This window comes from Coprococcus sp. TM115-187, assembly GCF_027679115.1.
Taxonomy (GTDB): Bacteria; Bacillota; Clostridia; order Lachnospirales; family Lachnospiraceae; genus Allocoprococcus; species Allocoprococcus comes.
The window spans coordinates 115,343-229,455 of sequence record NZ_JAQEKS010000001.1 but is presented as its reverse complement, the minus strand read 5'-3'; the positions used below and the strand labels follow the sequence as shown (position 1 = coordinate 229,455).

At 48.8% G+C, this 114,113-nt stretch carries 130 protein-coding genes and 2 pseudogenes (2 of these 132 running past the window's edge); 119 read left to right on the top strand and 13 right to left on the bottom strand.

The features are described 5' to 3' along the window. From PGW42_RS01120 to PGW42_RS01100, 5 genes are all read left to right on the top strand, one after another. Window positions 1-1,005 carry the 3' portion of a hypothetical protein gene (locus PGW42_RS01120; RefSeq protein WP_270203450.1) on the top strand. Its footprint begins 258 nt before the window's first position, so the window shows 1,005 of its 1,263 coding nt (coding positions 259-1,263); its start codon lies off the left edge, out of view; it ends in the stop codon at window positions 1,003-1,005. A gap of 64 nt (window positions 1,006-1,069) precedes the next feature. Continuing rightward, on the top strand, window positions 1,070-1,399 hold the full coding sequence (locus PGW42_RS01115) for a hypothetical protein (protein WP_119250883.1): 330 nt from the start codon (window positions 1,070-1,072) through the stop codon (window positions 1,397-1,399). Between the two features lie 139 nt (window positions 1,400-1,538). Continuing rightward, window positions 1,539-1,922 (top strand): SMU1112c/YaeR family gloxylase I-like metalloprotein, encoded by a 384-nt coding sequence (gene gloA2, locus PGW42_RS01110; RefSeq protein ID WP_270235102.1) that lies wholly within the window; start codon window positions 1,539-1,541, stop codon window positions 1,920-1,922. Between the two features lies 1 nt (window position 1,923). Then, entirely contained in the window at window positions 1,924-2,697 is a 774-nt protein-coding gene (locus tag PGW42_RS01105; RefSeq protein WP_270235094.1) for a hypothetical protein, read from the top strand. A gap of 111 nt (window positions 2,698-2,808) precedes the next feature. Further along, entirely contained in the window at window positions 2,809-3,132 is a 324-nt protein-coding gene (locus tag PGW42_RS01100; protein WP_270203428.1) for a hypothetical protein, read from the top strand. Between the two features lie 65 nt (window positions 3,133-3,197). Here PGW42_RS01100 and PGW42_RS01095 read toward each other — a convergent pair whose 3' ends face one another. The 6 genes from PGW42_RS01095 to PGW42_RS01070 form a co-directional block, all read right to left on the bottom strand. After that, window positions 3,198-3,389, bottom strand: coding sequence for a DUF6219 family protein (locus tag PGW42_RS01095; protein ID WP_055247149.1), 192 nt, complete (start codon window positions 3,387-3,389; stop codon window positions 3,198-3,200). A gap of 174 nt (window positions 3,390-3,563) precedes the next feature. Continuing rightward, a complete protein-coding gene (locus tag PGW42_RS01090; RefSeq protein ID WP_270203427.1) occupies window positions 3,564-4,016 on the bottom strand; it encodes a YolD-like family protein in 453 nt (150 codons plus the stop codon). 11 nt (window positions 4,017-4,027) lie between these two features. Further along, the gene (locus PGW42_RS01085; RefSeq protein WP_270203426.1) at window positions 4,028-5,500 is read right to left on the bottom strand and encodes a Y-family DNA polymerase; all 1,473 of its coding nucleotides are present in this window, start codon (window positions 5,498-5,500) and stop codon (window positions 4,028-4,030) included. Between the two features lie 41 nt (window positions 5,501-5,541). Further along, a complete protein-coding gene (locus PGW42_RS01080) occupies window positions 5,542-5,814 on the bottom strand; it encodes a hypothetical protein (RefSeq protein ID WP_270203425.1) in 273 nt (90 codons plus the stop codon). Window positions 5,815-5,832: 18 nt separating this feature from the next. Further along, window positions 5,833-6,498 carry an ImmA/IrrE family metallo-endopeptidase gene (locus PGW42_RS01075; RefSeq protein WP_158575712.1) on the bottom strand — a complete coding sequence of 222 codons (666 nt, stop codon included), beginning with the start codon at window positions 6,496-6,498 and terminating at the stop codon, window positions 5,833-5,835. Between the two features lie 27 nt (window positions 6,499-6,525). After that, a complete protein-coding gene (locus PGW42_RS01070; RefSeq protein WP_089984792.1) occupies window positions 6,526-7,020 on the bottom strand; it encodes a helix-turn-helix domain-containing protein in 495 nt (164 codons plus the stop codon). Between the two features lie 355 nt (window positions 7,021-7,375). On the opposite strand from PGW42_RS01070, the gene PGW42_RS01065 reads away from it, so the two are divergent. The 35 genes and pseudogenes from PGW42_RS01065 to PGW42_RS00895 all read left to right on the top strand — a co-directional run bounded on the left by PGW42_RS01065 (window position 7,376) and on the right by PGW42_RS00895 (window position 36,097). Next, window positions 7,376-8,332, top strand: coding sequence for a hypothetical protein (locus tag PGW42_RS01065; protein ID WP_161283985.1), 957 nt, complete (start codon window positions 7,376-7,378; stop codon window positions 8,330-8,332). Window positions 8,333-8,343: 11 nt separating this feature from the next. Continuing rightward, the gene (locus PGW42_RS01060; RefSeq protein WP_161283986.1) at window positions 8,344-8,541 is read left to right on the top strand and encodes a hypothetical protein; all 198 of its coding nucleotides are present in this window, start codon (window positions 8,344-8,346) and stop codon (window positions 8,539-8,541) included. A 468-nt stretch (window positions 8,542-9,009) separates the two neighbouring features. Continuing rightward, complete coding sequence (locus tag PGW42_RS01055) at window positions 9,010-9,372, top strand: helix-turn-helix domain-containing protein (protein ID WP_270203424.1); 363 nt, start codon at window positions 9,010-9,012, stop codon at window positions 9,370-9,372. A 471-nt stretch (window positions 9,373-9,843) separates the two neighbouring features. After that, window positions 9,844-10,599 (top strand): sigma-70 family RNA polymerase sigma factor, encoded by a 756-nt coding sequence (locus PGW42_RS01050; protein WP_270203423.1) that lies wholly within the window; start codon window positions 9,844-9,846, stop codon window positions 10,597-10,599. Between the two features lie 81 nt (window positions 10,600-10,680). Further along, window positions 10,681-11,229, top strand: a complete 549-nt coding sequence (locus PGW42_RS01045) for a DUF7768 domain-containing protein (protein ID WP_270203422.1) — start codon at window positions 10,681-10,683, stop codon at window positions 11,227-11,229. Next, the gene (locus tag PGW42_RS01040; RefSeq protein ID WP_270203421.1) at window positions 11,219-11,641 is read left to right on the top strand and encodes a hypothetical protein; all 423 of its coding nucleotides are present in this window, start codon (window positions 11,219-11,221) and stop codon (window positions 11,639-11,641) included. The genes PGW42_RS01045 and PGW42_RS01040 overlap by 11 nt, the downstream gene beginning before the upstream one ends. Further along, window positions 11,638-12,291 carry a hypothetical protein gene (locus PGW42_RS01035; protein ID WP_270203420.1) on the top strand — a complete coding sequence of 218 codons (654 nt, stop codon included), beginning with the start codon at window positions 11,638-11,640 and terminating at the stop codon, window positions 12,289-12,291. The genes PGW42_RS01040 and PGW42_RS01035 overlap by 4 nt, the downstream gene beginning before the upstream one ends. An 11-nt stretch (window positions 12,292-12,302) precedes the next feature. After that, window positions 12,303-13,526 carry a DUF2800 domain-containing protein gene (locus PGW42_RS01030; RefSeq protein ID WP_270203419.1) on the top strand — a complete coding sequence of 408 codons (1,224 nt, stop codon included), beginning with the start codon at window positions 12,303-12,305 and terminating at the stop codon, window positions 13,524-13,526. A gap of 44 nt (window positions 13,527-13,570) precedes the next feature. Continuing rightward, window positions 13,571-14,155 (top strand): DUF2815 family protein, encoded by a 585-nt coding sequence (locus PGW42_RS01025; RefSeq protein ID WP_270203418.1) that lies wholly within the window; start codon window positions 13,571-13,573, stop codon window positions 14,153-14,155. Between the two features lie 78 nt (window positions 14,156-14,233). Continuing rightward, a complete protein-coding gene (locus PGW42_RS01020; protein WP_270203417.1) occupies window positions 14,234-16,231 on the top strand; it encodes a DNA polymerase in 1,998 nt (665 codons plus the stop codon). A 12-nt stretch (window positions 16,232-16,243) separates the two neighbouring features. After that, the gene (locus PGW42_RS01015) at window positions 16,244-16,582 is read left to right on the top strand and encodes a hypothetical protein (protein ID WP_270203416.1); all 339 of its coding nucleotides are present in this window, start codon (window positions 16,244-16,246) and stop codon (window positions 16,580-16,582) included. Between the two features lie 99 nt (window positions 16,583-16,681). Next, window positions 16,682-17,749: a DUF932 domain-containing protein gene (locus PGW42_RS01010; protein ID WP_270203413.1), complete on the top strand. Its 1,068-nt coding sequence runs from the start codon at window positions 16,682-16,684 to the stop codon at window positions 17,747-17,749. Between the two features lie 9 nt (window positions 17,750-17,758). Beyond that, the gene (locus tag PGW42_RS01005) at window positions 17,759-17,995 is read left to right on the top strand and encodes a hypothetical protein (RefSeq protein WP_107000250.1); all 237 of its coding nucleotides are present in this window, start codon (window positions 17,759-17,761) and stop codon (window positions 17,993-17,995) included. Beyond that, on the top strand, window positions 17,982-18,401 hold the full coding sequence (locus PGW42_RS15885) for a VRR-NUC domain-containing protein (protein ID WP_330676957.1): 420 nt from the start codon (window positions 17,982-17,984) through the stop codon (window positions 18,399-18,401). Before PGW42_RS01005 ends, PGW42_RS15885 begins: the two co-directional genes overlap by 14 nt. After that, window positions 18,398-19,780: pseudogene (locus PGW42_RS00995) on the top strand (SNF2-related protein). The gene PGW42_RS15885 and the pseudogene PGW42_RS00995 overlap by 4 nt, the downstream one beginning before the upstream one ends. 8 nt (window positions 19,781-19,788) lie before the next feature. After that, window positions 19,789-20,487, top strand: coding sequence for a hypothetical protein (locus PGW42_RS00990; RefSeq protein WP_270203411.1), 699 nt, complete (start codon window positions 19,789-19,791; stop codon window positions 20,485-20,487). After that, window positions 20,484-20,795, top strand: coding sequence for a hypothetical protein (locus PGW42_RS00985; RefSeq protein WP_270203410.1), 312 nt, complete (start codon window positions 20,484-20,486; stop codon window positions 20,793-20,795). The genes PGW42_RS00990 and PGW42_RS00985 overlap by 4 nt, the downstream gene beginning before the upstream one ends. Window positions 20,796-20,830: 35 nt before the next feature. Beyond that, the gene (locus PGW42_RS00980) at window positions 20,831-21,379 is read left to right on the top strand and encodes a hypothetical protein (RefSeq protein WP_270203409.1); all 549 of its coding nucleotides are present in this window, start codon (window positions 20,831-20,833) and stop codon (window positions 21,377-21,379) included. A gap of 8 nt (window positions 21,380-21,387) precedes the next feature. Further along, entirely contained in the window at window positions 21,388-21,834 is a 447-nt protein-coding gene (locus tag PGW42_RS00975; protein ID WP_270203407.1) for a hypothetical protein, read from the top strand. Between the two features lie 211 nt (window positions 21,835-22,045). Continuing rightward, a complete protein-coding gene (locus tag PGW42_RS00970) occupies window positions 22,046-22,609 on the top strand; it encodes a type II toxin-antitoxin system PemK/MazF family toxin (RefSeq protein WP_270203406.1) in 564 nt (187 codons plus the stop codon). Next, entirely contained in the window at window positions 22,606-25,035 is a 2,430-nt protein-coding gene (locus tag PGW42_RS00965; RefSeq protein WP_270235092.1) for a phage/plasmid primase, P4 family, read from the top strand. Before PGW42_RS00970 ends, PGW42_RS00965 begins: the two co-directional genes overlap by 4 nt. A gap of 298 nt (window positions 25,036-25,333) precedes the next feature. Continuing rightward, a complete protein-coding gene (metK, locus tag PGW42_RS00960; protein WP_270203404.1) occupies window positions 25,334-26,401 on the top strand; it encodes a methionine adenosyltransferase in 1,068 nt (355 codons plus the stop codon). Window positions 26,402-26,404: 3 nt separating this feature from the next. After that, window positions 26,405-26,764: an HNH endonuclease gene (locus tag PGW42_RS00955; RefSeq protein ID WP_173755253.1), complete on the top strand. Its 360-nt coding sequence runs from the start codon at window positions 26,405-26,407 to the stop codon at window positions 26,762-26,764. A gap of 401 nt (window positions 26,765-27,165) precedes the next feature. Next, window positions 27,166-27,465: a hypothetical protein gene (locus tag PGW42_RS00950; protein WP_270203403.1), complete on the top strand. Its 300-nt coding sequence runs from the start codon at window positions 27,166-27,168 to the stop codon at window positions 27,463-27,465. Then, window positions 27,458-27,685, top strand: a complete 228-nt coding sequence (locus PGW42_RS00945) for a hypothetical protein (RefSeq protein ID WP_107000240.1) — start codon at window positions 27,458-27,460, stop codon at window positions 27,683-27,685. Before PGW42_RS00950 ends, PGW42_RS00945 begins: the two co-directional genes overlap by 8 nt. Window positions 27,686-27,701: 16 nt before the next feature. Continuing rightward, window positions 27,702-28,973, top strand: a complete 1,272-nt coding sequence (locus PGW42_RS00940) for a site-specific DNA-methyltransferase (protein WP_270203402.1) — start codon at window positions 27,702-27,704, stop codon at window positions 28,971-28,973. Beyond that, entirely contained in the window at window positions 28,963-31,092 is a 2,130-nt protein-coding gene (locus tag PGW42_RS00935; protein ID WP_270203401.1) for a DNA cytosine methyltransferase, read from the top strand. The genes PGW42_RS00940 and PGW42_RS00935 overlap by 11 nt, the downstream gene beginning before the upstream one ends. Window positions 31,093-31,313: 221 nt before the next feature. Next, window positions 31,314-32,405: a hypothetical protein gene (locus PGW42_RS00930; protein WP_270203400.1), complete on the top strand. Its 1,092-nt coding sequence runs from the start codon at window positions 31,314-31,316 to the stop codon at window positions 32,403-32,405. Between the two features lie 232 nt (window positions 32,406-32,637). Next, window positions 32,638-33,576, top strand: coding sequence for an amidoligase family protein (locus tag PGW42_RS00925; RefSeq protein ID WP_270203399.1), 939 nt, complete (start codon window positions 32,638-32,640; stop codon window positions 33,574-33,576). A gap of 68 nt (window positions 33,577-33,644) precedes the next feature. Beyond that, window positions 33,645-33,881, top strand: coding sequence for a DpnD/PcfM family protein (locus PGW42_RS00920; protein WP_107000236.1), 237 nt, complete (start codon window positions 33,645-33,647; stop codon window positions 33,879-33,881). Next, a complete protein-coding gene (locus PGW42_RS00915; protein WP_181357161.1) occupies window positions 33,874-34,392 on the top strand; it encodes a gamma-glutamylcyclotransferase family protein in 519 nt (172 codons plus the stop codon). Before PGW42_RS00920 ends, PGW42_RS00915 begins: the two co-directional genes overlap by 8 nt. A 130-nt stretch (window positions 34,393-34,522) precedes the next feature. Beyond that, entirely contained in the window at window positions 34,523-35,002 is a 480-nt protein-coding gene (locus PGW42_RS00910; protein WP_107000234.1) for a gamma-glutamylcyclotransferase family protein, read from the top strand. After that, complete coding sequence (locus PGW42_RS15875; protein ID WP_330676956.1) at window positions 34,999-35,466, top strand: DUF4314 domain-containing protein; 468 nt, start codon at window positions 34,999-35,001, stop codon at window positions 35,464-35,466. The genes PGW42_RS00910 and PGW42_RS15875 overlap by 4 nt, the downstream gene beginning before the upstream one ends. Then, on the top strand, window positions 35,463-35,834 hold the full coding sequence (locus PGW42_RS00900) for a DUF3846 domain-containing protein (RefSeq protein WP_270203397.1): 372 nt from the start codon (window positions 35,463-35,465) through the stop codon (window positions 35,832-35,834). Before PGW42_RS15875 ends, PGW42_RS00900 begins: the two co-directional genes overlap by 4 nt. Window positions 35,835-35,905: 71 nt before the next feature. After that, on the top strand, window positions 35,906-36,097 hold the full coding sequence (locus PGW42_RS00895) for a hypothetical protein (protein ID WP_107000231.1): 192 nt from the start codon (window positions 35,906-35,908) through the stop codon (window positions 36,095-36,097). A 199-nt stretch (window positions 36,098-36,296) separates the two neighbouring features. On the opposite strand, the gene PGW42_RS00890 is transcribed toward PGW42_RS00895, so the two are convergent. Beyond that, entirely contained in the window at window positions 36,297-36,548 is a 252-nt protein-coding gene (locus PGW42_RS00890) for a hypothetical protein (RefSeq protein ID WP_107000230.1), read from the bottom strand. 208 nt (window positions 36,549-36,756) lie between these two features. Here PGW42_RS00890 and PGW42_RS00885 point away from each other — a divergent pair, with 208 nt between their 5' ends. The 19 genes from PGW42_RS00885 (at window position 36,757) to PGW42_RS00795 (ending at window position 47,981) form a co-directional block, all read left to right on the top strand. Further along, complete coding sequence (locus tag PGW42_RS00885; RefSeq protein WP_181357159.1) at window positions 36,757-36,933, top strand: hypothetical protein; 177 nt, start codon at window positions 36,757-36,759, stop codon at window positions 36,931-36,933. A gap of 139 nt (window positions 36,934-37,072) precedes the next feature. Next, window positions 37,073-37,279, top strand: coding sequence for a hypothetical protein (locus PGW42_RS00880; RefSeq protein ID WP_112483400.1), 207 nt, complete (start codon window positions 37,073-37,075; stop codon window positions 37,277-37,279). A 15-nt stretch (window positions 37,280-37,294) separates the two neighbouring features. Continuing rightward, the gene (locus tag PGW42_RS00875; RefSeq protein WP_107000228.1) at window positions 37,295-37,555 is read left to right on the top strand and encodes a hypothetical protein; all 261 of its coding nucleotides are present in this window, start codon (window positions 37,295-37,297) and stop codon (window positions 37,553-37,555) included. A 202-nt stretch (window positions 37,556-37,757) separates the two neighbouring features. Then, window positions 37,758-38,207 carry a hypothetical protein gene (locus PGW42_RS00870; protein ID WP_270203396.1) on the top strand — a complete coding sequence of 150 codons (450 nt, stop codon included), beginning with the start codon at window positions 37,758-37,760 and terminating at the stop codon, window positions 38,205-38,207. A gap of 170 nt (window positions 38,208-38,377) precedes the next feature. After that, window positions 38,378-38,569, top strand: coding sequence for a DUF6900 domain-containing protein (locus PGW42_RS00865; RefSeq protein WP_107000227.1), 192 nt, complete (start codon window positions 38,378-38,380; stop codon window positions 38,567-38,569). A gap of 104 nt (window positions 38,570-38,673) precedes the next feature. Next, complete coding sequence (locus PGW42_RS00860) at window positions 38,674-38,901, top strand: hypothetical protein (protein ID WP_270203395.1); 228 nt, start codon at window positions 38,674-38,676, stop codon at window positions 38,899-38,901. 135 nt (window positions 38,902-39,036) lie between these two features. Then, window positions 39,037-39,321, top strand: coding sequence for a hypothetical protein (locus PGW42_RS00855; protein ID WP_118574023.1), 285 nt, complete (start codon window positions 39,037-39,039; stop codon window positions 39,319-39,321). A gap of 199 nt (window positions 39,322-39,520) precedes the next feature. Next, window positions 39,521-39,898 carry a hypothetical protein gene (locus PGW42_RS00850; RefSeq protein WP_270203394.1) on the top strand — a complete coding sequence of 126 codons (378 nt, stop codon included), beginning with the start codon at window positions 39,521-39,523 and terminating at the stop codon, window positions 39,896-39,898. Window positions 39,899-40,021: 123 nt separating this feature from the next. Next, window positions 40,022-40,501 carry a phage terminase small subunit P27 family gene (locus PGW42_RS00845; protein WP_118496673.1) on the top strand — a complete coding sequence of 160 codons (480 nt, stop codon included), beginning with the start codon at window positions 40,022-40,024 and terminating at the stop codon, window positions 40,499-40,501. Window positions 40,502-40,560: 59 nt separating this feature from the next. Then, window positions 40,561-42,126, top strand: coding sequence for a terminase large subunit (locus PGW42_RS00840; RefSeq protein WP_270203430.1), 1,566 nt, complete (start codon window positions 40,561-40,563; stop codon window positions 42,124-42,126). A 24-nt stretch (window positions 42,127-42,150) separates the two neighbouring features. After that, the gene (locus PGW42_RS00835) at window positions 42,151-42,366 is read left to right on the top strand and encodes a holin (protein ID WP_270203392.1); all 216 of its coding nucleotides are present in this window, start codon (window positions 42,151-42,153) and stop codon (window positions 42,364-42,366) included. Beyond that, window positions 42,366-43,775 carry a phage portal protein gene (locus PGW42_RS00830; RefSeq protein ID WP_270203390.1) on the top strand — a complete coding sequence of 470 codons (1,410 nt, stop codon included), beginning with the start codon at window positions 42,366-42,368 and terminating at the stop codon, window positions 43,773-43,775. The genes PGW42_RS00835 and PGW42_RS00830 overlap by 1 nt, the downstream gene beginning before the upstream one ends. Continuing rightward, window positions 43,772-44,671 (top strand): head maturation protease, ClpP-related, encoded by a 900-nt coding sequence (locus tag PGW42_RS16210; RefSeq protein WP_330676953.1) that lies wholly within the window; start codon window positions 43,772-43,774, stop codon window positions 44,669-44,671. Before PGW42_RS00830 ends, PGW42_RS16210 begins: the two co-directional genes overlap by 4 nt. Window positions 44,672-44,728: 57 nt before the next feature. Beyond that, on the top strand, window positions 44,729-45,934 hold the full coding sequence (locus PGW42_RS00820; protein WP_118496677.1) for a phage major capsid protein: 1,206 nt from the start codon (window positions 44,729-44,731) through the stop codon (window positions 45,932-45,934). A gap of 26 nt (window positions 45,935-45,960) precedes the next feature. Further along, the gene (locus tag PGW42_RS00815) at window positions 45,961-46,299 is read left to right on the top strand and encodes a head-tail connector protein (protein ID WP_270203389.1); all 339 of its coding nucleotides are present in this window, start codon (window positions 45,961-45,963) and stop codon (window positions 46,297-46,299) included. Beyond that, entirely contained in the window at window positions 46,299-46,652 is a 354-nt protein-coding gene (locus PGW42_RS00810; RefSeq protein WP_270203388.1) for a phage head closure protein, read from the top strand. Before PGW42_RS00815 ends, PGW42_RS00810 begins: the two co-directional genes overlap by 1 nt. Beyond that, window positions 46,630-47,007, top strand: coding sequence for an HK97 gp10 family phage protein (locus tag PGW42_RS00805; RefSeq protein WP_118574013.1), 378 nt, complete (start codon window positions 46,630-46,632; stop codon window positions 47,005-47,007). Before PGW42_RS00810 ends, PGW42_RS00805 begins: the two co-directional genes overlap by 23 nt. 10 nt (window positions 47,008-47,017) lie before the next feature. Beyond that, on the top strand, window positions 47,018-47,335 hold the full coding sequence (locus PGW42_RS00800) for a hypothetical protein (RefSeq protein ID WP_270203387.1): 318 nt from the start codon (window positions 47,018-47,020) through the stop codon (window positions 47,333-47,335). Between the two features lie 31 nt (window positions 47,336-47,366). Beyond that, entirely contained in the window at window positions 47,367-47,981 is a 615-nt protein-coding gene (locus PGW42_RS00795; RefSeq protein WP_107000215.1) for a major tail protein, read from the top strand. Here the strand turns inward: PGW42_RS00795 and PGW42_RS00790 are convergent. Then, the gene (locus tag PGW42_RS00790) at window positions 47,978-48,220 is read right to left on the bottom strand and encodes a hypothetical protein (protein WP_270203431.1); all 243 of its coding nucleotides are present in this window, start codon (window positions 48,218-48,220) and stop codon (window positions 47,978-47,980) included. The two genes, PGW42_RS00795 and PGW42_RS00790, sit on opposite strands and share 4 nt — an antisense overlap. Here PGW42_RS00790 and PGW42_RS00785 point away from each other — a divergent pair. From PGW42_RS00785 to PGW42_RS00775, 3 genes are all read left to right on the top strand, one after another. Beyond that, a complete protein-coding gene (locus PGW42_RS00785; protein WP_270203429.1) occupies window positions 48,134-48,871 on the top strand; it encodes an SPFH domain-containing protein in 738 nt (245 codons plus the stop codon). The two genes, PGW42_RS00790 and PGW42_RS00785, sit on opposite strands and share 87 nt — an antisense overlap. A 66-nt stretch (window positions 48,872-48,937) precedes the next feature. Continuing rightward, window positions 48,938-49,318 carry a hypothetical protein gene (locus tag PGW42_RS00780; protein WP_107000213.1) on the top strand — a complete coding sequence of 127 codons (381 nt, stop codon included), beginning with the start codon at window positions 48,938-48,940 and terminating at the stop codon, window positions 49,316-49,318. Continuing rightward, complete coding sequence (locus PGW42_RS00775) at window positions 49,315-49,479, top strand: hypothetical protein (protein ID WP_270203386.1); 165 nt, start codon at window positions 49,315-49,317, stop codon at window positions 49,477-49,479. Before PGW42_RS00780 ends, PGW42_RS00775 begins: the two co-directional genes overlap by 4 nt. A 226-nt stretch (window positions 49,480-49,705) precedes the next feature. Here the strand turns inward: PGW42_RS00775 and PGW42_RS00770 are convergent, their stop codons facing one another. From PGW42_RS00770 to PGW42_RS00760, 3 genes are read right to left on the bottom strand one after another with little or no spacing between them, the layout of a single operon-like run. Then, complete coding sequence (locus PGW42_RS00770) at window positions 49,706-49,948, bottom strand: hypothetical protein (protein ID WP_118491909.1); 243 nt, start codon at window positions 49,946-49,948, stop codon at window positions 49,706-49,708. Then, window positions 49,929-50,510 (bottom strand): DUF3990 domain-containing protein, encoded by a 582-nt coding sequence (locus tag PGW42_RS00765; protein WP_270203385.1) that lies wholly within the window; start codon window positions 50,508-50,510, stop codon window positions 49,929-49,931. Before PGW42_RS00765 ends, PGW42_RS00770 begins: the two co-directional genes overlap by 20 nt. Beyond that, window positions 50,507-50,728 carry a DUF3791 domain-containing protein gene (locus PGW42_RS00760; RefSeq protein WP_118651174.1) on the bottom strand — a complete coding sequence of 74 codons (222 nt, stop codon included), beginning with the start codon at window positions 50,726-50,728 and terminating at the stop codon, window positions 50,507-50,509. Before PGW42_RS00760 ends, PGW42_RS00765 begins: the two co-directional genes overlap by 4 nt. A 154-nt stretch (window positions 50,729-50,882) precedes the next feature. Here PGW42_RS00760 and PGW42_RS15865 point away from each other — a divergent pair, with 154 nt between their 5' ends. The 16 genes and pseudogenes from PGW42_RS15865 to PGW42_RS00685 all read left to right on the top strand — a co-directional run bounded on the left by PGW42_RS15865 (window position 50,883) and on the right by PGW42_RS00685 (window position 76,113). Continuing rightward, window positions 50,883-56,792 (top strand): phage tail tape measure protein, encoded by a 5,910-nt coding sequence (locus tag PGW42_RS15865; protein WP_330676952.1) that lies wholly within the window; start codon window positions 50,883-50,885, stop codon window positions 56,790-56,792. Window positions 56,793-56,806: 14 nt separating this feature from the next. After that, on the top strand, window positions 56,807-57,583 hold the full coding sequence (locus PGW42_RS00750) for a hypothetical protein (protein ID WP_118574001.1): 777 nt from the start codon (window positions 56,807-56,809) through the stop codon (window positions 57,581-57,583). A gap of 15 nt (window positions 57,584-57,598) precedes the next feature. Beyond that, a complete protein-coding gene (locus PGW42_RS00745) occupies window positions 57,599-59,458 on the top strand; it encodes a phage tail spike protein (RefSeq protein ID WP_270203383.1) in 1,860 nt (619 codons plus the stop codon). Beyond that, on the top strand, window positions 59,458-60,138 hold the full coding sequence (locus tag PGW42_RS00740) for a hypothetical protein (protein ID WP_107000205.1): 681 nt from the start codon (window positions 59,458-59,460) through the stop codon (window positions 60,136-60,138). The genes PGW42_RS00745 and PGW42_RS00740 overlap by 1 nt, the downstream gene beginning before the upstream one ends. 20 nt (window positions 60,139-60,158) lie before the next feature. Beyond that, window positions 60,159-63,557 carry a hypothetical protein gene (locus PGW42_RS00735; RefSeq protein WP_270203382.1) on the top strand — a complete coding sequence of 1,133 codons (3,399 nt, stop codon included), beginning with the start codon at window positions 60,159-60,161 and terminating at the stop codon, window positions 63,555-63,557. A gap of 134 nt (window positions 63,558-63,691) precedes the next feature. Further along, the gene (locus PGW42_RS00730; protein WP_270203381.1) at window positions 63,692-66,055 is read left to right on the top strand and encodes a GDSL-type esterase/lipase family protein; all 2,364 of its coding nucleotides are present in this window, start codon (window positions 63,692-63,694) and stop codon (window positions 66,053-66,055) included. Window positions 66,056-66,158: 103 nt separating this feature from the next. Continuing rightward, complete coding sequence (locus PGW42_RS00725) at window positions 66,159-66,581, top strand: phage holin family protein (RefSeq protein ID WP_107000202.1); 423 nt, start codon at window positions 66,159-66,161, stop codon at window positions 66,579-66,581. Window positions 66,582-66,635: 54 nt separating this feature from the next. Then, window positions 66,636-67,343: a LysM peptidoglycan-binding domain-containing protein gene (locus tag PGW42_RS00720; protein WP_270203380.1), complete on the top strand. Its 708-nt coding sequence runs from the start codon at window positions 66,636-66,638 to the stop codon at window positions 67,341-67,343. 75 nt (window positions 67,344-67,418) lie between these two features. Further along, the gene (locus PGW42_RS00715) at window positions 67,419-67,721 is read left to right on the top strand and encodes a sporulation initiation factor Spo0A C-terminal domain-containing protein (protein WP_270203379.1); all 303 of its coding nucleotides are present in this window, start codon (window positions 67,419-67,421) and stop codon (window positions 67,719-67,721) included. 63 nt (window positions 67,722-67,784) lie between these two features. Continuing rightward, a pseudogene (locus PGW42_RS16020) lies at window positions 67,785-68,210 on the top strand (peptidoglycan recognition protein family protein); the annotation flags it as partial. Window positions 68,211-68,306: 96 nt separating this feature from the next. Next, the gene (locus PGW42_RS15855) at window positions 68,307-69,257 is read left to right on the top strand and encodes a glycoside hydrolase family 73 protein (protein WP_330676951.1); all 951 of its coding nucleotides are present in this window, start codon (window positions 68,307-68,309) and stop codon (window positions 69,255-69,257) included. 221 nt (window positions 69,258-69,478) lie between these two features. After that, window positions 69,479-71,581: a recombinase family protein gene (locus tag PGW42_RS00705; protein WP_270203377.1), complete on the top strand. Its 2,103-nt coding sequence runs from the start codon at window positions 69,479-69,481 to the stop codon at window positions 71,579-71,581. Beyond that, complete coding sequence (locus PGW42_RS00700) at window positions 71,581-73,785, top strand: recombinase family protein (RefSeq protein WP_270203376.1); 2,205 nt, start codon at window positions 71,581-71,583, stop codon at window positions 73,783-73,785. The genes PGW42_RS00705 and PGW42_RS00700 overlap by 1 nt, the downstream gene beginning before the upstream one ends. 148 nt (window positions 73,786-73,933) lie before the next feature. After that, window positions 73,934-74,332: a hypothetical protein gene (locus tag PGW42_RS00695; protein ID WP_270203375.1), complete on the top strand. Its 399-nt coding sequence runs from the start codon at window positions 73,934-73,936 to the stop codon at window positions 74,330-74,332. A gap of 97 nt (window positions 74,333-74,429) precedes the next feature. Next, entirely contained in the window at window positions 74,430-75,581 is a 1,152-nt protein-coding gene (locus PGW42_RS00690) for an AAA family ATPase (RefSeq protein WP_270203374.1), read from the top strand. Window positions 75,582-75,594: 13 nt separating this feature from the next. Beyond that, entirely contained in the window at window positions 75,595-76,113 is a 519-nt protein-coding gene (locus PGW42_RS00685; protein WP_270203372.1) for a hypothetical protein, read from the top strand. Window positions 76,114-76,273: 160 nt separating this feature from the next. Here the strand turns inward: PGW42_RS00685 and PGW42_RS00680 are convergent, their stop codons facing one another. Continuing rightward, on the bottom strand, window positions 76,274-76,615 hold the full coding sequence (locus PGW42_RS00680; protein WP_270203370.1) for a helix-turn-helix domain-containing protein: 342 nt from the start codon (window positions 76,613-76,615) through the stop codon (window positions 76,274-76,276). A gap of 249 nt (window positions 76,616-76,864) precedes the next feature. Here PGW42_RS00680 and PGW42_RS00675 point away from each other — a divergent pair, with 249 nt between their 5' ends. From PGW42_RS00675 to greA, 32 genes are all read left to right on the top strand, one after another. Then, entirely contained in the window at window positions 76,865-77,845 is a 981-nt protein-coding gene (locus PGW42_RS00675; protein WP_270203369.1) for an AAA family ATPase, read from the top strand. Between the two features lie 13 nt (window positions 77,846-77,858). Then, on the top strand, window positions 77,859-79,733 hold the full coding sequence (locus PGW42_RS00670; protein WP_270203368.1) for a recombinase family protein: 1,875 nt from the start codon (window positions 77,859-77,861) through the stop codon (window positions 79,731-79,733). Then, complete coding sequence (locus PGW42_RS00665; protein WP_270203366.1) at window positions 79,681-80,373, top strand: integrase; 693 nt, start codon at window positions 79,681-79,683, stop codon at window positions 80,371-80,373. The genes PGW42_RS00670 and PGW42_RS00665 overlap by 53 nt, the downstream gene beginning before the upstream one ends. A 48-nt stretch (window positions 80,374-80,421) precedes the next feature. After that, a complete protein-coding gene (locus tag PGW42_RS00660) occupies window positions 80,422-80,910 on the top strand; it encodes a hypothetical protein (RefSeq protein WP_270203365.1) in 489 nt (162 codons plus the stop codon). Window positions 80,911-81,236: 326 nt separating this feature from the next. Beyond that, on the top strand, window positions 81,237-81,740 hold the full coding sequence (locus PGW42_RS00655; protein ID WP_270203363.1) for an alanine:cation symporter family protein: 504 nt from the start codon (window positions 81,237-81,239) through the stop codon (window positions 81,738-81,740). 1 nt (window position 81,741) lies between these two features. After that, window positions 81,742-81,864, top strand: a complete 123-nt coding sequence (locus PGW42_RS16015) for a hypothetical protein (protein ID WP_270203362.1) — start codon at window positions 81,742-81,744, stop codon at window positions 81,862-81,864. A gap of 147 nt (window positions 81,865-82,011) precedes the next feature. Next, window positions 82,012-84,081 (top strand): P-loop NTPase fold protein, encoded by a 2,070-nt coding sequence (locus PGW42_RS00645; RefSeq protein ID WP_270203360.1) that lies wholly within the window; start codon window positions 82,012-82,014, stop codon window positions 84,079-84,081. 10 nt (window positions 84,082-84,091) lie between these two features. Further along, entirely contained in the window at window positions 84,092-84,427 is a 336-nt protein-coding gene (locus tag PGW42_RS00640; RefSeq protein WP_330676950.1) for a DUF5945 family protein, read from the top strand. A gap of 141 nt (window positions 84,428-84,568) precedes the next feature. Further along, the gene (gloA2, locus tag PGW42_RS00635; RefSeq protein WP_195479403.1) at window positions 84,569-84,952 is read left to right on the top strand and encodes an SMU1112c/YaeR family gloxylase I-like metalloprotein; all 384 of its coding nucleotides are present in this window, start codon (window positions 84,569-84,571) and stop codon (window positions 84,950-84,952) included. A 2-nt stretch (window positions 84,953-84,954) separates the two neighbouring features. After that, entirely contained in the window at window positions 84,955-85,770 is an 816-nt protein-coding gene (locus PGW42_RS00630; RefSeq protein WP_270235091.1) for a hypothetical protein, read from the top strand. A gap of 24 nt (window positions 85,771-85,794) precedes the next feature. Further along, window positions 85,795-86,130 (top strand): DUF234 domain-containing protein, encoded by a 336-nt coding sequence (locus tag PGW42_RS16010; RefSeq protein WP_270203130.1) that lies wholly within the window; start codon window positions 85,795-85,797, stop codon window positions 86,128-86,130. Next, window positions 86,060-86,299, top strand: a complete 240-nt coding sequence (locus tag PGW42_RS00620) for a hypothetical protein (RefSeq protein ID WP_270203056.1) — start codon at window positions 86,060-86,062, stop codon at window positions 86,297-86,299. Before PGW42_RS16010 ends, PGW42_RS00620 begins: the two co-directional genes overlap by 71 nt. A 297-nt stretch (window positions 86,300-86,596) precedes the next feature. Further along, window positions 86,597-87,259, top strand: coding sequence for a hypothetical protein (locus tag PGW42_RS00615; protein ID WP_270203057.1), 663 nt, complete (start codon window positions 86,597-86,599; stop codon window positions 87,257-87,259). A 29-nt stretch (window positions 87,260-87,288) separates the two neighbouring features. Next, window positions 87,289-88,209 carry a glycoside hydrolase family 25 protein gene (locus PGW42_RS00610; protein WP_270203058.1) on the top strand — a complete coding sequence of 307 codons (921 nt, stop codon included), beginning with the start codon at window positions 87,289-87,291 and terminating at the stop codon, window positions 88,207-88,209. Window positions 88,210-88,305: 96 nt separating this feature from the next. Next, entirely contained in the window at window positions 88,306-89,823 is a 1,518-nt protein-coding gene (locus PGW42_RS00605) for a Y-family DNA polymerase (RefSeq protein WP_270203059.1), read from the top strand. Next, complete coding sequence (locus tag PGW42_RS00600; RefSeq protein WP_117823929.1) at window positions 89,820-90,239, top strand: hypothetical protein; 420 nt, start codon at window positions 89,820-89,822, stop codon at window positions 90,237-90,239. Before PGW42_RS00605 ends, PGW42_RS00600 begins: the two co-directional genes overlap by 4 nt. 73 nt (window positions 90,240-90,312) lie before the next feature. After that, window positions 90,313-91,359, top strand: a complete 1,047-nt coding sequence (gene hydE, locus PGW42_RS00595) for a [FeFe] hydrogenase H-cluster radical SAM maturase HydE (RefSeq protein ID WP_334304007.1) — start codon at window positions 90,313-90,315, stop codon at window positions 91,357-91,359. A gap of 666 nt (window positions 91,360-92,025) precedes the next feature. After that, window positions 92,026-93,456: a DUF512 domain-containing protein gene (locus tag PGW42_RS00590; protein ID WP_270203064.1), complete on the top strand. Its 1,431-nt coding sequence runs from the start codon at window positions 92,026-92,028 to the stop codon at window positions 93,454-93,456. A 1-nt stretch (window position 93,457) separates the two neighbouring features. Next, window positions 93,458-94,132, top strand: a complete 675-nt coding sequence (locus tag PGW42_RS00585) for a YoaK family protein (protein ID WP_055158490.1) — start codon at window positions 93,458-93,460, stop codon at window positions 94,130-94,132. Next, the gene (gene tsaA, locus PGW42_RS00580; protein ID WP_270203065.1) at window positions 94,123-94,797 is read left to right on the top strand and encodes a tRNA (N6-threonylcarbamoyladenosine(37)-N6)-methyltransferase TrmO; all 675 of its coding nucleotides are present in this window, start codon (window positions 94,123-94,125) and stop codon (window positions 94,795-94,797) included. The genes PGW42_RS00585 and tsaA overlap by 10 nt, the downstream gene beginning before the upstream one ends. Further along, window positions 94,794-95,729: a tRNA dihydrouridine synthase gene (locus PGW42_RS00575; protein ID WP_117834526.1), complete on the top strand. Its 936-nt coding sequence runs from the start codon at window positions 94,794-94,796 to the stop codon at window positions 95,727-95,729. The genes tsaA and PGW42_RS00575 overlap by 4 nt, the downstream gene beginning before the upstream one ends. A 313-nt stretch (window positions 95,730-96,042) precedes the next feature. Then, on the top strand, window positions 96,043-96,564 hold the full coding sequence (locus tag PGW42_RS00570) for a CarD family transcriptional regulator (protein WP_118217770.1): 522 nt from the start codon (window positions 96,043-96,045) through the stop codon (window positions 96,562-96,564). A gap of 42 nt (window positions 96,565-96,606) precedes the next feature. Then, a complete protein-coding gene (locus PGW42_RS00565) occupies window positions 96,607-96,738 on the top strand; it encodes a hypothetical protein (protein ID WP_270203066.1) in 132 nt (43 codons plus the stop codon). A 2-nt stretch (window positions 96,739-96,740) separates the two neighbouring features. Then, a complete protein-coding gene (locus PGW42_RS00560; protein WP_008372369.1) occupies window positions 96,741-97,469 on the top strand; it encodes an amino acid kinase family protein in 729 nt (242 codons plus the stop codon). A gap of 11 nt (window positions 97,470-97,480) precedes the next feature. Next, complete coding sequence (locus PGW42_RS00555) at window positions 97,481-98,401, top strand: DMT family transporter (RefSeq protein WP_182438649.1); 921 nt, start codon at window positions 97,481-97,483, stop codon at window positions 98,399-98,401. A 167-nt stretch (window positions 98,402-98,568) separates the two neighbouring features. After that, on the top strand, window positions 98,569-99,264 hold the full coding sequence (gene pyrH, locus PGW42_RS00550; RefSeq protein WP_022220574.1) for a UMP kinase: 696 nt from the start codon (window positions 98,569-98,571) through the stop codon (window positions 99,262-99,264). A gap of 27 nt (window positions 99,265-99,291) precedes the next feature. Then, window positions 99,292-99,843, top strand: coding sequence for a ribosome recycling factor (gene frr / locus PGW42_RS00545; protein WP_008372365.1), 552 nt, complete (start codon window positions 99,292-99,294; stop codon window positions 99,841-99,843). Window positions 99,844-99,933: 90 nt separating this feature from the next. Then, on the top strand, window positions 99,934-100,653 hold the full coding sequence (locus PGW42_RS00540; RefSeq protein WP_055248260.1) for an isoprenyl transferase: 720 nt from the start codon (window positions 99,934-99,936) through the stop codon (window positions 100,651-100,653). Next, complete coding sequence (locus PGW42_RS00535) at window positions 100,646-101,443, top strand: phosphatidate cytidylyltransferase (protein ID WP_270203068.1); 798 nt, start codon at window positions 100,646-100,648, stop codon at window positions 101,441-101,443. Before PGW42_RS00540 ends, PGW42_RS00535 begins: the two co-directional genes overlap by 8 nt. Before the next feature lie 18 nt (window positions 101,444-101,461). Continuing rightward, window positions 101,462-102,607: a 1-deoxy-D-xylulose-5-phosphate reductoisomerase gene (dxr, locus tag PGW42_RS00530; protein ID WP_215685922.1), complete on the top strand. Its 1,146-nt coding sequence runs from the start codon at window positions 101,462-101,464 to the stop codon at window positions 102,605-102,607. Between the two features lie 3 nt (window positions 102,608-102,610). Next, window positions 102,611-103,639, top strand: a complete 1,029-nt coding sequence (gene rseP / locus PGW42_RS00525) for an RIP metalloprotease RseP (RefSeq protein WP_270203069.1) — start codon at window positions 102,611-102,613, stop codon at window positions 103,637-103,639. A gap of 118 nt (window positions 103,640-103,757) precedes the next feature. Beyond that, window positions 103,758-104,261, top strand: a complete 504-nt coding sequence (gene greA, locus PGW42_RS00520; RefSeq protein WP_118217815.1) for a transcription elongation factor GreA — start codon at window positions 103,758-103,760, stop codon at window positions 104,259-104,261. Window positions 104,262-104,318: 57 nt separating this feature from the next. Here the strand turns inward: greA and PGW42_RS00515 are convergent, their stop codons facing one another. Further along, entirely contained in the window at window positions 104,319-105,041 is a 723-nt protein-coding gene (locus PGW42_RS00515) for a hypothetical protein (RefSeq protein WP_270203071.1), read from the bottom strand. A 387-nt stretch (window positions 105,042-105,428) separates the two neighbouring features. On the opposite strand from PGW42_RS00515, the gene PGW42_RS00510 reads away from it, so the two are divergent. The 9 genes from PGW42_RS00510 to PGW42_RS00470 all read left to right on the top strand — a co-directional run. After that, complete coding sequence (locus PGW42_RS00510) at window positions 105,429-106,184, top strand: nucleotide-binding protein (RefSeq protein ID WP_022220578.1); 756 nt, start codon at window positions 105,429-105,431, stop codon at window positions 106,182-106,184. Window positions 106,185-106,189: 5 nt separating this feature from the next. Next, window positions 106,190-107,470, top strand: a complete 1,281-nt coding sequence (locus PGW42_RS00505) for a nitrogenase component 1 (RefSeq protein WP_270203073.1) — start codon at window positions 106,190-106,192, stop codon at window positions 107,468-107,470. Between the two features lies 1 nt (window position 107,471). Next, window positions 107,472-108,512 (top strand): nitrogenase component 1, encoded by a 1,041-nt coding sequence (locus PGW42_RS00500; protein ID WP_270203074.1) that lies wholly within the window; start codon window positions 107,472-107,474, stop codon window positions 108,510-108,512. Next, window positions 108,513-110,843, top strand: coding sequence for a carbamoyltransferase HypF (gene hypF, locus PGW42_RS00495; protein WP_270203075.1), 2,331 nt, complete (start codon window positions 108,513-108,515; stop codon window positions 110,841-110,843). A gap of 113 nt (window positions 110,844-110,956) precedes the next feature. Beyond that, a complete protein-coding gene (locus tag PGW42_RS00490) occupies window positions 110,957-111,166 on the top strand; it encodes a HypC/HybG/HupF family hydrogenase formation chaperone (RefSeq protein ID WP_022220582.1) in 210 nt (69 codons plus the stop codon). Continuing rightward, window positions 111,166-112,218, top strand: a complete 1,053-nt coding sequence (gene hypD / locus PGW42_RS00485) for a hydrogenase formation protein HypD (protein WP_118217774.1) — start codon at window positions 111,166-111,168, stop codon at window positions 112,216-112,218. Before PGW42_RS00490 ends, hypD begins: the two co-directional genes overlap by 1 nt. A 399-nt stretch (window positions 112,219-112,617) precedes the next feature. Beyond that, window positions 112,618-113,637 carry a hydrogenase expression/formation protein HypE gene (hypE, locus tag PGW42_RS00480; protein WP_243263129.1) on the top strand — a complete coding sequence of 340 codons (1,020 nt, stop codon included), beginning with the start codon at window positions 112,618-112,620 and terminating at the stop codon, window positions 113,635-113,637. Between the two features lie 52 nt (window positions 113,638-113,689). Then, on the top strand, window positions 113,690-113,962 hold the full coding sequence (locus tag PGW42_RS00475) for a TM1266 family iron-only hydrogenase system putative regulator (RefSeq protein WP_008372338.1): 273 nt from the start codon (window positions 113,690-113,692) through the stop codon (window positions 113,960-113,962). Next, window positions 113,959-114,113 carry the beginning of a nitrogenase iron protein NifH gene (locus PGW42_RS00470; protein WP_270203076.1) on the top strand. 613 nt of this gene lie beyond the right edge of the window, so only the first 155 of its 768 coding nucleotides appear in the window; the start codon lies at window positions 113,959-113,961; its stop codon lies beyond the right edge, outside the window. The genes PGW42_RS00475 and PGW42_RS00470 overlap by 4 nt, the downstream gene beginning before the upstream one ends.

Below are 114,113 nucleotides of genomic sequence, written 5' to 3'. Positions count from 1 at the left end.
GCGGACATCTTTTCGCCAGAAGAATATTGGAATCAGAATACGATAATTGACTATGTAAAGCATCTGTACAGTAAAAGACTTATTATTGGAGTTACAGATGAAGAAATCTATGATAGAATAATAGATTCTATCCAAATTGCAGGAGCAAGAAGTATAATTGATGAAAAGTGGAGTGAGGTTCTGAAATCTGATGATGGAAGCAGGACGTTCATAGAGCTTTTTGATGATATATTTACAAATGCAATAGAGAAATACGAAGCAGAATTTATCTGTTCACTTGCTGATACAGATGTTCTTTACAGAATGGTTACGGAGACGATGTGTAATGAAGATAGATTTATACCGTGGCCAAACAAGGCACAGAATAGATGGAATCCTCCTGGAAAGACATATCTGTATCTCTCTTACGGAACAGAAGATTTAGACTATAATGCAGAACTCAAAGTAGGACAGTATATATGTCTGCTTGAATGTAAATTGAAGAGTGCAGTTGATACATGTTTCTGTAGATTCAAGGCGGTAAATGGTGGCCGGATTTTAGATTTGTCGTATAATGATATAGAATTGTATTCAATACGGCGTGATATAGAGAGTCAAGCAAATAATCATGTCCATTCTATGCTTGATCTTCTTTTATCGGATGAAGATCTGCTTAGACATAGAGATGATCAAGGTTATGTCAGAAGACGGATTGAGCAAACAATGGAAGCACATCCATTAGATAGATCTCTTATTGAAAAGAATAGTGTGAAGCAAATTCTAAAACTCATTTGTAGTTGTATCTACAAAAAAGTTGATGAAAATGATGCCGATGGTAAAGAAAAAGCCTATAAATCTTTTCAAATTCTGGCTAAATATCTTGAGGGAAAAGGAATAACGGGTATTATCTATCCGTGTACGAGAACTAACAGAATAAAAGGAAAAAATGTGGTCCTTTTCAATATTCATGATGCAGTGCCTATTATTGGAAGCATAACTCAGTATCACTACAATGGCGCAGTATAATGTTGCCCTCATATCCACACAGTGCTATACTTAAACAACTATAAAAGGAAAGAGGTTATCACCTATGCCCAGAACTAAAGGTAGCAAGAATAAGCTCAAAACTGTGACTGCTGATTTTGCAACGCAGATTGCAGAAAAGCAGTCCGCAAAGGAAGCACTCGCATCTGAGATCGCATCCATCACTGCCAACATTGACACTTTGAAGGCTGACCTAAAAGAGAAGAAGACTGCTTTGAAGAAGGCCGAAAAAGAAGTGGCATCCCTGGAAGCGAAGAAGGCAAAGGAAGATGCTAAGGCCGCAGAGGAAGCAAAGAAAGCAGAGGCGGAATCCGTTCTAAAGAAATTGCTTGCCGCGGGCATGAGTGCCGATGAGATCCTCGCTAAACTGAAATAAACAAGAACCCAAGAAAAAAATGCCGTGTGTGGAACACAGGCTCCTCCAGGAGCTGGAGCGCACACGGTATATTTTGAGGGTTGATATATAGTTTATAACGAAAATAAAATGAGAATTAAAGAGATGGAGTGTGAGAATAATGAACTTATCTAAAATACACCACATCGCGATCATCGTATCCGACTACGAAGCCGCAAGGGAGTTCTATGTGAACAAGCTGGGCTTTGCTGTCATTCGGGAAAACTACCGCCCGGAGCGTAAGGACTGGAAGCTGGATCTTCGTGTCAATGAACACACGGAGCTGGAGATTTTCGCTGAGGAAAATCCTCCGAAGCGTGTGAACCGCCCGGAGGCCTGTGGGCTGCGTCACCTTGCGTTCTGCGTTGAGAGCGTGGAGCAGACAGTGAATGAACTGGCGGAGGTAGGCATTGAATGTGAGCCAATTCGTGTGGATGATTACACCGACAAGAAGATGACTTTCTTCCATGACCCGGACGGACTGCCGTTGGAGCTGCACGAGTAAAATGAAGAAAACAAGAAAACCAGGCGGTGGCCGGAAGAAGTTGAAGCCAGAGTACGATGCCGGGAAAAATCTGAAAGAGCAGATGGAAAGTGCTGTGGCACTTTATGATTCTGAGATGTCCTTGCAGGCCATTGCAGATGCTCTAAACCTTAACCCCATCAAAGTAAGAAAGCTGCTCATCACGGCCGATGTGTATGAATCTGAAGTGGCGGAGAAGGTGCAAGCTACCTTTCAAGAATACCGTGAAACACAAGACTACAAAACCTCTATACTCTCAACTGCAAACACTCTGAAACTTTCCAAAGCCTCCGTCACCTCGTACCTGCCATATCGGAAAGGTGTGTACTTCCCAAGCACAGCAGAAAAAGGGAAGATCAGTGTCGGAGCAGAGCGGCAGCGGAGATATAGAGCAATGAAGCGGTGGAGGGATGAGCCAACAGAAGAGAGCTTCTGGGGAGCGGTTCTGGCCTATGCTGGTGTGAAATTCAAAACCTACTCTGGCTTACCATTCTCTTACGAAATTAAAAAAGGTAGGAATGGCGAGTACACAAAAGAGCTGTGGATTGACCGCCGGGAGAAGAGTAAAAGTCTAGCGTGGAGTTCAGTGCTGCTGGCGCTGAAGAATATTAAAGGAGAAGTGGTAGACCGCCCGAAAGCTCTGGGCGATATCCGGGGAGTGACTTACATCTACGGAATATTCTATCGGTTCGGATTGATCGATGTGCCGGATGAAGTGAAGGAGAAGATGGGGCATCCGAAAGACTGCAAAAAATAGGTTGCTATGTGCAAAAGTCTACGGTAAGATGTGCCGTAACTGAGGATGTGAATCTCAGTTGGGAAGGATGGTAGCATTATAGAAAAATTGAAGGAAATGCTGGAGGAGTATTTGAAAAAAACAGAGCCGAAGTATTACCCGCCAGTGGAGAATCTGCTGGATCTGATCTACGAGCATTACACGGAAAACAACCCAGTAGAGAAAAACACAGTTGCCGGGAAGACAGCAAAGGAAAAAGAAAAGGAACTGGAAGAATGGTTGCGTGGCTTGGAAGGTATGGATAGGCTGGTAGATGACTACGTCGGAGATAAGATTCCACTCTGGGAGAAGATTATGGACCGGCAGGGGACGGTGTGCTGCACATGGGAGAAGACCGCTTTTGAGGAAGGTCTGAAAGTCGGAATACGACTCATGATGGAAGTATATAGTTTGTGACGGAAATAAAATGAATTCCTGAATTTCAAAAAAGCCCTCGCTTGTTACGGCGAGGGCGTGTGTTCTTATTTTTCAGGCTTTTCAGCTTTTTTCTTCTTCGGTGCAATTTTGTGGCCTGAGTAGATTGCCATACCCATGCAGACCAGAGAGCCACAAGCGAAATACTTGTGAGCCTGCATCAGCTTTTTGCAGCCCGTGTAGAAGCATCCTGCCATGCAGGCAAGTGCGCCAAGTGACCAATATTTATGTGCTTTCATTTTGTGTGTCCTCCTTATCTTCTTTCTGTATTTTGAGCAATTCCTCGATTTCCGTTTTACTCGCCGGCCGTACTGCCTTTTTATTATCGTGTGCTACCGCTCCGCAGTCGGGGCATCGATCCGGCAGTTTCTCAGCAGAGAAGCAGTAGCGGCAGGAATCGCAAAAGTAGTAGTTCAAGTCATATTCACCCCAATCTCTAATATATCCTCAAATGCAATAATGGTCGGCAGCTCTTTGCCGGTATCATTTATAAATCCTGTGTAAATTCGTAGTTCTTTGTTTATCACATCCACAGCATCCAGTACTCCGGCTATATCTTCATAGTAGCCGTCCGTGAAATATTTTATTGTGATCTCTTGACCTTTCCAAAGCTGGCTGATCTTTTGATTTAGAACTTCCTTACCTTCTTCAGACAATTCGATTCTATTTCCTTTAAGGTGATCTCTGCCCTCGGAAGTAATCTCATCCTCATAGCCTCGTAAGGCGGCAAACGGAGAGAAGATTTTAGCTCGATTTGACATCGGCATACGGGGATGATTATGTGGCGGCTCCGGGCGGGAGGCATGGAGGATTTTGCCATACTTACTTTGGACGGCCCTGCCTTCCGGTGTGTTCTTGTAGTCCATGTTCTCCCTCCTTACTTGGCCTTGTGGCCGCCTATCTGCTGATTTCTTTCTCTCATCGTTGCACCATCCAGATAGTTAGTTCCTTTTAGTACGGCGTTTTTGCCGAACTTCTTCTTGAGACCCAGCATCGCATTTTGCAGCTTTTTCTCTTTTTCCAACTTGGTCGTGTCCGTGAATAGGTCAACTTGGAAGAATCCCTCATCTTTGATCACACGGTTGGCAGCTATTGTGATCCGTCTTACCGTCAGGGTTTTATCAGCTATTCTCTCGAACAGCTCAGTTGTGGCAGATATCAGGATGCTTCCGAGGTTGGTCGGATTATCCAGTTTTGTGCTGCCATGAGCACCTTTCGGAACAGTGCGGCCGTAGTGGTCAATGTGTACCGGACCTCTGTACTTGCCGCTGTCACAGTTTTCACGGTCATAGCCCACATCCAGTGTCAGGCTGTCCGTAACCAGACCTTTGTCCGTCAACTGTAATACTAAGCTGTCAGCCATCTCCATGACAATGATTCTGGCTTTGTCATATGGGTAAGGGCAGGAGAGTACCTGACCTTCGGAGATGCTGTTGGTGCTGGGCTTGTAGGCCTTGATCTCTTTCATACCGCAGGGTTCCAGCCCCCAAGCATGATCAATCAGCAGTTCGGAGTCAACACCGAATTCCTTATATAAGATATCCTGATTGACGGTACTGAAATAGGCCAGCTCGCCCATCGTATGGATGCCGTGCTTTTCTAGCCGCTTGACGGTGCCGGGACCAGTCATCCAGAAGTCTGTGAGCGGCTTGTGATCCCAGAGGAGATAGCGGAAGCTCTCTTCATCCAGTTCAGCGATGCGGACTCCGTCCTTGTCAGGCGCAGCGTGTTTGGCAGTGATGTCCATTGCCAGCTTCGCCAGATATAGATTGGTACCAATCCCGGCGGTGGCAGTGATGCCGGTCGTATAAAGCACTTCCCGGATCATTGTCATGGCAAGGTCGTGTGCGGTCATATTATAGTGGGATAGGTACGAGGTGGCATCGATAAATACCTCGTCAATGGAATATACCACGATGTCCTCTGGCGCGATGTATTTCAGATAGATGCCGTAAATCTGCCGCGACACCTTTTCATAATACGCCATCCGAGGCGGTGCAACAAGGTAAGAGAGTTCGAGTGACGGGTCGGCGGCAAGGGATAAGGAATCATAGGAGGCAGAGGAGAAGGATGGCTTACCGTCCTTATACATAGCTTTTCTTAATCGTACCGCTTCCCTTAACCGATTCGCATTGACCTCTTTGACCTTCTGCACGACCTCGAACAGTCTGGCGCGACCCGGAATGCCATAGGCTTTCAGGGAAGGAGACACAGCGAGACAGATAGTTTTCTCAGTGCGGGAGGAATCTGCCACGACCAGATTTGTGGTAAGCGGGTCGAGGTGACGAGCGGCGCATTCCGCACTCGCGTAATAGCTTTTAAGATCTATCGCAAGATATGTGCGTTGCATCGTGTGATTCCCCCTTTCTATGTGCTCGTGTTATTTTGCTGTTAATGTCCGGCTCTCTCGACGAACCACCGGCCTAACCGACCGTTGAAGCGTGGATCAAGGTGCTCAAAGAACAGGTGCTTTTCCTGCCCTTGGATGAGTACAGTAAAGCAGTCACCGGAGTAACTGTTATCGGCAGTCCCGGCAGGACGGAAGTCGCGCACTGTTTCGATTGGGAAGGTACGTCCATCCGACCATGTGATCGATGTCGGCTGCATATAGCCTGTAGAATCAAAGTCGGAGGATACCTTTACATAGACTCGTTCTTTTGTCATAAGCAGTCACCTCCATGTTTAATCGTAGCTTTTAGAGCAATTCTTCATGGAATCTTTCAGAAAGTTGCTCTTAAGCTCTGGCACAGCAGGAAGTTGGTACCCTTTTGCGGTAAGAATGTTCAGTTTAAAATCAACAAAGTTTTTTTCGATTCCAGCCACCTGTGCGATCTCCTCAAGGGTGGCGAATCCTGTATGCGTGTATTGAAAGTCCTGCAGAAGCTCGTGATATTTCAAGGCACGGTATGTGCTGGAGCAGTGGGGTGGCAGAGAAGCCTCCATCTGAAGCCTGTCAGCGTTGAATTCATAGAAGCCGATTGGTTTCAGTACATCATCATCTGACAACAGCAGTTCAGCAGCAAACGTATTCGCCCTGCGTTCTGCTTTTGCGTTGCTGAGACTATAAAAATATGTATCTTGGAAAGCCTGACCGGATGCCGCATGTTTCCGGTCAAAGATAGCGTGCCCAAGTTCATGAGCCAGTGCGGATCTGCGTTGCTGCTTTGAGCAGTTTGGATTGATGCCGATGTATTCGCAATTTAGAAGCACCGTGTAAAACCCAAGGAGCTCTTCGCAGAACCGGATGTCTTTAATTTTAATGGCGCGCTGGGCAATGATAGCTTCCGGGTCATTGCTTTTGTATCGGCGGCTTACAGCGTCGGCGGCAGTAATAGCAAAGTTGTCCAACAGCGACTCCTTTCCTCTGCAATTCAATTACAGATATTTTTTAGGAGTAAACTTTTTTGCCTCTTCTTTTGCGTCAAGGAAGAGGGCTTCCATTTCCTTAATGAAATTAGCCTGATCTTCTTCGGACAGCTCGCCGCCTGCAAAAAGGGCAGAGGTCTGTTCTTTTATTTTCTTTGCCTGCGCTACACCGCGGGAGCCATACTTCTTACGGACATCAGCGTAGAATTGGTCATCGCTGAGTTCCTTCTGGAAGGTGGCATCATCCATAAAGTAGTCGGTCGTGACACCAAGAGCAGCAGCAATCTTCTGGATTGCGTCCACGCTTGGTTCGCGTTCGCCGGCTTCGATATAGCGGATGGCACGATCAGACATGGATGCTCGTCTGGAGAGTTCGGCCATGCTCATACCTTGTGCGGTTCGCAGAGCTTTGATCTTTTCGCCGTTGGTTGCATTCGGTGTAAGTGCAGTGGCTGCCTCAGCCCGGACATCCTGTGTGTCTAGTAAGTTCGTATCTTTTTTCATGTCATGCCTCCATGTGGGATATTTTGCTGTTTTTTGCCGGAAGGGAAAGTTGCCGGTGAGAAGCAGCAATTTTTTTTGTAAAGCCTACTTGACAAGGAACAACTGTTCCTATATACTAAGAACAACAGTTCGTGAACTTCTGTTCCTATAATACAATAGAAGGTTGTATAAGTCAAGAGGTGATAGCAAAAGATTTTAATATGAAGATAAGTTGTTGGTGATGCATCAAAAACATGATACGCAACACAAGGCAACAATATGCAATAAATTTTGCGTAACATATTGACAAGATATTATCTGTTGCATATAATAAATGTACGCAACAGATGCAACATGAGCGATTGGAGGCGATAAGATGGATGACCAGAAGAAAGTGGCTCTGAGCGAAGAAGAAATCAGCCGGTACCCGGAGAACGTCCAGGAGGCACTTCGTCAGGGGCTACCATTAAATATAATCTATAGGAACTTGGCAACACAGTACAGCCGGATAAAACCACCCGATAAGGATCTGCTGGCAGAGTATGTTGTTAGAGCTAAGGGACCTGAGCGGAGTATGAGGCAGTTTGCAGAGGAAATTGGTGTAAACGCTTCGACTCTATCCAGAATTGTGAACAAAAAAACAGCGGGTGCAAATTCGGATAGTTTAATTGCAGACATTGCGGCGCACGCTGATAAGAATTGTGGGATTACGTTTGAGATGCTGATGCAGGCACATGGAATGTGCTCGTCGGGGAATATGCGGAATCGATTGGCTCATGGCACGGAGATAGAAAGTGTCTATGAGGATATTATTATCAAGGCGCTTTTAAACAGGGGATATAGTGTGGCTCGTTTAGAGCCGGAATATCATAGGACGATTGCAGGAGGTTTCGTCTTTGATATGGAACTCAAAACCGATGCTATTCCGAGGGGAGATGGCATTTGGGGGTTTGAATTTTGTAGAGTGCAAACTCCACCTCACGGAGTAAACGCACATATTGGTGCGATGAAAGCAATGAATGTTATGAGACGATTGTCGAGGGTTGCTGGACTTTTTGCTGATTATCAGTATAAATATGATCGAGTATCAATAGTAGTTAACGATAGCGAGGCGTTCTGTGAGATTCAGAAGAGGCTTGAACAATGCTATTTGAAAATTGAAGTAACAATTATTCTCATCAATTTGGAAACAGGAGACGTAGATGATGAATTTATGGTTCCTTGGATTGGTGAGGCAAAATGTGAGTCAGTATTTACCCCACTACCAGAGCCGGAAGAAAAGGAGACAGATGATGCTGCTTGGTGGGATGATGACATTGATGATCCAGAATAGGAGGACAGTCTATGGCAAGTGAATATGAGATTAGAAATGAAGATGGACAATTATTCTGCAAGTGCCAAACTGGCGATGGTGATGTTCGCCTTGTTACGAAAAATTGTAGCATATCCATGCGGGAATTTATTCTCAAGGTGCATGATCCTATACATGGACATCGGGGGAAAATGAGACGTCACAAAGAGATAAAAGATAGAATTTTTTAATAGCAGATATTCTAGGTGACCCTGCAGTGCGGCCGCAATAGAAGGTAGAGAAGCCCTATCAATTATTGCGCAGGCATGAGCCTTAATCGCACTGAATATCAGAGGAAACCAGATTTATATTTAGCACATCTGTGCATTTCACTGCTGCTTGTGAGCAATACCATGTGGCTTGGAAACCACAAAGAGTGGAGCCGGAGCAGACAGGATTACATACTTACAACTTGGATAATATTTAGGATATAGCAATGCTATACAACCAAGGGATAAGTGTGTCATTCTGTCTGTTCCGGCTTTTTTGTTCTCTAGGAGTAAAAATCACAGCAGAATCGTTAATGTACATAATTCTGACAAAAACCTGTAGTGAAATTGCAGATTTCAGCGCGAAATACGCAATCTGTTTCGATGTCAAAAAAGACACAAACAGGATATTATGAAGTAGAAGCACGAAAGAGGAAGGAGGTGACCTTGTTGGCGAAAGTCTGGAAATCGGATCAGAAAATCATTGGCGAGAACATAAAGAAAGCACGAAAGGCGGCGAAACTGACCCAGGAGCAGTTTGCAGAGGAAATGGGCGGAAGCTGCAGCAACAAGGTCATTTCCCGATACGAAAAAGGTGAAGTCGAGATGGGAGTTCAAACTCTCATCGACATAGCAGAGAATTTGGAGGTTCCGGTTGACTCATTGATGCCGGAGCGGGTGCAGGTACATACAGAGCCAGAAGATGATGAGATGAGCAAGCTGTTCTCAGGATTGAATGCAGAGAACAAGGAGATGCTGCTGAAGATGGCGCGTATGATGGCACAGAACGAAGCATTAAAGATGGCAATATGATCCACACGGTCGAGAAAAAACGGCGGTGTGGATTTTTTTTGCCCATTTTTAGAAGCTCGATAGAAAAATCTACAAATATGTGGATTTTTGAGAGCTGGATTCCTATTTGCAGGGGAGGTGGTTCCCTGCTCATCCTGTTATCATATAGTCAGTTCAAGGGACAAGCCCACAGAGCCAAAACGAAAGCACCTGTCGGCAGTACCTCGGACAAATAAAAAAATATCGTAAGCCCGATTCTAGAGCAGGCGAAGGATACCATAAGCAATCTGACAGCACAGCAGAGCTATTTGCTGGAGCTGGAGGACTGAACATGGGATCATTCTAATCTTCTTTAGAACCGGGCTTTTTGCGCCTTTTGACCGCAGAGTCTGTCCGTTTCATGAGGATGCGGCGAATCTGCCATGTATGTTCTTCAAAGCCAGAGCTTTCAGTATCCTTCCCTCCCAGAAGTCCGGGGGAAAGGACAAAACAATGATGAACATGATGACTGGAGCAGTAGCAATCAACGGTGGAGTAGGTGTGATGGAGATCCATCAACCGCAGGTGGCAGTCAGCCAGATGGCAGCAAGCGCGGCACAGGCTGCAGAGCAGGTGGCTCTCAACGCACATATCACCCTGCGTGAGCTGAAGACAAAGATCGATACTGTGGTGGAAAAGAAACTTCCGACCTTTAAGACCCTTATGGAAAAGGAGCCGGTGGCAGTGGCACAGACAATGGTAAATGGAGCAAAGCTGACTGCTTATGAGAATGGCTATGCGGTGTATGAGGTGGATGGCTCCCATACAGTCATGGCGGTGGATCGCTGCAACGATTACCGCTATGACTTTACGGATGGGACCTACGAGGTGATCCCGGCAGAAGCATTCGAGGATGTTGAGTGGAGTGTCCGTCTGCTGATGGAAGGTGAGCGTCGGATGGAGCATAACCTGAATAAGCGTGTGGCAGATTCAGAAAATGTTTCCCTGGAATGTGACGGCTCTGACTGGTCTGCAGCCGTTATGGTGGATTTTCTGGATGAAGACAATGCAGAGATGCTGGCTGACAGGGAGCTTCGCCGTTTGTACGCGGCTATGAGCAAGCTCACTGAGCGTCAGACCGAGGTGATCCAGCTTTACTTCTATAAAGGTATGACGCTGCAGGAGATTGCAGAAGAGCTGGGGATAACAAAACCGGCTGTCCATTATGCGATGAAGGGTGCTCTCAAAAAAATGAGAAAAAGTTTTTGAAGAACTACTTAACTTTTGCCCCAAAACGGTGGTCTTTATGAGAGGGCCACCTCTCAAGTACATCGACAGGAGGAAAAACCTATGAATGCAGAACGCATGAATATGGCGAATGCAACCGCCAAGATAGAAGGTTCTAAGGAGGCTCGTCCGCCCGGCGGTTTCCCGCTGGCATCAGCACCGAAGAAGATTTTTATCTGCTCGCCGTACCAACCGACGGCAAACGATCCGCCGTGCAGGAAGGCGCAGCTGGAGGCAAACATCCAGAGGGCAAAGACGGCCTGCAGGATTCTTGCCACAATTGGAGTCCTGCCACTGGCTCCGCATCTGTATTTTACTCAGTTCTTAAAGGATGAGGACGCACAGGAGCGTGCGACAGGAATCCGATTCGGAATGGAGTGGCTGGAAGCAGCGGATGAAGTGTGGGTGTTCGGCGAAACTATATCCGAGGGGATGGCGGCGGAGATCAAGAGAGCACATGAGCTGAAGAAGCCTGTTTGCAACCTCCCAGAGCCGGGACGCATGGTCGAACTGCTTTTGAAGAGACTTTCCGAGCAGTATCACATACCAATGGAAGATAAAACCGAAGAGCAGCAGGAAGCTGCAGAAAGTGAGGAAGACAATGGAGAATAAGAACGAGAAGAGCATGACTCTGGAGGAAATGATCAGCGAGATGCTGAAGGATGCCAAGGTGGTAAAGGTTCCGCTTACTGCCAAGGCAGAGGAAAAAACGGAAACTCAGGAGCAGAATAAGCCGATGCCGGCACGCCCGTCTGGTGTTCCGTTCCTTTCGCTCAGCATCAAGAACCTGCACCTCCACATGGATGAGCGTATGACCTCGTACAACTACGGTTTCGGACAGGAGCCGGATGCTGAAGCAGATGACCCGGTAGAGGACATCGACTTCGATGAGATGCTGGCTCACATCCACAAGGAAACCGGTCTGTGCGAGAAGGTCATTCTGGCAGTCCTGAAGGCACAGGCCGATTATCTGGATGACCTGTGGGGGGATGAGGAAGAAACCGGAGAGGAGGCAAACGCATGATGGACGAACTGAATGCTTTGAACGCTCCGAAAAAAGTCGTGGACGGTCTGGTCGAGGTCTTTGACGGTCTGGCGCAGATGTTTGCCGGCGTATCCGAGCAGCTGGATATGCTGGCGGCAAATGCAAAGACGGAGGACGAGCTGGAGCTTCCGGTGGCAGAGCAGCCGGTACTGCCTGTAACAGAAAAGAAAGGCCCGGCGGTTTCGCATCCCCGTAAGAAGCCGGTCAAGAAAATCAAAAAGGTGGAAGAGACGGCTACTTCGGCCATCGAGGAAACCGTAGAGGTGCCTGTGGTAGAAGATTCTGGCGAGGCAGAGGAAGCAGTGAACTCCGAGAGTTCAGAAACCGCAGAGAACGAGTATCCGGTGGATGATGCGGATGCGCTGCCGTGGGAAGAAGATACCGGCCAAAAAGAAGTATCGTCTGATAAAACCACGGACAAGGACACACCTGCTACCAAAGAGGAAACACAGTCTGCGGTGACGATCACCAAGGATGAGATCACGGCGGTCATTGTCGCCAAGATCAAGAAGAAGCGTGATAACAACGAGAAGATCGGTCAGCTTCTGAAGACCTACGGTGTGGCCCAGCTGTCTGACCTGCCTGCAGAGAAGTACGAAGCATTTCTGGCAGATGTCTCCCAGATTTAAGGGAGGTCATCATGCCGGAAGTACATGCAATCCTTTCTGCTTCCAGTTCGAAGAGGTGGCTGAATTGCACGCCATCTGCAAGGCTGGAGCAGAACTTTCCAAATGAATCCTCAGTGTATGCCGAGGAGGGAACTGCCGCCCATGCGCTGGGCGAGTATAAGCTGCGGAAATATCTGCATGAACGGGTGAAGCGCCCAACCTCTGAATATGAGGATGAGGAGATGGAAGCGAACACCGATATCTATGCGGAGTTCATCATTTCCACGGTGGAGCGCATCAAGGAGACCTGTCCGCATCCACTGGTCATGGTGGAGGAACGGCTGGATTACAGCTACCTGGTTCCATCTGGCTTTGGTACCGGTGACTGCGTGATCATCGCAGATGGGACGCTCTACGTTATGGACTACAAGAACGGCAAGGGCGTGTTCGTAAACTGTGAACATAATCCGCAGATGATGCTATATGCCCTGGGTGCTTATCACGCCTACGGATATCTGTACAGCATCAAAAAGGTGTCTATGACCATTATCCAGCCGAGACTGGAAAATATCTCAACGTTTGAATGCAGTGTGGAGGAACTGCTGGACTGGGCAGAGACCTATGTCAGACCGAGGGCAAAGCTGGCCTTTGAAGGAAAAGGCGAGCAGGTTCCCGGGGACTGGTGCCGGTTCTGTCGTGCCAGAACTTCCTGCAAAGCCTGTGCCGATGAAGCAATGGCTCTGGTGAAAGAAGAGTTTCTGGATCTGGATGCCGGCGTGCTGGAGGATGAAACCGAGGAAACAGATGCAACAGCATCCTTTGACCCGGACACCTCCGTGCCGACCTTTAAATCCCCGGCACTGCTTTCCAAGACAGACATTGAGAAGATGCTGCCGACCCTGAACCGTATCGAATCCTGGATCGAAGCTATCTTTGCCTATGTCAGTTCCGAGGCCATCAATCATGGTGTCAGCTGGGATGGGTATAAGGTGGTCGAAGGCAGGAGCAAGCGGCAGTTCCTTGATACGAAATCGGTGGTAGCCGCTGCAGAGAAGGCTGGATACACCGATATTTATAAGACGGAGCTGATCTCCCTGACAGCCTTTGAAAAGCTCATGGGAAAGAAAAAGTTCCAGGAGATTCTGGGAGAGTATGTGGTCAAGCCGCCAGGTAAGCTGGCACTTGTCCCGGATTCGGACCCCAGAGAAGCAGTCGATCTGCAGACTGCGGAAGATGAATTTGCTGTCCTCGACTGAGGGCAGCAGCAATACACAAAACAGATTGATGGAGGATTTTTATTATGGCTAACAAGATTTCCAGTGCAACTAAGGTCGTGATTCCGTGCCGTATCTCTTTCGCAAACATTTTTGAACCGAAGAGCATCAACGGCGGCGAGGCTAAGTATTCCGTTTCCTGCCTGATCCCGAAGGAGGACAAGAAGACCCTGCTGGCGATCCACAAGGCAGTGGAGGCAGCCAAGGAGGATGGCAAGACCCGTAAGTGGGGCGGTAAGATCCCGCCGAACCTGAAGCTGCCTCTGCGTGACGGTGACATCGACCGTCCGGACGATGAGAATTATCAGGAGCATTTCTTTGTGAATGCCTCCAGCAAGGATGCGCCGCAGGTCGTGGATCGTCATGTCCAGCCTGTGACGGACCCGATGATGGTATACTCCGGCTGCTACTGCAACGTCAGTGTGAACTTCTACGCTTTTAACGCCAATGGCAACCGCGGTGTGGCTGCCGGCTTGGGGAACGTACAGTTCGTCAAGGATGGTGACCGTCTGTCCGGCAAGGCATCGGCAGAGTCTGATTTTGACGCGCTGGACGATGAGGATGTTCTGGGCGGCGATGCCGGTGAGGAACTGCCGGATTACCTTCGCTAAGAGAAATACAGATAAGTAACCGTGCCGGGGGATGCCAGAGTGTCCTCCGGCTTTTTACATCGAATAGAGGTGAGATATTTGAAAGAAACGCTGATCGATATTGAGACCTACAGCGAGGTGGACATCGGAAAATGCGGCCTGTACCGTTATGCCACAGACCCCAGCTTTGAGATCCTGCTGGTAGCATGGGCAACCGATGAAGGGGACGGTTTTGGCGAGACCAGGTGTGCAGACCTTGCATCGGGAGAACCGCTCCCGGAAGAGCTGCTGGAGGATTTTCAGTCTGGAAATGTGCGCCTGATCGCCCACAATGCTTCCTTTGAGCGGGTCTGTTTTTCCGTGCATCTGCAAAGACATCTGCCGGGACAGTATCTGAAACCCGGAGAGTTCCTGTCGCCAGACAACTGGATCTGCACGATGGTTATGGCGGCATCGTTGACTCTGCCAATGGCTCTAAAGGATGTTGGAGCCGTGCTGAAGACCAGCCAGCAGAAAGATAAGGAAGGCGAGCGGCTGATCAAGCTGTTTTCCATGCCCTGTAAGCCAACGAAAAGCAATGGAATGCGTACCCGGAATCTTCCGGAGCATTACCCCGCTGACTGGGAGAAGTTTAAATATTACTGCATTCAGGATGTCAACACCGAGGTGGACATTTATAAGAGGCTGAAGAAATTCCCGATGCCGGAGCAGGAGTGGAAGCATTACCGGGTCAATGAGCGTATCAATGACCGGGGCGTAAAGATCGACACGGAACTGGTGCAGCAGGCCATTGCCTGTGATCTGATGCTCTCAGATGCTATGAGTAAGAAAGCCTACGAACTGACCGGGCTTGAGAATCCCAATTCTGTGTCACAGCTGAAGTCATGGCTGGATGAGCGTGGCATCCCGATGGACACGCTTGGCAAAAAGGATGTAGCGCAGATGATCGAGGAACTGGACAAGAACGGAGTGGATGCCGAGGCAATGGACATGCTGAAGCTACGGCTTCAGATGGCGAAAAGTTCTGTGAAGAAATACCAGGCGGCAGAACGCTGTGTCTGCTCAGATGGCAGAGCCAGAGGGCTGTTCCAGTTCTATGGAGCCAGCCGCACAGGTCGGTATTCCGGCCGGAATATCCAGTTGCAGAATCTGCCGCAGAACCATATTTCCACGCTGGATGAGGCGAGGGAACTGGTAAAGCTGGGGTGCTTTGATATGGTCGAGACCATCTACGGCAACACCCCGGATGTGCTTTCCCAGCTGATCCGAACCATGCTGATCCCAAGAGAGGGCTGTGAGTTCATCGTGGCCGACTTCTCCGCCATCGAAGCCCGTGTGCTTGCATGGGAAGCCGGGGAGGACTGGCGGCTGGAAGCCTTTCTGGAAGGGAAGGACATCTACTGTGCCTCTGCTAGCCAGATGTTTCATGTGCCGGTGGTGAAGCACGGCATCAACGGAGAGCTTCGGCAGAAAGGAAAGGTGGCAGAGCTGGCCTGCGGCTATGGCGGTTCTTCCGGCGCACTCATCAGCATGGGTGCTCTGCAGATGGGTCTGAAAGAAGAGGAACTGCCGGAGATCATCGATTCTTGGCGGGAAGCTAATCCGAAGATCGTCCAGTATTGGTGGGATGTGGAGAAGGCGGCAACGCAGGCATTCAAGACCGGAAAGTGGCAGGAGATCGGCAAGCTGGCATTTGAGTTTTATTCCGGTACGCTCTGGATGCTGCTGCCTTCCGGCAGAAAGCTGGCGTATCTGAAGCCGAGACTTCAGCCGAACCGCTTCGGTCGCATGAGCCTGACCTATGAAGGAGTGGGGCAAAACCACAAATGGGCCAGACAGGAAACCTACTCCGGCCGGCTGGTGGAGAATGCGACACAGGCGATTGCCCGTGACATTCTGGCAGAAGCAATGGCCCGGATGGAAGGCTATGGCCTGAATATCGTCGGTCATGTTCACGATGAGGTCATCATCGAAGCACCCAAGGATCAGTACACAGTGGAGGAGGTCTGCAAGCTGATGTCCGTTAACCCGGAGTGGTGCAAGGATCTTCCTCTGAATGCTGCCGGATATAAGGGCAGCTACTACTTCAAGGATTAAAGGGGGAGCAAGATGCCTCATGTTCTGAAAATGAAGGACGGAAAACTTCTGACATCCTTTGGCATCCGGGATCTGCTGGATGCGGTGCAGGACTATGCCGGAGAGGAACTTCGCCGGGAGATCGAGGAATATATCGAAACTAATGTGCAGGATATCGATGATTACGAAAAAGAGTACGACCGCATGGAACAGGAGAAAGAACGCCTGGCTGACCATCAGCGGTCGGTCCTCTGTGACATCCGGGACGAGGTGGATGCTCTGGACACACTCCTGCAAGATACCCGGCTGAACCGTAGACGTATGCAGGGTGCTGTTCGGATCATCCAGCAGATGATCAACCGGGAATTGTAAGCACTTGTAGTTATAAAAACACGGCGTTTTTGTCGGAAGGACACGGACGCATAAACAGGCGTATAAATATGCGCCGCAGAGATAGAGAGGAAAATTGCTATGAAAACAGGAAGAAATTTGCAGGAAGTCCTGGTCGAACTGAACCGTCAGAATCAGGCCAAGCAGGATTTTATCAGCCCGGCGCAGGGAATGCGCCTCCGGGAAGATGGACACACCTTCGAGATCAATCATCTTACAACCAGCCAGCAGGAGGTGTTTGGTACGACCTCGCTGTTCCATCGTCAGGTGGCATCAGCACTGGGTATCCCGGCCAAATACTATGATCTCATGCAGAAAGAAAAGCCGGAACTGCTGGCAGAGAATGTGAACAGCTGGTTTGCGGACAAGCCCAGCTCTTACATGGTCCGCTCTATGGATTACGGTGCCGGACAGGTAGCCCGTGCGCTGCTGTCGGAACGCTATCGCCGTATCGACAACATGGAGATTGCCACAGCTGTCCTGCCGCTGTTTGCAGGCAACGACCAGTACGAGGTCATGTCCTGCGAGGTGACGGAGAACCGTCTGTACCTCAAGGTGGTCAATCACCGTCTGGAGATGGAAGTCCGCAAGGGCGACATCGTCCAGGCTGGCGTGATGATCTCCAACTCCGAGGTCGGTCTGGGAGCCGTGTCGATTCAGCCGCTGGTATACCGTTTGGTCTGCACCAACGGCATGGTGGTCAATGACATGGGCGAACGCCGTCATCATGTGGGCCGGCAGGCAAAAGCAGTGGAGGACAGCTTTGTCCTGTATTCGGATGAGACGATGGAAGCAGAGGACAAGGCATTCCTGCTGAAACTCCGCGATACCACGATGGCTGCCATTGATGAGGCTCGCTTTTCCCAGGTGGTCGGCCGCCTGCAGGAATCTATGGCAGTGCCGATCACCGGCAGGGTACAGGATGTGGTGCAGCTGACTGCCCAGAGCTATGGCATCAATGCCGAGGAACAGGAAGGTATCCTCAAGTACCTCATTGAAGGCGGAGACCTTTCTCTGTACGGTCTGTCCAATGCGGTGACCCGTGCATCGCAGGATGTTGTTTCCTATGACCGTGCTACCACACTGGAGGGCATTGGCTGGCAGGTTGCCACGATGGAGCCGCAGCAGTGGAAGCAGATCAATCAGTGAGGTGACGGTATGGAAGATGTCATTCACTGGATCACAGAACACAAAGAGGAAGGATCTCTGAACAGGAAAGTCAGCCACAGCCACCCGGACCCGACTGCCAATGAAGCTATCGGCAATGTGGTTCGGGAAGAGCGCAGGAAGAAGCACCAGAAAAGGAAACACCCGAAAAGGGAATGTCAGGAAAAGAAACGCCCACGCATCGGTGTCTGGCGGGCAGAGGAGGCGAAGCCGGATGAGGGAGAATGAAGTCGAAAAGCAGTTTGTGGAAGCAGTCAGGGCCGCCGGTGGGCAGGCCCTTAAATTCACCAGTCAGAGCATGAACGGTGTGCCGGATCGACTGGTCTTGCTGCTTGGCAGCAAGTGTGCGTTTGTGGAACTGAAAGCTCCCGGAAAGCAGATGCGTATCCTCCAGAGAAAACGCAGACAGCAGCTGGAGGCACTGGGTTTCCCGGTATTCTGCGTAGACCGCCCGGAACAAATCCAAACTGCTATCCATGCGTTGCTTCGCTGGAAACCGGGTGAGCCTATCCCGCAGGGAATCGGTGCGAATATCCCGGAGATGCCGGAAGTTACGCTGCCACAAGGAAATACACAAAGCGAGGAGCCGGAAACACGGGCACAGGATGCCGGGGAGGAGGTGATGCCCAAATGAAGTTCATTCCTCATGATTATCAGAGTTACTGTACGGAGTATATCAAAACACACCCGGTCGCAGCCCTTTTTCTGGATATGGGCTTGGGTTAAGGAAAGACCGTTATCACATTGACGGCCATCAAAGACCTTATGCTGGAGACCTTCGAGGTCAGCAAGGTTCTGATCATTGCGCCGCTGCGTGTGGCCCGTGATACATGGCCGGCAGAGATCGAAAAGTGGGATCATCTGCAAGGCCTGGATATTTCTGTCATCGTAGGTGATACAAAGACTCGCATTGCAGCACTCCACCATCCGGCGATGATCTATGTCATCAACCGTGAAAATATCAAATGGCTGGTGGAGTATTATGAGAAAAACGGAATGCGCTGGGATTTTGGCATGGTCGTGATCGATGAGCTGTCATCGTTCAAAAACTACCAGTCCCAGCGTTTTAAATTCCTGCGGAAAGTCCGCCCGTATGTGAAACGATGGGTCGGATTGACCGGCACCCCTTCTTCCAATGGTCTCATGGATCTTTGGGCGGAGATCGGGATTCTGGATGGCGGGGAGCGACTTGGCAAATTCATCGGCCGGTACAGGGAGGCTTATTTCAAGGCTTCTTCCATGAATCCTTCCACGGGTGTTGTGTTCCAATACAAGCCCAGAGAAGGAGCAGAGGAGCTGATCTACCAGCGGATCTCGGATATCACGATTTCTATGAAAGCACTGGATTACCTTCGTATGCCGGACTGTATTCCAAGCCGGTACGAGGTGGAGATGAACACGCAGGAACGGGAACTCTACGATATGCTTCGGAAGGACCTGTTAATCCCGCTGAAAGATGGTGACATAGATGCTGCCAATGCCGCATCACTGACAGGAAAGCTGTTGCAGATGAGCAATGGTGCTGTCTACGACGAGAACGGAAAAGCCCGCATCATCCATGACCATAAGCTGGAGGCGTTGGAAGACCTGATCGAAGCCGCCAACGGGCAGCCTGTTCTGGTGGCGTACTGGTTCAAGCATGACCGCCAGCGCATCATGGAGCATCTGGCAAAGCAGAGGATTCCGGTACGGGATATCAAGAGCAGCACCGACATCAGGGACTGGAATGCCGGGAACATCCCGGTTGCCCTGATTCACCCGGCATCGGCCGGACACGGTTTGAACATCCAGCAAGGCGGACACATCCTGATCTGGTTTGGATTGACATGGAGCCTGGAATTGTATCAGCAGACCAATGCCAGACTCTGGCGGCAGGGGCAGACGGATGTGGTCACCATCCACCATATCATCACCAAGGACACGGTGGACGAGGATGTCATGGCGGCTTTGGAGCAGAAGGACATGACACAGGAAAAACTGATCTCAGCGGTCAAGGCACAGCTGGGGAGATAGGAGAGAATATGAAAAAGTATCTGTTTTTGAATGCAGAGGACCGCCGTCCGGCAGAGGAGAGCGATTATCGTTATAAAAAGTCCAAGCCGGTAACGGCAATGAAAGCCAAAAGAGATGAGGAGGGATTCTTCATCCCCTGGGCAATGTTTCGGCCGATTGGCGAAAAGGGACTTCTTTGTGAGCTCTTTGGTGCGAACCCGATCCGCAGGGCAGCAGACCTGCGGATGAACCGTGATCTTCTCATGAAGGAAGCCTATGAGCATGAAGTGGAACTTCTGATGTGCCATATCCGGGCAAGTGAGCTCTGGATGCAGCAGGAATTCTGTAAGGAAGAACAGGCTATGGAACTGTATCAGAAATCCAAGATCCAGAATATGCCCAAGCTCACCCCGGACGGAAAACGAAAGGTCCTGCTGGATGCACTCACATGGAAATACGACTGTGTCCAGCAGTACAAAAAGATCTGTTTTCAGTTTGCAGAGGCGGTCATTGCAAGGGAAAAGAGCCAGAATTTGAGGAATGCGAACCGGGAGCACTTTATCGAGCAGTTCATCAAGAAAGCAAATGAACTGCCGGAAGCAAACCGCCGTTTGCTGGATCTTTTATATGAGACTGCGTGGCACACGATCTATGTTTTCAAGTACGGAACTGCTCCGGAGAAGGTGCCGGCACCATGGTATGACAGGATGGGAGGCGTTGAAAAATGAGCAGAGTAAGAAGTGCTGCAAAAGTTGCTGTCAGTGAAAATACTGCCTGCTATGAGAACCTGGCAAATGCCATCATCCTGCAGGCGGTCAAGGATTATAAGTGGGCGCTTCACCGGCTGGATGTCAATCCAAAGAACCGGGATGCGATGCACGAGAAAGAAAGATTGGAACGATTCTTTCATTCTCCGTGGTATGAGGCGCTTACGGATTTGGATGCAGACCGGCTGATCGAAGGGGTGCAGGAGCGGGTGCGTCAGGAAGCAGCCAAGCGACGAAAGAAGAAAGCCACCGTGGAGGCGTCCAGCTAAAAACCAATTGGATCGGTCAGAAAGGAGGACGAACTATGGCTGAGGAAAAGAATGTGGCATCTGCCGCAAAACCTGAACAGGTGGATTGTCTGGAGCTGGTCAAAAAACTGGCCGATTCCTACCGCTGTTTGATTCGCAGGCGGGAACTGCTCCGACAGCAGTATGAAGAATCCAAATCGTGGTTTTACACGAAAGAAGAGATTATCTATAAACTGTCACAGGGCGCACATGAGGAATCCGAGCGGGTACAGACAAGCGGACTGTCGAACCCGGTGGAACGCACGGTCCTTAATTGCGATAAGGTGCTGGCATCCATGAACCGGGAAGTGCAGACACAGCGCACAGAGCAGTTTCTGGAGCCTTACTATGAGGTTTGTGAGCAGATCGAACTCTTTGAGATCGGGCTTCGCAGTCTGCGCGGCCAGACCCGGCTTGTGGCGGAGCAGTTGTTTGTGGATGGGAAGAAGCAGTCGGAGATTACGGGGGCGGAAGGGAAATTGCTGACCCGGAGAATGGTAGTCCGGGAGAAAGAAAATGCCCTTATTGGAATGGCCGACACAATTGGCCGCTATCAGAGGAGGTGATACGGAATATGAAACAGGAAACAGCAGAGGACATGCTGGATTTTGCAAAAGAAGTCTGCCAGAAATACAGCAGGGTAAAAATGCTGGCGGAGGAAACACAAATGCAGTGGAGGCAGGATCTTGAAATGGCTGCGGATTCTAAATATCCGGGTGAAAAGGAAATGTATGACCAGCAGGCAGAAGAAGGTCTTGCAAGGTATACAGCGGTAAGAGAGTGGCTTAAGCTGGCTGATGCAGCGGCGTTTCGGATCAGAGACAGTAAGGCGCAGATCGTTGTGAGACAGCACTGCCTGGATCGGGTCCCGCTGAAAGCAGTCGAATTTGAGAATGGAAAGCATATGGGAAAAACAGCCGTCTTTTATCATAAGAAAATCGGGCTGCAGCAGTTTTCAGAAGAGCTTTTCTCCAACAGGGAGCAGATGCGGCAGTTGGAAAAAAAGTTCTGCAAAAACTGAACTTTACGAACGGAAACGAACTGTTTTTGAACTTTTCCTTCTTAACTGTACATCGGTTTTTTGCTATACTTTAAACTAGGAAAATAGGAAAAACAAAGGCATAAAGATACTGGAAAGCATCCGGTGTTTTTATGCCTTTTTACATTTACGGCCGCTATGAGGATTCCATCTTCGGCGGCCTTTTTGCTATCAAACTGGAGGTGAGATCCCAATGGGGAGAAAGAAAAAGAATGCCCGGTCAGCAGCACATGGACGGAAGATCCATGTTAATATATACATCAATCAGCGAGGGAAGACCAAGAAAAGGGCAGTAGCCTCCTGTCAGCCGGCACCTAATAGAGTGCCGATTCAGGAGATGCCGCTTACCAGATGGCCAGTACCAAAGATACCGAAGCAGTATGAAATCTGGTTTGCAGAACTGGGGAATCATTATGGTACTTCGGTGCAGAGCGGAAACCGCCCGGTGCTGGTTATCAGCAACGATATGGCAAATCGCAATTCTCCGATTATCACGGTGATTCCGATGAGTTCCAAGCTGAAGAAGCTGGAGCTGCCGGTACACATTCCGGTCACCGGGAGAGACTGCGAAATGCTCCGGGATGAGGGACTGGAAGAATCCATTCTGCTGGTGGAGCAGATCACGACCATTGACAAGATGGTCCTGTGCAACCGGCTCTGCCGTGTGACCTCGGCCAAGAAAAAGCAGGAGATCGAAGCTGCTGTTAAAAAGCAGTTTGCGATGCAGGCTTGCATGGGAAGGGAGGCGCAGGCATGATGGACATCAAGAACATTCCGGGCAAGCTGAAAACGACCTGCAGTTTCTGTGTCTGGAAGTTTGAAAAGCGCAATGGCCAGAAGACCAAGATGCCATTTAACCCGGCAACGGGGGAACGGGCAAGGATCAATGACCTGCGTACATTCTCAGATTTCAAGAATACCCTTGTCACTTATGCAATGGGCGGCTATGACGGTATCGGTATTGCTATTGGCAACGGAATCGGCGCTTTTGATATCGACCATTGTATCCGGGAGGACGGTACGCTGAACGATACGGCGGATACCGTCCTTTCCATCTTTTCTACGGCTTACGTGGAAAAATCTCCATCCGGGAAAGGATTGCGAGGTTTCTTTTGTGTGCCGGAAGACTACGTCTACGACAAGACGGTCTACTACATCAACAACCGTAGCAAGGGTCTGGAAGTGTATATGCCCGGTGCGACCAACCGCTTCGTCACCGTAACGGGAGATGTTTACCGCACAGGTGAGATCCCGAACGATGAAACGGCAATGACAACACTACTGGACACGCTGATGAAGCGAAACAAGCAGGTGCAGCAGACACATTTCCAGCACCATTCGTACCTGGATGATGAGGCTGTCATCGCACACGCCAACGAAGCCAGCAACTCGGAGAAGTTCAAAAAACTCTTTGCCGGTGACTGGGAAGACCTCTACGGCAGCCAGTCGGATGCAGATATGGCATTGCTGTCTATTCTGGCATTCTGGTGTGGCTGTGATGAGGAGCAGATGGACCGTATCTTCCGTACTTCCGGTCTGATGCGTGACAAGTGGGACCGCAAGCAGGCTGGTTCAACTTATGGTGCAATCTCTATCCGCAATACGGTCAATACCTGTGCGGCCATCTATATGCCGGTCAACGCACAGGATATTGTGGATGAAGAGTTTTCCAAGCTGGATGAGGATGACTATATCGAATTCCAGCCGGATCTTACCAAGATCACGATCACGCTGGAAGAAATGGCACCGCACACAAATTCCCGGTATGGCCGAAATGAGATCGGCATGGGCAATATGTTTGCGGATTATTTCAAGCAGATCGCCCGGTACAACAGTGAGCGTAAAGGCTGGTATGTCTATGACGGCTCTGTCTGGCGGCCGGACAAAGGCAATCTCAAGGTATCGGAACTGGCAAAGCTGCTGGCTGACAAGCTGTATGTGTTTGCTTTGACGATCACCGAAGAGGATGCCAGGAAGCGGTTCATCGACCGTGTCCGAAAACTGCAGCTGCGTAAGAATCGGGAAACAATGCTAAGAGATGCCATGTCCGTGTATCCGATCTCCATGCAGGCATTTGACAGGAACAAGTATTTTTTCAACTGCAAAAATGGAACGTTGGATATGAGGACACTGGAATTCAGGGAACATCGGCCGGAGGATTATCTCACAATGGAATCCGGTATTACCTATGACCCGGATGCAGACTGTCCACGCTGGCACTCGTTTATCAAGGAGGTCATGTGTGGAGATGCAGATCTGGCAGACTTCCTTCAGCGTTCTTTGGGATACGCCCTGACAGGAGATACCTCGCAGGAGTGTATGTTTATCCTTTACGGTGCCACTTCCCGAAACGGCAAAGGCACTGCAATGGAAACCTTCCTGAAGATCATGGGCGACTATGGAAAGACATCGAATCCGGATATGCTGGCAGCTAAATTCCGTGGTGGGAACACAGGCGGACCTTCGGAAGAAGTGGCTCGTCTGGTCGGCTCCAGATTTGTAAATATCTCTGAGCCGGAGAAGAAGATCACATTTAATGCAGCTCTCGTAAAAAGAATGACCGGCAACGATACCATCAACGCCCGATTCCTAAATGAGAACAGCTTTGATTTTGTGCCGGTGTTCAAGATTTTTATCAATACGAACTACCTGCCTAATGTCAATGATATGACCTTGTTCCAATCCGGCCGACTGAAGATCATCCCGTTTAACCGTCACTTTGAAGAGGGAGAACAGGACCAGGGGCTGAAGGGGCAGTTTGCGAAGCCGGAGAACCTGTCAGGTATTTTCAACTGGTGTCTGGAAGGATACAAAAAGTTCTGCCAGCGGGGTTTGGAACTTCCGCAGGCTGTCACGAAAGCAACGGAAGATTACAAGGATGATTCTGATCGGATCGGGCAGTTCATTGAGGCGTGGCTTGAAAAAGAGGATGGGTCGGAACTTCGGACGGCAGCAGCATACCAGCTGTACACAAAGTGGTGTGAGGAGAACGGGTATTCCTCAGAGAATCAGAAGAACTTTAAAAATGCTATCGGCGTGCATTTCAAAGTGGTTCGAAAGCGCCCCAAAGGCGGTGGCGGACAGACTACGCTGATCATGGACTGCAAGTTCAAGGAAGTAGAAGCTGGAGCGGAAGACCTAACGGTACAGGACGCATATAAGCCAAAGGACAGTCTTTTGTGACCTTTTTTCTGATTTTGGGTGCTTTGTAGCATGTAGCTGGTTTGTAGCCGAGATTTCATAACCTTTTTTATTATTACTTTCTTTTATAGCTTTCTTATATAAAATTCAGCTACATGGTTGCTACATGCTACATGAGTTGAGAAGAAGAAAGGAAAATAAGAGAATGAACGGAAACCATGAACAGAAACCATGAACAGAAACCATGAACAGAGACAGGGCAGGCAGTCTTTGTGGGAGCCTATTTGTGGGCAAGGGCAAAAACGGCCTGCTTTGTGATACATGAAAGAGAGGACAGAACATGAGTAAGATTATCACCTGTGAACAGGTCAGCAATGGCCATCCCGATAAGATCTGTGACCAGATTGCAGATGCCATTGTGACCGACATTCTTCAGCATGACAGGAACGCCCGTGTGGCGATTGAGTGTCTGCTGAAAAAGAGTCAGCTCTTTATTGCCGGCGAGGTCACCACCGATTACCGGCCAAACTATCAGCAGATTGTCCACGATGTGTTCAACCGCATCGGTGCTGAAAAGCTGGGCTGGAACCTGACCGAGCTTCTTCGCATCGGCATTCTGGTGGACAAGCAGTCCCCGGATATTGCACTGGGTGTGGATAAGGGCGGTGCCGGTGACCAGGGAATCATGTATGGCTACGCCACCAACGAGACGGCAGAGCAGATGCCGATCCCGTATATGGTCGCTACCAAGTTCCTGCAACTGCTGAAGAACCATCCGTCTAAGATGTTCCGTGCAGATGCCAAGGCACAGGTCAGCTACGATTACGACACCGGTCGTATCACCACCTTCCTCTGTTCCGTGCAGCATAGCCCGGATGTGGAGGTCAGCGACTTCCGGCACATCATCGAATCCATGATGGTATTGGCCGCCTGCGAATACGGTCTGGACGGTGACTTTACGAAGCTCGTCAATCCGACCGGTCGTTTCGTGCTGGGCGGCAGCTACGCCGACTGTGGTGTGACTGGCCGAAAGCTGGCGTGCGATACCTACGGCGGTATCGGTCGCATGGGTGGTGGCGCTCTGAGCGGTAAAGATCCCACCAAGGTGGACCGTTCCGCAGCATACATGGCGAGGAAGATTGCCAAGGACATCGTGCAGGCGGGCTACGCTGACAAGTGCGAAGTCCAGCTGGCTTACGCTATCGGCGTGGTGCAGCCGGTGGGGGTGTCGGTGGAGTGCTTCGGTACGGAACACCAGTCCATTGACTTCATCGAAGCCTATGTCCATGACAGCTACGATCTGACCCCGCAGGGGATCATCCAGCGTCTGGGACTGCTGGATGTAGACTACAACAAGGTCAGTGCTTACGGTCACTTCGGTAAGGCTGGTCTTCCGTGGGAGGACTGACCCATGCCATACAGACCAAAGACACCGTGCCATCACCCCGGCTGCCCAGAGCTGGTGGAAGCCGGCCGGCTCTACTGTGAGAAGCACCTGCCTCTCCATCCAGAGGTGACCCGCCCGGCAGCGAAGCGTGGATACAACAGGCGGTGGCAGAAAGTCAGAAAGTCGTATCTGGAAGCTCATCCGCTCTGTGTGCAGTGTGCCAAGCAGGGCAAGTACGTCCGGGCAACGGTTGTGGATCACATCATTCCACACCGTGGTGATCAGAAACTTTTCTGGGATCAGAACAACTGGCAGTCTCTCTGCAAGAGTTGTCACGATAAGAAGACGCTGACCGAAGACATCAACCCGACCTACACCTACTGACACCCCCGCCGGGGGCCGGGGTCACTTCTCTACGGTGAAGTCACACGGAGACCGGTGGCCCCTTTTCTGTGAAAAACCGCAAATTTCATAGGCCGGGGGTCAGAGGATTAACGGCGCAAAATGAAACAGGAAAATGTACAGGCATCGGAGCTTCGGTTTCGGTGCCATTCTTTTTCCCCGAAATGAACCAAAGTGTGTGAAACTTCTCGAAAACAGGGAGCTTTCGCACATTTTAGCTTGTTCCGGGAGGAACGAGGGCGAGCGAGAATCGGCCGCTGCAACAACAATTCAACCGGGCGGGACGGGGCCGATTTCCACTTCGCCGCTTTTCGTATGAATTATGAGATTTTTCTAAGAAACCGCCGAAGAAACGGCGAAAAATGAGAGTGAGGTGAGGGCAGATGGATGATTACACGGCTGAGATGATCAAGGACATGGCATTTGCCTTCTGTCCTCAGTGCGGAACCGCAATCGTGCCGAACCATAAAGGCCGGCCGAGAAAGTTCTGCTCACCGGAATGCCGGTCAAGGTGGAATAACACCCACCCAAAGCCGGAAAACTGGAGAACAGTGCGGTCAAAGATCTGTCCGGTGTGCGGCAGGGAGTTTTCCTACCGGCATCAGTACGGATTGGAACGGAAATATTGCAGTCGGGCTTGTGCCAACCGGGGCAGGAAGAAGGAGGCGAACAGGAGTGAGTAAGAAAATTATCGGTGTGTATCCGATGTTCAACACCGGGGGTATCTGTGTACATGCGATTGACGATGCGGAAGATAAGGTCTTGGCATCTGTGAATGGGGAAAACCCGGAATGGTGCGAGATGGCTGAACAGCCGCAGGAAGATGGAGATGAAATAGAGTCGGGCTTTTTGTTCGGCTCCTTTTTCGTGCCGTTTTCAGGGGTCATTCGCATGGGAATCTGAATTAGGAGGAACCTACATGAAAGCGACTGCTGAACTGAAGATGCTGCCGGTGTCCGTACTCAAGCCGGCTGCATACAATCCCCGGAAAAAGCTGAAGCCGGGGGATAAAGAGTACGAGAAAATCAAGAACTCCATTACGGAGTTCGGCTTCGCAGATCCTTTGGTGGTCAATGCCGACATGACGATTATCGGTGGTCACCAGAGACTGACAGTAGCGATGGAGCTGGGCTACACCGAAGTACCTTGCGCGGTGGTGGACATCGACAAGACCAGGGAGAAGGCCCTGAATATCGCACTCAACAAGATCACGGGTGCATGGGATGATTCCCTGCTGGCTGATCTTTTGAAGGACATTGAGGATTCCAACTTCGATCTTGGAAAGACCGGTTTTGAACCGCCGGAGATCGAGACGCTGTTCAACAAGGTCCACAGCAAGGAGGTCAAGGAAGATGACTTCGATGTGGAATCGGAGCTGAAGCAGCCGTGCTTCTCCAAAGAGGGCGACCTCTGGCATCTGGGTAAGCACATCGTTCTGTGCGGCGATTCCACCAAGCCAGAATGCTACGATACCCTGATGGACGGCACCAAGGCAAATCTGGTACTTTCCGATCCCCCTTATAACGTGGATGTGGAAGAAACGGCTGGCAAGATCCTGAACGACAACATGGGCGATTCGGAATTCTACCAGTTCCTGCTGGCAGCGTTCCAGCAGATGCACGGGCATCTGGCGGATGACGGCTCCATCTATATCTTCCATGCAGATACGGAAGGGCTGAACTTTAGAAAGGCATTCAAGGATGCAGGGTTCTACCTGTCCGGGTGCTGTATCTGGAAGAAGAATGCTCTGGTGCTGGGACGCAGTCCTTACCAGTGGCAGCACGAGCCGTGTCTTTACGGCTGGAAGCAGAAGGGGAAACACCAGTGGTATTCCGACCGGAAGCAGACGACCATCTGGGAGTATGACCGGCCGAAGTCCAACAAGGACCATCCGACCATGAAGCCCATCGGCCTGATGAGCTATCCGATCCGAAATTCCACCATGACCAACGGCATCGTCCTCGATCCGTTCCTTGGCAGCGGTTCTACCCTGATCGCCTGCGAAGAAACCGACCGTGTGTGCCGAGGCATCGAGCTGGACCCGAAGTTCGTGGATGTGATCGTGAAGCGTTATATCGAACACAGCGAGGGTCACTACGATGATGTGTATGTCATCCGTGACAGTCAGAAGCTGAAGTTCGAGGAAGTGGCGACCTTCGAGCCGGAAAGGGAGGTCGCTGATGGAGAATAAACAGCTGACCCTCGGCAGCCTCTTTGATGGCTCCGGGGGTTTTCCATTGGGCGGGCTTTTGACCGGGCAGATCACTCCGGTGTGGAGCAGTGAGATCGAGCCGTTTGCCATCCGGGTCACGACCAAGCGTCTGCCGCAGGTGAAGCATTATGGAGATGTGTCTACTATCAGCGGTGCAGACCTACCTCCTGTAGACATCATCACTTTTGGCAGTCCCTGTCAGGATATGTCCATCGCGGGTAAGCGGGATGGTCTGGATGGTTCACGGTCCAGCCTGTTTTACGAAGCAATCCGAATCGTGAAGGAAATGAGGTGTAAGACCAATGGAGAAAAACCAAGATTTATCGTGTGGGAGAATGTGCCAGGGGCCTTCTCCTCAAACCAAGGACAGGACTTCAAAGCAGTCCTCGAAGCCGTCATCGGTGTTAAAGAACCGTCCGCCTCGGTGCCTGCGCCTGAGAAGAAAGGATGGCCCGACGCTGACTACTACGTGGGAGACGGATGGAGCGTCGCGTATCGAGTTTTTGATGCACAATGGTGGGGCGTTCCCCAAAGAAGAAAACGTATCTACCTTGTCGCAGATTTTGCAGACCAGAGTGCCCAAAAGGTATTATTTGAGTCCGAAGGCGTGTCTCGGTATTCTGCGGAGGGCTTCCGTGCGTGGCAAAGAGCTGCCGCCGGTGCTGAAAGCAGCACTGGAGAGACAGGCTGCAGTGGAGCAGGAGGACGGCTCTGTCTGAACGATCAGGGCGGAGAGAGGATGGATGTGACGGAAGAGGTGACAGCCACCCTCCGTGCGGAGGCACATCATCCGCCGTGTGTTATGGAAGCCGCTGGTTTCTGTACCGAGCATTCCGCAAATGCCAGAAGCATTGGATACGAAGAGGAACGGTCACCGACCCTCCGGGCTGGTGTCGTGCCGGCCGCCATCGCACTGGAAAATCATCCTGCGGACAGCCGGGTGAAGATTTCCGAGGACGGTAAGGTGCAGACACTGACAAGCCGGTGTGGTACGGGTGGCGGTAATGTCCCGATGGTCATGGACGCTGTTGAAAATTCAGTGGAAAGCCCGGTGAAAGAAGTTGAAAACTCTCCGGCGGTCACATTGAAGATCCGTTCCGGGTGTGAAGGCGGTGGCAAGGGCGCTATCTGGCAGGAAGAAAAGTCAGCTACCCTCGGCTGCAACAACGACCAGACACTGTTCGTTCCGAAATGCTACGGTGTCTGCTCTAAAGCCAGCCACTCCATGATGTCCGATAATCCGCATAGCGGCTTCTATGAAGCGGAGACCTCCCGGACACTAGACCGCAGTGGTGGAGATCCGACCTGCGATCAGGGCGGTATCTGCGTGGTAGAGCCGGTCGCCTTTACCCAGAACCAGAGGGATGAAGTCCGGGATCTGGGAAAGAAGTCAGCGGCACTTGCAGCAGAGCCGGGAATGAAGCAGCAGACCTTCGTCCTGCAGGGTAACATGATCGGCCGCAAGGATGAGAACGGTCCGCAGGGGGATGGCGTCAATGAGGATGTCTGCTTTACACTGGATGCCACTGACCGCCATGCAGTCTGCGCACCGGAGGATGTGTATGCCATGACCACCGGCTCCTATATGCAGGTGGCAAAAGAAGTCGCACCGACTCTGATGGCACGGGACTACAAAGACCCGACCACCGTCGCACCGGTGCCGCATCTGAACGAGGGTGTCATGGGAACGGTGGCAACCGGGGCGCATCCAAGCGGCTTCAACGGGCAGGATGCTTTCAATGACCGTCTGGTCATCGATAACCCGGAAGCGCAGCCGACACCTGTGACCTATACCGTCCGCCGCTTGACACCGACCGAGTGTGCCAGACTGCAGGGCTTCCCGGACTGGTGGTGCCGGAACCTTGGAACAGAAGATCCGACCGAAGAAGAGCTGGCGTTCTGGGCAGATGTGTTTGAAACGCACCGCAAGATCGTGACCCACGCCAAGAAGCCGAAAACGGAGAAACAGATCCAGAAATGGCTGGCTGACCCGTATACGGATTCGGCAGAGTACCGTATCTGGGGCAACGGCATATGCTTAGCCAACGCATTTTTTGTTCTGGCCGGCATCGCATGGTGTGCAGGTCTGGAAGAATAAACTGGCCCGCTATATTACTAGGTAGAAAGCGACCTGGTGATATGGTGGGCTTACATATTGGTCCTATTTACACAACAGATTTCGCAGTCCCTTGTGTAATTGGTCGAACATGAAGAATATCGGGAAATGGCCTTGCTATTTGACCGGTTCAGAGTGATATATGTGCTACCGAAAAAAACATCGGGACGTACAAAGACAAAAAACGAAAGGGGCAATGAATTATGTTGAAATTTGAATTGAACATAGCCGACCGCAAGACACTTGCAAATCGCATGGAGGAGCTGACGGGTATCCATCCTTACTACACCAGAGCACCGCTGTATGCTTATGACATCGGCAACTACACCATCGACCGGGACGGCAATCTTCTGGTCGAGCCGGAGAATGCAGATGCCGAGCTGCTGACGACCATGCTGAATGAGGGACTGATCCGCGGCAGCGAGAGCATTGAGAGCACAGATGACCAGCCGGAAAACACAGAGCCGACCGAGAATTTGACAGCGGAGCCTGTGACCGAAGAGGAGCCGGATGATACGGCAGAGGATGGAGCAACAGAGGATGAGCCGGATGCAGAGGAATCGGAAAGCGAAGAGCAGCCGGAAGCAGAAGAGCAGCCGGAAGAAGTGCCGCTGGATCTGGAACTTGCTTTCCCCACCAGCCAGCATAACGGCGTGAGCCTTCGCAATCTGGTCAACCTCATCTACAGCCGTGGCCGACTCATCAGCAAGGCAACGGGCGGGCACTTCCATGTGGAAACCGACCTGGTCGAAACACTGCGGGATGACAGTTGCACCTACACGGTGGCAAACTTCATCGAGGCGCTTAAAAGTTACAAAGCACAGTGCGGAACTGCGATGGAAGGTCTGGTGATCACAGAAGAAAAGGTTTCCTTCACAGGATTCCCGACGGCTTCCGACTATGATCATCTGACGGCTTTCGGTCACCTTGCCATTCTGATGAACCAGCAGGCGATCAGCCAGAAGCGTATCCAGGCAAAGGATGTCAACGATGAGAATGAGAAGTATGCACTCCGCACATGGCTCCTGCGGCTTGGGATGAACGGTCCGGATTTCAAAGAGACTCGCAAGATACTCATGGAGAATCTTTCCGGCCATGCGGCTTTCCGCACGGATGAGGAAGCACAGAAGTTCCTTGCAAGGGAAAAGGCAAAGCGTGATGCCCTGAAAGCCGCGAAACAGGCGGCACAGAACGGCGATCCTGCCACTGGGGAAACGGCCGCACAGGATGCAGCCCAGCCGACACAGCCCGACTGTGGGGCGGATACGGCGCAGATGCTGGAGGCGGGAGCGTAAGCTCCCAAGCCCCCAATGGGGGCCGGAAAATAAGTGAGACCCTCTTCCATTGTACCGATATTAACTCTGAAAATGTACATTATCAAGCGGATAAACCGCAGAAATGTACACGATCATTCTGCCTCATATTTGTCGAATATATGTTCTTTTATATCCTTGCTATTATCCGCACCTGACGGTAATATGCACATACCGAAAGGGAAAACAAGGAAAAAACAAAGGAGAACATACCATGAACGATAAAACAAGAGAGCAGATTGAAGCCATGAAAAACCAGACCATCGGAGTTGAGATCGAGATGAACAACATCACCAGAGAAAAAGCGGCAAGAAAGGTCGCCGAGTACTTCGGAACCAGAGCATGGAACGCCGCCAGCGAGTACGGATATTACAGCTGGGCTTGCAAGGACGGACAGGGCAGGGTTTGGAAATTCCAGAGGGATGTGAGCATCTACGGACCGGACACAGAAAAATGCGAACTGGTCACCCCGATCCTAACCTACGACGACATCGAATCCCTGCAGGAGATTATCCGGCTGCTCCGCAAGGCAGGAGCAAAGAGCAGCCCAAGCCGCGGATGCGGGGTCCACATCCACATCGGCAAGGGCGACCACACCGCAAAGACCATCCGCAACCTTGTGAACATCATGGCGGCGCACGAACAGCAGATCGGCAGAGCCATCCGGATTGACGCGGGGCGCACCGGACATTATTGCCAGGTGGTCAACCACCGCTTCCTTGACCGGCTGAACCGCGAGAAGCCGACCACCATGCGCAAGCTGGAAGACATCTGGTACGAAGGCAACGGTTCAAGCTGGGAAAACCGGAATGCCCACTACAATTCAAGCCGGTACCATATGCTGAACCTCCATGCCACCTTTACAAAAGGAACCATTGAATTCCGCCTTTTCCAATTCGCAGACCCAGCGGACGGAAAGCGTAACGGACTGCATGCCGGTGAGATGAAAGCCTACATCCAGCTTTGCCTCGCAATGAGCCAGCTTGCCAAGATGGTCAGAACGGCAAGCCCGAAGCCCCAGCAGACCGACAACGACAAATACGCAATGCGGTGCTGGATGCTCCGGCTGGGATTCATTGGTGAGGAGTTCGCAACGGCAAGGGAAATCCTTCTGCGGAATATGGAGGGCAACGCAGCATGGCGCAACAAATAAGCGCCAGCTGTACGGGCACCTTTTGGGCGGGCAACCGCCCTTGAGGTGGTAGAAGGAGGTGCAGGTTTATGAAAAGCACGTTAAAAAATGAAAGCACACCGGGCGGCAGGACCTTTAAGGTGACCATCACCGAGACCTACCAGAGAACGGTGACCATTTATGAATCCGAAATGAAAGAGCCGACCGTGGAGGAAGCCCAGCGAGTGGCAGAGGACTGGTGGCAGGACAGCCAGATTGAGCTTGGGACAGATGATTTTCAGGGCGTGGAATTCACTGGCAGGGAGGACGGTGAGGCGGATGTTTGAATTGATCAGCCGAAGCCCATCCAGATATTATCTTGCCTACGGAAGCAACCTCGACATGGAGCGGATGGGAAAGAGATGCCCCTATGCTGTGGTGGTCGGCACGACCGAGATCAAGGGCTACCGGCTTCTGTTCAAAAAGAGCAAGACCGGCTGCTATGCCACCATTGAGCAGGACGCCAATGAAAGCGTACCGGCAGTGGTCTGGAAGCTCTCGGAATATGATGAACTCCTGCTTGACCGGTACGAGGGCTGCCCAAGATATTACTACAAAAAGCAGTTCCAGCTTCCGGTCTGGAACCTGAACGGGAACCGCATGAAAAAGGCAAAGCCCTGCATCGCTTATGTGATGCACGAGGACCGGCGGCTTGGCTGCCCGGATGCCGAGTATTTTGAACTGCTGCGCGGCGGATACAGCGACTGGGAATTTCCGCTGGACACACTGAAGCGTGGACTGACAGCTAGTATCGGAAGGGCGGAAGCCATCCGGTATCTGAAGAAGCAGATGATGTAAGAGTACACGATCAAAAGCAAAAAACATTGTGCAGTATATGATGCTCATCGGCCTTGATAAATCAGGGCAGAAGAGTGATATATACCATACCGCCAGACAAGAGCGGAGAAAACCGAAGGGAGAGATTTAAATGAAGAACAAGAAATATTACATCGCCTACGGCAGCAACCTGTCGGTGGAGCAGATGGCATACCGGTGTCCGGATGCAAAAATTGCAGGGCAGGCGGTGCTGGCAGGCTGGGAGCTTTTGTTCCGGGGCTGCGCCACCATCGCACCAAATCCGAAGAAGAACACGCCGGTTCTGGTGTGGGAGATTTCGGAAAGGGACGAAGGAAACCTCGACCTCTATGAGGGCTACCCGAATTACTACCGCAAGGAAGACCTGAACATCGAACTGCTCCGGGAAGGGGCAGAACCGGAGATGGTGACCGCAATGGTATATATCATGGAGAACGACTTCGGACGCCGCGCACCGAGCCGGTATTACTACAAAGTCCTGCATGACGGCTACAAGGCATTCCACTTCCCGATGCACATCCTCGAAGGTGCGCTGAAGGAATGCATGGATAAGGATGCCGCCCAGCGGATGATTGAGGAGGTGCAGGCATGAATTTCGCAGATCAGAAAATGGTCAAGAAGTTGAGAAAAGAGTTCCCGGTCGGATGCCGGATCGTCCTCGATGAGATGGATGACAGGCAGGCACCGCCCATCGGAACGCAGGGAACCTGCAACGGGGTCGATGATGCCGGAAACATCTTGGTGAACTGGGACACCGGAAGCCATCTTAACGTTGCCTACGGCGCGGACAGTTGCCACCGTGTGGCAACGGATGCCGAGGTCAAGGTGTCGCTCGACCGCCTTGGTAAAACGCGACAGACCGGCCCACGTTGCCCCAGGTGCGGAGCAAAGCCCGACTGCTACGACCATCAGCAGCAGGCACTCAGCCGAAGGGCGGACATCCAGATCTGCAACCGCTGCGGAACGGAGGAAGCATTAGAGGACGTTGCATGGGGCGGACAGCAGAAGATGCATCTTGCAGACTGGGCAATCGTGAAAGGGGGTTGGGTCGAATGAAAGTTCTTCTGATCAAACCGATGGAGCATCCGCAGGTGGTGGACATTGAAAACTCCCTGAAAGAGTTCTATCGCATCCTCGACTGCGACTGCATCACAGCCACCTACCCGTGGGAAGAACGCGCCGCCCTGGTCACCGATGACAACGGGCTGTTCACCGAGAAGTCATTCAGCAGATACATTCCAGAGCTGGAGCAGCCCATCAAGGGAAACTTCTTCATCTGCGGATTGGGAGAGGAAGATTTCGCAGAGCTGCCCCAGGACCTGCTCAGGAAATTCAGGGAACGTTTCTGGGTGCCGGAGGCATTCGTCAGCATGTTCGGGCAGATGGCAGTCATCCAGATGGATGACGGAACGAAGCCGGAATAAGATACCACAATCAGAAAAATACCCTCTCGGCCAGAAAAGACCGGGAGGGCTTGGTTTAACAGGAGGAGCCTATGGGACACAGGAAGATGCCGGCTTATGGCGAGAGGGAACACGGCGGCAGATACATTCTGGATGAATACGAATGGTCGAGAAACCACTGCAAGGCGGTGACCATCCGCAGATGGAAAAGGGACCTGAAAAAGAAAGCCAGAGCGCATAACCGCAGGGTGATGCATCAGGCAATGCAGGGCGAAGCCGATTAGACGGAAAATGGGGGCCTCAAAAGAATGAGAACCCCCTTCCAGTTTACTGTATATTACCTCTGGAAAGCAACGATAGCAAGGAGAACCGCCGCCATAATGTACACAAACATCTGGCAGCGGTTTTGTGTATCATACCAAACCAAAACGGGGGATACGAGGCAGAACCCCAGCTTCTGCTGGGTGAGCCTTTTGGGATTCCTTAGAAGAAATCCCTCATGCTCATGCCGACCTCGTTCAGTCGTTCTTCCATGCTGTGGTAGTGCCAATCTTCTTCCTCTTCTTCGTCCTCTTCCTCAAGCTCTTCTGGGAAGGGGTCGTGCCGCCATCCGGCTTTTTGGTATTCTTCTTCCCGGATGTCGTTGCGGTCGTAAATGTCCAGCTCGTATTCTTCTTCAAGCTCTGCGATGCGGTTTTCGATTGCGGTTTCAACTTCTGTAATGGTCTTTTTCATGATTTTTGTCCTCCGTTTTGGTTTGGTTTTCTTTGCTTTCGTTGTGTGTATAATGCCGCAGAAACACATATATAGCAAGTCAATCAGGGGTTATATATGTACCAAACATGAGGGGCGAAGATCGTTGATAATATGACGTTTTATGGCCTTGCTATCACAGGGCAGTGACGGTAATATACAGCTACAAAAAGCAAAGGAGGACAGCAGAATGACTGATTGGAGAACATGGAAAAAAGGGAGAAAGACAACATGGCACTGGGACGAATTCGATGGAAGCGGAAGCCGAGAAGGAATCATCACCGAGGTTCATGAAGACCACGCGATCATGGAAGCAGACGGCATGCACCTCTGGATCGACGATGACACGGCAGAGATGTTCAGCTAAGAAAACGGGGAGGGAAACCTCCCCGGATAAACACATAAATCCACCAGATCAGGGTGCAGATGATCGTGTACTTTAGCCGCTTGATAGTATCCGGCAGTGACGGTAATATACAGCTACCAAAACGAAAGGGGCAAAGAACATGGAACGCTACACTTACGAGATCACCTTTACACGGCTGGATGGACAGCCGGATGAAATCCAGCAGCACACCAGCGAGGAGCTGGCAAGAGAATGCTTCCGGCTTTTCGATGAGCCGGACAGCGCAGAGATGTACAGCAAAATTGAACTTAGCCGCCATGACTGGGAGACAGGCATGGATGAGATTCTGGAAACGATGACATTTTGAGAGGAGAACAAAAACATGACCTACACAAAAATCAACCTTTATCTTGCAAACGGAATTCCAGAGGCACTCAGCAACCTCTGGTACGGAAGCGACAGTGCGGTGGTCGAGATCAGGGATGCCGTTGAGGATGCGAAGAACGGCAAGGACCTTCTGAACCGCATCCAGAAGATGAAGCTCCTTCGGAAATTCACCCTCGACAGGGAGAACGACAAGCGCATCCGCTTCAAGGGAACGGACTGCTGGGGCAACGTAAGCTACCTCGAAATCATCCGCTAAAGGCAAGACCGACAGGCGCAAGGGGCTGGAAATGACCAGCCTTTTGCTCGTGTCTGTCTTCCGAAAGCTGGCATGAAAAGCACATAAATATGACAATTACAGGATTGAATGATCGTGTAGTTTAGCCGCTTGATAGTGTTTCGAGGTGACGGTAATATACAGTCACCGAAAGGGGAAAACAACAAAAACGGAGGATACGACAATGACGAAGAACGAAGACCGCATCAATAAACTTTTCAAGGAACTGGTACCGGATACGGGCAAGGCAGACAGCCTCGCAGGGGAGCTGGTAAGGGCAATGAGCCGCATCGGATACCGCTTTTACAACGACGGCGACCAGCTGGGCATCGGCTACGGCAAGGAAACCTGCAACCCTGCAGGGCGGTTCCTTGGAGCCAAGGGCAACGACAAAATCGCTAAACTGACTGCAGATGCTTGGGCAGTCTACAGCGAGGAAGCCTACAAAAAGGTTCTGGACATCCTTTGCGGAGCGGTTGCCGACTATGTTGAGCAGAACCCAGACCTTAGAAACCAGCCGACCGAAGATATGTGGGACTTCAAGGATGAGGAAGAAGACCAGGATGACAGCTGGGATGAAGAGGAAGATGACTGGGGCGAAGAGGAAGATTACGAGGACGAAGAAGACTACTAAGCCAGAGAAACACATGGGGCTTGCCGGTAACGGCAGCCCTTTTCTTCTGCTGTAATACGCACAGTTCCGGGCGGCTATCTTTGTGTAGTATAGCCGCTTGATAGTGTGTGACATAGACGGTAATATGCACATACCGAAACGGAAAACCAAGAAAAACGGAGGAAACCACCATGAAGAAGAACATTACCAAGGAAGAAGAAAAAGCCCTGCTGGAGATCGCCAAGCGCCTGATGGCAGCGGTAGACAGCCGGGGCGACCTGGAAGCCCGCGACAATGACAGCGAGGACTTTATTGAGGTTCCGGTCTGGAGCATCCAGAAAGCAATGGAGGAAGCCTACCTGCTGGGACGGATGAACAGATAAACCGACAGCCCCCGACACAGCCCCACACAGGGGCTTGTGCCACGGGGAGGGCAAAACAATCCGAAGGAACCGACAACGCCCCAGACAGGGGCAGATGTGGCGGCGTGGAGGAAGGGGAAGCACACATGGAAGAACGGATGATGGATGTCATCGTGGAAATCTACAACCACATGGATGACAGCGATAAGGATGCCTTCACGCTGGAGGATGCAGAGGATATGGTGGAAGACCAGATCAGGATGGATAAGGAAGCCGGACGGGAACCGCTGGCATACGACCCGCAGTTCTTCTACGACACCATTGTGGAACTCATGGAGCAGGACGCAGAGTGACGTACATTCTTCCTGATATTCCGGGCAGAAGATCGTGTACTTTAGCCGCTTGCTATCCTTTGCACCTGACGGTAATATGCACATACCGAAAGGGGAAAGCCCCAAGGGAAAAACGAAAACACGGAGGAATTCACCATGAAAAAGCATTTGATCGACTTTCCAGAAAACAACATCAGCATCGAGAGTTTCTACGACCGGCTCAGACCTTGCTACGACAGCATCATGCAGTTCGGTGACCGGGTTTTGGTTGCCCAGATGAATTGGAACGGCATGTTGGAGGGAGCGGTATACGGATTTGTGGAAGACCCAGAGGAAGGCTGGTCACCGATTGAGTGCCGACTGGAGCTTCTGAAGATTTCCGATGAGACCTACACGGATGCCGGTCACGCGATCGAGTGGTGCATCAAGAACGCACACTGAAAAAGGGCAGAGCTCCTTCGGGGGCTTTTGCTCGTAGTGGCGGATTCTTCCAGTGTGTAAATACACATAAATCCGACAAAAAGGGGTGTGTATGATCGTGCAGCATAGCCGCTTGCTATGTCCGGGCAGTGACGGTAATATATAGTCACAACGAAGGGAAAAGCCCTACGGAAAACAAAACACACGGAGGATACAGACCATGACGAACAAAGCAAAAACCTACCTTAAGAACATTCAGGGAGCCGATACCGAGAAGAAGCTGATCGCCGTTGAGATCGCCTTCAAGCAGGACATGACCCTCAGCTGCAGCGACCTCGGAAGCCTTTGCAGGGCGGCAGAGGACAGGCGGTACAGCCTGCGGAACAACGAGGAAACGCTGAAGCTGAAGCAGATCCTTTTCTTCCGGACGAAAGCGGAGATGGATGCCTACCACGACATGAGCCGCAAGCCGGAAGACTGGACGGAAACTGAGATCGAGCAGCAGAGAAGCCGCTTCTGCAGCGTCTGGCAGGTCATCGAGGAAGCGGAGCTGGTCGATGAATACGAGGCTTGGAAGGAAGCCAACCCCAACGCATAACAACACCCAAAAGGTACACGCCCCGAAAAGGGGCTGTGCCTCGTATCCGATGTGTTTTGATATCAAGGACTTCTTCGGAGGTCCTTTTTCTTTACCCATTTTTGCAGAAAGGAGGAGATGCCAATGGCTACCAGAGGCAGAAAACCAAAGCCGACCGCCATGAAGGAACTGGAAGGTAATCCGGGCAAGCATCCGCTGAACACCAGCGAACCGAAGCCCAATAAGAAAGCACCGGCCTGTCCGAAGTGGCTGGAGCCGGAAGCAAAGAAAGAGTGGCGTAGACTTGCCAAACAGATGGAAGCCATCGGCATCCTGACCGAAGTGGACATGGCGGCCTTTGCCGGTTACTGTCAGGCGTATGCCCGATGGAAGGAGGCAGAGGAGTTCATCACCCAGCACGGCACCATTGTCAAGACCCCATCCGGGTACTGGCAGCAGGTGCCGCAGGTGTCCATCGCACAGACCTATCTGAAGATCATGAACAAGTTTGCAGAGCAGTTCGGTCTGACCCCGTCCTCCCGAAGCCGGATCATTGCTTCGGACAGCGGTCCTGCGGATGCAGCCGATGAGATGGAGAATCTGCTGGGAGGAGGTGGAAGCTGATGACAGAAACAAGACCAAAAAACTATCCGAAACTGAAGGACTACAAGCCCAGCCGGTTCATGCTTCCGACCTGCCACTACGATGCCGCAAAAGCAGACCGGGCGGTGATTTTCATCGAAAATCTGCGCCACACCAAGGGCAAGTGGGCGGGCAAGCGGTTCTGGCTGCTTCCTTGGCAGGAGCAGATCATCCGGGATGTGTTCGGCATCGTGGACGAAAAAGGGAACCGTCAGTTTCGCACGGCTTATGTCGAAATCGGTAAGAAGAACGGCAAGTCTGAGCTTGCCGCTGCGGTGGCCTTGTATCTGCTTTTTGCCGATAATGAGCCATCTGCCGAAGTCTACGGTGCTGCCGCTGACCGTCAGCAGGCATCCATCGTCTTTGATGTTGCCCACCAGATGGTGCAGATGACCCCGGCACTTTTGAAACGGTGCAAGATCATGGCAGCCACCAAGCGCATCGTGAACTATGGGAACGCAGGATTTTATCAAGTTCTGTCTGCCGAAGTCGGCACGAAGCACGGCTTGAACGTGTCAGGTCTGGTGCTGGATGAGGTTCATGCCCAGCCAAACCGAAAACTCTACGATGTCCTTACCAAAGGTTCCGGTGATGCCCGTGAGCAGCCGTTGTTCTTCCTGATCACCACGGCCGGCACGGACAAGGAGAGCATCTGCTACGAGCTTCACATGAAAGCTCTTGACCTGCTGGCTGGACGTAAGATCGACCACACCTTTTATCCTGTGGTCTATGGACTGACAGATGAGGATGACTGGCATGATGAAGCCAACTGGTATAAGGCAAATCCCTCATTGGGGCAGACCATTCAGATTCAGCGTGTCCGGGATGCATATCAGGAAGCACTGGATAACCCGGCAGAGGAGAATGTGTTCAAGCAGCTTCGTTTGAATATGTGGGTGTCCTCGCTGACCCGGTTTATCCCGGAACACATCTATGACCTCGGCAATCAGCCAATCGATATGGAAGCACTTAAAGGCCGTGACTGTTATGGAGGACTGGACTTGTCCAGCACCGGAGACATCACGGCTTTTGTGCTGATGTTCCCGCCCAGAGTTCCAGAGGAGAAGTACATCATGCTTCCGTTTTTCTGGATACCGGAGGATACGATCCCCCAGCGGGTGCGCAGGGCATCCGTTCCGTATGATGTCTGGTATCAGCAGGGCTACCTGATGGCGACAGAAGGCAATGTCATCCACTACGGATTTATCGAAAAAGTCATTGAGGAGCTGGGCAAGACCTATCACATTCTGGAGATTGCCTTTGACCGATGGGGTGCGGTGCAGATGACCCAGAACCTTGAGGGGATGGGATTTACGGTCGTGCCTTTCGGTCAGGGTTTTAAAGATATGAGCCCGCCTACCAAAGAGTTCTACAAGCTCCTGATGGAAGGGCGTATTACCCACGGCGGCAACCCGGTCATGGCATGGATGGCGGGGAATGTGGTCGTGGATACCGACCCGGCAGGCAATATCAAGCCGACAAAGGCAAAATCGCCGGAGAAGATCGATGGTATCGTCGCTGCGATCATGGCACTGGACCGCTGCATCCGAAACGAAGGACAGCAGCAGGGAAGCGTCTATGACGAACGTGACATGATCGTTTTTTGATATGAAGATTTGGAGGAAAACACAATGAAGTATCTGATGAGTGCAGAATGGTGGAAGGCAGCCGGCATCCGTGCTGCAAAGACGATGTTCCAGACCGGTGCGGCTTTGGTCGTGACACAGATGCCCGGCGGCACGGTGGACTGGGTTGCAGTCGGCAGCGCAGCGATTGTGGCAGGCGTTGCATCCCTCGGTACCAGCCTTGCCGGTCTGCCGGAACTGGAGAAAGGGGATAAGGCTTAATGGGATTCTGGGAATGGATGGGGTTTGAGAACCCAAGGGATTCTCCCAAAACAGAACAGCCAAAAGAAGGTCTGCCGCAGGTCATGGATAACGTCCGTGATTCCGGGCAGACCTTTGTGTTTGGCCGCTCCAATGCCGGGGAGCAGGTGGATGAGAAAGCAGCCATGCAGATCCCGACTGTGTATGCCTGTGTCCGTCTGCTGGCAGAGTCCATTGCGGCACTGCCGCTGCATCTGTACCGGATGACAGACGATAACGGCAACAAGGAAAAGGCGAGGGATCACCCGCTGTATAAGATTCTGTATCGCCAGCCCAACCCGGAGATGACATCCTTTGTCTTCTGGGAAACACTGATGACCCACCTGCTCCTCTGGGGCAACGCTTACGCACAGATCGTCCGGGATGGCAAGAACACGGTGCTGGGGCTGTATCCGCTTTTGCCGGAAAATGTCGAAGTCGACCGAGATGAGAGTGGCGAGCTCTACTATATCTACCACGCCTACACGGATGAAGTTCCGGGAGAGCAGAATAAAGACCTCTACTTTCGCCGGGACGAGATCTTCCATGTGCCGGGGCTTGGGTTTAATGGTCTGATCGGTTTCTCACCGATCGCCATGATGAAGAACAGCCTCGGTACTTCCATTGCGGTGGATAAGTACGGTTCTTCTTTCTTCAAGAACGGCGCACAGCCCAGTGGTGTGCTGGAACATCCCGGCGTTGTGAAAGACCCGAACCGTATCCGGGATAGCTGGGAAGCGGCTTATGGTGGCGCAGCGAACGCCCATCGTGTGGCAGTGCTGGAAGAGGGCATGGCCTACAAACCGATTTCCCTGCCGCCGGAAGACAGCCAGTTTTTGGAAACGAAGCAGTTTTCCGTGACGGAGATCTGCCGCATCTTCCGTGTGCCTCCGCATCTGGTAGCCGATCTGTCCAGAGCCACATTCTCCAACATTGAATACCAGTCGCTGAACTTCGTGATGCACTCCCTGACTCCGTGGCTTGTCCGCATCGAGCAGGGCATCATCAAGGATCTGCTGCTGGAGGAGGAGCAGGATACCTACTTTCCAAAATTCAATGTGGACGGTCTGCTTCGTGGCGACTACCAGAGCCGGATGAACGGTTATGCGACCGGCATCAGCAACGGCTTCCTCTCTCCGAATGATGTGCATCGTCTGGAGAACATGGATCTCATCCCGGCAGAGGAGGGCGGAGATGACTACTACCTGAACGGCGGCTATGTGAAGCTGAAAGATGCAGGAGTGGCACAGCAGAATAAAGCTGCCGCAGTCCAGCAGAATCAGCCCAAACAGACACAGCCAGAGGAACAAGACCCGGAAGAAGAACCTGACAGCGAAAATCGGCTGAGTGAGAGTAAGCCACGAAAGAATGAAAGAAGGAGAACCCGATGAAGAAATTCTGGAACTGGATCAAAAACAGTGACGACACCAGAATCCTCCGGCTGGAAGGTCCCATCGATGAGGAATCATTCTGGGGTGATGAGATCACGCCGCAGATGTTTCGGGATGAGCTGGAATCCGGCGAGGGGGATGTGACCGTCTGGATCAACAGTCCGGGCGGAAATGTGTTCGCCGCTGCCGAGATCTATACCATGCTTAAGGACTACAAGGGCAGCATCACGGTCAAGATCGATGCAATTGCGGCATCTGCTGCATCCGTTGTGGCAATGGCCGGTGATACTGTTCAGATGAGTCCTGTCGCCATGCTGATGATCCATGACCCCAGCACGGTTGCGATGGGCAACACCAAGGACATGGAGAAAGCCATTGAGGTGCTGACCGAAGTCAAGGAGAGCATCATCAATGCGTATGCCGCAAAGTCTGGTCTGACCCATGCCCGCATTGCCAATCTCATGAGCAACGAGACCTGGATGAATGCGAAGAAGGCTGTGGAGCTGGGCTTTGCAGACGAGATCCTCTTTGCAAAGAAAGAGGAGGAGCCGGACAGTGACCCGGCAGACCCGGAGAAACCGGAAGAAGACCCTGACAGTGAACCGGGCGAGGGCGAAGAAAAGAAGCCGTTCCAGAAGGATACGGCAGGGCACCTTTTCTCCAGCCGTCAGATGGATCTAATCGTCCTGAACCGTCTGGGGGTGAAACCGGAAGACGTAGGTCAGAAGCACACTGAGCCGAAGGAGCCGCCTGCTGACCCGAAACCGTCCGCAGAGCCGACACCTCCGGCCGAACCACCTGCCAATTCCGGCCCTGTCCTTGATCTGGACGGCAAGACCGAGGATGGCAGCATCCCCTACAATATCCTGATGAAACAGCTTGAGTGCATGAAGTGATGTGCATTCAGGCTGTTTTTTATATCACCACAAATCAATCTATGGAGGACAAACACTATGAGTAAGATTCTGGAACTGCGCACCAAGCGCAACACTCTCTGGGAGCAGACCAAGGACTTTCTGGAGAAGAACCGCGGCGAGAACGGTCTGGTAAAGGCTGAGGCCGTGGAGCAGTACAACAAGATGGCACAGGAGGTCAAGGACCTGGGTGCAGAGATCGAGCGTCTGGAGCAGCAGGCACAGATCGAGGCACAGCTGTCCGCACCGACTTCCAGTCCTGTCCATGCTGACCCGAAGAACGGTGCCAAGAAGGATGTCAAGCCGACCGCCACTGCCGAGTATGCCGAGAACTTCTGGAACATGATCCGCAACCGTGGCCATTACGGCGAGGTCCGCAATGCCCTGTCTGTGGGTGAGGACACCGAGGGCGGCTTTACCGTTCCCGACGAGTTCGAGAAGAAGCTGGTGGAGGCACTGGAGGAGAACAACATCTTCCGTGGTCTGGCAACGGTTATCCGCACCAGCTCCGGCACCCGTAAGATCCCCATCGCAGAGGATACCGGTGAGGCAAGCTGGATCGATGAGGGTGAGGAGATCCCGGAGAGCGATACTACCTTCGGCCAGACCATGCTGTCTGCATACAAGCTGGGCACTATGATCAAGATCTCCAATGAGTTGCTGAACGACTCCGCTTTTGACCTCGCCACCTATATTGCCCGCCGTTTCGGTGTGCGTATGGGCAACGCAGAGGAGCGCGCCTTTATCACCGGTGACGGTGTGGGCAAGCCTCTGGGTCTGCTGGCTGAGACCGGCGGTGCCAAGGTCGGTGTGACCGCTGCCCAGAAGGATGCCGTTACCTTCGATGAGATCTTCAAGCTCTACTATGCACTGAAGGCTCCGTACCGCAAGAAGGCACAGTTCCTCTGCAACGAAGCCCTGGTGCTGCAGCTGATGACCATCAAGGACAACAACGGCAACTATATCTGGAAGCCGGGTCTGGAGATCGGCAAGCCGGATACCCTGCTGAACCGTCCGCTGAAGACTTCCGCCTTCATGCCGGAGATCAAGGGTGGCAGCAAGGTCATGGCCTTTGGCGATTACAGCTACTACTGGGTGGCTGACCGCCAGAACCGCACCTTCCGCCGTCTGAACGAGCTGTATGCCCGTACTGATCAGGTCGGTTTCCTGACCACCCAGCGTGTGGATGGCAAGCTGATCCTGCCCGAAGCCGTACAGCTTCTGCAGATGGCACCGCAGGGCTAAGAAAGTCTGGAAAGGAGGAGCCGGTTATGGCACTGATTCCGATTTACGAAGCGAAGACCTATCTCCGCGTGGACAGCAGCGATGAGGATGCCCTGATCGGCATCCTTTTATCTTCTGCGGAGCAGATGTGCAAGGACGTTGGCCGTCTTTCGGAAGACCAGTGGGAGGCAGTTAATGCCGCTGACCAGGATGCCGAGAACGGAGTACAGCCCACAAGGGAACTGGAAGCCCTGCGCAGCACCTGTCGTGTGGCGATTCTGTATGCACTGGGGTATCTCTATGAGCACCGGGACGAAGCTGACCATAAGCAGCTGATGCTGACGCTTCGTTCCATTCTGTTTGCTGTGAGGGAGGGGGTGTTCTGATGATCGAGAAACTGAATGAGCGGATCACAATCGAGAAAAGCACGGTTGTGACCGATAAGGTCGGAAACCATCGGAACACATGGGAGGAATATTTCACCTGCTTTGCCTACGCTTCGACCTATCAGGCACAGGAAGAAGAAGGTGAGGTCACAGCCGAACAGAAGAGCGTGGTGTTTACGGTTCGCTGGTGCAGCGAGACCAGAGGATTAACTTCCACTGGTTACCGCATCCGCTTCCGGGAGCAGCTCTACAATATCGAATCCGTTGACCCGATGAACTATCAGAAGAAGATCCTGAAGATTCATTGCAGACTGGAGAGGAGGCAGCCGGATGAGCAGAACCGTCAGCATTGATGAGATGGCTGACGCCATCAACGAAGGCTTAAAAGAATATGCAACGCTTGCTTCCACGCAGGTGAAGAGTGCTGTCCGTAAGTCTGCCAAAACGGTCAAAGACCAGATCTCGGCCAATGCACCGTCCAGAACGGGCGCATACAAAGGAAGCTGGGTGGCGACCAAACAGTCCGAATCCAGCCAGAGCCTTCAGATGGTGGTGCATTCCAAGAACCGCTACCAGCTGGCACATCTGCTGGAAAAAGGTCATGCCAAGCGCGGCGGCGGACGGGTGGCAGGAAGACCCCATATCGCTCCGGCAGAGCAGGCCGGTATCGAGCAGCTCCAGTCTCTCATCGAAAAGGCACTAAAGTAAGGAGGAACCAATGACCCACGAAGAAGTCAAAGCTCTGGTGGAGGAAATGGGGCTTCCTTATGCGTATGACCATTTCGCAGAAGGGGAGAGCCCTGATCCACCATTTATCTGCTTCCTGTATCCGAAAGCCGAGAATTTCGGTGCGGACAACCTTGTGTACCACCACTTCAATCAGCTGGACATTGAGGTGTATACCGATTACAAAGACCCGGATATGGAAGCAAGCATTGAAGAAGTCCTGACCGCACACGAACTTTACTATGAGAAAAGCGAGGTCTGGATCGAAACCGAAAAGATGTATGAAGTCCTGTATGAGCTGACCGTATAAGCCAGCCGCAGGACGATAGGAGGAATAACCTATGTCGAAGCAAAGCAATAAGGTCAAATTTGGCCTGAAAAACTGCCATTATGCCAAGGCGACCTTTGACGAGGATGGCAGCGTCACCTACGCAAAGCCGGTCCGCATCCCCGGTGCAGTCAGTCTTTCTATGGATGCCAATGGCGAGATCGAGCCGTTCTATGCGGACAATATCGCTTACTATGTCGTGAATAACAACTCCGGCTACGAGGGTGATCTGGAGATCGCACTGATTCCGGAGAGCTTCCTCACGGACATCATGCACGAGGAACTGGATGGTAACGGCGTGCTTGCTGAGAACGCCAATGTGGAACTGGAACATTTCGCCTTCCTGTTTGAGTTCGATGGTGACCAGCGTCACATCCGCCATGTGCTGTACAACTGTGTAGCAAGCCGTCCGTCCATCGAGGGTGAGACCAACGAGGACAGCAAGGAAGTCAAGACAGACACCCTGAACCTGCAGGCAACCCCTCTGGCAAACGGTTATGTCAAGGCAAAGACCGGTACTAACACCACGGATGATGTCTATAACAAGTGGTACGATGCGGTCTACGAGCCGCAGGCAGAAGCTGTGGACACCGAAGACACCAGTCACACCGAGGAGCCGCAGGGCTAAGTGACCGACACACACCGCAGGGCTTCGGCTCTGCTTACATTATTATAAAGAGGTATATGACTATGAAGAAGATTTTTCCTTTGTTCGCAGTGATCATCGTTCTGGTACTGGCTGTCTGCTCGTTCCACATCATCCCCACCGGTTACACGGGTGTGAAGACCAGCTTCGGCCAGATCCAGGAGACCACCATCCAGAGTGGCAAGCTCAACTTCTGCATCCCCTTTGTGCAGAGCATTCACAAGGTCAACAACAAGCAGCAGGATAAGCACATCGAAGCACAGGTCTGGGGCGAAGCCTCTGACAAGACCCCTGTGTATGCTGCTGATGTCATCGTGACCTATCAGGTGCTTCCTGAGAAGAGTGCATGGCTGTATGCGAATGTGTCCGACATCAAGAATCTGGTCGGTGACGAGCTGGTGGCATCGGCAATCAAGTCTGCAATGGCTGAACTTGGCCCCAATGAGGTAACCAACCGCACCAAGATCGAGCCTCTGGCACAGCAGAAGCTGGCAGAATCCCTTGTGCAGAAATACGGCGATGATGTTGTGTTTGTGAACAAGGTCGTCATCAACGACATGAATTTCGAGGATGCCTATAACGAAGCCATCCAGCAAAAGTCCATTGCACAGCAGAATGCAGATAAGCAGAAGATTGAGAATGAAGCCGCCATTGCCAAGGCAGAAGCGGATAAGCAGGTGGCGATCACCAATGCAGAGGCGGAAGCCCAGAAGACTTCCATTGCCGCAGATGCACAGGCAGAGGCAAACCGCAAACTGGCAGAAAGCCTGTCCGATACGCTGATCGATTACCAGAAGGTTCAGAAGTGGGATGGAAAGCTGCCTACTGTGAGCGGCGGTAATGCACTGGTCAGCATTGACCCGGCAGAGTAAGAAACACGATATACGGCAGGGCTTCGGCTCTGCCAATTTTACATGAAATTTTGGAGGATTACGATTATGGCAGTTACAAAGAAAATCGAGATCGATGGCAAGGAAGTCACCTTTAAGGCAAGTGCCGCTGTGCCTCGCCTGTACCGCATCAAGTTCGGCCGTGATATCTACAAAGACCTGCGTCAGCTGGAAAAGAGCGTGGGAGAGAATGATGAGGACAATTCCAACCTCGATTTGTTCAGTCTGGAGATGTTCGAGGATCTGGCATGGCTGATGGCCCGCCATGCAGACCCGGCCAATGTGCCGGACAGCCCGGAGGAGTTCCTGGACCAGTTCAACACCTTCTCCATTTATCAGATCCTGCCCCAGCTGATCGAACTGTGGGGCCTGAATGTGCAGACGGAGGTGGAATCCAGAAAAAACCTCGCAAAAGTGAGCGGGAAATGACCACCCCGCTCTTTCTGCTGCGCTGTGTACAGCTCGGTATCAGCATCGCCGACCTCGATCTGCTGACCATCGGGTTGGTCAATGATATGTTCACGGAACGGCAGAACGACGATTATCCGTACAGAGAGCTGGCTTCTCAACACGATATGGATGTCTTTTAGCGACAGATTCTGAAAGAAAAACAGACGACCGTGCTTATATTGTGAATGAAATAAGCACAAACGTCTGGTAATGGGTATAAAAAATCCCCCAGCCGTGCACAACTGGGGGAGAAAGAAGGTGGCCCGAAGGTCATCTTCCCGGTCTCGGACCTCGCAAGGTTACCGAAACCTGATCACTGTTAAAAGTATAGTCGATGTAGTAGTGCTAGTCAAGCAGAAAGAAAACTTAGGCAGTCTTTTTAGAATTGCAATAGTCATAGAGATTCAGAAGATAGTCGGGGCTTTCTCTCCAAATTCCGGTATCATAGTCGAAAAGTGTTTCATATACTTTTGAATTTGTGAAGCGTAACAGTGCATCTTCATAGGAAATAGTATCACGCAAAGCGAGTTCTTTGACCGTATCGCGCATGAGACTGACAGCACAGCTTTCTTTCTGCGTATCTGTGAAGTTATAGTTTGACATCTCCATAGCGGTCACTCCTTATATATTCAAGATGATTAACGGCGTCCTGTGTGCGAAAACAGAATTGGTCTTTTAGGCGATTGGGAAGAAGTTTTTCAATAGCTATTTTGTCTGCTTTCGGTGTACCGGGGATACCAAAGTCGACGCCACCGATATACTGCTGTAAGGTATGGGCTGTTTGGTCATCCGCAATTTTTCCACCGATGATGTCGATGGTGCCGTATTTTTTCAAAAGTTGTGGGAACAAATCCTTTTTTCGGTTTGCTGCTACAAAATGAAGCCATTCAACTGAGGCCCCTTGGAAACAGTAAGCTAATATGTTGGGATCGTAGTGGAATTTGTAAACAGATATCTGTCCGTCTTCCAGGTTGAAATCTTTTGGAACTGTACCAATACGCATCGCTTTCCTAACCGAAAGCTGAACGTAATTGTACGCTTGCTCGTAGGAAGATGTAAGATAAAAACCTCGGCCAAAATCGAGTCCACCAAAGCAGCGATTCAGGTCAATCGCCGAGATACCAATGTAGCTACCGTGGTACAGAAGCATACCATCCTGCAATTCGATCATACGGATACACCTCGATTCTTTAACAAGGTTTCAACATCGTGAAGAACACAGGCGTAACCGTTTAGATGAAGGATGTCATAGCATTCAGAAATAAATCCAAGAATGTCGTATTTCTTAAACAGTTCAGCGCAGTCACTGGGAGACATTTTCCACTTGGACTGAGCCATGCGGAAAACCCAGCACTGCATATCGGCAATGTCAATATTATATTCACTCATAGAGCGTACCTCCTTTGAGTACAATTTCTCAATTTAAGTATAGCTCTTTTTCTGTCGCTTAGCAACGACAGAATTGTAAATTTCAGATTATTTTCTGCCTGTCTGCCCCGTGCAGATGGGCTTTTTTCATGCCTGCAAGGAGGTGGTTACGCAAATGGCATCCAGAATCCAGGGCATCACCGTTGAGATCGGCGGCGATACCACAAAGCTCTCCAAAGCACTGGAAAGTGTAAACAAGTCAATCAAGGGGACGCAGTCCGGACTGAAGGATGTCAACAAACTCCTGAAACTGGACCCCTCCAATACAGAACTGGTCGTTCAGAAGCAGAAGATGCTTAAGGATGCCATTGATGCTACCAAGGAAAAGCTGGCAACTCTGAAGACTGCCGCACAGCAGGCCAATGAGCAGCTTGCCAATGGTGAGATCACCCAGCAGCAGTATGATGCTCTTCAGCGTGAGATCGTGGAGACCGAACAGAATCTGCGATCCTTACAGGACCAGGCGGCTACTACCAATGCAACTCTTGCCAAAATCGATGAAGCCGGAGAAAAGCTCCAGAACATCGGATCTTCTGTGGAGAATGTCGGTAAGAAGTTCCTGCCGGTGACTGCCGCTGTAACGGGTCTTGGTACGGCAGCAGTAAAAACTGCAGCCGATTTCGATTCCGAGATGAGTAAGGTATCTGCCATTTCCGGTGCGACCGGGGATGACTTTGACCAGCTCCGTGCGAAAGCCCGTGAAATGGGTGCAAAGACCAAGTTCTCTGCATCCGAGGCAGCTTCGGCGATGGAATACATGGCCATGGCCGGATGGAAGACTTCTGACATGCTGAACGGCATCGAGGGCGTCATGAACCTCGCGGCCGCTTCGGGTGAAGACCTCGCTACGACTTCAGATATTGTTACCGATGCCCTTACCGCGTTCGGTTTGTCTGCGGCGGATTCCGGGCATTTTGCAGATATCCTTGCAGCCGCTTCCTCCAATGCGAACACCAATGTCAGCATGATGGGCGAGACGTTTAAGTACTGTGCGCCTATCGCCGGTGCGCTGGGGTTTTCGGCAGAGGATACCGCAGAGGCTATCGGTCTGATGGCAAACAGTGGTATCAAGGCTTCACAGGCGGGTACTTCCCTTCGTACCATCATGAACAACCTTTCCGGTGAAGTGACCTTTGTCGGTAAAAACATCGGTGAAGTTACGATTGCCACCAGCAATGCAGATGGCAGCATGAGGAGCCTGAATGATATCCTCGCAGACTGCCGTGTAGCATTCTCTGGCTTGACCGAATCTGAAAAAGCATCCAATGCAGAGGCACTGGTCGGCAAGAATGCGATGTCTGGTTTCCTTGCCCTGATGAATTCCAGCGAGACGGACATCAACAAACTGCGTGGTGCCATTGAAAACTGTGACGGCGCATCCGAGAGCATGGCAGAAACCATGCAGGACAACTTAAATGGTCAGCTCACCATCCTGAAATCTCAGCTGGAGGAGCTGGCTATTTCTTTTGGCGATATCCTGATGCCCACCATTCGCAAGATCGTATCTGCCGTGCAACAGTTCGTGGACAAGCTCAACAGCATGGATGAGAGCACCAGGGAAACGATCATTAAGATCGGGCTACTGGCAGCATCCATTGGTCCGCTGCTCATTGTGCTGGGTAAGACCATATCGACCGTCGGCACAGCAATGCGGGGGTTCAGTTCTCTTGCAAAGGGTGTCCGGCTTCTCATCACCCATGTGGGCAGTGCCAGTGGTGTGTTCAGCAAGCTGGGTGTGGTTCTGGGTGGTCTGTCCGGCCCGGTTGTAGCAGTAGTGGCGGTCATCGGTACACTGGTGGCGGCCTTCATGAACCTCTGGAACACCAACGAGGAGTTTCGTACTGCCATTACCGGCATCTGGAACGACATTGTTTCCAAAGTGAAAGGCTTCTGCGACCAGCTGACACAGCGAATCAACGGACTGGGCTTTGACTTTAAGGATGTCACAGAGGTACTGAAGGCAGTATGGGATGGTTTCTGTCAGGTGCTTGCACCGCTGTTTGAGGGAGCGTTCCAGAATATTGCCACCATCCTTGGCGTCGTTCTGGATACACTGCTCGGTCTATTCGACGTCTTTTCCAATGTGTTCTCTGGCAACTGGAGCGGTGCATGGGAAGCAGTGAAAGGCATCTTCTCCAGCATCTGGGAAGGTGTGAAGTCCGTATTCTCCACGACTCTTACCGCACTAAAGAGCGCACTGGATGTGTTCCTTGGTCTGTTTGGTACGGACTGGCAGACGGTCTGGGGCAGTATCAAGAGCTTCTTCGAGACCGTGTGGAGTGGAATCAGCAGCTTCTTTTCAAATACAGTTTCTGCTATCCAGAGTGTGGCAACGACTGTATTTACAGCAGTGTCTGGATTTTTTACTACCGTCCTTACGAGTATCCAGACGACCTTCATCACCATCTGGACTGCCATTTCCACAGCAGTTTCTTCTGTGCTGAATACGATCCATACCACGGTGACAACTGTGTGGACGGCGATCTCGACCGCGATCTCTACGGTCATGAACACCATCAGCACGACCATCACTTCGGTGTGGAATGGCATTTACAACACCATCAAGCCTCTGCTGGATGCGTTCAAATATCTGTTTGAGACCATCTGGCAGGCGATCCAGATCCTGATCGGCGCAGCACTGACCGCAATTCAGACGAAGATCACTTCCATCTGGAACGCCATCGTTGCCTTCGTGACTCCGATGCTGACTGGATTGCAGACGACTTTCTCTACAGTTTGGTCAGCGATTCAGACAGCTATCTCCACGGTGCTGACTGCGATCCAGACTGCAGTGACGACGGTGTGGAATGCCATTGTATCGTTCCTGTCTCCGTTGTTGACTGGCATCCAGACCCGGATGAGTACGGCATGGAATGCGATCAAGACGGTCATTTCGACAGTCCTTTCTGCGATCCAGTCCACGGTTTCTTCCATCTGGAATGCCATCAGCAGCAAGATCTCCGGTGTGGTTAACAGCATCAAATCGGTGGTTTCCTCCGGCTGGAATGCCATGCAGTCTACGGTTTCGTCCCTCAGTAACAGCATCAAGAGCGCGGCAACCACAGCCTTTAACTCGATGAAATCCGGGATTTCTTCTACGATTTCCGGTATTAAGACCACCATCACGAACGGCTTTAACAGTGCAGTTTCCTTTATCAAGGGTCTGGCTGGACAGGCGTTCTCGTGGGGCTCTGACATGATCGGCAACATTGTGTCCGGTATCCAGTCGAGGATTCAGGATGTGGCAAGTGCTGTATCGGGAGTGGCAGACCGTATCCGTTCCTTCCTGCACTTCTCTGTGCCGGATGAAGGACCTCTGGCAGATATGGAAAGCTGGATGCCGGACTTTATGCAGGGTCTGGCAAACGGCATCACGACCAACACCAGCCTTGTGACTGCGGCGGCAGAGAACCTGTCCACCACGCTGTCTACCTCCATCACCAACTCCATGAGGGGAGTGGAGCAGGCATACAGTAAGAGCTGGGCAACTATCAGCCAGACGGTGAAGACCGGAACGGCAGGTGTAAGTGCCGCGATGAGATCCGCATGGAGCTCCATTACGACCAGTACCACGAGCACGTGGAACAGCATCAAGACCACCATCCAGACCAGCTTTGCGGCGGTGAGATCCAATGTGACCTCTGCGACAGCCGCAGTGAAAACGTCCATGACCAGTGCATGGAATGCCGCGAAGTCGCTGACGACGACCAGCTGGAACGGTATAAAAACGGTCATTACCACCGCGTGGAACGGAATCAAGTCTCTGACTACTTCTGCGACTGCTTCTGTAAAATCTTCCATGACAAGCGCATGGAACGCAGTGAAAACTCTGACGAACACCAGCTGGAATGGTATCAAAACAGTCATCACGACTGCATGGAACAGCATCAAGTCTCTTACGACTTCTTCTGTCACAGCCGTCCGCAGTACGGTCACGAGCGGCTGGAATTCCCTGAAATCCACCACGACCTCTGCTTTCAATGGCATCAAGTCCACGGTGTCTTCGGCAATGTCCAGTCTGCGCAGCACGGTTTCTTCCGGTGTTGCAAATATCAGGAGCAGCTTTAACTCACTCGGTTCGATTGCTTCTTCGGCATATCGCTGGGGCGCAGATATCTGTTCCCAGATGGCAGCAGGTGTCCGGGCAGCAGCCGGTTCCGTGATCGCTGCGGCAGAAAATGTCGCAAGCAGGGTCAGAAGTCTGCTGCATTTCTCCGTGCCAGATGAAGGTCCGCTGTCTGATGCAGATACCTATATGCCCGACTTCATGAAGCTGCTGGCGACCGGCATTAAGAAAAATGTCAAGTCGGTAGTGAAAGCCGTGCAGGGGCTTGCCGGGTCTATGAGCAGCAACCTCACGACCCCGGTAGATTCTCTGGGCGACTGGATGGATTCCGTGGTCGGCAGTTTTGCTACCACGATCAAGAGAAGCCAGAGCGGTATCGGCAGTGCTGCAAAGGATGTGGGAAGCGGTATCCAGTCCCAGCTGATGTCCGGGCTTTCCGGGCTGAAAACACAGTTCCAGCAACTCTGGACAGACCTGCAGGGTATCACCAAAACTGCAGTCGGCAGTATGAGCGATGAAGTGAAGCAGGGCTTTACGGATATGAAGAATTCCATTGGAGAGCTGAGTTCTCAGACCAGTTCCCTTGGAAATGCGATCCGCAGCCTTGGCGATACCTTCAACTCGGATTTTCTAAAGAGCCTGGGCAGTGGCATCAGCAAGGTCGGTGACACGGCCAATACGGTCACCGGTCTTGTGGACAAGCTCGGATCCATGAAGAACACCATCGGAAACCTTGGTAATACCATGCAGAACCTCGGTAATGTCCTCGGTACAGAGAACGGTGGTGGCCTGCTGTCGAATATCGGCAGTTTCCTGTCGAAGATTGGTAATGCTGATGGCGCACAGATCGTGTCGAAGTTTGGCAACCTGATCTCCGGGCTGACCTCCAAAATGGGTGGTCTGGGAGAGGGAATCTCCGGCATCATCTCGAAGCTGGGAAGCCTTGGCTCCAGCGGTGGGGGAATCCTGTCGAATCTGGGCGGGCTGCTTTCCGGTGTAGTGTCGAATATCGGCGGCTTAGGCGGCAGTCTTTCTGGGCTTCTGTCTGGTGTGGGTTCCACATTGGGCGGAATTGCTGGTTCTGCCGGTTCCGCAATCGCAGGACTGTTCGGCTCGGTTGGCACGACCGTATCCGGTCTGGCTGCTGGTGCGGGATCGGCTCTGGCTGGTATCGCTTCCTCGGCCGGAGGAGTGCTTGCTTCGGCAGGTACAGCATTGGCCGGTCTTGCCGGTCCTGCAGGTATCGCAGTGGCAGCAGTTGGTGGCATCGGTCTTGGACTGACGAGCCTCTGGAAAAACTGCGATGGCTTCCGGGAAGGTGTCACAAATATCTGGAACAAGGTTACGTCGGTATTCTCGAATGGAGTAAACGCCATCAAGAACGGTATTTCTAATGCGGCTTCTGCTATTGGCAATGTGGCATCGTCCATCTGGGGCGGTATCAAGAACGTGGCTTCTTCGGCAGTCAGCTGGGGCAAGGACATCGTTGGCGGTATCGCGGGCGGTATCAAGAAAGGCGTGAGCTGGGTCGGCAATGCGGTCAAGAGTGTGGCAAATGGCATCCGCTCGTTCTTGCACTTCTCTGTGCCGGATGAAGGACCGCTGGCAGATGCCGACACCTATATGCCCGACTTCATGAAGCTGCTTTCCGGCGGCATCAAGAAAGGCGAAGGCGGACTGATCAGCCAGATCAGGTCGATGGCAGCAAAGGTACAGCAGGGTATGGAGGGCATCAGCTCCTTCAGTCTGCCGGAACTGACCTTGCCACATTTCGATGGCTCCGGTTGGAACTTCCCGCAGGCGGCTCTGGCCGGAGGTGGCACCACCCGGACGACCAACCTTGGCGGTGTGTATATCACAGTCAACGGTTATAATGCCCGGAACGACGATGAACTCGCACAGACCGTTGCCGATAAGATCAACGGCATGATCCATGAGGATGATTCGGTCTTCAAGTAAAGGAGGAGATGCGTATGGGCTATAACACCCCCAAGCAAACAGTATCACAGTTTCAGTTAAAAGACAGATATGCCAGACAGTATCTGTCGTTTGCTGGGAAGTCCAGCAAAGACTTCCTATTATATTTGTCTGGTCCCGGTGTGTATGATTCCCCGGCTGCGGATGTGGAGAGCACCTCCGTACCCGGCAGGAACGGAGACATCCTTACCGAGAATGCAAAGGCAGGCCGCCGCAGGTATCAGAATGTGGATATCAAGTATAAGGCATTTTTCTTCAACGGACTGCCAGCTAAGACAGCAGCAGTCAAGGCATGGCTTCTGTCGCCGGTGGGGTATCAGAAATTGCAGGATACCTACGACCCGGATTTCTTCCGGATGGCAGTCTGCAAGGATGCCCTTGCCTTTGATGTGACTGCTCAGAAAGCCGCTGAGATGGAGCTGGCATTTAACTGTAAGCCCCAGAGGTGGAGCGTGGACGGGCAGCGGACGATCCGGCTGGATGGCAGGTCGACCTTAAAGAACCCCTTCGCTTTTCCTGCACAGCCCATCTTCAAGGTTTACGGAGACAGCGGCGGCGAGCTATATGTGGGGGAAGAGAAGATCACCATCCACAGCATCAAAGACTATGTGCTGCTCAACTGTGAGACGCACAATGCTTACAACGCTTCCGGCTTCTGCAATGAGACCATTCTTTCGGATGACTTCCCGGAACTGCCGGAGGGAAAGACACAGATCACATGGACAGGCGGTATCACGGCGGTGGAAGTCATTCCCCGTTGGTGGACGCTCTGAGGGGAGGTGCAGCCAGTGATCCCATGTTTATATGATTCCAGAGAAATGAAATTTGATAATAACGGCATTGGAAAGCTGGCAGATGCACAGTCTTGTACCGTGACTGAAAAACGAAACGGCAGCTATGAGCTGAAGCTCATCTGTCCGGCAGATGGCATCCACGCTGAGATGCTAGAGGAGGGAAACGTCATCCTTGCCAAACCATCTGATACGATGCAGCCGCAGCCGTTCCGAATCTACAAGATCACGACTCCGATCGATGGAAAGCTGGAAGTTCAGGCACGGCATATTTCCTATCAGCTCAACTTTATTACAGTTTCCCCGTTCTCAGTGAGTGGGTGCGCAGGAGCGGTGCAGGGGCTGAAAAGCCATGCGGCTTCCGACTGTCCGTTCTCAGTTTGGACAGATGTGGTATCCAGTGCGATGTTTACTGTGTCCGTTCCGGCATCTTTCCGTAACTGTCTTGGCGGTATGGATGGCTCGGTATTGGATACTTTTGGAGGAGAGTTCGAGTGGGACCGCTACACAGTCAAGTTTCACAGAGCCAGAGGTGCGGACCACAACGTTCATATCGTCTACGGCAAAAATCTGACGGATTTCAAGATGGAGAAATCCATCGAGAATACCATTACAGGAGTGCATCCGTACTGGGTAGACAACGAAACGCAGGCGGTTATGGAACTGCCAGAAAAAGTGGTCATGGTCAGCCGAAAATCTGTGCCGTATCAGAAGATTACGGTGCTGGACTGCACCAGTGCCTTTCAGGAAAGGCCATCGGAAGCGGCATTGCGAGAGTATGCACAGGACTATATTGATACGACCAGCCTGACAGAGCCGGAGGTCGACATTAAAATCGACTTCATTCAGCTTTGGAATACACCCGGATATGAGGATGTTGTACAGGCAGAACAGGTCTCGCTTTGTGATACGGTTCATGTGTATATCTCGAAGCTGGGCATTGAAGCCAGTTCCAAGGTTACAGAAACCGAATATGACTCGCTTTTGGAACGATATAACAGCATCACGCTGTCGAATTCTACGGTCAGCAGCCGAAATTCCTCCCTGACAAGCTCCCTTAACAGTATCCGAAATACAGCAACCGCCGCATACGATACCGCAGTCCGTGTGGAAACAGCAGTGGGAGAGCAGATGGGCGGCATTTCGGCCTCCATTATCTATGATGGTGCGTTGTTTGCTGCACTGTTCGGCCTTCATTATAAAAATGAGACGGACAGTAAGGGGAATACGACTCGGTACGCATTCAACGCAGCAACTCTGAAACAGTCAACGGTTGCGTGGAAGAATAGCCCGGCCGGATTTTTTGTTTCCACAGATGGCGGGAAGACATGGGGATATGGCTGGGAGTCAGATGATTCCGCAGTCAAAACAGCAATCCTGCTGGAGCAGACACTCAAGGAACTGGACGACCGTTACAAGAAAGCAGCCGAGCTTTCCAAGGAGTTGCTGGAGGAACTGGATGAGCGGTACAAAACAGCGACCGCTATTTCTGTAGAACTTCAGAAAACGCTCGATCAGCGGTATGAAACGGCAAAGAAGCTGTCCAAAGAACTGTATGAGGAACTGGACGCGAAGTATCAGCCGTATATCCCTGTGTCCGAAAGTGCGCCGGAAGACCCGGCAGAGGATTCCTTCTGGGTCGATAAGAAGAACCTTCGGTTAAAACTGTGGGACGGAGAACAGTGGCAGACGATTGGATATGAACCGGAAGAACCTGATCCAGAGCCAACGGAACCGACCACACCGACCGAGCCTGAAACCCCGGATACCGAAAAGCCGGGTAGTGAAGATAAGGATACGGAAAACAAAGAGAAAACAGATAATAAGGAGACGGATCAGGAAGGAGGGAGTTCGTAATGGTCACAGGCATTTATCAGGAAGTGGAATTGTCGCTGACGGAGAATCTGATCCCGGTGACGGTTCCGGTCAAGCAGTATGACAACAAGGCGAGAAAAGTTCGCTGTGTTTTGTATAACAACTCTGTGGAATATACCGTGCCGCAGAATTGTATTGTAGCCTGTTCCGGTACCCGTCCGGATGGTACGATCTTCCACTACACGAGTGAAACTGCGCCAGACCTTGTATTCGTTGAGAAGGGGGCAGTCCTCTTTACGATCACGACCTTCATGACGGCGCAGGCCGGACGTTTTCCGTTGGATGTTGTTATGCTCAGCACAGAAGGTGATGTCCTTGGCTCATTCTCTCTTACGTTAAAGGTGGAGAGGGCGGCCATCAATAATGGCAAGATCGCCACTTACACATTTGCAGCATTCCTGAAAGCTGTTCGGGATGGCATCCGAAATCTGTTTATAGACAAGGCAGGCTGCTTTGGCTTTGAGTCGGATGACGGTCTGGGACTGAGTGATAGATCGGAGTCCAGTTCCGTAGAAAAGCTGTGCCGTGAGATCGTGGAAGGATCGATTACGGAGGAGGGCTATTTTGCATTTGAAACAAAATGCGACCTTGGGCTGATATTCACAACCGATGAAGAAGGACATCTGGTCGTGGAATATGGCGAGGATGATGTGTCAGTGTAAGGCTGACAGAAAGGGGTAATATGGCAAAATACACAGGCCGCCGGATCGTTCCCAAACATGCAGGCGAATGGGACATCCGGAAAGAATATGAAGAGCTGCAGATCGTACTGGATGCAGACAGCGGCAACAGTTTTATCTCCAATCTTCCAGTGCCGAAAGGAACGGCTCTGAGTGATGAGAAGTATTGGAGCCTGTTCAGCCTGCATAGTGAGCAGATCGCAGAGGCAGAGGAGCATCTGACCCAGACGGCCGAAGATATCCGCTCAGAGCTTTCGGAAACAGAAAACCGGATCAACAAAAATGTATCCGACACGGAAGGCCGTATCAATGAAAGTCTCTCCAGCACAGAAAGTAAGGTAAACACCAGCCTGTCCGAGACAGAAAACCGTGTGACTGCGCGTGTGGAGAATGCAAAATCGGATCTGACTGCAAAAGTCGCAGCGGCAGAGCAGCAGATGAATCAGAACGCCCAGAATGTCGCACAGACAAACAAGGCTCTGAATGCCCGGATGGACCAGATTGCAAAAGGGAGAACCTCTGACACAGAAGTCCTTGATGCAAGAGTGGATTCGGAGGGGAATACCTTTGAAAATCTTGGAGCAGCGATCCGTTCCATCTATCCGAAAGCAAAAGAAGGGCTGGATGCACTGCAGGAATCCAAGGTGGATGCAAACTATGATGCGACCGGCGAACTGACAGAAGGCATTACAGTCAACACGATCAACGGAGAAACGCAGAAGTTTGAGCATGTCCAGACGACAGCACTGATCCCGGTAGATACCGCCTGCCAGAAGGTCTACTATACCGGGCAGGTGTTCAACTGGATTGGAGTTGCAGGCTATGATGCCAATGGTACGTTTGTGGCATCCATTCTGGATTCTAGGGACACAGAACAGCCGCAGGAGTACAAAGAAAAGGAATTGGAGATCCCGGAAGGGGTATTCCAGATCCGGGCAAGCTCCTATGCGAAGGACCTGAGCCTGAAGGTGTGCGGAGAGTCTGCAAAGCTGTGGAATCAGGTTCAGAGGGAGCGACAGAATCAGAAAAAGATGGCAGTCGAGATCGAAGCACTGCGAAGTGCGGATGATGCGCTGGCAAAGGAAACGATGACCAGTTTGAACCTGCCCTTTTTATATGACGGTGTCAGCAATATCTGGGAAGGCAGCAGCCCGGTACTCCAGACCTACTATGTGCCGCTGACTGTTCTGCGAAGTGTGTTTATACAGGAAATCCAGTTCACACTCCGAACCATTGGGGAGACGACCCTGACTGCCATGCTTGAATCGGAAGACGGCGAGGTGTTCCGCCAGTCGGTAGAACTAGTGAAGGGAGATAACAGGATCACCCTGATTCTGCACCGATTTATAGATGAAGGAGCATATAAACTGCGTGTGCGCAGTACAGACAAGGTGCTCTATTATCCGGTGCGCCCGAATACCGGAAAAGAAATCCGTAACGATTTCTTCAGCAATGAACCGTCCGGGAATGTGGAGTATGATTACAAAAACCGTCTGATCGTCTTTATGGGCAAGATCCTGATTGGTACAGGTAAGGTGGATACGACGCTATCCTATTCCGGCATGGCTGCGGATGCCGCCATTGTAGGACAGGCTTTCAAGGAAGAGCGGGAATACACGGATACCCTGGCATCCGGCAAGCTGGATGCAGTCCGTAGCCGGAACCTGCTCGACCCTTCCAGGTACCGTCCGGGATGGTTTGCTTTTGTACACTCGTCCATCATTCAGTATCATGCAGACAATCTCCGATATGGTTCTACGGATTATATCCCGGTCAGCGAGAAAGGCCTTGTGACAAAAGGCTCCGGCACGAACGGTGTAACCAGCCAGGTCGTGTTTGACAAAGCGAAGAAGGCGCTCCGTTATGTAGATGCCAATGACCAGTACACCTATCAGGAAGGCGATGCCTATGTGATGTTCTTCTATATGGCCTCTTCCGGACAGAAGCTCTGCGTTGTTGAGGGAACGGAGTATGTATACGAAGCATACACGGATTATAAGCCGCTGGATGATCTGAAACAGGAATTGAACTCCCTGCAGACGGAGGCGGATAACCAGAAAAAGCAGCTGACAAATCTGACGGCCCGGCTGGATCAGCTGGTGGCCGTGCCGGAAAAGAAAGACCTTCGCCTTGTCCCGGCGGCTCCGGTGTATACGGTCTGCAATAACCTTTCGACCGCCAGAAACTATCATGTTTCAGTCTGGGTGGACCATCTGATCGCTGAGACAGGCTGGAAGAATAGAGCGGCTGGTTTTGGTACGGAGATGGAGGAGCGCTTTGACCTGTACTCACCGTTTACCAACACGGCAGTCAACAGCGGGGAGGATGTTCTGGAACAGACGGTAGAGAAATCGTTTGTGTCAGATGTCTATAAGACGCAGAAACTCAAATTCAAGCACCGCAGCACCTTGGCCAGTATGGGAAAGAACCAGTTCCCGAAGATCCTTGTTATCGGTGACAGTGTGACGGATGGGTATCTGGCCGGTGTTGGGAAAACAGATGCGGATCTTCCGACCCACTATTGGTCGTGGGTGCGCTACCTGTTTGATCTGGACCGCAAGGACGCGAAAGCGGCAGAAACCGAATACCGCTGTCTGATGGTCGGCATGCCGGGAACAGTGAATGGGAAGCATTACGGCTCCTCGTCCTCGTTCAAGCTGGATGGAAAGACGGTTGTGAACTATGCGATGGGTAAGGGCGGCTGGAGTGCAGAAGATCTGAACCTTGCAACTTTTGAGAGCGCATCTAATATTAACCCGTTCTACGATGAAAAGACGAAGGGCTTCTCACTGAAGGCTTGTCTGGATAAATACAGGACGTTGGCGGATAACGGCATGACCCGGCTTATCCCCGGCGAAACCGCAGGCACGGAAGTAAAAGATGCCAACGCTTATGACCTGTGCACGCCGACCCATGTGGTGATCAACCTGAACCATAACAGTTCCCTTGCAGAGTACAAAGCCAATATCCCAGATATCGTGAAAACGATCAAGCGTGAGTATCCGGATATTATAGTGATCCTCATGTCTATTGATGAGACCGGCACTTACTTCCCGGCAAAATACCCAGAGTACCGGGCTTCTGAGATCACGCTGGGAGGACTTCACAGCAAGAATGTGAGCATCTACCAGTATTTCTGCGATGAACTGCAGGATGAGGCAAACGGTGTCTATGTATGCAGTGGGCATCTGATCCAGCCTGCCGTGGAGAGTTACCCTACACTGGATTATGCGTCTGCGGATTCGGTCGGCAGACAGAGTGGCAGGGTACTGCACATGGCATACGGTCGGGGTCAGTACGGAGGCCCCAACTGGCATCCGAACAACTACGCACACTGCGCATGGGGCTATCAGCTGTATGCGTTGGTCAAGTATACACTGGCACTACAGGATATGAAGTGATGCCGGGAATATCCCGGAGAAAGGAAAAGCTATGATGAACCGTAATAATTGTCTGAAAATTCGGGGGGGGGGTATCGGATTATCTGACCTGTGCAGTAATCTGATCTCTTCTGTGCTGAGGGGAGGTGTGTTCTATGCCTAAGTATGTTGGCAGACGCATCGTCCCGAAGCATGGCGGCATCTGGGACAAGACAAAAGAGTACGAGGAACTGATCATCGTGCTGTGTCAAGAAACTGGTGTCAGCTATATCTCCAAGCTGCCGGTCCCGGCTGGAACGGAAATCTTTAATGAACACTACTGGTCTGTATGCAGTCAGTTTAGTGAGCAGATCAGGCTGGCAGAGGATCATCTGACTCAGACAGCAGAGGACGTTCATACGGAACTGACAGAAACAGAAAGCCGCATCAGCAAGAATGTGTCCGAAACGGAAGAAAGGGTCACCCAGAAACTCACGGATACGGTGCAGAACGTGAATGACAGCCTGAGTGATACGACCACAACGCTGGCGAAGAAGGTGACAGATGCACAGAAGCAGCTGGAGGATGGACGGACGGCCATGCAGCAGAGTGCAGCATCCCTGAATTCCAGGATGAACAGCATTGCATCCGGTAAGACTACGGACAAGGAGACTCTGGATGCGCGGGTCGATTCGGCAGGGAAGACCTATGACTCATTTGGTGCACACTTACGGTCCAGAGCCGATAAGTTCTATGCCAACGGTATGCCTTTCTCTTATACAGGAGCAGTCAATCTGAATACCACAGAGCATCAGCTGGAGTTTTCTGGGAACTTTATCTATCTGGGTGCGAAGGGGAATAAGCTGCTTACGAAACCAGAGCCGGTTCCATATAACCCGGATGCTCTTTTGACCTATATCTCCTACGATACAGTGGAAGGGACGTTGGTGACAGCGGACTGGTCGGATTCTCCAAAAGAGAATGATATCATCGTTTTTGTAGTGGACTGTAAATATCCGGAACGGTCTTATGGCTACTTTCCGTTCAAGGTGGATGGCAGGATGCCGTTTGGCGACCATACACTGTCCGGCACGATGCTTCTGGATAAATCGGTGGACGGACAGAAACTCCTGGATGCTACCGTTACAAAGGATAAACTCGCAGATGCCTGTGTAAGCGCGGCAAAACTTGCACGGGATGCGATGATGTCACAGAGCCTTGAAGTTCCATTCCAGCCCTGTGTCTTTTCAAAAGGAAAATGGGAGATCGTAGATGAAGGAGCAACTATCCATCATTTTTTGACGGAGTATGAGAGCGGGTATTATGGCGGCGGCATTAAAGTTCCCCGTGCGGAGCGGTTTGATAAGCTCTATGTCGAGATGGATTACTGCAACGACCAGCTGATGCACTACTATGTGGTTGGTTCAAAGCTGGTAAACCTTGGGTCGATTGCTTCTACAGATGGAAAACCAAAGAGGATCACGCTTGAAATCCCATCCAAAAAGCTGGAAGATGCCGGGTATAAGGATGACTATATCCAGATCGTGTTCACGAAGAACAACACCTACGATATGACCATGTCCAACGTAAAGGCACATTACTTCAATGTGAAGGGCAGCTACTTTGGGGAAGATTACAGCCTCCTTCATGAGCAGGCTGACACCAATACAAAGGAGCTTGCTGCCTTGTCGGAAAAGGTCAGTATAAATGCGGATGCGATCAAAACAGCAGATGCGAATATGCAGAACCTTTCCAAAACGATCAGTTCCGTGTCTACGGATATGCAGGTGGTCATGAAGCAGAAATCTGCGTTCACCGGAAAGAAGATCCTGTTTTTGGGAGACAGCATCACGGCACTGAACACATCGGAGCGTGGCTGGGTAAGATACTTCAATGAGATCATCCAGCCGGAGCGGTTTGTAAACCTGTCGGTATCCAGTGCCAGATGGTGCGATTATGAGGACAGCGTTTACGATGGCAACCCGGTCTTTTCCGGACCGGATCAGAACCACAACAATGTCATGGGCAATCAGGTGGAAAAACTCATCCGAGGCAAGGACAAGACCAGCCCTCACTACAAGGAAGTGACTGCCTACGCCGACTTTGATATGATCCTGATCGCCTGTGGTACGAATGATGGTGTTCCTTCCGGCGATATGGAAGGCTCTTTTACTTCAGAGAATGAAATGGTCGCCATCGAAGAGCTGGACCGCAGGGCGTTTGCATCAGCATTCCGGTACAGCATCGAAAAACTTCAGCAGCTGTACCCGGCGGCGAAGATTTATATTTGTACGCCGATTCAGGGCTATATCACGACCCGGAGCTATGCACAGTCCAAGGCGAAAGGCGATTATCTGAAACTTCTTGCCGGCAGGATGTCTCTGGAAGTCATTGATACTTTCTGCTGTGGTATCTGTGACATCTACGAGAAAAAGAATGCCAATGGCCGCTACCTGATTGATGGTCTGCATCCGAATGCGGCAGGCGCAAAGAAGATCGGAGTGTTCAATGCCAGTGCAGTGATTGCCAGCTATCGATAATCAAATCCCACGGCTTGTCCGTGTTTTTATATATAATCCATATCAAAGGGCAGCTTCGGCTGTCTATTTTTATTGCCCGGATACGGGCGGAAAGGACGGAATTATGCAGAATGTGATCGACAAGATTGAATGGATGTTCGCAGGCCTGGGTGGTTTCCTGGGCTGGTTCTTCGGCGGGTTTGACGGCTTCCTGTATGCACTTGTAGTGTTCGTGGTCTGTGACTACTTCACCGGAGTGCTGGCGGCAGCAATCAAGCATGAGCTTTCTTCTGAAGTTGGCTTTAAGGGTATCGCCAAGAAGGTATGTATCTTTGTGCTGGTTGGTATTGCCAATATCATTGACACACAGATCCTCCAGAATGGAGCCGCCATCCGCACCGCTGTGGTGTTCTTCTATCTGGCAAACGAGGGTCTGAGCTGTCTCGAGAATGCAGCAGTGATCGGTCTTCCGGTGCCGGAGAAGCTCAAGGAGATGCTGGCACAGCTGAAAGACGAGCGCGATCAGGACAAAATCGACAAGCAGTAATCAACCGGGAGGGGCGATAAGCCTCTCCCACATTTTATTTAGGAGGAACGGACCATGAGTATGAAAGAATATCCCGCAAAGCTGACGACCGGCTACTACCGTGTGCGTGAGGACTGGGAAGATGAAGCATCCCAGCTTGGCGCATACCGTCTGCTGGCGAATGCAAAAGCCAAGTGCGATGAGAATCCCGGCAGCCGTGTGTTTGACAATGACGGCAATGTGATCTACCCGGAGGAGGCTGTGCCGGTGACAGGTGCAGAAGAAGCGGAGGAAAAGCCGGTTATGGACGAGCCGGAAGGGAAAGCACCGGAAGAGGAATCTTCGGAAGAGAAGGACACCCCTGTGACGGATGAGCAGAAAGAGGAAGCCGGAAAGGAAGAGTATCCGACTGCAGAGGAACTCCCGGCAGCGATCGCCTATGGCAAGCTCAAGACTCTTATGAATATCCGGGAAATGCCGGATACCAGTGCAAAGGTTGTGACCATCTATAAGAAGAATACGCTGATCGAGATCGTGGAGTTCTGTGCCGGCTGGCTGAAGATCAAATGCCCGGAAGCGACGAGCGGTCTGGCCTATGTTCTCAACAGTGCGGATACCTATGCCTTTACCGCCAGCAAGATCTACACCGTTGTTCCGGGCGACAACCTCTGGAAGATTGCAGAGAAGGAACTGGGGGATGGAAGCCGTTGTGCCGATATCCGTGCACTGAACGGTCTGACTTCCAATGCCATCCGGGTCGGTATGAAGCTGCTGATCCCGTAAACGGTGCATTTCGACGCTTTTTTAGGACTTCAATTCCCAACAGCATAACTGTATACTAGGGCTGAGGTGATGAAAATGAGCGAAGTGCTCATGGCAGAAGATGTGTTAAGACCGTATGGCATCACATTGTATTACAAGGGCTGCGAATATCTGAGGGATGCAATCATCCTGCACTGGCATCAGCCGAACCTGATACCAGGCCAGCTCATACAGCTTGTTGCAAATCAAAAAGGGGCTAAGAAGAGTAGTGTCCTCGGCACCATTTCTACGATCGCAAACGTAGCGTGGAAAGTCAATGGGACAGGCGGCGAAAAACCGATGTCTGCCATGAAGTTCGTCTGTAGGATGCTAGAAGAAGCGGATGGGATTATAAAATAACAAAATAACCACAGCACGAGACTCGGAGTGATCCGGGTCTCGATTTTTTTAGGAGGAATCGATATGGGATACACCAATAGTCCACTCGTTGTTTACACCAAACTCTCCCCGAACCATTCCGGGCAGAGAACACACAGCATTGACCGCATCACGCCGCATTGCGTGGTAGGCCAGCTTTCTGCAGAGAGCATTTGCGGATGTTTTACCAGTCCGACCCGTCAGGCCAGCTGCAACTATGGCATTGGCACGGACGGCCGTGTTTCTCTGTGCGTGGAGGAGAAGAACCGCAGCTGGTGCTCGTCTAGCAATTCCAATGACCAGAGAGCAGTCACCATCGAATGTGCCAGCGACATGAATGAGCCGTATGCGATGAACAGCGCCGTATATAACTCGCTCGTTAAGCTCTGCATCGATATCTGCAAACGTAACGGCAAGAAGAAGCTCCTGTGGCTGGGCGACAAGAATAAAACCCTCAACTACGCTCCGGCAGCAGACGAGATGATCCTGACTGTTCATCGCTGGTTTGCCAACAAAAGCTGTCCCGGAAACTGGCTGTACGCCCGTCTGGGTGATCTGGCAGCAAGGGTGACGGCGGCACTTGGCGGTTCATCTTCATCCGGCCTGCAGGCATCTTCCCTTAAGAACCTGTCTGAAGCAGAGGCAGTGGCAGAGATCGGTCCATTGTTTACCGAAAACCAGAAGCAGTCCGGCATCCTTGCCTGCGTGTCGATGGCGCAGTTTATTCTGGAGTCCGGCTACGGTAAGAGTGAATTAGCACAGAATGCTAATAACTGCTTTGGCATGAAGACCTCGCTTTCCGGGAACAGCTGGAGCGGCAGCAGTTGGGATGGCAAGTCGGTCTATACCAAGAAAACGCAGGAGCAGAATGCCGATGGCAGCTATGTCACGATCACCGCTGATTTCCGAAAGTACGCCTGTGTGGAGGACTCCATTGCCGACCATGCGGCATATCTGCTCGGTGCGATGAATGGCAGCAGGAAACGTTATGAAGGTCTGGCAGGATGCACGGATTACAAGAAGGCTGTGCAGATCATCAAGGATGGCGGCTATGCCACCAGCCACACCTATGTGCAGAATCTCTGCAATATCATCGAGCGCTGGAACCTGACACAGTATAATGTTGCAACCCAGAACCAGGGGAGTACCATCCCTGGTTGGTATCGTGTGCGTAAGAGCTGGCAGAATGCAGCTTCCCAGAAAGGAGCGTTCCATGATCTGTCCTATGCGAAGCAGTGTGCGGATGAGAATCCAGGGTATACGGTCTTCGATCCGGCCGGCAAGGCGGTTTATCCTTTGACCCAGACTGCATCTGTGCCGTATGCGGTTCGCGTGTCCATCAATGACCTCAACATCCGTAAAGGACCGGGCACGAATTACGGTAAGACCGGTTATTATACCGGAAAGGGCGTGTTCACCATCGTGGCAGAATCTGCTGGTGCCGGTTCTGTGAAAGGCTGGGGCAAGCTGAAATCCGGTGCAGGCTGGATTGCACTCGACTTCGCAGCGCGTATCTGACCTTCATGGGCTTTCCTGAAAAGGAGAGCCTTTTTACATACAACGCAATCGTCAGTTCTGCCCGATTATAGGGGGAGATATTCTACGATTTATAGTTCGGATATCACTTGCTATAAGTGCCGGATAGAGCAAATATGTCACTACCCGAAGATAGGAAAAGGCGGTGGCATTACCACACGTTTTCCTTTCGGAAGGAAAATCTGACGAAAGGAGAGGACGATATGGATTCAAATGCTTTTCTGAATGACTTGATGTCAAAGATGAAGCTGCCGGAAGCAAAAGGAAAGAAAAAGGCAGAACAGAGTGAATCGGTGGCGCAGATTCTTGCCGTCATGCAAAAGGTCAAGACTGAGAAAAAGAAGCCGCCTGTAACCAGCTATGCACCAGTAAAAGAAATGCCGATGAATGAGCCGGAGAGTATGGAAGAATTCTCCCAGCTCGCATCCGATGTGATGCAGGAATGCCGGCCGGCAATGCCGACGGTGTCAGCAGCAAGCCAAGAGAAGGCTGTTCGGGTCGCCGCATATATCCGTGTTTCCTCCACCAATCCGGCACAGGAAGATTCGTATGAAATGCAGGAACGCTACTTTATGTCACTCCTGGCAGGAAATGCAGGGTGGACATCCGCCGGCATTTATTCCGATCATGGCATTTCAGCAACAAGCAGGGAAGGACGGACAGGTTTCAACCGTTTGCTCCGACACTGCAAGCAGGGGAAAATTGACCGTGTGATCTGCAAGTCCATCAGCCGTTTTGCCCGAAACACGCAGGACTTTCTTGTGGCATTGCGGACCTTAAAGGAAAACAATGTCACGATCCTGTTTGAGCGGGAAGCGATGGATACAGCGGATGCTTACAGCGAGTTCATTCTTACTACGCTGGCTGCCATTGCCCAGGAAGAGAGCCGTTCGATTTCAGCAAACATTGCATGGAGCAATCAGAAACGGTTTCCGGCCGGAAATGTCTGCAACAAGGATATCTACGGATACGAATTCCGCAAAGGGGAGTATACAGTGAACGAGAACGGATACCGATACCGGGCAGTGTTCATCATCCCGGAAGAAGCAGAGATTGTTCGGATGGTGTTCCGGCTTTTTACAAAAGAAGAGCTGAGCTTCACACAGATCGCCCAGAAGCTGGATGCCCTGCATATCCCGCCGCCGAACAGCGGATGCAGACAGCGGCAAAAGCGGAAGCCGACTGTGCTGCCAGCTGGCGCACTAAAGGAAGAAGATAAGCGGGGGTGGACGGCAACGGATGTTCGGTACATGATTGCAAATGTTCGTTACTGCGGTTCCGTACTTTGTCAGAAGACCTACACCGATCACAGGAATGGGCATAAACAGAAGGTCAATAAGGGGGAAAAGCCGAAATACCTGATACGAAATCATCATCCGGCTATCATTTCGGAAGAATTGTGGCAGGAAGCACAGGAAGTCTGGAAGGCATACACGGCAAAGTATAGGGGCATCGAAAAGGGAAGAAACGAAAGAAACTATTCCAAGCTCCTGCTGTGTGGAGAATGCGGACGGTATTTTCAAGGCCATTCCACAACAAGGACAACCATCTGGCGGTGTGCGACGAAGCTCGCCCAGCAGGGACAGAAGCGCTGCCGAATGGAACCGATTTATGAAGAGCAGATCCAGACGCTGCTTTGCAAAGCATTTGCCGAAAAATTCAAGCTGGGTGAGAAGATGGATGCAGAAGTCCATGAGGTCATGCAGATGATCTCCAAAGCACCCATTGATAATGCGAGAAATCAGGCATTAAAGAACCTGACTGAGAAGCTGAGAGAGATCCATGATTTCGACCAGATGGAGCAGGAAGGGGATTTTCTGAAACGCCAGCTGTCTGCAGTGAACTATAGCATTCGGGATGTCCACCAGCACATCCGGGATATTCAGGCGGAAAAAGAAGCATTGAAAGTGCGATGTGAGGTGCTGGGAGAACCGAGAGATAAAGAAGCAGTCACAGAGTTAGAAAACCGACTTCTCAATGAAGAAGAACAGCTGGAGAAGCTGGAACATGAAGCCCAGCAACAGGCCGAACAGGTCCGGTACATGGAAGATTACTGGAAGAAGCTGGAGCAGACCCATGAAATCCGGGAGAAAACGCTGCAATGGCTGGATTCTCTGGTGGGAGGGACGCAGATGTTTCTGGATGAAGCAGTTGGAACGTATGTGAAAGCCTTTGTGCTTTCCGTTACCATTTTTTCACCGAAACATTTTAGAATCCACTGGTTTGATGACACCTGTACGGAAGTGGAGTGTGACAGCGTATTTGAGGGCTATCAGCAGCCTGGCATGATAAGGAGGAAGTATTGATGAACAGACAAATGACACAAGGGACGGTTGCAAACAATGTGCAGGTGATTCCGGCAACGAAGCGGAGAGTGTCTGCCGGCGGTCAGCTGAAAAAGGCAAAGGACATCCGGGTTGCCGCTTACGGCCGTGTTTCAACCGATGAGCTTGCCCAGCAGACTTCGTATGAGGGGCAGAAAAGCTATTACACGAAGCTGATCAATGAAAAAGAAGGCTGGACTTTTGCCGGAATGTATGCAGATGAAGCAATCTCCGGCACCAACCGTAACCACCGCACCGAGTTTAATCGGATGATGCAGGATGCGCTGGACGGAAAGATCGATTACATCATTACAAAGTCCATTTCCCGATTTGCACGAAATACGGTCGATACGCTGAACTGCGTGAGACAGCTTCGGCAGTGTGACCCGCCAATCGGTGTATACTTCGAAAAGGAGAACATCGACACGCTAGATGCGTCTGGTGAACTGCTCCTGACCATCCTTTCAGCATTGGCACAGGAAGAGAGCAATTCGATCTCCAAGAATATCAGCTGGAGTATTCAAAAGCGGTTTCAGGAAGGGATTGCCTTTGGAAATCCACGGTCGGTCTACGGTTATACGGACGGTGAGACGAATAAAGACTGGGTCATTGTAGAAGAACAGGCCAAGGTGGTGCGGTTCATCTTCGATGAGTTCCTTCTGGGAAAATCTTCTTACAAAATCAGCAATGAACTGAATGAAAAGGGAATCCCTTCATCAAAAGGGACAAAATGGCAGAGCGAAAGTGTGGATTTTATCCTCCGGAATGAAAAATATGTTGGTGACTGCGAAATGCAGAAAACGGTTACCGTCGATTTCCTGAGCCACAAGACGATTCCAAACAATGGAGAAGCCCCGAAATTTTATGTGACGGACCACCATGTCCCGATTATCAATCGCGCGGTATGGATGCGGGCACAGGAAATCCTGGCACACAGAAAGAAAAACCGAACGAAAAAGAAGGATGAAAAGCGGGAAAAACGAGTGGGCAAGGATGTCTTTGATAACCTGGTATGCGGAAAATGCGGAGCCCCCTTTTACCGCAGAACCCTGCAGGCAAGAGCCACACACTTCGAGGATGACAGGTGCCTGGATGCCTGCCGCAGTGAGCTGTTGGCACAGGGGAGTTCGCCGGATGACTACTATGAACGGTATTATTACACCTATCCCGTTTGGCGGTGCTCAAGTCTAAAAGATACCTCACCGACCAACGATGGGCCATTTATGGGAAAAGCAGACCCGGATGTTGCCTGGCATCCGATTTATATTGGCGAAGGAGATGCAAAGTGCCCTTCCCATTTTGTATACGAGACGGCGGTCAAGCAGAGCTTCATGGAAATGTTGTACGCCATCAAGCGCGACCATGAAGAAAACGGGGAGAACGCATGGATCGATTCGGAATTCCGGATGGTCTACCAGAAGGTGCAGGAGCATGTCGCAGAACGGGATTCTTCCAGAAAAGCAGAACTAGATGAGCAGATTCTGAAGTTAGAGGAAAAAATGGCTCAGATGCAGGGCCGGCTGAAAGAAGCGGTAGAGCGTGGCCGCCAGAAAGCCAGCCCGGAGATCGATACCTATGAAAGACTGGTGGATGATCTGCGGGAGCGTTTGAATGAGAAAATGGACGAACGGCAGCAACTCAGCCAGGAAGAACAGCTTCTTTCGGAGATGAAGCACAACTACGACTTTTTCATCCGCTGTCTGGAAGCCCTGCCCGAAATCAACAAGGCCGGCATGAAGCTGAATGTCAATGGACTGGATACAGATGGAAGCTGCCTGCGTGACTTTGGCGGCAAGGCAAGGGGCAAAATCCTGAGTGACATCCGGCGCGGAAAAAGAAAGATGAGTGCAGACCGGGTAGTGCAGGCTCCGGATTTTCTGGAATTTGAAAAGGGCGTTTACTTCGCATTCATCAAGGAAGGAATCGTTGACGGTGATGTGATCACCTACACGACGAATTTTGGAGTCAAGCTGACCAGCACCGGCAACAGCCGGACACTGATGGCTTTCATCGGATTCCGCAGATGCAATCCGAATAAAACGGTCGAGGTGCTGATGGACGGCTGGCAGGTCAACGGACTCTGCATTCGGTACCATAGAGAAAAGAGAAAGGAAAAAACGGCACACACGCTGATGATCCGGAAACGGAAAGCACAAGAGCGAGCATTGCTGGAGCGGGAAGCGTGATTTTGGGAACCCCACTGGATGAGACATTTCGTCTTGTCTGGTGGGGATTTTTTTGTTTTTGGAGGATTTTTCTTCCGAATCCATTGCTATGTGCAAAATTCTGCTATATGTTGAGAGTACAGAAATACACATAGCAGGAGAGAACGACATGAAGAGATTAGCATGGCTTTCAGTAGAAGATTACGCAGCGACCAAGATAGAACTGGTGGTCGTGAGTGCAATGAAAGGGTATCTGCGACGGATGCCGGAGAAGGAGGCGCTTAAAAAAGTAGAGACTATCCTTGACCCGAAGGTGATCCGGTTAGTCGGTGATGATGGTGCACCGATGCCGGCACAAAGCAATGTTGACGGAGCAAAGCTCGCCGCGTTCATTGATGCGGCCGTGGCAGACAGCATAAGGGAGCTGGAGAAGAGAGAAGATGACCTGTCAAAAGCAGGTGTGACCATGCTGGGAAACGTGGATGGCAAGAGCATGGTGGAGCAGATGAGTCCCCAGTTTTTGGAATTCGTGCTGGATGCGTATCGGAGCTTGAAATACAGAAAATAAAAACGAAAAAGGCGTTGATAATTTCTGGAAAATAGGGTATAATGAATTTGATGGAAAATAAAAACGTGAAAACCGTTTTTAGAAGGGGGAATGCTGCATGAAAATACTTCGTATTACAGCACAAGGGCTTCCGTTGTTTAAGGAGGACTTGGATATTTGCTTTTACACTCAGCAGCGTGTGAGTGAAGATGACAAGAATAATTTGTACAACCTGATTGATAACTATTACCTTCATTCTGCATGTGCGTTTATTGGAATCAATGCTTCTGGTAAAACCTCTGTGTTGAAAGTCATCAATTTAGCACTGAACATTATAAAGAATGAGCCAATCAATCATGTGGAGGCAAAAACCATTCTTGGAGGATCAGAGAAAGCTACGATTCGCACATACTTTTATGATAAGCGCAAATATATCTGCTGTCTTGAAACCGTGATTACAGCGAAAAAAGCAAAGACAGGCGAGTATGTGTATTCAATCTTGTCTGAAAGCCTATGGGAGAAGCCGATTGCAAGCGTTAAGTCGAAAAAATATTTGACGGATTTCGATGGAATAGAGCCTGTTGATTCACGTAATAGCAATGAAGCTTATCTTTCAGATGATGTCAGCTTTATTATCGCTCATAATAAAAAGGTAAATGACGCTGTTGATGTGTTTAGCCTTCTTTCTTATACGAATGTGAATGTTTTGCCTTTTACAGAAGATATTCCGCTGGAAGTGATTGCTTTTCTTGACCCGACCATCGAGAAGCTATGTTTTGAGCAGGCGGAAGGAAAAACATTTATTCATCTGAAATTTAGTGATGAAGATGAGATAATCTTGAATAATGCGGTAGATCTTGAACAGTATTTGTCCTCTGGTACAATTAAGGGCATTATTACATTTTCGATGGTGAAAGAGGTTCTTCAATCTGGAGGATACCTTCTGGTAGATGAAATTGAAAATCATTTTAATAAAGAAATTGTAACTACTCTGATGCGCTTCTTCATGGACAGCCGACTTAACAAAAGAGGCGGAACGCTGATTTTTACAACGCATTATCCGGAACTGCTAGATGAATATGACCGAAATGATGGGATTTGTATCGTAAGAAATCGAAATGGCATCACAGTGGAAAACTTGAGCTATATTCTAAAGCGCAACGATATTAAGAAGAGCGATGCATATCAAAGCGGATTCCTGGAAGGAACAACTCCAGCGTATGAAGCATATATGCGTTTGAAGAAAAATCTGGCCGCTTCAATTAAATAAGGGGGGCGGTAGGATGAAGTTGGCACCATATATAGCGTGTATATGTGAAGGATCAGCAGAAACTGCAATTATTGATGTTCTAGTGGATAATAATCTTTTGATTTTTACAAGAGAAGATATGCTTGAAGAAAATGTTATTCGCTGCAGGAGTGCTAAGACATTTGAGGAACGCTTCTTGCGTAAAGGATTTAAAGATCAGATCTCTGTCATAAGGATTCTTGACTCTCGGAGAGAAGAGTTTAGGCTTAGCAAAGCCTATGAGAAGAAGGTTGATGTGATCAATGTTATTACTGCTCCGGAGATAGAGATGCTGATTATTCATAGCGAAGGAGCTTATGAGCGATTTAAGCGTTCAGGAAAGAAACCTAGTGAATTTTGTAAAGCAGATCTTCGTATGCATAATGTGAAATCGTATGATTTTGTGATAGATTATTTTAGTAATCCACAGACATTAGTTAATGCAATAAAAGAGTATCGTAGAACCGCAAATATTCCTAAAGGTGAATATAGTTTATCAGATCTGTTAAAATAAAGATTTGCCCACTGGCGTACTGTGTAAATCCTACATGGTACGCTGGTGGGCTTCTTTTTTGCCTCATTCCGCATGAACCACAGACAGCACCCCGGCATGCTCCGAAGTGCAGTTGTGGCTTATGCGGGCTTTTTTGTTATGTGGTCAACGAGTTACAAAATCATACTCCCAATCCGTATAAAATCGCTTTCAGTTCCTTTACCATTCGGGTAAGAATCTCCTGCTCAAGTGCGTTGCAGTCCAAAAGCAGACGGTGAATCTCGGAATCGGCAGTGGAAGCCGAGTGTGTCAGACTGTCTACGAGAAGGTCGTCTGCTGATACGTTCAGTGCATTTGCGATATCAACCAGAGTATCCAGGCTCGGACGGTTGATAGCTGCTTCAATAACACTGATGTGTTTTCGGGTCATGTTAAGCTGTTCCCCAAGAGCCTCTTGCGTGATACCAGTTTGTCTGCGGGCGTTTGAAATACGCTTGCCCAAAGCTTCATAATCTATGGCCATGTGTGGTCCTCCTTATGTTTACCCGCATAAGGCTGTAACAATTATCCCGTAGAGAAAAATACATAGCAACTGGTTATAGAAGAGTTTAAGACCGCAAAAGCTCACACCCCTATCTGCTGTGTGGTCTTAGCCCATTTTGCTACCTGCTATGTAGCAGAACATGAAACGTGCTACATGATAGGTAGCAGTCAAATCATCAATCAAACCTTATAATATAAATGTAGAAAAGACTGCACATGGAAAGGAACGATGATGACGAGCAAAGGAGAAAAAGGGATTCTTACATTATATAGTGATGTACAGGCGACTTCTGTTCGTTGGCTGTGGTATCCGTTCATAGCAGTTGGGAAGATCACATTGCTGCAAGGCGACCCCGGCGATGGTAAGTCCACAATGATGATGAATCTGATAGCAGAGTTATCTAAAGGCGGAAAGCTGCCGGATGGCAAAGCAGTTGGATTATCGCAGAGGGTCATTTACCAGTGTTCAGAAGATGGTGTGTCAGATACCATCAAGCCCCGGCTGGAAAAGTGTGGGGCAGATTGTGGGAATGTGGCTTTTATAAATGAAGAAACATACAGTGACCTGACACTGGATGATGAACGCATCCGGCAGGCTATTATAGAATTTCGGCCACGGCTTGTGGTTATTGACCCGATACAGGCATATCTCGGAAGTGATTCTGACCTTCAGATTGCAGGCAGAGCAAGAAAGCTGATGCAGCGTCTTGGAATGTGGGCATCTGTATATGATTGCGCCATTGTGCTGATCGGTCACCTCAACAAAAAAGAGGGAACAAAAGGCCTGTATCGGAGCCTTGGCAGTATTGATGTGGTGGCGGCTGCCCGGAGTGTCCTGCAGGTGGAGCGAGATCCAAAGAACACAGATGTCCGTATCGTCCGGCAGATAAAAAACAGTCTGGCTCCGTCAGATGGAGAAATCAAATTTTCGATAACAGCGGAGCAGGGCTTCCAATGGCTGGAATGTGAAATAGCACAGGACCCGGCAGCAGAGCCGGAAACACCAGTATTTGAATCAAAGTCTGAAAAAGCAGCCTACCTGATTAAGAAGCTGCTTTCAGAAGATGATATGAGATCCAGAGAAATCTATATGCGGTTGAGCGATGAAGGTATTAGCCGTAGAACAGCAGAAAACACAAAGAAAGAACTCGGCATCCGAAGTTATCGGAAGATGCGCCAGTGGTATTGGAGCATAAAACCGGGGGAATGAGAGGAACTATAGAATGAGCAGTGGAACAGAAGCGATAGATCGTAAGCAGAGAATTAGAGACCGATATAGAGGCGTGGATACTTCCGAACTGGAGGTTATCCCGGCCAAAATTGTGGAGGGGCTTGGAGAAAGCACCTCTATTCGTCGTGTCGCTGCCTATGTACGTGTTTCCACTGACAATGATGAACAGACCTCCTCGTATGAGCTTCAGAAAAATTATTATACGGATTACATTAAGGCACAGCCCGGCTGGGAATTTGTTGGCATCTATGATGATGAAGGCATTAGTGGCACTTCGCTGGCACACCGCAAAGGAATGCAGCAGCTGATCGAGGATTGTAAGGCGGGAAAGATTGACCTGATCCTTACAAAGTCCATCGCCCGTTTTGCCAGAAATATCGTTGACTGCCTTTCTGTTATCGAAACGCTGAAAAATCTTGACCCGCCTGTAGGGGTGAAATTTGAAGCGGACAATATCTACACCCTGGACAGTAACGGACGCATGATCCTGACGATTCTGGCATCCGTGGCAGAGGAAGAATCCCATTCCAAATCAATTATCATGAACTGGTCGATTGATCGGCGGTTCAGCCGTGGACTTTTCCTTACGCCGGCGTTGCTTGGATATGACCAGGATGAGGATGGTAACCTTGTGGTGAATCAGGATGAGGCCCAGACAGTAAAGGTTATTTATTACCTGTACCTGAATGGATTTTCGCTAAAGGATATTGCGGAACTTCTGACAGATTACGAGCGGAAGACGAAGCTGGGAAACACGGAATGGAATCCGGGCACGATTGCCGGCATCATTGCAAATGAACGCCATTGTGGGGATGTGCTGGCGAGAAAGACTTTCACACCAAACTTCCTTACGCACAAGGCAAAGAAGAACAACAATGATCGAACGCAGTACCGTCAGCGGGACCATCACGAGGCGATTGTTTCCAGAGATGTTTTCAATGCGGCCAATCATCTGCGCGCATCCCGGACGTATAAAAAGAAAAATCATCCGTTGCCAGTTTTGAGTGTGGTAGATGATGGCGTCCTTCGCGGATATGTGCCTTTTGATAAGGATTGGACAGGTTTCTCGGCAGAGGAATACCGGGAAGCATCCGAAAGCGTCATGCGGGAAAAACAGTCCAACACGGTAGAAGTAAGGAAGCGTCTGGATCTTACTGGCTATGAAGTAGTTCGGGCACAGTATTTTGCAACCTTGCAGAATCCGGCGATGACGATTTCAAACGGAAGGCTGCGGTTTAATGCTGCCTGTCTGAAAAAGTTTGATGATGTGGAGTATGTAGAATTGCTTCTGAATTCGGTTGACAGATGTATTGCCATTCGGCCGTGCGAAAAGAGCAATCCGAATGCAATCCGCTGGGGTAGATTGAAAGAAGGACGCTGGTGTGCAAGTACCCTTGGGTGTCGAGGACTGGCAAAGGCTCTTTTTGATATCATGGAGTGGGACGAAGATTTGAAGTACCGCTTCCGTGGGCAGCTTGTGGAGCAGGGAGGCGATAAGCTGATGCTCTTTGAACTGGATGAGCCGGAGATGATCAAGGTGGAGGAAATCGTCCTGCCACCTAAGGAGGAAGAATCGGAAGGCGAAACAGTTAAAAAGACGATTTATATTTTCCCACCGGAATGGGCGGGGACTTTTGGCCAGCCAATCACGAGTGTCGCACAGATTGGTATTTTGCAGCAGGAGCATTATGCCGGCAATTGGGATGTACTTCGGCCGGCATCAGAAATTAAGGAAATGAACATTTTTACCGCAGATGGTCTAAATACACTGCTCCATGAAGCGGAAGAAATAATGGAAGGATGGATTGACATAGATGGAGGAAAACAAAACGTTAATGCCGCCGAAGGAGCAGGCATTGGAGACTGAAAGAGATGCAAAGGCTGAAGAACTGGAGAGCACTTTTTCATATGATGGATATCAAGTGGTGCGAAAAGAACTGTTCGCTCACCTCCGGGACCCGGCAATTGTGATTCGAAAAGACAGCATCACATTTAACACAGCCTGCATCAGTGGGCTGGAAGATGTGGTTTATGTACACGTCATGTTCAACAGTGATTTGAAGCGCATCGTTGTACGCGGCTGTGATGAAAATGATAAGGACGCTTTGCGCTGGTGTATTGCGAAGCCGGACAAGCGGAAGAGCAGAAAAATGTCCTGTAAGCCTTTTTCAGAATTGGTTTATAACGAGATGGGCTGGGATAGTGACTGCCGCTATAAGATACTGGGGTATCGAATCAACTTTGAAGGGGAGACCTTGTATGTTTTTGACCTGCTTGTGCCAGAAATTTTCCACGAAGGTCAGAAACGGAAGAAAGGGGAAAGTGCGCCGCAATCAGAAGAAACAAAGCCTGTGAATACCAGAAAGGGATTTTACCCGGATGATATTGCGGGTACTTTTGGCGTGCCTGTAGAAGAACACCTGAAAGAATCAGAAGTGAAGCAAATAGATGGATATGTGTCGATGGGCATCCTGACGGGGACGGCCCCCGGTGCCAGTGCGGATTAGAATGATAAAAAGAAACCAAGGGGGAAGTGCGCCCATTTTTAGGAGGAGGTGAGTAGATTGCAGGAACAGAAAATATGGCACGCCGGTGTTCTCGGTATGACATTAAACGTGGATGAAGGACGGATCACCATTTTTCGCAGCACACTTGAAACGCTCGGCTGGCCGTCACACTATCGGTTTTTATACAATCCCCAAATGAATCAGATCGCCGTTCAGGTATGCAGTGCGGCAGATGCAGGAGCTCATCGAGTGGGAAAACTGAATGAGTTCAGCAGCTGTGAGATCAAGTGCGTGGCCTTCGTGCGAATGGTTTATAAAAATGCCAAATGGAATAAATGCAGATCTTATCGTATGATTGGAAATCTGTTCCCGGAGCAGAGGTTGGTCAGCTTTCAAATTCAAGAAGCACTGCCGATTGAAAATGGGAGAGTGCTGGACGGAACAGTAAGCCCCACGTTTGCCCTGTGTCGGGCAGAAGGCTCTCCATCGCAAAACAATCCCACCCCGGAAGAAAAAGCCGACAGTGGGGAAATGTGAGGGGCGTGTGGCGAAGCAAAGGAAGAGCCCAGCACTGAAAAATAGAATATCCGAAATTAAAGAAGCCCACTTGGTTACCATCCGGCTTGCTTAAAGCATAGCAGGCAGGAACGGAAACCAGGTAGGCTTTTTTCAATAATCAAATAAGTGAGCTTTTTGCACCGATATTTAGGTCATCAATTTTCGAGTTGATGGCCTATTTTTTGCGTCTAAAAACGTAGAAAGACTATATATAGTGGTTGATGAATATTTTATACCGACATATTGTATTTTTCCGAAGAAATGAGTAGTAAAGGAATCTCCTCTAACCGAACGCAGGTAGTGAGATGTACATATTCTGTATTGTAGGCTCTGTTTTTGTTTGTATGCGCTATGGTATTGCAAGAGGAATATATTCTAATGAAGCAGGACTTGGTACGGCTGCAATGGTGCATTGCGGAGCAAAGGTAAATGATCCGATTGAGCAAGCAGTATGGGGACCAGTTGAAGTATTTCTGGATACGGTTTTTATTTGTAGTGTGACAGGTATAGCAATTGTTCTTTCTGGTCTGTGGAATAGCGGTCTTGATGGTGCAGTACTTACAATGCGGGCATTTGATCAGTTGCTTCCTGGCGGTATTGGTGGATTTATTTGCTTGGCATCAGTTGTTCTTTTTGGCTTTTCCTGTTTGATTAGCTATTACACTTACGCTGAAAGAGCAGGTGAGTATATCTTCGGAAAAAAGGTGAAACCCGTGATTAAGATTTTTTGGGTTATTGTCATTTTAATTGGCTCTCAAAGTACACTGGGGTTCGCATGGGATAGCATTCATCTTCTCGATAAGCATTGAGATGTTGCAGTTGTTGCTTCGCTTGGGAACATTCCAGCTATCAGATATCTTCTATAACACAGTCGGTGGGATGATTGGCGGATTGATGTATTGTTCAGTAATGAAGGCAAGAAAGCGTCTGTAAAACTGGATGAAATTGTGATATACTGGGAGCGGTAGCTCCCTACGCTGCTCTGATAATCACACACCTCTTCGTGGTGAGCAGCAGGCAACGATCTTATGATCGGCTGAGATGTGAAGAATGAGCGATTGACCTCATGGGAGGTACGATATGGATACTTTAGAAGAACTGAAATATTACTGTGATGAACCACAACCTGTTGGAGCACTGATGCTCACTGGTGAGTGGGGATGTGGAAAAACATATTTATTAAATAATAGCTTATCAAATGCGCTAAAGGATAAATGTGTGTGTTTGCGTGTGAGTCTATTTGGCATGGCATCGATAGAAGAGGTAAAGAAAGAAGTAAAGCAATGCTGGCTTAGAACCGTAGCTGAATTAAATACTCCAGCTTCTGGATGGGCTGAAAAGGCTCAAAAGTATACTGGAGTTTTTAAGACAGTTGCGGATAAAGGTGCTGAACACCTTCCAGAGCCTTGGAAAAGCATTGTGAGTGGAGCATTATCTTTTAATGTTATTGATTTTGTAAAAGTCGAACCTAAAATGGGAGATAAAAAAGTAATCTTGATATTTGATGATTTGGAACGTACTGATATTCCAACGTCTGATTTATTAGGCTGTATCAACGATTATTGTGAAAATCTTCATATTAATACAATCGTAGTGGCAAATGAGGAAAAAATACAGTCAAGTGAAAAAGATAAAATTAAATATAGTGAAATAAAGGAAAAAATTATTCAAAGAACGATACATTATGTACCGGATTACTCTTCAGTGGTTTCTAATGTAATTGATAGTATAGAGTGTAAGGATGATGTGGTTTCTCAAGAATACAAAGCACTCCTTGTAAAATATAAGGAAATTATTAGTTCTATTTTTTCAGGTGCATCAGTAGAAGGAATACCACTGGAACAGTTGCTCTCAAAGAAATATTCTGGAAATTCAAGAGCGGAACTCGAAAGTGAAAAAGACAAAATTCAGGAGTTGCTTAAACATAGACCGCATAATATCCGAAGCCTTAAATGTGCAATTCAAGATTTTAAAAGAATATATGTATTACTTAATGAAAAGCATATTGATAATAGAGAAAAATGGCTTTTTACATATCTTTCATATGTACTGTGTTTCCGGGCGGGATTGATTCCAGAAAGTGTGCGATATGGAACGCTTTTTTCTGATGAAAAGGTGTCTATACTTTACCCTGGATTTTATGATGATAAATTCATTACAGGTGGAATTAAGCAATGGATTAGGCATGGAGAGTGGGCGAAAGATACTCTTGATGCAGAATTTGATTATATCATAAATAGAGACAAAGCTATTACCCCGGAAGAAAAAGTGCGAATGAATAGACTTTTAGATTTGGATGAAGTTGATATAAGGGACGGATACCCAATACTTTTGGAAGAAGCATATACTGGCACATTGGAGTTAAATGATTATGTGAATTTGCTGTACAATAGTTGCTGGGCTAGAAAGTATAATATTCAGCTTCCAGACATCAAGTGGGAAAAAATTAGCGGTGGAATTCATAAGCAGATTGAAAAAATGATTCATACCGGAGAAGAGCAACCACGCCACCGTATGATTATTGGTGATGACAATAAGGATTTATTTTTGCCGGAAGAATGGAATGCATATAAAATAATTAATGATTTTTTGAGTTCAAACACATTGATGTTTGAAAAGAACAAAGCTCTTTATGTGAACTTGATGAAGAAAGAACCCTTGAATGCATTGGCTCAAACGCAGAATAAGCGGTTTGATATGTTTGATGTCGAGATGGCCGAGGCTACAGCGGATGGGTTCGAAAAGGTGACAAATGCAGAAAAAAGTAGCTTTGTAGATTACTTTAAGAGAATGTGGCAGGTTAATATATGCACCCAGGACTATAAGATTAAGTTGCCAGAAGAGGGATTCCAAACCTTAAAACGGCGTATATTGCAGATTTTGGATAAATGCCGAGTTGAATCTTTACCAATATCTGAGGCGCATGCAAATAGTTTTCTTGAAGTAATCGATAATTTGATTGTTGAACAGAAGCAAAAGCTACAAGAAATTCAAAATAAAGAGGAAGAAGATAGAATAAAAGCTGAGGAAAAGGCATTGGCAGAGAAACAAGAAGCGGAACAAGCGAAGAAGTCTGAGATAGACGATGTGGTTGAAAAGATGCTGTCAGATGGTGTAAGTGCTGATGATATTCTCGCTAAATTGAAATAATATTTCTGTAGTGTTATACTTAAACAACAATAAAAGGAAAGAGGTTATCACCATGCCCAGAACGAAAGGTAGAAAAAACCATCCTAAAACCAATATCACCAAAGACTATGCATCCCAGATCGTAGAGAAGAAGGAAGCTATTGCGTCTCTGAATACCGAGATCGCATCCATTCAGAAAGCGATTGAGGAGCAGAAGAACTCATTGAAAGAGAAGAAGTCTGCTCTGAAGAAGGCCGAAAAAGAAGTGGCAACGCTGGAAGCGAAGAAGGCAAAGGCAGAGGCTGTGCTGAAGAAGTTGCTGGCAAGTGGCATGAGCGCGGACGAGATTCTGGAAAAGCTGAAATAAACAAGAAAACCAATAACAAAAATAAATGCCGTGTGGACAAACTGAACTCCAGGAGTTTACACGGTATTTTTTGAAGGTTGCCGTATAGTTTATAACGAAAATAAAAGAAGAACAAAATTTAAAGAAATGGAGCGTGAGAAAATGAACTTATCAAAAATACACCACATTGCAATCATCGTATCTGATTACGAAGCTGCAAAGGATTTCTATGTGAACAAACTGGGATTCTCTGTTATCAGAGAGAACTACCGTCCAGAGCGTAAGGACTGGAAGCTGGATCTTCGTGTTAATGAATACACAGAGCTGGAGATTTTCGCTGAGGAAAACCCGCCGAAGCGTGTGAACCGCCCGGAAGCATGTGGGCTGCGTCACCTTGCTTTCTGTGTAGAGAGTGTGGAGCAGACGGTGAATGAGCTGGCGGAGGTAGGTATTGAATGTGAGCCGATTCGTGTTGACGATTATACCGGCAAGAAGATGACTTTCTTCCATGATCCGGATGGTCTGCCGCTGGAGCTGCACGAATAAGCATGGGAAAGAAAAGAGCGTATAAATCTCGGAAGTCAGGTGGAGGCCGAAAGAAGCTGAAGCCAGAGTACGATGCTGGGAAAAATCTGAAAGAGCAGATGGAAAGTGCTGTGGCACTTTATGATTCTGAGATGTCCTTGCAGGCCATCGGCGATGAACTGGGATTAAATCCAATCAAAGTAAGAAAGCTGCTCATCACGGCCGGTGTGTATGAATCTGAAGTGGCGGAGAAGGTGCAAGCTACCTTTCAAGAATACCGTGAAACACAAGACTACAAAACCTCCATACTCTCAACTGCAAACACTCTGAAACTTTCCAAAGCCTCCGTCACCTCGTACCTGCCATATCGGAAAGGTGTGTACTTCACAAGCACAGCAGAAAAAGGGAAGATCAGTGTCGGAGCAGAGCGGCAGCGAAGATACAGAGCAATGAAGCGTTGGAGGGATGAGCCAACAGAAGAAAACTTCTGGGGTGTGGTTCTGGCCTATACTGGAGTAAAATTTAAGACCTACTCCGGGTTGCCATTCTCTTACGAAATTAAAAAGGGCAGGAACGGCGAGTACACAAAAGAACTGTGGATCGACCGCCGGGAGAACAGTAAAAGCCTGGCATGGAGTTCAGTACTGCTGGCACTGAAGAATATTAAAGAAGAAGTAGTAGAGAGACCCAAAGCTCTGGGCGATATTCGAGGCGTGACCTACATATACGGAATGTTCTATCGGTTCGGGCTAATCGATGTGCCGGACGAAGTGAAGGAGAAGATGGGTCATCCGAAAAAACGCAAAAAACAGGTTGCTATGTACAGAAGTGTGCGGTAATATGTGCCATAACTGAGGATGTGAATCTCAGTTGGGAAGGATGGTAGCCTTCCTATTGAGCTGAGTGAAATCGGCCAGTGGTGGGGGACAGACCCGAAGAAGAAAAAGCAGATACAGATTGATATCGTCGGAACTCCTGTTGAGGGCAAAGACTATATCATCGGTTCATGCAAATACCGGAATGAGAAAATCGGTGTGGATGAACTCGATTTGATTCGGGATTATGCCTCAGTTTTTGGAAAGGGCAACAACTATCACTACTATATCTTCTCGAAAGGCGGATTCACAGATGGGCTTTTCTTATGCCTGCGAGGAGGTGGTTACGCAAATAGCATCCAGAATCCAGGGCATCACTGTTGAAATCGGCGGCGATACCACAAAGCTCTCCAAAGCACTGGAAAGTGTAAACAAGTCAATCAAGGGGACGCAGTCCGGACTGAAGGATGTCAACAAACTCCTGAAACTGGACCCTTCCAATGAGAAGCCTGAACGATATCCTTGCGGACTGCCGTTGGAGCTGCACGAATAATCATGAGAATTGTTCTCTCCAATCTATAGCAGATTCTCTGGACTTAAATCCAATCAAAATAAGAAAACTGCTCATCACGACAGGTGTGTACTTCCCAAGTACAGCAGCCAAATTATTCTGCTGTTCAAGCAAAGGTAAACGAACTTTTACATTAGTAACCTGATAGAAACAAAAGAGTGACAAACACATCAGAAAGCCTTACAATATAGGAAACACAGTTATCTTGGAACTATCAAAACAGTAATTTGGATTATAAATTACAATATAATTAAAGATTATGGAGAATAATAAACAGCTATGTCGATTAAAGAACGAGAAGAGTTTTTATTTCAAAAATTAAGAGAAAAAGATGCCAGTATTGTAGCCGATGGAGTGATCTGCGAGCAGGAATTTTTAAATGCCAGATATAAGATCGTATATATCTTAAAAGAAGTAAATGGCGGAAAAAGCTGGGACCTGCGGGATTTTGTTTATGAGGGTGGAAGATCACAGACATGGGATAATATTGCACGCTGGACGGAAGGAATTCTGTCCTGGGAAAAAGAATTTCCGTGGTCTGAGATGGAGATAGACAATGAACAGAGACGCTTGAGGGAGTTGAAGAAAATAGCAGCGGTCAATTTGAAGAAAACTTCTGGTGGACATACTTCAAATAATGGTGAAATTTACAGGGCAGCAGTTGATCATCATGACATTATCAAGGAGCAGATTGATTTGTATAAAGCAGACTTTATTATTTGCTGTGGCACGAAGTATGCTTTTATGGATGCATGTTATAAGGACAGAGAGGTTGACTGGAAAATGACTTCAAGGGGAATCTGGTATTTCAGAGATGGCAAATCTGTTGTCATCTCATTTTCGCATCCGGAAGCAAGAGTGAAAGATGCGTATTTGTTTTATGCACTGACGGATGCGGTGAAGGAGATTATGCGTTGTGAAGAGTTTGAAGAACAACTATAAGGAATATAAGAAAAAAGAAAAAGCCTTTTGTGGCGGTTTGGTGTGATAAAAGTGTCGGAAAATACAGCGAAGAAAATGGAGATCAGATGAGAACAGCAAAATGGATTATTTTCGGAATGCTAGTGGTGCTGCTTGCAGGATGTTCTGGAAAGAAAACAGCAGAAACTTCTGCGGATGCAAAAAATGCGGAAAGTACAGATGAGAAAAATACGCTTGATTTTGTAGATGCACACGGAGAGCGTTATACGGTGGAAATCAATGAAGCAGTTGCGAAGAATCCGTATGATAAAGCACTTTTTGTAAAAAATGAAAATAAGATCAGCTATGAGGATAAGAAATATACTTCAAGGCTGGGTGTAGATGTATCTGTTTTTCAGGGAGATATTGACTGGGAGCAGGTGAAAGCAGCAGGTTATGAGTTCGCAATTTTGCGGATTGGATATCGTGGCTATGGTGAAGAAGGTACGTTAAATGCAGACGAGAAGTTTGAACAGAATATGGAAAATGCCCGAAAAGCTGGAATAGATGTGGGCGTTTATTTTTTCTCGCAGGCGGTAAATGAAGAAGAGGCAAAGGAAGAGGCTGATTTTGTTCTGGAACATTTGAAAGGGCAGGAGCTTCAGATGCCGGTTGTGTATGATCCAGAGCATATTCTGGAAGACGAAGCACGGACGGATGGTGTAACGGGAGAACAATTTACCCAAAATGCGAAGGTATTTTGTAAAGAAATAGAAAAAGCCGGTTATGATGCCATGATTTACAGCAATATGCTGTGGGAAGCGTATGAACTGGATCTGGAAAAGCTGTTGGATTATCCGGTCTGGTATGCAGATTATGAAGAACTTCCGCAGACGCCGTATAGGTTCAGTATGTGGCAGTATTCCAGTACAGGAAGCGTGGCGGGGATTGAAGGAAATGTGGATCTGAATATCCAATTGCTTAAAAAATAAAAAATCTATAGTTGTAATCTTGTGGTCGGCGAAAAAATATAGTATAATCGGAAAGAGAACATATGTTCCCCTGAAAAGTGTTAGGAGGTGCGGCGAATGCCGGAGCAGACACGCAGTTATGTAGCAATTGATCTGAAATCTTTCTATGCTTCGGTGGAGTGCAAGGAACGGAATTTGGATCCGCTTACGACGAATCTGGTTGTAGCCGATCCGGAGAGGACAACGAAGACGATCTGTCTTGCTGTTTCTCCTGCGCTGAAAGCATATGGGATTCCGGGAAGGGCAAGACTTTTTGAGGTTGTCCGGAAGGTGAAGGAGATCAACGACGAGCGAAAGCGGAAAAATGGAGGACATGAATTTACCGGGCAATCCTGTGACACCGGGGGATTAAAGGCAGACCAGAGCTTTGCACTGGATTATATCACGGCGGTTCCGAGGATGGCACTCTATATGAAGTACAGCACCCGGATTTATGACATTTACCTGAAGTATGTTGCACCGGAAGACATACATGTCTATTCAATCGATGAGGTTTTTATGGATGTTACCGATTATCTGCATACTTACCGGCTGACACCGGAAGAACTTGCAGGAAAGATAATGCGGGAAATTTATGAGCAGACCGGGATTACGGCGACAGCTGGAATTGGTACGAATCTGTATCTGGCGAAGATTGCGATGGATATTATGGCAAAGCATAGCGAACCGGATGAGAATGGTTTCCGGTTTGCAAGTCTGGATGAGATGAGTTATCGCAGATCTTTGTGGAATCACAGACCGCTTACGGATTTTTGGCGTGTGGGAAGAGGCTATGCGAAAAAGCTGGAACAATGTGGATTGTATACCATGGGAGATATTGCCAGATGCTCGGTTGGAAAAGAGAATGAATTTTATAACGAAGAGCTTTTGTATAAAATGTTCGGTGTGAATGCAGAACTTCTGATCGATCATGCCTGGGGGTGGGAACCGTGTACGATTGTGGATGTAAAAGCGTATCAGCCGGAGCATAACAGTGTTGGCGCAGGCCAGGTACTACATTGTCCGTATGATGCCCAAAAGGCGAAAATTGTGGTTAAAGAGATGTTGGATCTTTTGACGCTTGATCTTGTAGAAAAGCATCTGGTTACGGATCAGATCGTGCTGACTGTCGGATATGATATCGAGAATCTGACAAGTGGAAAAGGTTATACAGGGGAGGTGACAGTGGACCGGTATGGAAGAAAGATTCCAAAGCATGCACATGGAACAGCGAATCTACGAGAGTATACAGCTTCTGCAAGAATGATAACCGATGCAGTGATGGAACTGTATGACCGGATTGTGAATCCGCATTTGATGGTGCGGCGGATTTCGATGGCAGCGAATCACGTATTGGATGAAAAGAAAGCGGCAGATAAGACAGAATTCCGGCAACTGGATCTGTTTACTGATTTTACCGGAGGTAATGAAAAGAAGCAGCAGGATGAGAAGCTTGAACGGGAGAAGAAGATGCAGGAGGCAGTGCTTTCGATTAAGAAGAAGTATGGGAAGAATGCAATTCTGAAGGGACTTAATTTTCAGGAAGGAGCCACTACCAAAGAGCGGAATGAGCAGATCGGAGGGCATAGGGCATGACAGGATACGAGGATATCATTCATTTACCGCATCATGTATCGGTCAGACATCCGCAGATGTCAAGGCAGGACAGAGCGGCGCAGTTTGCCCCGTTTGCAGCGCTGACCGGACATAAAGATGCAATCAGGGAGACCGAAAGACTGACCGAGCGGAAACGCAGACTCAGTGAGGATTGCAGACAGATACTGGATCTGTATTTACGGGAAGTATGCCAGAGTCAGAAGCCACGGGAAGTGGATTTTGAATATTTTGTACCGGATCAGAAAAAGGAAGGTGGCTCTTACCAGAAGAAGTCCGGTTGTATCCGGAGGATTGACACTTATCTGAATGAAATCGTACTGCAGAGCGGGGACCGGATTCCGCTTGATGAAATCGTAGACATTGATGGAGTGATTGCCGCGGCTGACGAAGTGTGATAGAATAAATTTTATAATTTCATGGACAAATGCCCATAAATTCAGAAAAGATACAGAAAACCAGGCAGGGAGAATGGAAAGAATGAAACCAGTTTACGAAAGATTCATCGAAAATCCGGATTTTACAAAATCAGAATTTGTCGAATTGATAAAATGTGCAGAAGATCCGGAGGCAGTCCGGAGACTGAAAGAGGAAGCAGTCCGTATCCGGGAGATTTATTACGGGAAAAAGGTATTTACCAGAGGGCTGATCGAATATACCAATTATTGTAAGAATGACTGCTATTACTGCGGAATCCGTAAGAGTAATACGAATGCAAAGCGCTACCGTCTGACAGAGGATGAGATCATGGCATGCTGTGAGAATGGGTATGAGCTTGGATTCCGGACATTTGTGCTACAGGGCGGAGAAGATGCTTATTATACGGATGACCGGATGGTGGCGATTATTAAAAAAATCAAGGAGGCATATCCGGAATGTGCACTGACTTTGTCTATCGGAGAGAAGTCTTATGAGAGTTACAAGAGATTTCGGGAAGCCGGAGCGGATCGTTACCTGCTTCGTCATGAGACGGCGAATGAAGAGCATTACCGGAAGCTACATCCGGAGAAAATGAGTCTCGCAGTCCGGAAAAACTGTCTGTATGATCTGAAGAAGCTTGGTTATCAGGTGGGGGCTGGCATGATGGTTGGTTCGCCTTATCAGACGACAGAAGATCTGGCAGAAGACCTGGTATTTTTGAAAGAATTGCAGCCGGAGATGGTGGGAATCGGACCGTTTATCCCACACCACGATACGCAGTTTGCAAAAGAACCGGCAGGAAGTGTGGAGATGACACTGTTTTTGCTCGCTGTGATCCGAATCCTGCTGCCGAAGGTACTTCTTCCGGCAACGACAGCACTTGGGACGATGGATCCGTTTGGAAGAGAGAAAGGGCTGCAGGCAGGAGCCAATGTCGTGATGCCGAACCTTTCTCCGGTGAAGAACCGGAAGCAGTATGAGCTTTATGACAACAAGATCTGTACCGGTGAAGAGGCAGCAGAATGTCGCGGATGTATGGGGAGACGAGTAGCAAGTGTTGGATATGAGTTGGTAACAGAGCGTGGGGATGCAGTGTAGAATCGAACGGATTTTCTGTAAAAAATCACTAAAATCCTGTTTCTGATTTTAAACAGATATTACAAAGAAGAAAATTTATTTTGAAAAATTAAAAGGAATTCGGAGAAAGAAAACATTTTTCGATACATTTCGGTGGATTTCGCCAGCTGTCAAACCGGTATTTTCAGTAGCAAAAGAATCTCCCTTTTTACCACTAGGAAAGTACACCGCAGATATGCTACTATATAGAAGTCGACAATACTTATACGCGTAAGAACAGGAGGAACTTGATTTAGCCGTTTCTAATAAAAGACCGCAAGCCTTTCTTGTAACATGCGGTATCAGAAATAGAATATTTTATTTTGAAGCATATGGAAATTGTATATAGATAACCATATATACAAACCGGACACCGGGGAATGGAACCGTAAAAGGTTTCGTTCCCCGGTGTTTTGCTGGAGAATGGAAGGTATCGTTTGAATTTATGGGTGAATTTTTGTTTCAGGCTTCTGTTTCAGGCTTCTGAATTTTATCCCTACCGAAATTTTCAGTTTTATGGTATGATGAAAAAGTATGTAATCATTGCAGAAAAAGTCGTTTATGATAAAAATATGAGGATTACATGAAAGAGGAAGCTAGCCTGGAAAAGGTTTTGTTTCCGATTCCGAATTTGGGGAGGAATATAATTTGAGTAAGAAAAATGAGTATCAGGGACATCTGATCCGTGAGGTTTACCCGGATTCAATTGCCGAGGCGATGGAGATCGAGCCGGGAGATGTCCTTCTACGAATAAACAACCAGAAAATAGAGGACGTTTTTGATTATCGTTACATGATCAAGGATGAGTATGTAGAAGTGCTGATCCGCAAGCCGGACGGGGAAGAATGGCTTCTGGAGATCGAGAAAGAATATGACGATGACCTTGGCGTAGAATTTGAAAATGGTCTGATGAGCGACTACCGTTCCTGCAGCAACAAGTGTATTTTCTGTTTTATCGACCAGATGCCGCCGGGAATGCGTGAGACCTTGTATTTTAAAGATGATGATTCCCGTCTGTCTTTCCTGCAGGGCAATTATATTACCCTGACGAATATGAAGCAGAAAGATGTGGACCGTATTATCGAGATGCAGCTTGCGCCGATCAATATTTCTGTGCAGACAACGAACCCGGAACTGCGCTGCAAGATGCTCCACAATCGTTTCGCCGGAGAAAAGCTGAAATTCCTGGATGATCTGTATGCCGGACATGTGGAGATGAATGGGCAGATCGTACTGTGCAAGGGAGTTAATGATAAGGATGAGCTGAAGCGTTCTATCGAAGATCTGATGAAGTATCTGCCGTTTATGCGGAGTGTGTCAGTGGTTCCGGCAGGACTTTCCAAATACAGGGAGGGACTTTATCCACTGGAGCTTTTTGATAAAGAAGAAGCGGAAGAGATCATTGATTTGATCGAGAGCTATCAGAAGAAGGCGTATGACGAGTTTGGACTTCATTTTATCCATGCAAGTGACGAGTGGTATATCCTTGCAGAGCGGGATTTCCCAGAGGAAGGACGTTATGACGGATATATCCAGCTGGAAAATGGTGTTGGCATGATGCGGCTTCTACGGGATGAATTTTACCATGCCTTTGAAGAGCTTCAGGAAAGTGAAGAATATCCAAAGTTAAAAGAAGGGATCGCACGGACATTTACCATTGCGACTGCAAAGCTTGCGTATCCGACAATTCAGGAATTTGCAGACAGGATCACGGAAGCATTTCCAAAAGTAAAGATCACGGTTGTCTGCATCCGTAATGATTTCTTTGGTGAGACGATCACCGTATCCGGTCTGATTACCGGACAGGATCTGGTGGCACAGTTAAAAGAGAGAAAAGAAGCAGGAGAGGACCTGGGAGATACTCTGCAGATTCCGATCAATATGCTGCGAAGCGGAGAAGAGGTCTTTCTGGATGATCTGACGGTGCAGGACGTGGAAGCGGCACTTGGCATGACGGTGAAGGCAGTGGAGTCCGGTGGTAAGGATTTTCTTGACGCGGCACTGAATTTGGATTATCATACAGAACGAAACAATGAAAATTTTGTATACATCAAAGCATACGACAGAGAGGATGAGTAACTTGAAATTTTCAAAACAGATGTCAGAATCAATTAAACTTGGTGTGATCCTTGCGATTGCCGGTGGATTTATGGATGCCTATTCCTATATGTGCAGAGGAAAAGTATTTGCCAATGCACAAACCGGAAATATTCTGCTTCTTGGAATCAATATTTCAGAGAGAAACTGGCATATGGCACTCCACTATCTGGTTCCGGTGCTGGCATTTGCCATTGGAATCGCCCTTGCGGATCTGGTGAAAATACGGACGAAAAATCTGACACTTCTGCACTGGAGACAGATTTCGGTATTCTGTGAGGCAGTGATCCTGCTGAGTGTCAGCTTTATCCCACAGGATTTTAATCTGGTGGCGAATGCACTCACGTCCCTTGCGTGTGGGATTCAGGTGGAAAGCTTCCGCAAAATCCATGGAAACGGAATTGCAACCACCATGTGCATCGGAAACTTACGAAGTGCGACCCAGCATATGTGCAGTTATGCGAACACGAAGGATAAAGAGTATATCAAGAAAGGACTTTTGTACTATGGAATCATCTTCTTCTTTGTGATCGGCGCAGTTATCGGAAATGCCTGTGTGGAAATGTTTGCTGAAAAGGCACTTCTGATCGCTTCTGCAATTCTGGCAGTTGCTTTTGTGATGATGTTTGTTGATGGAGAAAAAGAACAATGCAAATAAAGCAGATCGCGTATATAAGATCTGATTTTGTGGAGAAATTCGGGATTCCGCGACAGAGTAATCTTGCGGATACCCGGGCAGAAATCCATTTTCTGCCGGAATATCAGAATGCGGATGCACTGCGGGAAATCGAGGCGTATGATTATCTGTGGCTGATCTGGGAATTTTCGGAATCTATCCGGGATACCTGGAGCCCGACGGTACGTCCACCGCGGCTTGGTGGTAACAGACGGGTGGGAGTTTTTGCCACCCGTTCTCCATTTCGCCCGAATCCGATCGGACTTTCTTCCGTAAAGCTTATTGGGGTAGAATTCCGGGAAAAAGAAGGTCCGGTGCTGATCGTGGAAGGTGCGGATCTTCTGGATATGACGCCGATCTACGATATCAAGCCCTACCTTCCATACGTGGATAGCCACCCGGAGGCAAAAGGCGGTTTCGCGGAAGAAAAGAAAGATTATAAATTGGATGTGAATTTCCCGGAAATGTATTTGGAACAGATTCCGGCTGAAAAAAGAGCAGCACTGATTCAGATCCTGGAGCAGGATCCGAGACCTTCTTATCAAAAGGATCCAGTCCGGATTTACGGCATGGCTTACGCGGGAATGGAAATTCATTTCCGGGTAGACAAAGAAACACTTTATGTGACGGAGGTAGAAAGGTTATGAAAATCTATCTGGCGCCAATGGAGGGCATTACAGGTGAGGTATACCGCAGGGCGTATCACACCTTTTTTGAACCAATGGATAAATATTTTACACCATTTTTAAATCCAAACCCGAAAGGCAAATTCAGCAGACAGGAATGGAATGAGATCCTTCCGGAAAATAATGAGGGCATGTATACCGTTCCGCAGATCCTGACCAACCGCGCCGAGGATTTCATCCGTCTGGCCCGGCAGTTGAAAGAATTCGGATATGAAGAAGTCAATCTGAATCTCGGCTGCCCCTCCAAAACAGTCGTCAACCGGAAAAGGGGATCCGGTTTTTTGTTTTATCCCGATGAACTGAATCATTTCCTTGCCGAAGTTTTCGATCAACTCGATATGAAAATCTCTATCAAAACAAGAAGCGGTAAATATGATCAGGAAGAGTTCGAAGAGCTTCTGGATATCTATAACCAATATCCTCTGGAAGAACTGATCCTTCATCCAAGAGTCCAGCAGGATTACTACAAAAACAAACCCGACTGGACCACTTTTGCCTACGCCTGCCGGAACAGCAAAAATCCTCTGGTCTATAATGGAGACATTTTTTGTGCGGAAGACTACAAAATTTTCCAGGAGAAATTTCCCGAAGCAGAATGCATCATGCTCGGAAGAGGAATTCTGATGAACCCATTTCTTCCGGCAGTTATAAAAGGGAAATCTACATTTGACACCAAGAAGATTGCTACATTCTGCGATCATCTTCTTGATGCCTATATCGAAAAATCTCCAGAAGAAAAAAACGCAGTAGTCAAAATGAAAGAACTCTGGTGGTATCTTGGAAAAAACTTTAAAAACAGCGAAGAATATCTGACGCAAATCCGCAAAAGCCAGACCATCCGGGAATACCGGATGGCGGTTGAATGTTTATTGAAAGAGTGCCCATATGAATAAAGCGTATCTTCAAGAAACACCTTCCACCTGGAACAACGGTCAAGCGCCCCTCCCCCGGTTTTATCAATTTCTCGTACTGTGGAAAAAGAGTAAATTTTAGTCGAGTGTCTAAGTCCCAAAAAGAATGGGGCAGGACTCTTTTTGGGACGCATCTTGCGACAAAATCCCCCTATTTTCTAGTAAAATTGCATAAAACCACAGGCGTTAGCTTTGACTAAGATTCACAAAAATCTGAAAAACATTAGAATTTAAACTAATTTTCTGATAAAATAAAGAAGTAGAGATTCGGCAAGTTTAAGAAAGAAGGAAGAAAATGTACGAAGTAGGAGATTTGATTGTTTATGGCCGGACAGGAATTTGTGAAGTGACTGAAATTACGACGCTGAAAATGGACGGAGTGCCGAAGGACAAACTGTATTATATTCTGCGACCGGTACGTGAAAAGCATGGAAAAGTATTTACACCGGTAGACAATGAGAAGATTGTCATGAGAAAAGTCATTTCCAAAGAAGAAGCAGAAGAATTGATCCGTGAGATTCCACAGATCGAAGGACTCTGGATCGGAAGCGAGAAGCAGAGAGAGGAAAAGTACAAGGAATGCATGAAAAGCTGCAAATGTGCAGAATGGGTGCGGATCATCAAGACCCTTTATCAGCGGAAGATGTCCCGCCTGAAGCAGGGAAAGAAGATCACGGCGACTGACGAACGTTATCTGAGGATGGCAGAAGGCAACCTGTATTCGGAGCTATCCATAGCACTTGGGATTCCGGAGAGCGGAATGGAAGCCTATATCACGAATCAAATGAATGAGACAGAGGAACCGGTACTTTGCTGATGCAAGGAACCGGTTCTTCCGGGTATAATGGATGTGAAAAAAATGGTGGTAGCAGCGAAAAAGGGTGATTTTACAGAACATTTGCCACTTTCTGTTTTTTGTGAAAAATGGGTTCTTCAAATAGAGATCATTCTATGCTATACTGTTTTAGATAAAACAAAAAATGAGGTGTAATCATGGATAAAGAATTAGAACTTGTGGAGCATAAAGCTTCAATCCTGATAGATGCATTACCATATATCAGAGACTTTAATCAGAAGACAGTAGTTATCGAGTACGGATGTGCCGAGTGGCTCAGCGGAGTGGAAGAGCAGAGACTGATGCAGGATATCGTTCTTTTAAAGAGCGTTGGTATGCGTCCGATTGTGGTACATGCTACCCGTATGGGACTGGACAAATTCCGTGAAAATAAGCGGATTGCCAAGCTCCTTGAACTCTGTGGAGTTAAGGCAATCGGTATCTGCGGTGTGGATACAGAGACGATTGGTCTGATGCTGGACAATGATTATATTCCGGTCATCGTGCCAAATGATATCGACAACGAAAGCGAATATATTGATCCAAGAGAGACTGCACTTGAGATTGCAGAGAAGATGCAGGCGGACAAGCTGGTTTATCTGTCAAAATATCCTGGAATCTACAAAGACGAAGAGAGAAAAGATATTTATTATAAGATTACCGTCCCGGAAGTAGAAAAACTGCGCAAAGAACGTAATTTCCCGAAAGAATTTGACGAGATCATCGGCTATGGTCTTCAGGCATCAAAAAATGGTGTCAACCGTGTACATATTCTGGACGGAAGAATCCGTCACGTTCTTCTAATCGAATTCTTCAGTGTAAACGGAGCCGGAACGATCTTCATTGAAACAGAAGCAAAATTATATCTTCACGAACTTGGCAAATAGGAGACGGCTCGATGAAGAAAATGACAGGAAAGAATACACTGATGCTCTTTTTGACCGCATTTATCTGGGGAACAGCTTTTGTAGCACAGAGCGTGGGGATGGATTATATCGGGCCATTTACATTTACCTGTGTACGCTCTTTGATTGGTGGGATTTTTCTGATTCCATGTATCTGTTTCCTGGACAAATGGCGTGCGAAAAATGACGGAGCAGAAAGACAGAAAAAAACAGATAGGAAAGAAGAAAAAAAGAATGTCATCCTGGGTGGAATCTGTTGTGGACTGGCACTTTGTGTGGCAAGTAACCTGCAGCAGATCGGAATACAGTACACAACGGTAGGAAAAGCCGGATTTATTACAGCACTTTATATCGTGCTTGTGCCGATCTTTGGAATTTTTCTGAAAAAGAAAGCCGGAGTGAGAATCTGGATAAGCGTGGCAATTTCTGTCGCAGGCTTGTATTTGCTGTGTATTACCGATAAGCTGGTACTTGCAAAAGGAGACATTCTGGTACTGCTATGTGCGGTTGTATTTACCATCCACATTCTGGTGATCGATTATTTTTCACCAAAAGCAGACGGTGTGCGGATCGCCTGCACCCAGTTCTTTATAACCGGAGTTTTGTCGGCAATTCCAATGTTTTTATTTGAAACACCACGGCTGTCAGATATTTTCGCAGCAGCAGTACCGGTACTTTATGCCGGAGTTCTCTCAAGTGGTGTAGCCTATACCCTCCAGATCGTGGCACAAAAAGATGCCGATCCAACCGTGGCATCCCTGATCCTCAGTCTGGAGTCCGTATTCTCTGTCCTCGGAGGCTGGGTGATATTAGGTCAGAAACTAAGTATCCGAGAAATAGCAGGATGCATTCTGATGTTCAGTGCCATCATCCTCGCCCAGTTGCCAGGAAAGCCAGAAAATAAAGAAGCATAGTTCCAATCATTTGCACATTCTGCGTCAATTCCTCCAATTCTACAAAATTTTGCGCTACCCACCCTCAATGTAATAAACTTAGAACTTCCATTTTAAACCCAGGTATGCTATACTAAATCCAGGTATGCGAAAGTATCTTAAAAACCAAGAGACAGGAGCAAAGACAGATGAAAAGAGTTCTTTTAAAATTAAGCGGAGAAGCACTTGCAGGAGACAAAAAGACAGGTTTTGATGAAGCAACATGCATTGGCGTTGCAAAGCAGGTAAAGCAGATCGTAGATCAGGGAATCCAGGTTGCAATCGTAACCGGAGGCGGTAATTTCTGGAGAGGAAGAACCAGTGAGACGATCGACCGTACCAAAGCTGACCAGATCGGAATGCTTGCAACGGTGATGAACTGCATCTATGTATCCGATATTTTCAGACATGTAGGCATGAAGACAGAGGTTTTCACTCCATTTGTCTGTGGAGCATTCACTTCCCTGTTTTCAAAAGATGCAGCAGTGGAAGCACTGAACGAAGGAAAAGTAATCTTTTTCGCAGGTGGCACAGGACATCCGTATTTTTCAACAGATACAGGAGCTGTTCTCCGTGCAATTGAGATTGAAGCAGATGCAATGCTTCTTGCAAAAGCAATTGACGGAATCTATGACAGCGATCCGAAGGTGAATCCGGAAGCGAAGAAGTATGATGAGATTTCTATTCAGGAGATCATCGATAAGAAGCTTATGGCAGTAGATCTGACCGCATCGATCATGTGCCTTGAGAATAAGATGCCGATGCTGGTATTCGGACTGAACGAAGAGAACAGTATCGTAGAGACAATGAGCGGTAATTTCAACGGAACAAAGGTGACTGTATAAGCAGCACCCATTAAGGGAGGATAACATATGAACGAAAAATTAAAAATATACGATGAAAAGATGCAGAAAACCATTCATGCACTGGATACAGAGCTTGCTTCTATCCGTGCAGGACGTGCAAACCCGAATATTCTGAACAAATTAACGGTAGAATATTATGGAACACCGACACCAATCCAGCAGGTAGCGAACATTTCTGTTCCGGAAGCACGTATGATTCAGATTCAGCCATGGGAAAAGAAGATCATCAAAGATATTGAGAAAGCAATCCTGATGTCTGATATCGGAATCAATCCAACAAACGATGGTACTGTTATCCGTCTGGTATTCCCGGAACTGACAGAGGAACGAAGAAAAGAACTGGTGAAAGATGTTAAGAAAAAAGGAGAAGCATCCAAGGTTGCAGTCCGTAACATCCGCCGTGATGGAAATGATGCATTCAAGAAGCTGAAAGGCACAGACGTTTCAGAGGATGAAATTCAGGATCTTGAAGATCAGATTCAGAAGCTGACTGACAAATACATCAAGGAAGTTGATGCAGCAGTCGATGCAAAGTCAAAAGAAGTTATGACAGTATAAGAAGGAAAGATAAGGGGCGGCGAGATGTTTGGCGCCTCTTTTCCTTTTTTATATCAGCAAATTTAGTATCAATCAAGAGAGGGTTAAAAGATGAATGTACCGCAGCATATAGCCATTATCCTTGACGGTAACGGACGATGGGCGAAAGCAAAGGGAATGCCGAGAAACTACGGGCATGCGCAGGGCAGCAAGAATGTGGAAAAGATCTGTGAGGCTGCTTATAAGATGGGTGTCAAATATCTGACGGTCTATGCGTTTTCCACAGAGAACTGGAGTCGACCGAAGAGTGAAGTGGATGCACTGATGAAGCTTCTTCGTAACTATATGAAAACCTGTCTGAAGACGGCGGAAAAGAACCGGATGCGTGTCCGTGTGATCGGAGATAAGACAGGTCTGGATGAAGATATCCGTACCAGAATTAAGGAACTGGAAGAGGCATCAAAAAATAATGATGGACTGAATTTCCAGATTGCGATCAATTATGGAAGCAGAGATGAGATGATCCGTGCCATGCGAAAAATGACAAAAGACTGTGCAGATGGCAGATTTGCACCGGAAGAGATTACAGAAGAACTGTTTGAAGGATATCTGGATACACATGGGATTCCGGATCCGGATCTTCTGATCCGTACCAGCGGAGAACTCAGGCTTTCCAATTATTTGTTATGGCAGCTTGCTTATACAGAATTTTATTTTACAGATGTTCCGTGGCCGGATTTTTCAAAAGAAGAATTAGAAAAAGCAATTGAGCAATATAATAGCAGAGACAGAAGATACGGCGGAATCAAGGAGGACGAAGAAAATGTTTAAGACAAGATTACTCAGCGGAATTGTACTGGTTATCATTGCATTTGCAACGATCTTCCTTGGTGGGAATGTATTGTTTGCAACACTTCTGATCATCAGTCTGATCGGAGTTTCCGAGCTTTACAAGGTTGTAAAGATTGAGAAAGCACCACTCGGAATCGTAGGCTATATAGGTGTAGTTGCTTATTATTTTTTGATCCGTGCACAGAAAAAAGAAGATCTGATGATGTTTGCAATCATTTTGCTGATCCTTGTAATGGCAGTTTATGTATTTGCCTTTCCGAAATATGTGTCTGAACAGGTAATGACTGCGTACTTTGGCGTATTTTATGTGGCGATTATGTTATCCTATATTTATCAGACACGTCTGTTGAAAGACGGACTTTTCCTCGTGGGACTTGTATTTTTATGTTCCTGGGGATGTGATACCTGTGCGTACTGTGTGGGTGTACTGATCGGAAAGCATAAGATGGCACCGAAGCTCAGCCCGAAGAAATCCATAGAGGGCGGAATCGGTGGACTTGCAGGCGCAGCACTTCTCGGCGCGCTTTACGCTCTTGCAATCAATAAATGGGGTGGTGCTTCGGCAGGAGTCGGCGAATATGCGCTGATCTGTTTTGTTGGTGGAATCATTTCCATGATCGGGGATCTTGCAGCATCTGCGATCAAGAGAAATCATGAGATCAAGGATTACGGAAAACTGATTCCGGGACACGGTGGAATCCTGGACCGTTTCGACAGTGTGATCTTCACGGCTCCGGTGATTTATTATCTGGCAGTTGCACTGATGTAATCTGACAGGAGGTTTCAAATGAAAAAAATAGCAATATTAGGTTCAACAGGTTCGATCGGAACCCAGACACTTGAGGTGATCCGTGAGAACAAAGATATCGAAGTGACAGGGCTTGCGGCAGGGACAAATGTGGATCTTCTGGAAAAACAGATCCGGGAATTCCAGCCAAAACTTGTGGCAATGTGGACAGAAGAGAAGGCAAAGGAACTGAAAAGCCGGATCCGGGATCTGGATGTAAAGGTTGTTTCCGGAATGGATGGACTTCTGGAGATTGCCACGATGGAGGAAAGTGAGATCCTTGTAACGGCGATCGTGGGTATGATCGGCATCCGTCCGACAATTGCAGCGATCAAAGCCGGAAAGGATATTGCCCTCGCAAATAAAGAGACACTGGTTACGGCAGGGCATATCATTATGCCGCTTGCAAAGGAATGTGGTGTGAAGATCCTTCCGGTGGACAGTGAACACAGTGCCATTTTCCAGTCTCTGCAGGGAAGCCATGGAAAGAATGAATTGAAGAAGATCCTGCTTACGGCATCCGGTGGCCCGTTCCGTGGAAAGAAGCAGGAGGATCTTCTGAATATCCGTGTGGAAGATGCTTTGAAGCATCCGAACTGGGCGATGGGACGTAAGATTACGATCGATTCTTCGACCATGGTCAATAAAGGACTGGAAGTGATGGAAGCCAGATGGCTTTTTAATGTGGATATTGATGATGTGCAGGTGGTTGTACAGCCGCAGAGTGTGATCCATTCTATGGTAGAGTATGTGGATGGAGCAGTGATCGCACAGCTTGGTACTCCGGATATGAAGCTGCCGATCCAGTATGCACTTTATTATCCGGAAAGAAGATTTCTTCCGGGAGAACGTGTGGATTTCTGGAGTATCGGACACCTTGATTTTGAAAAGCCGGATATGGATACCTTCTACGGGCTTGCACTTGCTTACGAGGCAGGGCGATGCGGTGGAACACTTCCAACGGTATTTAACGCAGCAAATGAATTTGCAGTCAGCCAGTTCCTGAACCGGGAAATTAAATATCTGGAAATTACAGAGATTATCGAAGACTGCATGAAAGCACATAAGACAATTGCGAATCCGACTGTGGAACAGATTCTGGACACAGAGCAGGAAACGTATGACAGAATCAGAAGCAGGAGGTAGCAAATGGGAATCGTACTGGCGATTTTACTTTTTGGATTCATCGTTTTTTTCCATGAACTGGGACATTTTCTTCTGGCGAGGATTAATGGAATCAATGTGTATGAATTCTGGATCGGAATGGGACCGACACTGGCACACAAAAAGATCGGAAATACAGACTACTGTCTGAAAATACTGCCGATCGGCGGTGCGTGTGTGATGGGGGAAGATGAGAAAGAGGATCTGTCAGAGGGAAGCTTCAACAGCAAATCGCCGTGGCGCAGGATCTCGGTCATTGCCGCAGGTCCGGTATTTAACTTTGTTCTTGCCTTTATTGGTGCATTCATTATTATCTGCTTTGTCGGTGTAGACAAACCGGTCATAGGAACGGTAAATGCAGGAACGCCTGCAGCTGAGGCAGGGCTTCAGGCAGGGGATGAGATTGTAAAGATCAATGATAAGAACATCCATATTTTCAAGGATATTTCTACTTACAATCAGTTTCATCAGGGACAGACGATGAAGATTGTATACAAAAGAAATGGCGAAAAAAATACGGTTTCCGTTACCCCGGAGAAGAATGACAGTGGATATTATCTGATTGGAATTACGAGCAGCAATTATGTTAAGACCAATGTATTTGAGACTGCCGCATACAGTGCGTATAATGTTAAATACTGGATCAATCTGACGATTGACAGTTTGAAACAGCTTGTGACAGGACGGATCGGAGTGGATCAGTTATCTGGACCGGTGGGCGTTGTGAGCGCGGTGGATACCACGTATAAGGAAAGCAAATCTGGTGGAACACTGTTGATTTTCCTGAATCTTCTGCAGATGACGATCTTGCTTTCAGCGAACCTTGGAGTGATGAATTTACTTCCGCTTCCGGCACTGGATGGAGGCCGTCTGGTATTTCTGATCGTGGAAGTGATCCGCGGAAAGCGGGTACCTCCGGAAAAAGAAGGGTATGTACATCTGGCAGGAATGGCACTTCTTCTTTGCCTGATGGTATTTGTGATGTATAATGATATCCGGAGAATCTTCTTTTAGGGATATTGGAAAATTTTACGAAGCACTTCGATTGGCTACAATTGAGGTGCTTTGTGTTAGGTGCATCAGTGGATGCATATTTTGATGGAAATTATTTTACAGAAAGAAGGATGGAAAGATGCGTGAGCAGCTTACAGAAAGTGATGTAAAGAAAATTGAAGAGGAAATCGAGCACCGCAAGCATGTGATCCGTAAGGAAGCCATTGAAGCGGTCAAGGAAGCGCGTGCGCAAGGAGACTTAAGTGAGAACTTTGAATACCATGCAGCAAAAAAATATAAGAACCAGAATGAAAGCCGGATCCGGTATCTGGAAAGAATGCTGAAAAATGCGGAGATTGTATCCGATACTTCCGAAGAAGGTGTTGCCGGAATCAATAACCGTGTGACCGTATATTTTCCGGAGGATGACGAGGAAGAAACCTATAAGCTGGTTACTTCGATTCGTGGGAATTCAATTCATAATTATATCAGTACCGAATCTCCGATCGGAAAGGCAATCTTCGGGCATAAAGCAGGAGAGACTGTGAAGGTGAAGGTTAGCGATGATTATTCGTATGAGCTTGTGATACGGAAGATTGAAGATACGACGGATGATGAGGAGGATAAGATCCGGGCGTTTTAGTTTGAAGGTGGGAGCAGAGTATGTGAGCAAGGGAGCAGAAATTTCTCCAAAGCAATGTCAATGAGAAGAATAAAAACGGATCATGAGATTCCAGACTCCATACAAAATCCCAGCCCCTGATATAGTCGCAAGGATATAGACCAGAATTGCAGAATTATTTCCGTAGAGTTCACCAATTTTCACAAAGAAAATCTGTTCCATCCGGTAATCTGGATTAATGTAGAAAAGATTAATTTCACCAAAGGGATCCAGAATGTGGTTCAGATATTCTGCGATGAGAGCAAACAGAATATAGAGCAAAGTGATGCGGGAAAAAGAAGGCAGCAGACGGCGTGAAGAAGCGTCAGTCGGCTGTCTTTTAATATTTTTTGGACAGGAAAGAGGAGTCATTGGTAAAGATTTCTGTACCAGAAATATACCGGACAGGATTCCTGTGACAATTAGTAAAATATGCCAGAGATAGGAGTGAACTGTCAGGATCAGAAGCGGATAATGCATTCCACTGGTATCGAAAAAAACGGCAATTCCACCGAGAAGATTATAGGTGGAAAGGAAGCCGAGGATGGTATTTCTGGCAGGTTCTGTGTGAAAAAATGGGTAGAGAACCAGCAGATACATCGGGAGGCTGCAGAGCTGGAATGGGAAGTACCACAGGTTGTAGTGCCCATTATTCATGACGAAGGTCAGGAGTAATTGTTTCAGGATTTCGCTGGTGAGCAGAAAAATGCCGATGAAGAATAAAACTTTTTCTATACAGTGTAGTGAAAATTTTTTTATCATATGGGCTCCTCAAAATTTTGTTTTATAGGTGTAGTATACGCTGCAATAAAGTTTGTTACAAGATTTTGTGGGGAATTTGACCAGTTATTCATAGAAAAGATCTGAAAAAATATAGAAAAATACCATGATAAAACATAGTTAGAATTGACTGACCTATAGACGTGGAGATATAATTAAAAATAATGATGCAGACGGAGTGGAAGATTCCTATCTGAATGCTGAATGGAGATAATTTTATACAAGAGACTTTGACGGCAAGGTAGATCCGAGCGGGAAACAGTTGGTGATATACGAAGATGTATAGTGGGACTCGTCTACCGTTTTGGGAGGCGGGTTTTTTGTGTATACGATAAATTGCCTGCTTGGTTATAGAAAGGAAAAAGGATTATGTTAAAGGTTGCAATTTATGGAAAGGGCGGTATTGGAAAGTCTACGATTACGTCCAACCTGGCGGCAGCATTTGCGGCGATGGGAAAGAAAGTAATCCAGATTGGATGTGATCCGAAGGCAGATTCTACGATCAATCTGCTTGGCGGCGAGCCGCTCAGACCAGTGATGAATTATATGAGAGAAGAGGATGAAGAACCGGAGGAGCTTTCAGATATTGCAAAAGAAGGCTATGGTGGTGTACTCTGCATTGAAACAGGTGGACCGACACCGGGACTTGGATGCGCGGGGCGCGGGATTATTGCCACATTCCAGCTGTTAGAAGATTTGCAGTTATTTGAAACATATAAGCCGGATGTTGTACTTTATGACGTTCTTGGTGACGTGGTATGCGGTGGCTTTGCAGCACCGATCCGGGAAGGGTACGCCGAAAAGGTTCTGATCGTAACTTCCGGAGAAAAGATGGCACTTTATGCAGCAAATAATATTTCAAGTGCGGTGAGGAATTTTGAGGACAGAAGCTATGCCAGAGTATTCGGTATTGTACTGAACCACAGGAATGTGGAAAATGAGACGGAAAAAGTACAGGCATTTTCCGAAAAAAGCGGGATTCCGATCGTCGGGGAAATCCCGAGAAGTGATGAGATCATCCGCTATGAGGATCAGGGAATGACGGTGATCGAAGGGGACAAAGATTCCGCGATCAGTAAGAGATTTTTTGATCTGGCAGAGTTATTACTGAAGAGTGAGGAATAGAAGGTATGGCAAAAGGAGCATATTATTGTACTGTAAAAGAATTAAATAAACTGGGAAGAGATGCGATTCCGGCACAGCTCCGGTCGAATACACACCTGATCTACAGCTCACCGGCAACGCTTGCATTTAACTCACCGGGAGCAGAAGGATTCGGAGTAAAAAGAGCGGGACTTGCTGTGCCGGATTCGATCATGCTGATCGTGGCACCGGGCTGCTGTGGACGAAATACTTCGCTTATCAGCTCCATGAGGGAATATGATAACCGTTTTTTCTATCTGATGATGGACGAGACCGATATCGTAACGGGACGTCATTTGAAAAAGATTCCGAAGGCAGTAGAAGAAATCTGCAATTGCTGTGAAAAGAGACCGTCCGTTGTGATGATCTGTATTACCTGTGTAGATGCTCTTCTTGGGACGGACATGGAGCGTGTGTGCAGAAAAGCGGAAGAAAGAGCCGGACTTCCGGTTCGACCATGCTACATGTACGCGCTGACAAGAGAAGGAAGAAAGCCGCCGATGGTGCATGTACGTCAGTCTTTATATTCCCTTCTGGAGCCAAAGAAGAAAAAAGGAAATGTGGTGAACCTGCTTGGATTTTTCTCGCCGCTGATCGATGAGTGTGAGCTGTATGATCTTTTGCACAGCGCAGGAGTTAAGACCATCCATGAAATCTCCAGATGCAAGGACTATGAGGAATATCAGACCATGTCTGAGGCAAATTTTAATCTGGTACTTTACCCGGAAGCCAGATTTGCGGCAGAGGATTTTCATAACCGTCTGCAGATTCCGTTTATTGAACTCAGGAGACTCTACCAGACAGACAAGATCGCCAGCCAGTATCAGGCATTTGGAAAAGTGCTTGGGGTGACATTTTCTGATGAAGTTTATCGTGAAAAAGCGGAAGAAACCGTGGCGAAATTCAAAGAGAAACGGCCGGAGGCAAGCTTTGCGATTGGGGAATGCATGAACGGAGATCCATTTGAAATGGCACTTGCGATGATCAAATATGGATTTAAGGTGCCGGAAATCTATGGAACACTGACAGCAGAGAACTTTATTTACCTGAACCAGTTATCCCAGCTCAGCCCGGAGACGAAGGTATTTTCCAATATGGAACCGACCATGCTGTACTACGATCCGGAAAAGAGCGGCGTGAATATGACCATTGGAAAGGATGCGGGATACTATCATCCGGATCAGCCGAATGTGATCTGGAATCAGGACAGACAGCCTTATGGTTATGCAGGTGTGACACGGTTGTTTGAAACCCTTTTGGAGGTGTAGCATGAGAGGACTTAGAAAATATCTGACACCATTTGCACCGGATCAGTCGGGTGCAGTGTCTGTGTTATATGAACTTGGCGGAATCATCGTCATCTGCGACGCGGGAGGATGCACAGGAAATGTCTGCGGTTTTGATGAGCCGAGATGGTTTGAACGGAAAAGTGCAGTATTCAGCGCAGGACTTCGTGATATGGATGCAATCCTTGGAAGAGATGACCGTCTGGTCGCAAAGCTGGTCGATGCAGCTGATAAGATTGATGCGAATTTTGCGGCGATTGTCGGCACTCCGGTTCCGGCTGTGATCGGAACGGATTACCAGGCACTGAAAAGAATGTGTGAAAAAAAGACCGACCTTCCGATTCTTGCCATTGATACCGACGGAATGGAGCTTTACGATAAAGGGGAAGAAAAAGCGTATCTTGCATTATTTACTGCATTTGCAAAGGAAAAATATGAGGTATGCAAAGAAAAAGTCGGTATCCTTGGAATGACGCCACAGGATGTAAGCGATCTGAAAGCAGCAGATAAAGTAAGAGAGGAACTGAAAAAAGAAGGAAAAGAAGCCATTTGCTATGGAATGGGCGATGGGCTTGAAGCAGTAGAAAGGGCATCGGAAGCTGGCAAAAATATTGTTGTATCTGCGGCAGCACTGGAAGCAGCCAAATATTTGGAAAAGACCTTTGGTACGCCGTATGAGATCGGTTATCCGGCAGCAGGTAAGTTGGTTCCGAATCTGGACTATCAGGGAAAGAAGATCCTTGTGGTACACCAGCAGGTGATGGCGGAAGCAATCCGGCAGGAAATTCTTAAAAGAGAGAATTCGGCAGAGGTGCAGACAGCAACCTGGTTTATGAGGAAAAAAGGGCTTGCCTGTCCGCAGGATGTGTCGTTGCGTGAGGAAGATGATTATATCGATCTTGTGAAAAATGGTGGATTTGATATCATTTTCGCAGATGCATGTATGGAAAAAATGGTTCCGGATTTTCAGGGAATCTTCGTAAATACAAGACATTTTGCAGTGTCAGGGAGACTGTGTGAATAGATGAAAAATGAAGTGACAAAACAGATCCGCGTCTATGGGATCGTGCAAGGCGTAGGATTTCGTCCGACTGTGAGCAGGCATGCGGCTACGCATCAGATCCGGGGCAGCGTGTCCAATAAAGGTCCGTATGTGGAAATCTTTGCGCAGGGACCGGAAGAGGCAGTGGATGGATTTATCTCGGATATTGAGAATAAGCCGCCGAAGCGGGCAGCGATTTTGAAAATGAATATTGAGCCGGTAGAAGAAGCAGAAGACTTTACGGAGTTTGCGATCATTGAAAGTGAAAAGACGAAAGGTGAGATTTTTGTCTCACCGGATATTGCAATTTGTGATGAATGCAAGGAAGAAATGTTTGATCCGAAGAACCGTAGATATCTGCATCCATTTATCAACTGTACCTGCTGTGGGCCAAGACTTACGATCCTGGATGCCCTTCCGTATGACCGGGAGCGCACCAGCATGAAAGAATTTCCGATGTGTCCGGATTGCGCAAAAGAATATTATGATCCGGCAACCCGGAGATACGATGCACAGCCAGTCTGTTGTAACGAGTGTGGTCCGGAGGTCTACCTGATCGGCAGAGAAGAACGCGGAAGAGACGCAATCATTTACACCAGACGGACCATTGCAGAAGGCGGAATTGTGGCGATTAAGGGGATTGGAGGTTTCCACCTATGCTGCGATGCGACTAATGAAGAGGCGGTGAAGCGCCTCAGAGAACTGAAAAAACGTCCGGCGAAACCATTTGCAGTTATGGCAAAAGATCTGGAATCTGTGAAAAGAGAATGCCTGGTCAGTGAAGAACAGGAAAAAATTCTGACCGGACATCAAAAACCAATCCTGCTTCTGGACAAAAAAGAAGATGGTGAAGAAACATTTTGCGAAAGTATTGCACCTGGTAATCCAAAGGTTGGAGTAATGTTGCCGTATGCACCGGTACAGCTTCTGCTCTTTACCTATGATGATGGAATCCGGATGCCGTCTTTTTTGGTTATGACCAGTGGAAATACATCCGGTGCACCGATCTGCAGGGAGGACAAAGAAGCGATTCAGGAGCTTTCCCGTCTGTGCGACTGTATGCTTTCCCACAACCGGAAAATCCGGATCCGTGCCGATGATTCAGTGATGGATTTTTATAAAAATGAGCCATATATGATCCGCAGATCCAGAGGCTATGCGCCACTTCCGACCATGGTTCAGATGTCGTGGAAAGGGCAGGTACTTGCCACTGGAGGAGAACTGAAAAATACATTCAGTATCGGTGTGGACGGCAGATTTTACCCATCCCCTTATGTGGGAGATCTGGAAGATCTGCGCACCGTGGAAGCTTTAAAAGAAACAATCGGCAGAATGGAAACACTTCTGGAGGTAGAACCAAAGGTTGTGGCATGCGATCTGCATCCGAAATACAATGCGACAGTTGTTGCGGAAGAACTTGGACTCCCGGTTTTGAAGATACAGCACCATTTTGCACATATTCTGTCCTGTATGGCAGAAAATGACTGCGAAGATCCGGTGATCGGCGTTTCCTTTGACGGAACCGGCTATGGAACGGATGGGACCATCTGGGGTGGAGAAATTCTTCGTTGTGATTACAATGGATTTGAAAGACTTGGCAGCATTAAGCCATTCTGGCAGGTAGGTGGAGATCTTTCTGCAAAAGAAGGCTGGCGAATTGCCGGTTCTCTTCTCTATGAAGAATTGCAGGATAAAGAAAAAACGGTCGAATGGATGAAGAAACTGGAACTTTGCACCGAACCGGAGGCAAAAGTACTGGTGACAATGACCGGACGACACCTGAATGCTGTTCAATCTACCAGTGCCGGCCGTCTCTTTGATGGAGTCAGTGCTATCCTCGGAATCCGGAAAAAATCCACTTTCGAGGGAGAAGCATCTACGGCATTAGAGTTCGCAGCAGAAGCTTACGAAAAAACAATGCAGCATCCATACGAACCCCTCATGCTTAAGCCATTTACAGAAACGGCAGAAGACCGCCTGATTCTAAATACCGGCGAATTAGTCAAAAACCTCGCAAAAAAACGTCTCGCTGGGGAAGGCACCGGACAACTTGCATACGAGTTCCACCAGGAACTTGCAAGACAGATCATATCCGCAGTCCTTACAGCAAGTCATCAGACCGGAATCCGGAAAGTTGCCCTAAGCGGCGGAGTTTTCCAGAACCGCTTACTACTACGGCTGGTAGAAGAAGGTCTGGTTAAGCAAGGTCTCATCACCCTGCACCATCACCTCATTCCACCAAATGACGGAGGATTGTCACTTGGTCAGGCAGCCTACGCAATGGCATATTTACAGAAGCATGAGATAAAATAAAACCAGACTTTATAGATTTAGAAAATTAAAATCAGACATAAAAAATTTTAAACAAAGTTAATCTAAAGCTATTAGAACTTACAAATAAAAGAGGAAAAGGAGGAATTACCCACATGTGTGTTGGATTATCAGCAAAAGTTGTAAAAATCAGTAACGGAACCGCCGTCGTTGACGCAGGCGGTGCAAAAAGAGAGGTTTCATCCAAGCTCCTGGAGAATCTGGAACCAGGTGATTACGTCATGGTCCACGCCGGAGTTGCGATCGCAAAGATCACCGATGAAGATGAAAGCGAGACCGATCAGCTTATGGAGGAACTGCTGTAATGGAAGAACAAAAGAAACGAACAGCCAGAGAGATCATAGAAAATTATGACGGACCGGCAGTGCGGATCATGGAAGTATGCGGAACCCATACCCATGAAATTTTCCGTCTGGGGATCCGAAAACTTTTACCAAAGCAGGTAGAACTGATCTCAGGACCGGGATGCCCGGTCTGCGTAACACCGGTCAGCTTCATTGATGAAGCAATTTATCTGGCATTAGAGAAAAATGTGACGATCTGTACCTTCGGCGATCTGGTCCGCGTACCGGGAAGTCAGATGAGCCTTGCCGGAGCAAGAGAAAAAGGAGCGAAGATCCATATCGTTTATTCACCGGCAGATGCGGAAAGATATGCGAAAGATCATCCGGAAGAACAGGTGACATTTTTATCCGTTGGGTTTGAGACAACGACACCTGCAGGATGCCTTTCGGTTAAACAGGCAAAGGAAGATGGAATTTCCAATTATTCTCTTCTGGTTGCCAATAAGACGATGCCGGGAGCCTACGAGGCACTCAAAGGCAGTGCGGATGTATTTTTATATCCGGGACACGTCAATGCAATCACGGGGACCGAACTTTGTGAGGAACTGGTAAAAGAAGGAGTCAGCGGTGTGGTAGCAGGATTTACGGCAAAAGAACTGCTCACAGCACTTGCGGTCGCACTGGTACGCTTCCAGGAAGGAAAGCCGTTCTTCGTAAACTGCTATCCGAGAGTTGTCACCAGAGAAGGAAGCCGTGAGGCACAGAGGCTGGTGAATGAACTGATGGAAGGATGCGACAGCGAGTGGAGAGGTCTTGGAATCATTCCGGGATCCGGTATGCAGCTGAGAGAAGAATGGGAAGCATACGATGCCAGAAAGAAATACAATATGCCAAAGATCGAAGGAAAAGCAAATCCGGCATGCCGTTGCGGAGATGTACTGCAGGGAAAATGCAAACCGTCCGACTGCAAGGTGTTTGGCAAGGTATGTACACCGCAGCACCCAGTAGGAGCCTGCATGGTATCCGGCGAGGGCGCATGCTCGGCTTACTATATGTATGATACCAGGGGATAAAAGTCAGAAGTCTGACGCAAGCTTGCTTGCAGGAAGACTTCTGACCTTTATCCCCGCCAAAACATGAGTAAGTAGCCATTTTGCGAAGAAAAATGAGCGAATTACGAATGTTTTGAGGATTGTGAGAGCACGAAAGTGCGAAACAATCCGGTATCAGGGAAACGAAGGAATGGAACATCGACGCAAGCTTGCTTGCAGGAAGACTTCTGACCTTTATCCCCGCCAAAATATGAGTAAGTAGCGATTTTACGAAGAAAAATGAGCGGATTACGAATGTTTTGAGGATTGTGAGAGCACGAAAGTGCGAAACAATCCGGTATCAGGGAAACGAAAGAATGGAACACCGGAACAATCCGGTATCATATATACGGAAACGATTAGGAGAGAAGGAAGTTAAAAATGGAAAATAAAATGGACAACCAGACAGTAACTATGGCACACGGAGCCGGCGGAAAGCAGACTTCAGAGCTGATCGATAAAGTATTTGCAGCACATTTTGCCAATCCGGATCTGACTGCGGATGATGCGGCAGTTCTTACACCACCAGTCGGAAAAATGGCAGTATCTACGGATGGATTTATTGTATCTCCGGCATTCTTCCCAGGAGGAAATATCGGAAAGCTTTCCATCTGTGGAACAGTTAATGACCTTGCATGTATGGGAGCAAAACCACTTTATCTGACTTGTGCATTTGTAATTGAAGAAGGATTTCCGATGGAAAAACTGGAAGAGATTGCAGCAGCAATGGAGAAAACGGCAAAAGAAGCCGGTGTCCGTATTGTATCCGGAGATACCAAGGTAGCAGGAAAGGGACAGGTAGACGGTGTATTTATCACAACAACCGGAATGGGACAGATCGAGGACGGCGTAAAAGTCGGAGGAGAACTGGCACAGCCGGGAGACGCAATCATTGTGACCGGAGATGTGGGACGCCATGGTTGTACGATCCTTCTTGCAAGAGAAGACTTCGGAATCGAAGCGGATGTGACCAGTGACTGTGCACCACTATGGCATACTGTAGAAGAAGTGATAAATGCAACACATGATCTGCATGTCATCCGTGATGCGACAAGAGGTGGAGTTGGAACAGTACTTTATGAGATTGCGGGACAGAGTAATGTTGGAATCCGTCTGGATGCTGAAAAAGTTCCGGTTGCACCAGAAGTGAAGGGAGTCTGCGGAATGCTTGGACTGGAGCCACTTTACCTTGCATGTGAAGGAAGAATGGTCATTATGGCACCAAAAGCAGAGGCAGAAAAGATTGTAGAAGTACTGCACAAATGTCCGTATTCACAGAATGCGGCAATTATCGGAGAAGTAACTGCAGAGCAGCCGGGGAAAGTAGTCATGACTACAGAAATCGGAACGCAGGCACTTCTTCCACAGCCGGGCGGAGAATTGCTGCCACGTATCTGCTAAACAATCTGAAATGCGGAATCGGTGATATTTCAAAAAAGAAAGGAGACTTTTTATGGACACCAGAGTAGCAGTCATTTCAATTATTGTGGAGAATCCTGCCGCGATTGAGGAACTGAACCATTACCTGCATGAAGCAGGAGAGTATATCATTGGAAGAATGGGAATTCCGTACCGGGAGAAGGGAATTAATATCATCAGCATCGCCATTGATGCACCGCAAGATATGATCAGTGCTTTGTCAGGGAAGATCGGGCGTCTGAATGGGGTATCCACAAAAACGGCGTACTCGAACGTCATTACGAAAGCGGAGGAAAAAGCGGAATGAAAAAGATAGCAGTGTACGGAAAAGGCGGGATCGGAAAATCCACAACTGTATCCAATCTTGCGGTGGCACTTGCCGAAAAAGGATACAAGGTCATGCAGATCGGCTGTGATCCGAAGGCGGATTCGACCATCCAGCTCCGACACGGAAAGGA

Coding starts and splice junctions, on each gene's coding strand:
- PGW42_RS01115 (WP_119250883.1), top strand. CDS start 1,070: ATGCCCAGAACTAAAGGTAGCAAGAATAAGCTCAAAACTGTGACTGCT.
- gloA2 (WP_270235102.1), top strand. CDS start 1,539: ATGAACTTATCTAAAATACACCACATCGCGATCATCGTATCCGACTAC.
- PGW42_RS01105 (WP_270235094.1), top strand. CDS start 1,924: ATGAAGAAAACAAGAAAACCAGGCGGTGGCCGGAAGAAGTTGAAGCCA.
- PGW42_RS01095 (WP_055247149.1), bottom strand. CDS start 3,389: ATGAAAGCACATAAATATTGGTCACTTGGCGCACTTGCCTGCATGGCA.
- PGW42_RS01090 (WP_270203427.1), bottom strand. CDS start 4,016: ATGGACTACAAGAACACACCGGAAGGCAGGGCCGTCCAAAGTAAGTAT.
- PGW42_RS01085 (WP_270203426.1), bottom strand. CDS start 5,500: ATGCAACGCACATATCTTGCGATAGATCTTAAAAGCTATTACGCGAGT.
- PGW42_RS01080 (WP_270203425.1), bottom strand. CDS start 5,814: ATGACAAAAGAACGAGTCTATGTAAAGGTATCCTCCGACTTTGATTCT.
- PGW42_RS01070 (WP_089984792.1), bottom strand. CDS start 7,020: ATGAAAAAAGATACGAACTTACTAGACACACAGGATGTCCGGGCTGAG.
- PGW42_RS01065 (WP_161283985.1), top strand. CDS start 7,376: ATGGATGACCAGAAGAAAGTGGCTCTGAGCGAAGAAGAAATCAGCCGG.
- PGW42_RS01060 (WP_161283986.1), top strand. CDS start 8,344: ATGGCAAGTGAATATGAGATTAGAAATGAAGATGGACAATTATTCTGC.
- PGW42_RS01050 (WP_270203423.1), top strand. CDS start 9,844: ATGATGAACATGATGACTGGAGCAGTAGCAATCAACGGTGGAGTAGGT.
- PGW42_RS01045 (WP_270203422.1), top strand. CDS start 10,681: ATGAATGCAGAACGCATGAATATGGCGAATGCAACCGCCAAGATAGAA.
- PGW42_RS01040 (WP_270203421.1), top strand. CDS start 11,219: ATGGAGAATAAGAACGAGAAGAGCATGACTCTGGAGGAAATGATCAGC.
- PGW42_RS01035 (WP_270203420.1), top strand. CDS start 11,638: ATGATGGACGAACTGAATGCTTTGAACGCTCCGAAAAAAGTCGTGGAC.
- PGW42_RS01030 (WP_270203419.1), top strand. CDS start 12,303: ATGCCGGAAGTACATGCAATCCTTTCTGCTTCCAGTTCGAAGAGGTGG.
- PGW42_RS01025 (WP_270203418.1), top strand. CDS start 13,571: ATGGCTAACAAGATTTCCAGTGCAACTAAGGTCGTGATTCCGTGCCGT.
- PGW42_RS01015 (WP_270203416.1), top strand. CDS start 16,244: ATGCCTCATGTTCTGAAAATGAAGGACGGAAAACTTCTGACATCCTTT.
- PGW42_RS01010 (WP_270203413.1), top strand. CDS start 16,682: ATGAAAACAGGAAGAAATTTGCAGGAAGTCCTGGTCGAACTGAACCGT.
- PGW42_RS01005 (WP_107000250.1), top strand. CDS start 17,759: ATGGAAGATGTCATTCACTGGATCACAGAACACAAAGAGGAAGGATCT.
- PGW42_RS15885 (WP_330676957.1), top strand. CDS start 17,982: ATGAGGGAGAATGAAGTCGAAAAGCAGTTTGTGGAAGCAGTCAGGGCC.
- PGW42_RS00990 (WP_270203411.1), top strand. CDS start 19,789: ATGAAAAAGTATCTGTTTTTGAATGCAGAGGACCGCCGTCCGGCAGAG.
- PGW42_RS00985 (WP_270203410.1), top strand. CDS start 20,484: ATGAGCAGAGTAAGAAGTGCTGCAAAAGTTGCTGTCAGTGAAAATACT.
- PGW42_RS00980 (WP_270203409.1), top strand. CDS start 20,831: ATGGCTGAGGAAAAGAATGTGGCATCTGCCGCAAAACCTGAACAGGTG.
- PGW42_RS00975 (WP_270203407.1), top strand. CDS start 21,388: ATGAAACAGGAAACAGCAGAGGACATGCTGGATTTTGCAAAAGAAGTC.
- PGW42_RS00970 (WP_270203406.1), top strand. CDS start 22,046: ATGGGGAGAAAGAAAAAGAATGCCCGGTCAGCAGCACATGGACGGAAG.
- PGW42_RS00965 (WP_270235092.1), top strand. CDS start 22,606: ATGATGGACATCAAGAACATTCCGGGCAAGCTGAAAACGACCTGCAGT.
- metK (WP_270203404.1), top strand. CDS start 25,334: ATGAGTAAGATTATCACCTGTGAACAGGTCAGCAATGGCCATCCCGAT.
- PGW42_RS00955 (WP_173755253.1), top strand. CDS start 26,405: ATGCCATACAGACCAAAGACACCGTGCCATCACCCCGGCTGCCCAGAG.
- PGW42_RS00950 (WP_270203403.1), top strand. CDS start 27,166: ATGGATGATTACACGGCTGAGATGATCAAGGACATGGCATTTGCCTTC.
- PGW42_RS00940 (WP_270203402.1), top strand. CDS start 27,702: ATGAAAGCGACTGCTGAACTGAAGATGCTGCCGGTGTCCGTACTCAAG.
- PGW42_RS00935 (WP_270203401.1), top strand. CDS start 28,963: ATGGAGAATAAACAGCTGACCCTCGGCAGCCTCTTTGATGGCTCCGGG.
- PGW42_RS00930 (WP_270203400.1), top strand. CDS start 31,314: ATGTTGAAATTTGAATTGAACATAGCCGACCGCAAGACACTTGCAAAT.
- PGW42_RS00925 (WP_270203399.1), top strand. CDS start 32,638: ATGAACGATAAAACAAGAGAGCAGATTGAAGCCATGAAAAACCAGACC.
- PGW42_RS00920 (WP_107000236.1), top strand. CDS start 33,645: ATGAAAAGCACGTTAAAAAATGAAAGCACACCGGGCGGCAGGACCTTT.
- PGW42_RS00915 (WP_181357161.1), top strand. CDS start 33,874: ATGTTTGAATTGATCAGCCGAAGCCCATCCAGATATTATCTTGCCTAC.
- PGW42_RS00910 (WP_107000234.1), top strand. CDS start 34,523: ATGAAGAACAAGAAATATTACATCGCCTACGGCAGCAACCTGTCGGTG.
- PGW42_RS15875 (WP_330676956.1), top strand. CDS start 34,999: ATGAATTTCGCAGATCAGAAAATGGTCAAGAAGTTGAGAAAAGAGTTC.
- PGW42_RS00900 (WP_270203397.1), top strand. CDS start 35,463: ATGAAAGTTCTTCTGATCAAACCGATGGAGCATCCGCAGGTGGTGGAC.
- PGW42_RS00895 (WP_107000231.1), top strand. CDS start 35,906: ATGGGACACAGGAAGATGCCGGCTTATGGCGAGAGGGAACACGGCGGC.
- PGW42_RS00890 (WP_107000230.1), bottom strand. CDS start 36,548: ATGAAAAAGACCATTACAGAAGTTGAAACCGCAATCGAAAACCGCATC.
- PGW42_RS00885 (WP_181357159.1), top strand. CDS start 36,757: ATGACTGATTGGAGAACATGGAAAAAAGGGAGAAAGACAACATGGCAC.
- PGW42_RS00880 (WP_112483400.1), top strand. CDS start 37,073: ATGGAACGCTACACTTACGAGATCACCTTTACACGGCTGGATGGACAG.
- PGW42_RS00875 (WP_107000228.1), top strand. CDS start 37,295: ATGACCTACACAAAAATCAACCTTTATCTTGCAAACGGAATTCCAGAG.
- PGW42_RS00870 (WP_270203396.1), top strand. CDS start 37,758: ATGACGAAGAACGAAGACCGCATCAATAAACTTTTCAAGGAACTGGTA.
- PGW42_RS00865 (WP_107000227.1), top strand. CDS start 38,378: ATGAAGAAGAACATTACCAAGGAAGAAGAAAAAGCCCTGCTGGAGATC.
- PGW42_RS00855 (WP_118574023.1), top strand. CDS start 39,037: ATGAAAAAGCATTTGATCGACTTTCCAGAAAACAACATCAGCATCGAG.
- PGW42_RS00850 (WP_270203394.1), top strand. CDS start 39,521: ATGACGAACAAAGCAAAAACCTACCTTAAGAACATTCAGGGAGCCGAT.
- PGW42_RS00845 (WP_118496673.1), top strand. CDS start 40,022: ATGGCTACCAGAGGCAGAAAACCAAAGCCGACCGCCATGAAGGAACTG.
- PGW42_RS00840 (WP_270203430.1), top strand. CDS start 40,561: ATGCTTCCGACCTGCCACTACGATGCCGCAAAAGCAGACCGGGCGGTG.
- PGW42_RS00835 (WP_270203392.1), top strand. CDS start 42,151: ATGAAGTATCTGATGAGTGCAGAATGGTGGAAGGCAGCCGGCATCCGT.
- PGW42_RS00830 (WP_270203390.1), top strand. CDS start 42,366: ATGGGATTCTGGGAATGGATGGGGTTTGAGAACCCAAGGGATTCTCCC.
- PGW42_RS16210 (WP_330676953.1), top strand. CDS start 43,772: ATGAAGAAATTCTGGAACTGGATCAAAAACAGTGACGACACCAGAATC.
- PGW42_RS00820 (WP_118496677.1), top strand. CDS start 44,729: ATGAGTAAGATTCTGGAACTGCGCACCAAGCGCAACACTCTCTGGGAG.
- PGW42_RS00815 (WP_270203389.1), top strand. CDS start 45,961: ATGGCACTGATTCCGATTTACGAAGCGAAGACCTATCTCCGCGTGGAC.
- PGW42_RS00810 (WP_270203388.1), top strand. CDS start 46,299: ATGATCGAGAAACTGAATGAGCGGATCACAATCGAGAAAAGCACGGTT.
- PGW42_RS00805 (WP_118574013.1), top strand. CDS start 46,630: ATGAGCAGAACCGTCAGCATTGATGAGATGGCTGACGCCATCAACGAA.
- PGW42_RS00800 (WP_270203387.1), top strand. CDS start 47,018: ATGACCCACGAAGAAGTCAAAGCTCTGGTGGAGGAAATGGGGCTTCCT.
- PGW42_RS00795 (WP_107000215.1), top strand. CDS start 47,367: ATGTCGAAGCAAAGCAATAAGGTCAAATTTGGCCTGAAAAACTGCCAT.
- PGW42_RS00780 (WP_107000213.1), top strand. CDS start 48,938: ATGGCAGTTACAAAGAAAATCGAGATCGATGGCAAGGAAGTCACCTTT.
- PGW42_RS00775 (WP_270203386.1), top strand. CDS start 49,315: ATGACCACCCCGCTCTTTCTGCTGCGCTGTGTACAGCTCGGTATCAGC.
- PGW42_RS00770 (WP_118491909.1), bottom strand. CDS start 49,948: ATGGAGATGTCAAACTATAACTTCACAGATACGCAGAAAGAAAGCTGT.
- PGW42_RS00765 (WP_270203385.1), bottom strand. CDS start 50,510: ATGATCGAATTGCAGGATGGTATGCTTCTGTACCACGGTAGCTACATT.
- PGW42_RS00760 (WP_118651174.1), bottom strand. CDS start 50,728: ATGAGTGAATATAATATTGACATTGCCGATATGCAGTGCTGGGTTTTC.
- PGW42_RS15865 (WP_330676952.1), top strand. CDS start 50,883: ATGGCATCCAGAATCCAGGGCATCACCGTTGAGATCGGCGGCGATACC.
- PGW42_RS00750 (WP_118574001.1), top strand. CDS start 56,807: ATGGGCTATAACACCCCCAAGCAAACAGTATCACAGTTTCAGTTAAAA.
- PGW42_RS00740 (WP_107000205.1), top strand. CDS start 59,458: ATGGTCACAGGCATTTATCAGGAAGTGGAATTGTCGCTGACGGAGAAT.
- PGW42_RS00735 (WP_270203382.1), top strand. CDS start 60,159: ATGGCAAAATACACAGGCCGCCGGATCGTTCCCAAACATGCAGGCGAA.
- PGW42_RS00730 (WP_270203381.1), top strand. CDS start 63,692: ATGCCTAAGTATGTTGGCAGACGCATCGTCCCGAAGCATGGCGGCATC.
- PGW42_RS00725 (WP_107000202.1), top strand. CDS start 66,159: ATGCAGAATGTGATCGACAAGATTGAATGGATGTTCGCAGGCCTGGGT.
- PGW42_RS00720 (WP_270203380.1), top strand. CDS start 66,636: ATGAGTATGAAAGAATATCCCGCAAAGCTGACGACCGGCTACTACCGT.
- PGW42_RS00715 (WP_270203379.1), top strand. CDS start 67,419: ATGAGCGAAGTGCTCATGGCAGAAGATGTGTTAAGACCGTATGGCATC.
- PGW42_RS00705 (WP_270203377.1), top strand. CDS start 69,479: ATGGATTCAAATGCTTTTCTGAATGACTTGATGTCAAAGATGAAGCTG.
- PGW42_RS00700 (WP_270203376.1), top strand. CDS start 71,581: ATGAACAGACAAATGACACAAGGGACGGTTGCAAACAATGTGCAGGTG.
- PGW42_RS00695 (WP_270203375.1), top strand. CDS start 73,934: ATGAAGAGATTAGCATGGCTTTCAGTAGAAGATTACGCAGCGACCAAG.
- PGW42_RS00690 (WP_270203374.1), top strand. CDS start 74,430: ATGAAAATACTTCGTATTACAGCACAAGGGCTTCCGTTGTTTAAGGAG.
- PGW42_RS00685 (WP_270203372.1), top strand. CDS start 75,595: ATGAAGTTGGCACCATATATAGCGTGTATATGTGAAGGATCAGCAGAA.
- PGW42_RS00680 (WP_270203370.1), bottom strand. CDS start 76,615: ATGGCCATAGATTATGAAGCTTTGGGCAAGCGTATTTCAAACGCCCGC.
- PGW42_RS00675 (WP_270203369.1), top strand. CDS start 76,865: ATGATGACGAGCAAAGGAGAAAAAGGGATTCTTACATTATATAGTGAT.
- PGW42_RS00670 (WP_270203368.1), top strand. CDS start 77,859: ATGAGCAGTGGAACAGAAGCGATAGATCGTAAGCAGAGAATTAGAGAC.
- PGW42_RS00665 (WP_270203366.1), top strand. CDS start 79,681: ATGGAGGAAAACAAAACGTTAATGCCGCCGAAGGAGCAGGCATTGGAG.
- PGW42_RS00655 (WP_270203363.1), top strand. CDS start 81,237: ATGTACATATTCTGTATTGTAGGCTCTGTTTTTGTTTGTATGCGCTAT.
- PGW42_RS16015 (WP_270203362.1), top strand. CDS start 81,742: ATGTTGCAGTTGTTGCTTCGCTTGGGAACATTCCAGCTATCAGATATC.
- PGW42_RS00645 (WP_270203360.1), top strand. CDS start 82,012: ATGGATACTTTAGAAGAACTGAAATATTACTGTGATGAACCACAACCT.
- gloA2 (WP_195479403.1), top strand. CDS start 84,569: ATGAACTTATCAAAAATACACCACATTGCAATCATCGTATCTGATTAC.
- PGW42_RS00630 (WP_270235091.1), top strand. CDS start 84,955: ATGGGAAAGAAAAGAGCGTATAAATCTCGGAAGTCAGGTGGAGGCCGA.
- PGW42_RS00620 (WP_270203056.1), top strand. CDS start 86,060: ATGGGCTTTTCTTATGCCTGCGAGGAGGTGGTTACGCAAATAGCATCC.
- PGW42_RS00615 (WP_270203057.1), top strand. CDS start 86,597: ATGTCGATTAAAGAACGAGAAGAGTTTTTATTTCAAAAATTAAGAGAA.
- PGW42_RS00605 (WP_270203059.1), top strand. CDS start 88,306: ATGCCGGAGCAGACACGCAGTTATGTAGCAATTGATCTGAAATCTTTC.
- PGW42_RS00600 (WP_117823929.1), top strand. CDS start 89,820: ATGACAGGATACGAGGATATCATTCATTTACCGCATCATGTATCGGTC.
- hydE (WP_334304007.1), top strand. CDS start 90,313: ATGGAAAGAATGAAACCAGTTTACGAAAGATTCATCGAAAATCCGGAT.
- tsaA (WP_270203065.1), top strand. CDS start 94,123: ATGCAAATAAAGCAGATCGCGTATATAAGATCTGATTTTGTGGAGAAA.
- PGW42_RS00575 (WP_117834526.1), top strand. CDS start 94,794: ATGAAAATCTATCTGGCGCCAATGGAGGGCATTACAGGTGAGGTATAC.
- PGW42_RS00570 (WP_118217770.1), top strand. CDS start 96,043: ATGTACGAAGTAGGAGATTTGATTGTTTATGGCCGGACAGGAATTTGT.
- PGW42_RS00565 (WP_270203066.1), top strand. CDS start 96,607: ATGGTGGTAGCAGCGAAAAAGGGTGATTTTACAGAACATTTGCCACTT.
- PGW42_RS00560 (WP_008372369.1), top strand. CDS start 96,741: ATGGATAAAGAATTAGAACTTGTGGAGCATAAAGCTTCAATCCTGATA.
- PGW42_RS00555 (WP_182438649.1), top strand. CDS start 97,481: ATGAAGAAAATGACAGGAAAGAATACACTGATGCTCTTTTTGACCGCA.
- pyrH (WP_022220574.1), top strand. CDS start 98,569: ATGAAAAGAGTTCTTTTAAAATTAAGCGGAGAAGCACTTGCAGGAGAC.
- frr (WP_008372365.1), top strand. CDS start 99,292: ATGAACGAAAAATTAAAAATATACGATGAAAAGATGCAGAAAACCATT.
- PGW42_RS00540 (WP_055248260.1), top strand. CDS start 99,934: ATGAATGTACCGCAGCATATAGCCATTATCCTTGACGGTAACGGACGA.
- PGW42_RS00535 (WP_270203068.1), top strand. CDS start 100,646: ATGTTTAAGACAAGATTACTCAGCGGAATTGTACTGGTTATCATTGCA.
- dxr (WP_215685922.1), top strand. CDS start 101,462: ATGAAAAAAATAGCAATATTAGGTTCAACAGGTTCGATCGGAACCCAG.
- rseP (WP_270203069.1), top strand. CDS start 102,611: ATGGGAATCGTACTGGCGATTTTACTTTTTGGATTCATCGTTTTTTTC.
- greA (WP_118217815.1), top strand. CDS start 103,758: ATGCGTGAGCAGCTTACAGAAAGTGATGTAAAGAAAATTGAAGAGGAA.
- PGW42_RS00515 (WP_270203071.1), bottom strand. CDS start 105,041: ATGATAAAAAAATTTTCACTACACTGTATAGAAAAAGTTTTATTCTTC.
- PGW42_RS00510 (WP_022220578.1), top strand. CDS start 105,429: ATGTTAAAGGTTGCAATTTATGGAAAGGGCGGTATTGGAAAGTCTACG.
- PGW42_RS00505 (WP_270203073.1), top strand. CDS start 106,190: ATGGCAAAAGGAGCATATTATTGTACTGTAAAAGAATTAAATAAACTG.
- PGW42_RS00500 (WP_270203074.1), top strand. CDS start 107,472: ATGAGAGGACTTAGAAAATATCTGACACCATTTGCACCGGATCAGTCG.
- hypF (WP_270203075.1), top strand. CDS start 108,513: ATGAAAAATGAAGTGACAAAACAGATCCGCGTCTATGGGATCGTGCAA.
- PGW42_RS00490 (WP_022220582.1), top strand. CDS start 110,957: ATGTGTGTTGGATTATCAGCAAAAGTTGTAAAAATCAGTAACGGAACC.
- hypD (WP_118217774.1), top strand. CDS start 111,166: ATGGAAGAACAAAAGAAACGAACAGCCAGAGAGATCATAGAAAATTAT.
- hypE (WP_243263129.1), top strand. CDS start 112,618: ATGGAAAATAAAATGGACAACCAGACAGTAACTATGGCACACGGAGCC.
- PGW42_RS00475 (WP_008372338.1), top strand. CDS start 113,690: ATGGACACCAGAGTAGCAGTCATTTCAATTATTGTGGAGAATCCTGCC.